A 112,810-nucleotide genomic window follows, 5' to 3' on the forward strand; every position below is an offset into this window, starting at 1 on the left:
TGCCCATGCCCGACCCGGCCGGCTGCCCGGCGCCCAGCGGCACCACGCGCGGCAGCACGACCACCTCGCTCTCGGAGCGGACCATCAGGTCGACGTGGGTCAGGCCGAACGGGTCCTGCTGCTGCAGCGCGATCGGCCCGAGGCGGTGCCGCCCGCGCACCTGGCTGCGGATGGCGTACGTCAGGCGCCGGCGGGCGCCCGGCTCGAGCCGGGGGAGCAGGAAGCGGGGTCGGTCGCCGAGGACGAAGTCGACCTGCTCCTCGGCGGTGTAGAGGGTGGTGCTGCGCGACCCGAGGTTGACGAAGTCGACGGCCACGTCGGCGCGCTCGTCGGGCTGCAGCCGGGTCGGCACCACGTGCCGCTCGACCGACAGCTGCGGCGGGCGGCGACGGGCGATCAGGCGGGCGACCAGCGGCAGCGCCATGAGCAGCACGCCGATGCGGGTGAGGTCAGGGAAGCCCAGCAGCACACCGGCGAGGACCAGCACGACGCCGCAGGCGAGCAGTGCGCGCCCGCGCCCGGTGAGGGTGCGGAATCTCTTGGCTCCGGCCACGGCTCACCGCGCCGCGGAGGGGACCGGGACCCGGCGCATCAGGTCGTGCAGCACGTCGGTGGTCGTGCGGTGCGCGACCTGGGTCTCGGCGCTGGGCAGCAACCGGTGCGCCAGCACCGCCGGCACCAGCGCCACGACGTCCTCGGGGATGACGTGGTCGCGGCCCTCGAGGGCGGCGTGCGCCCGGGAGGCCCGCAGCAGCTGCAGCGCCGCGCGCGGCGAGGCGCCGAGCCGCAGCATCGAGGTGGTGCGGGTGGCCGCGGCGATGTCGACGATGTACTGCCGCAGCCCGGGGCTCGCGTGCAGCGACTGCACGTGGTCGGCGAGCCGCTGCACGGTGGCGCCGTCGGTGACCGGGCGCAGCGTGTCCAGCGGCGAGGTGGCGCCGTGCGTGTCGAGCATCGCCAGCTCGGCCGGGCCGGTGGGGTAGCCCATGGAGATGCGGGCCATGAACCGGTCGCGCTGCGCCTCGGGGAGCGGGAAGGTGCCCTCCATCTCGATGGGGTTCTGGGTGGCCATCACCATGAACGGCCGGCGCAGCGTGTAGGTCGTGCCGTCGACGGTGACCTGGCCCTCCTCCATGCACTCCAGCAGCGCCGACTGGGTCTTGGGCGAGGCGCGGTTGATCTCGTCGCCGACCACGATGTTGGCGAAGATCGCGCCGGGCCGGAACTCGAACGTGCGGGTGTCCTGGTTGAACACGCTCACGCCGGTGATGTCGCTCGGCAGCAGGTCGGGCGTGAACTGGATGCGGCGCATGGGGCTGTCGATCGAGCGGGCCAGCGCCTTGGCGAGCATGGTCTTGCCGACGCCCGGGATGTCCTCGATGAGCAGGTGCCCCTCGGCGAGCAGCACGGTCACGGCGGTGCGCACGACGTCGCTCTTGCCCTCGATGACCGAGGACACCGCCTGGTGGATGTCGCCCGCGACCTTGCGCAGCTCCCCGAGGGCGGATTCGGACGGAGGGGTGGCCACGTTCGTCGGGGCGCCTTGATGCATGAGCACGATCCTGCCCGATGCGCCTGTGTGCTGCATCAACAAGGCCTCTTCTCGTTGCGCGCACGAGGTGATGCTCGTCTCGGGGCGGGGGCCGGAGCCGGTGCGGCACGCCCCTTCGCCACCCCGCGCCACCCGGTTCCCCACTTCCCTCCACCGAGCCGGTGGTGACGGGCTCTGGCGGGCCCGGCGAGGGCGTACGGCGGGGTCGGGGGCGGCCTGGCCGGCGCTACGGCGGAGGATCCTCCCCACTGCGCTCCACCGCGCACCCACAGGCCGCTGACCTGCACAGACGCCGCGGTTCGGCAGCGAAAAAGTCCGCCGAAACCGCCCCGCGGAGGCGTGTCGTGGGGTGAAGTGGAGTATGGTGGGGGACATCGGTTGGTGGTGGTGCTGACCCTGGTCTCCCGGGAGGTGGTCGTCGATGTTCCTCGGCACCCACCACCCACGGCTGGACGACAAGGGGCGCCTCTTCCTCCCGGCGAAGTTCCGCAAGGACCTGGCCGGCGGCCTGGTCGTCACCCGTGGTCAGGAGCGCTGCCTCTACGTGTTCTCCATGGCCGAGTTCGAGCGGATCACCGGCGAGATGAACAAGTCGCCGGTCACCGCCCGCGGGGTGCGTGACTTCCAGCGCGTGTTCCTCTCGGCCGCCTCCGACGAGATCCCCGACAAGCAGGGCCGGGTCACCATCCCCGCCGTCCTGCGGGAGTACGCCGGGCTCGACCGCGAGTGCACGGTCATCGGCGCCGGGTCCCGCGTCGAGGTCTGGGCGACCGCCGCGTGGGAGGCCTACCTGGCCGACACCGAGGAGGCCTTCTCCGAGCAGTCCGAGGAAGTGATCCCCGGGCTGCTGTGAGCCGCTGACCGATCCCGACCAGCCGACCCACCGACCACCACCCGACCGACCCGAGCACCCCGCTCGACCGTGAGGTCTCCACCCGCTCCACCCGCGACCGGCGTCACTTCCCCGGCGCCGGAGGGGCCGGAGCGGAGGGAGACCTGACGGCCGAGCCGGCCGACCACCACCGGCCACCACCCATCACCAGGCACCACCGACGTACGACCGAGGAGAGGAGGAGCGCATGTCCGACGCGGAGCGCACGGCAGCACGGCACACCCCCGTGCTGCGCGAGCGCATCGTCGAGCTGCTGGCTCCCGCCCTCGAGGCGCCGGGCGCGGTGCTGGTCGACGCCACGCTCGGGATGGGCGGGCACGCCGAGGCGCTGCTCGCCGCCTGCCCGGCGGCCCGGGTCATCGGCATCGACCGCGACCCGCAGGCGCTGAGCCTCGCGGGGGAGCGGCTGGCGCCGTTCGGCGACCGGTTCACCGGCGTGCGGGCCGTCTACGACGAGATCGGTGAGGTGCTCGCCGACGAGGGCGTGCCCACCGTGGCGGCCGTGCTGTTCGACCTCGGGGTGTCCTCGCTGCAGCTGGACGAGGCAGACCGCGGCTTCGCCTACGCCCAGGACGCCCCGCTCGACATGCGGATGAGCCAGGACGCCGGCCGCACCGCCGCCGACGTGCTCAACACCTACGACGAGCGCGAGCTGGAGCGGGTGCTGCGGGAGTACGGCGAGGAGCGGTTCGCCCGCCGCATCGCCCGCGAGGTCGTGGCTCGCCGCGAGCAGCTGCCGTTCGAGCGTTCCGCCGACCTCGTCGAGCTGCTGCGCCGGGCGATCCCGGCCGCGTCGCAGCGCACCGGCGGCCACCCCGGCAAGCGCACCTTCCAGGCGCTGCGCATCGAGGTCAACGGCGAGCTCGACGCCTGGCGCGCGGCGCTGCCCGCGGCGATCGCGGCGCTCGGGGTCGGTGGCCGCATCGCGGTGCTGTCCTACCACTCGCTCGAGGACCGCATCACCAAGCAGGCGCTCGCCGCCGGGGCGCGCTCGACCACGCCGCCCGACCTGCCGGTCGAGCTGCCCGAGCACGCGCCCTACCTGCGGCTGCTGACCCGCGGCGCCGAGACCGCAGACCCGACCGAGACCGAGACCAACCCGCGCGCGACGCCTGCCCGGCTGCGCGCGGCCGAACGCATCCGAGCCACGGAGGAGCCCCGGCCATGAGCAACGCCACTGCCACCGCTCGCACCGCCCCCGTCCGTCTGCCGCAGCAGCGCGCGACCCAGCCGCGGCTGCGCGTGGTCACCGGCGAGGAGGTGCGCCGCAGCAGCACCGGGTTCTCGATCCTGTGCGCGATGCTGCTCGGCGCCGGCCTGCTCGCGCTGCTGCTGCTGAACACCGCGCGCGCCGAGCAGTCGTTCGCGCTCGGGGCCCTGCAGCAGAGCTCGACGACCCTCACCGACAACGAGGAGCAGCTGCGCAGCGACATCTCCAGCGTGAGCGCGCCGCAGCAGGTCGCCCTCAAGGCGCAGGAGATGGGCATGGTGCCCGCGGGGCAGGTCGCCTACGTCCGCGCGTCCGACCGCAAGGTGCTCGGCGTGGCGAGCCCGGCGGCGGCCGGGACCCCGTTTACGGTGGGCACGCTGCCGGACACTCCCGCGAGCGGGGTGGCCGACCGGGCTGTCGCAGCGGCGACCTCGGGGGTGCTGGTCTACACGCCGCCGAAGCCGAAGCCGAGCGATTCCGCGGCCCCGTCGAGCACGTCCGCTCCGTCAGCGTCCGGCAACGACGACAAGGCCGCCCCGAGCAAGGACGACGCGCGATCCGACCAGTCGAAGCCCCGCACCGAGCCGAAGGCGAAGCCGTCGTCGGCGGCACCCTCGGCCACCCCGCGCGACTGACCCGCGGCGAGGCCAGCTCGTGACCCAGCGACGCGGCACCCCGCCCGGAGACCGTGGCCGCCAGGCCCCGCCTCGCTCGGGCGCACCCCGTTCCGCGACGGGTCGTCCCGCCGCGGGCGCCGGCCGGCCCACCCGCCAGCCGCGCCCGTCCGGCAGCGCCCCCTCCGGCCGTACGTCCGCAGCGGCTCGCCCGGCCGGTGGCCGGGGCGCGAGCGGCGGCTCGGCGACCGGCAGGCCGGCGACGAGCAAGGGCTCGGCCGGCCGCGCACGTACGACCCGCGACCCGCGCGGCGCAACGCAGGGCCTGCCGCCGCGCCAGGCCAGCCGACCGGCCGGCCCCGGCACGGCGAGCTCGGCGCCGTCGCGCCCCGCGAAGGCCCGCCCGGCGAAGGCCCGCCCCGCGAAGGCTCGCAAGGGCGGCTCCGGCGGCGGCAAGCCACCGCGCAGCAAGCCGCTCTCGCTCGGCGTGGGTCACCCGCGCCGGCGCGCGCGGTTCCTGATGATCGCGATCTGCTGCGTGTTCAGCCTGTTCGCGGTGCAGCTGCTGCGCATCCAGGGCGTGGAGTCCAGCGCGGTCTCGGCCGCGGCGCTCGGCAGCCGCACCCAGAAGGTCACCATCCCGGCGCAGCGCGGCGACATCGTCGACACCGACGGCGTCGTGCTGGCCGACTCGGTCGACCGCCGCAACGTCACCGGTGACCCGCTCGCGATGGCGGAGTACCACAAGACGGTCAACGGCAAGCGCACCCAGGTCGGGCTGTCCGGCGCGGCCGCCGACCTCGCGCCGCTGCTCGGGGTCAAGGCCGCCGACCTGCTCGACGTGCTCAACAAGGCCGCGGCCAAGGACTCCCGCTTCACCTACCTCGCCAAGGACATCGCGCCCACGCAGTGGCGCTCCATCGAGAGCCTCGGCATCCCGGGCGTCTTCAGCGAGCGCACCGTGCGGCGGGAGTACCCCCAGGGCACCAGCACCGCGCCGCTCGTCGGCTGGGTCAACAGCGACGGCAAGCCGGGCGGCGGCATCGAGCAGCTGTTCAACTCCGCCCTCGACGGCAAGCCCGGGCTGCACGTCTACGAGCGGGCCCGCGACGGCAGCCCCATCGCCTCGGGCGAGGGCACCGACGAGCCGGCGGTGCCGGGGCAGTCGGTGAAGCTGACGATCGACAACGACCTGCAGTGGTACGCCCAGAACATCCTGGCCCAGCGCGTCCAGGAGACCGACGGACTCTCCGGCGACGTCGTCGTGCTCGACGTCAAGACCGGCAAGGTGCGCGCGGCCGCGTCCTACCCCAGCTTCGACCCGAGCAACATGCGCAGCGCCGACGGCTACCTGCAGCTGCGCCCGTTCACCGAGGTCTACGAGCCGGGCTCCACCAGCAAGGTCATCACCATGGCCGCCGCGCTCGAGCAGGGCGTGGTCACGCCGACGACGCCGGTCACCGTGCCGCCGACGCTGGAGCGCGCCGGTCGTCCGTTCCGCGACTCCTCGCCGCACGGCACCCTCAACCTGACCACCGCCGGCGTGCTGGCGCAGTCGTCCAACATCGGCACCGTGCTGATCGGCGAGAAGTTCTCGCCCGAGGTCTTCCGGCAGTACGCCAGCAAGTTCGGCCTCGGCCAGACCACCGGCGTCGGCTTCCCCGGCGAGTCACGCGGCATCATGGCGCCGGCCTCGCAGTGGAAGGGCGACCAGCGCTACACCGTCCTGTTCGGTCAGGGCCTCGCCGGCACCGCCATCCAGCAGGCCTCGGTGTTCCAGACGATCGCCAACGGCGGCGTCCGCCAGCCGGTCCAGCTGCTCGAGGGCATCGACGACGGTGACGGCGGCTGGGAGAAGCCGGCCGACGACCGCACGCCGCAGCGGGTCATCCAGACCGACACCGCGAGCCAGCTGACCCGGATGATGCAGAGCGTGGTCGGCGAGGGCGGCACCGCCACGCAGGCCGCGGTCCCGGGCTACCAGGTGGCCGGCAAGACCAGCACCGCGCAGCGCTACGACTCCGAGCTCGGCCGCTACGACGGCACCACCGCCTCGTTCATCGGGTACGCCCCCGCCAACGACCCGCGGTACGTCGTGGCCGTCACCGTCCAGCGCCCGCGCAAGGGCACCTACGGTGGGGCGGTGGCCGGACCGGTGTTCTCCAAGGTGATGTCGTTCGCGCTGCAGCAGGCCCGCATCCCCCCGACCACCGGCGGCCCCGGGCCCTACCCGATGACCGCGCCCACCGCGCCGTCGTCGTCGCCCTCGTCCTCGCCGTCCCCGTCGTCCAGCGCCTCGCGGGAGAAGCAGTGATCCCCCTCCAGCTGTCCGAGGTCGCTCGGATCACCGGCGGGGAGCTGCGCGGCCCCGACGTGCTGGTCGACGGCCCGGTGGTCACCGACTCGCGCGAGGCCGCGCCCGGCGCGCTCTACGTCGCCCGGGTCGGCGAGCACGCCGACGGCCACGACTACGTCCCGGGCGCGGTCGCGGCCGGCGCGGTCGCGGTGCTCGGCACCCGCCAGGTCGGCGAGACCCCCACGGTCGTCGTGGCCGACGTGCAGGAGGCGTTCGCGGCGTTGGCCCGCGGGGTCGTCGACCGGGCGCCGGACCTGACGATCGTCGGCATCACCGGCAGCTCGGGCAAGACCTCGACCAAGGACCTGCTCGCTGCCGTGCTGCTCCCGGCGGGGGAGACCGTGGCACCGGTGGGCTCCTACAACTCCGAGGTCGGCGTGCCGCTGACCGTCTCGCGGGTCACCCGCGACACCCGGTACCTCGTCGCCGAGATGGGCGCCGACGGCGTCGGCCACATCGCCTATCTCGCGCGCATCGCGCCGCCGCGCATCGGGCTGGTGCTCAACGTCGGCCAGGCCCACCTGGGCTCGTTCGGCTCGGTCGAGGCGATCGCCGCGACCAAGGGCGAGCTGGTCGAGGCGCTGCCCGAGGACGGTCTGGCCGTGCTCAACGCCGACGACCCGCTGGTCGCGGCGATGGCGAGCCGCTCGCGCGCCCGGGTGCAGACCGTCGGTCTGTCGGAAGGGGCCGACCTGCGCGCGACCGACGTCGAGCTCGACGAGCTCGGCCGGGCACGGTTCACCATGCACACCCCGGCCGGCGCGCGCCAGGTCCAGCTGCGCGGGCTGCTCGGGGCCCACCAGGTCGGCAACGCCCTGTCGGTCACCGCCGCGGCGCTCGAGCTGGGCCTCACCCTCGACCAGACGGTGAGGGCTCTGGAGGAGGCGCGGCCGGCCAGCCGGTGGCGGATGGAGCTGTTCGAGCTCGGCGGCATCACGCTGGTCAACGACGCCTACAACGCCAACCCCGACTCGATGCGCGCGGCGCTGCGGGCGCTGCAGCAGATGGGGTCCGGCGGCCGGCGCACGGTGGCCGTGCTCGGCGCGATGCGCGAGCTCGGCCCGACCTCCGAGGCGGAGCACGAGGGGATCGGGCGTGCGGCAGCCGCCGCGGACGTACGGCGGGTCGTGGTGGTCGGCGACGGCGCCGAGGGCATCGCGCGTGGCGCGCTGGCCGCCGGCGCCGATCCCGGTACGGTCTCGACGGTCCCCGACGTGGACGCGGCGCACGCGCTGCTCACGCAGGAGCTTTCCGACGGCGACGTGGTGCTGCTGAAGTCCTCGCGCGACTCGGGCCTAAGGTTCCTGGGGGATCGGATCGTGGAAGAAGCCGGGAAGGAGGTCGGTCGGTGAGAGCAGTGCTGATTGCCGCGAGCGTGTCGCTCGCGATCTCGCTGCTGGGCACCCCGGCGTTCATCAAGTTCCTGGTCCGCAAGGAGTACGGCCAGTTCGTCCGCGACGACGGCCCCACGACCCACCACACCAAGCGCGGTACGCCCACCATGGGTGGTGCGGTGATCATCGCCGCCGCGCTCGTGGCGTACTTCCTGGCGCACCTGCTCACCTGGCGCGCGCCCACCGCGAGCGGCCTGCTCGTGATCTTCCTGATGACCGGCCTCGGCGCGGTCGGGTTCGCCGACGACTTCATCAAGATCCGCAAGGCCCGGTCGCTGGGCCTGCGCTCCTGGGAGAAGCTCATCGGCCAGACGGCCGTCGGCGTGATCTTCGCGGTGCTCGCGCTGAACTTCCCCGACAGCGCCGACCGCACCCCGGCGAGCACCAAGATCTCGTTCGTGCGCGACACCCTGTTCGTGCGCCCCGACGGCACCCCGGTCAGCATCGACCTCGGCTTCGCCGGCACGGCGGTCGGGATGATCCTGTTCCTGATCTGGGCCAACCTGCTGATCGCCGGCACCAGCAACGGCGTCAACCTCACCGACGGTCTCGACGGCCTCGCGACCGGCGCCTGCGTGATGGTGTTCGGCGCCTACGTGCTGATCAGCATCTGGCAGTTCAACCAGAGCTGTGCGCAGATCCCGAGCAACAAGTGCTACGAGGTGCGCGACCCGCACGACCTGGCCGTCGTGGCCGCCGCGGTCATGGGCGCATCGTTCGGCTTCCTGTGGTGGAACGCCTCGCCCGCCAAGATCTTCATGGGCGACACCGGCTCGCTCGCCCTCGGTGGTGCGCTGGCCGGCCTGGCCATCACCACCCGCACCGAGCTGCTCGTGGTCATCCTGGGCGGCCTGTTCGTGCTCGAGACCCTGTCGGTGATCCTGCAGGTCGGCTCGTTCAAGCTGCGCCGCAAACGCATCTTCCGCATCGCCCCCATCCATCACCACTTCGAGATGCTCGGCTGGAACGAGGTCACGGTCGTGGTGCGGTTCTGGATCATCTGCGGCCTGTGCGTCGCGCTCGGCCTCGGCATCTTCTACGCCGAGTGGGTGGTCGGGGCGTGACGAGCGTGCCGCCCGACCCGTCGTACGAACCGCTCGGGGGAGCGCGCGACCTCACCCACCGCGACGCGGACTGGTCCGGTCTGCAGGTCGCCGTCGTGGGGCTGGGCGTCAGCGGCTTCGCCGCCGCCGACGCGCTGCTCGAGCGCGGCGCCGGCGTGCGCGTGCTGAGCGAGGGCACCTCGCCGGCGATGGCCGAGCGCGCCCAGGTGCTCCAGATGCTCGGCGCCGAGGTCGTGCACGGCGCCGCGCTGCCGCCGGCGCCCGAGCCCGGCACCCAGCTGGTCGTCACGTCACCGGGGGTGCCCCCGACCAACACGTTCCTGCAGGGAGCGGCCGCCGCGGGCATACCGGTCTGGGGCGAGGTCGAGCTCGCCTGGCGGATGCGTCCGCGCGAGGGCGCCGCGCCGTGGCTCACCGTCACCGGCACCAACGGCAAGACCACCTGCGTGACGATGCTCGAGTCGATCCTGCGCGCGGCCGGGCTGCGGGCCACCGCCGCCGGCAACGTGGGGCTGCCGATCCTCGAGGCCGTGCTGCACCCCGAGCCGTACGACGTGCTCGCCGTCGAGCTATCGACCTTCCAGCTGCACTGGTCGCGCAGCATCTCGGCGCACGCCTCGTGCTGCCTCAACGTGGCTCCCGACCACCTCGACTGGCACGGCTCCTACGAGGAGTACCGCCGGATGAAGGGCCGGGTCTACGAGCACACCCAGGTCGCCTGCGTCTACAACGTGCAGGACCCGCAGACCGAGCAGCTGGTGCTCGACGCCGACGTGGTCGAGGGGGCTCGCGCGATCGGGTTCACCCTCGGCGTGCCGGCGCGCTCGATGGTCGGCGTGGTGGAGGACGTCCTCGCCGACCGGGCGTTCGTCGCCGAGCGCGCCACCTCGGCCGCAGAGCTGTGCCAGCTCAGCGACCTGGCGCCCGACCCGTCCGCGGACCCGCCGCCCCACCTGGTCGCCGACGCCCTCGCGGCGGCGGCCCTGGCCCGGTCGGTCGACGTGCCGGCGGCCGCGGTGCGCGACGGGCTGCGCGCCTTCACCCCGCAGCCGCACCGCACCCAGCCCGTCGGCGAGGTCGGCGGCGTGCGCTTCGTCGACGACTCCAAGGCCACCAACCCGCCCGCCGCCGCGGCCTCGCTCGCGGCCTACCCGCACGTCGTGTGGATCGCCGGCGGCCAGCTCAAGGGCGCCGCGGTCGACGACCTGGTGCGCGCCAACGCCGACCGGCTGCGCGGAGTCGTGCTGCTCGGCGTCGACCGGGCGGTCATCGCCGACGCGCTTTCCCGACACGCGCCGCAGGTTCCCGTCGAGGTGCTCGACAGCACCGACACTGGCGTCATGTCCGAGGCGGTGCAGGCGGCGCGAGCGATGGCGCACCCGGGTGACGTGGTCCTGCTCGCGCCCGCGGCGGCGTCCAAGGACATGTGGAGCGGCTACGACGTGCGCGGCGACGACTTCGCCGCGGCGGTGCGCGCGCTGGGCGAGGGCCGATGAGCGCCACCAGCGCGCCCGAGCGCGAGCGACCGGCCAGCACCCTCTCCCAGCTGCGCAACGCGCCGTCCGTCCGGTCCTGGCGCCGGCGGCTGGAGTCCCCGGTCGCCCCTTACTACCTGATCCTCGGTGCCACCACGCTGCTGGTGGGGCTGGGTCTGGTCATGGTGCTGTCGGCGTCGAGCGTCACCTCCTTCCAGGACAGCGGCTCCTCGTTCACGATCGCGCGCCAGCAGGCGATCTACGCCGCGCTCGGCGTGGTCGCGTTCGCGGTGGCCAGCCGGTTCTCGGTGACCTGGCTCAAGCGCATGGCGCTGCCGGCCTTCGTGCTCGCGCTCGTGCTGCAGCTGGCCGTCTTCAGCCCCATCGGCAAGGAGGTCAAGGGCAACCGCAACTGGATCGGCTTCGGCAGCTTCACCCTGCAGCCCTCCGAGCTCGGCAAGCTGGCGCTCGTGCTCGCCGGTGCGCTGGTGCTGGCGCGCAAGCGCAAGCACATCGGTCGGTTCGCCCACGCGATGCTGCCGTTCGCGCCGCTCGCCGGGGCGCTGATCCTGCTCGTGCTCGTCGGCCGCGACCTCGGCACCGTGCTCGTGCTGCTGCTCATCGCCTCGACCATGCTGTTCGTCGCCGGCGTGCGCATGCGGTTGTTCGTCGCCGGAGCGATCGCCGCGACCGCCGGAGTCGTGTTCATGGTCCAGGGCAGCGACAACCGGATGTCGCGCATCGGCAGCTGGCTCGGCGCGTGCAACGACGAGGCCGCGCTGAGCGGCGCCTGCTACCAGCGGGTGCACGCCACCTACGCGCTGGCCGACGGGGGTTGGTGGGGCGTCGGGCTCGGCGCCAGCCGCGAGAAGTGGTCCTGGCTGCCCGAGGCGCACAACGACTTCATCTTCGCGATCATCGGCGAGGAGCTGGGCCTGCCCGGCACCCTCGTCGTGATCGGGCTCTACCTCGCGATCGCGTTCGCGGCCTACCGGATCATCGCGGGCACCGACGACTTCTTCGTGCGGGTCGCCTCCGCCGGGATCCTGGTGTGGATCGTCGGCCAGGCGTTCATCAACATCGGCTCGGTCACCGGCCTGCTGCCGGTCATCGGGGTGCCGCTGCCGCTGGTGTCGGCCGGCGGCTCGGCGCTGGTCACCACCCTCGCCGCCCTCGGCGTGCTCGTCGCGTTCGCACGCAACGACCCGCAGTGCCGCGAGGCGCTGGCCGCCCGCCCGAGTCTCGTACGCCGGTCGCTGGCCGTGCTGCCCTCGCGGGGTCAGCGATGAGCCCGCTGCGCTCGGTCGTGCTGGCCGGGGGAGGCACCGCCGGCCACGTCTCCCCGCTGCTGGCCACGGCCGCCGCCCTGCAGGAGCGTCACCCCGACGTGCGGATCACCTGTCTCGGCACGGCCGGCGGACTGGAGGAGCGGCTGGTGCCCGCCGCGGGCCTCGACCTGAGGTTGATCCCGAGGGTCCCGTTCCCGCGCCGGCCCGACCTCGCGGCCGTGCAGTTCCCGGTGGCGTTCCCGCGCGCCGTGCGCCAGGCGCGCGCCGTGCTCGACGACGTCGCCGCCGACGTCGTGGTCGGCTTCGGTGGGTTCGTGTGCCCTCCGGCCTACGTCGCCGCGCGCGGCAGGCGAGGGATCGTCGTGCACGAGGGCAACTCCGTCGTCGGCATGGCCACCAAGCTCGGCGCCCGGATGACCGACCACGTGGCCCGCACCTTCGCCAACACCCCGCTGCCGCAGGCCGAGCTCATCGGCATGCCGCTGCGCCGGGTGATCACCCGGCTCGACCGCGCGGCGGCCCGGCCCGACGCGCTGCGTCAGCTGGGCCTCGCCGACGGCTTCCCCACGGTGCTGGTCACCGGCGGCTCGCTGGGCGCGCAGCAGATCAACGAGGCCTTCGCCGGCAGCGTCGACGCGCTGCGCGACGCGGGCGTCCAGGTGCTGCACGTCACCGGTGCCGGGAAGGGCTTCGCCGTGAGCGACGGCGCCGAGGGGCAGCCGCCGTACGTCGTGCAGGAGTACGCCGACCGGATGGACCTCGCCTACGCCGCGGCCGACCTCGTGGTCACCCGGTCCGGCGCGAACATGGTCTCCGAGACCTCCGCCGTCGGGCTGCCGGCGGTCTTCGTGCCGCTGCCGATCGGCAACGGCGAGCAGCGGCGCAACGCCGAGGCCGTCGTCGAGGCCGGAGGCGCCGTGCTGGTCGACAACGCCCAGGTCACGCCCGAGTGGGTGCGCCGCGAGCTCGTCCCGCTGGCGCTCGATCCGCAGCGGCTGCAGGCGATGAGCGCCGCGGCCGCCGGCCAGGGGCACCGCGACGCGGACGAGCGGCTGGTCGACATGATCGAGCGGGCCGTCGCGCAGCCGGAGGGCGCAGGTCGTGGCTGACGGGACGAACCCCCGCTTCGACTTCTCCGCTCCGCTGCCCGACATCGCCTCGGTCGGCGCGGTCCACATGATCGCCGTCGGCGGGTCCGGCATGTCCGGCATCGCCCGGCTCCTGCTGGCCCGCGGCGTCGCGCTGTCGGGGTCGGACAACAACGACGTGCCCGTGCTCGAGGTGCTGCGCTCCGCCGGGGCCCGCGTCGAGGTGGGCTACTCCCCGGCCAACGTCGCCGACGTGCCGGACGACGCCGTGGTCGTGATCTCCTCGGCCATCCACGACGACAACCCCGAGCTGGTCGAGGTGCGCCGCCGCGGCCTGCCCGTGCTGCACCGCTCGCAGGCGCTGGCCATGCTCATGGCCGACCGGTCGGGGCTGGCCGTGGCCGGCGCCAACGGCAAGACGACCACCAGCGCCATGGCCACCGTGGCGCTGCGCGCCTGCGGCGCCGACCCCTCGTTCGCGATCGGCGCCGACATCGCCGGCATCGGGGCCAACGCGGGTCCGGGGTCGGGGGAGGCGTTCGTCGTCGAGGCCGACGAGAGCGACGGGTCGTTCGTCGTCTACCGCCCCGACGTCGCGATCGTCACCAACGTGCGTGACGACCACCTGGACTTCTACGGCACCTCGCAGCGGCTGCACCAGGCGTACCTGGAGTTCGCCGGGACCATCGCCCCGGGCGGGCTGCTGGTGGCCTGCGCCGACGACGCCGGGAGCGCCGCCCTGGCCGAGCGCCACGCCGCAGCCGGTGGGCGGGTGCTCACCTACGGCCGCAGCGAGACCGCCGACCTCGTCGTGGGTGACGAGTGGGCCGAGGGCTTCCAGCAGCGCGCGACGCTGCGGCTCCAGGGGGTCGACCTCGACCTCACGTTGAACGTTCCCGGCGCGCACAACGTGCTCAACGCGGCCGGCGTCACCCTCGCGCTCACCGCCGGGCTGGGCCTCGACCCGCAGCAGGTCGTCGCGGGCCTGGGCGCCTTCCGTGGCACCTCGCGCCGGTTCGAGCCGCGCGGCGAGGCGGGGGGAGTGCGGGTGGTCGACGACTACGCCCACAACCCCGGCAAGCTCGAGGCCGCGGTGCGCACGGGGCTGGCCCTGCGCGAGGGCGGCCGGCTGGTCGTGGTCTTCCAGCCGCACCTGTACTCCCGCACCCAGCACGCCGCCGACGGCCTGGCCGCGGCGCTGCGGCTGGCCGACCACGCCGTGGTGCTCGACGTCTACGGCGCCCGCGAGCAACCGGTCGAAGGTGTCACCGGGCGCCTGGTGAGCGACCTGGTGCCCGGGGCCGACTTCGCCCCCGACCACGACGCCGCGCTCGAGCTGGCGCTGCGCGCCGTGCACCCCGGTGACCTGCTGCTCACGGTCGGTGCGGGAGACGTCACCGCGCTCGGCCCACGGCTGCTCGAGGCCCTCGCGACGGGCGGGTCCGGAGAGGCGTCGTGAGCGCCCCGCACGCGCGCTTCGCGGCCCGCGCCGCCTCGCTGCGCGACGAGACGCGGCGACGGCGGCTGCTGCTCGCCGGCGTGGCCGTGCTCGTCGTCGCGCTGGTCTGGCTCGTCGTCTTCAGCCCCGTGCTCACGGTCCGCACCGTGCAGGTGACGGGCGCGCCCGCCGCGCTCACCGACCGGGTGCGCGCGGTGGCCGACGACGTCGTCGGCACGCCGGTGGTGCGCGCCGACACCTCGGCCGTGCAGCGACGGGTGGCCAAGATCGACGGGGTGCGCGCGGTGCGCGTCGACCGCAGCTTCCCGCGCGGCCTGCGCGTCACGGTCACGCCCCGCACGCCGGTGCTGGTGATCGAGCAGGCCGGGACCCGGCGGCTGGTCGACACCGAGGGGGTCGCCTACGCCCGCGGCGCCAAGGCCCCGCGCGGTCTGCCCGTGGTCAAGGTGGCGGGGGAGGAGCCGCCGGGCCGCCCCGAGCTGTCCTCGCTCGCGACCGTGCTCTCGGCCCTGCCGGCGCAGGAGCGCGCCCGGGTCTCCGGCCTGCAGCTGTCCTCGGCCGGGCAGGTGTCCTTCAGGCTCGGCGACCTGGCGGTCAGCTGGGGCGACGCCACGGGCTCCTCGGCGAAGGCGCGCGACCTCGCGGCGCTGCGGCCGACGATCGAGGACGACGGGGCGACGGCGATCGACCTCAGCGCCCCCGGGCGCCCGGTCCTGAGCTGAGCCGCCCCCCGGCTTCCCCCGTGTGCGGCGGCGCCGCGTCCGGTGGGTGAACGCTGACCGTCCGCTGAGACGGATGCGGGTGAAATCGACCACCCCGGCGGGCGGATCGCGCTAGCGTGACATCGCGCTTAGCACATGTGTGTGAACCGTGAACGATCCGCCCCCCTCAAGCCGCGCGCAGCACGCGACACGGTGTGGCCCCGCACGCCGAGCTCCTCGCGGTCGAACGACCCCTCGAAGGAGCTGGCCATGCCCGCACCCCTGATCACGCCCCGCGCCACCACCACCGACCCCGCCCCGGTCGCAGCCCCGCCACCCAGCCCCGGCGCGCCGTCCCGGCGGACGCTGGCCAAGGGCGCGGCCTGGGCGGTCCCCGCGGTCGCGCTCGGCGCCATGGCGCCGGTCATGGCCGCGTCCGCGCCGCCGCAGTGCCCGACCTGCCTGGTCGCCGGTGCCGGCGGGGCCTTCACGGCACAGGGGGCCGCCGCCCTCGGTCTCGCGAGCGTGTCGGGCACAGCCGTGTTCAACATCGACTCGACGGCGTGCCGACTCGACCTGTTCGAACCGGCCTACGCCGTGCTCGGGGTCGGCGGGACCGTGTCGTGGTCGGACGGTCGCACGACGAGTCTCACCGTCGCCACGCTGGTGGGCGCAGGGACGTTCGGTCGGATCAGCGCCGTCAACGCGACCTTCACCACGGTCAGCCGGCCGATCCCCAACGGCACGCCGCCCGCCCTGCGACCCACGCGGGTGTGCTTCGACTTCACCGCGATCTTCGTCGCACTCATCCCGCCGGGGCTGGAGCTGGAGTGTCCCTACACGATCTGCTACGACGTCACGAACGTCACCACCACCGGCGCGGTCGCGCTCGGCAGCGGCACGGTGAACTGGACCGGAACCCTCGGCCGGGGGTCGCTCACGACGCGCACCACGCCCTGACGCGACGGCGCCCGAACCGCACTCAACCTCTACTTCACTGTTCGACTCGTGCGAAGGGAGCGACCCCTGCCGTAGCATGCGCGGGAGCTTCCGGGCCGGCACCTCGCGTGTCGCACCCGACCGCTCGGTCCAGGTGGCCTCCATGATGGGATCGAGCGTCGGGTGCAACCTGCGCCCTGAGCTGAAGGTCGAACGCCCATCCCGTCGTGAAAGGCCCCATCCTCGTGACCACTCCCCAGAACTACCTGGCCGTCATCAAGGTCGTCGGCATCGGCGGCGGTGGCGTCAACGCCATCAACCGGATGATCGAGGTGGGCCTCAAGGGCGTGGAGTTCATCGCCATCAACACCGACGCGCAGGCGCTGCTGATGAGCGACGCCGACGTCAAGCTCGACGTCGGCCGTGAGCTCACCCGCGGTCTGGGCGCCGGCGCCGATCCCGAGGTCGGCAAGAAGGCTGCCGAGGACCACGCCGAGGAGATCGAGGAGGTGCTCAAGGGCGCCGACATGGTCTTCGTGACCGCCGGCGAGGGCGGCGGCACCGGGACCGGTGGCGCTCCGGTCGTCGCCAAGATCGCCAAGGGCCTCGGCGCCCTGACCATCGGTGTCGTCACCCGTCCGTTCACCTTCGAGGGCCGCCGCCGCGCCAACCAGGCCGAGCTCGGCATCAACGCGCTGCGCGAAGAGGTCGACACCCTCATCGTCATCCCCAACGACCGGCTGCTGTCGATCAGCGACCGCAACGTCTCGATGATGGACGCCTTCCTCAGCGCCGACCAGGTGCTGCTGTCCGGTGTCCAGGGCATCACCGACCTGATCACGACCCCGGGTCTGATCAACCTCGACTTCGCCGACGTGAAGTCGGTCATGCAGGGCGCCGGCTCGGCGCTCATGGGCATCGGCTCGGCCCGCGGCGACGACCGCGCGGTGCAGGCGGCCGAGCTCGCGATCTCCAGCCCGCTGCTGGAGGCCAGCATCGACGGTGCCCACGGGGTGCTGCTGTCGGTGCAGGGTGGCTCCGACCTCGGTCTGTTCGAGATCAACGAGGCCGCCCGCCTGGTGCAGGAGGCTGCCCACCCCGAGGCCAACATCATCTTCGGTGCGGTCATCGACGACGCCCTCGGCGACGAGGTGCGGGTCACCGTCATCGCGGCCGGCTTCGACGGGGGCTCGCCGCAGCGTCGCCCCGACGAGCGCGCGCTCGGTCAGATCCAGGGCGGCCCGCAGGCCCAGCAGCCCGCGCAGGGCGGCGGCGCCCAGCAGCAGTCCGGCCCGCAGGGTGCGAGCCCGGCCGGTGCCGGCCAGCAGGCCGGTGGCCAGGGTCAGCAGCCCCCGCGCCAGGCTCCGGCCGCCGGAGGCGACCGCAACCAGGCCCCGACGCAGGGCGTGCCCACCCAGGCGCCGTCCCAGACCCAGCCCGCCCCCTCCGGCCAGGGCGGCCAGGGTGCGCAGCAGGCGGGGCAGCAGGGCGGCGACCAGCGTCAGCCCGGCGGCACCCCCGGCCAGGTCCAGCAGGGGCAGAGCGCCCGCCCGCCGCGTGAGGTCACCTTCGACGACAAGGACGACCTCGACGTCCCCGACTTCCTGAAGTGAGCCGATGATCGGCTGGCAGGACCGGCTCACCGGTCCCGCGGGCCGGGTCGTCGACCGTTACTTCACCGACGCCCGCGGGGGCGTCAGCCGCCCGCCGTACGCCGGACTCAACCTGGGTGCGCACGTCGGCGACGACCCCGCGGCCGTCGCGGACAACCGCACCCGGCTGGCCGACGAGGTCGGCGTGCCGACCGAGCGGCTCGTCTGGATGAACCAGGTGCACGGCGCCGAGGTCTGGGTCGCCGAGCAGCAGGGGCAGACCCCGCCCGAGGGCGACGGGGTGCTCACCACGACCGCCGACCTCGCGCTGGCCGTGCTCGTCGCCGACTGCACCCCGGTGCTGCTCGCCGACGTCGACGCCGGTGTCGTCGGGGCCGTCCACGCCGGGCGCCCCGGCATGGTCGCCGGCGTGGTGCCGGCCGCGGTGCGGCGGATGCGCGACCTCGGCGCCGAGCGGATCGTCGCGGCGGTCGGCCCGTCGGTGTGCGGTCGCTGCTACGAGGTGCCCGCCGAGATGCGTGACGCCGCAACGGATCTCGCGCCCGGCTCGCGCGCCGTCAGCTGGACCGGCACCCCGGCCATCGACGTCGCCGCCGGCGTGGTCGAGCAGCTGACCGCCGACGGGGTCGAGGTCTCCTGGGTCGCGGGCTGCACCCGCGAGAGCGACCATCTCTACTCCTACCGCCGCGACCAGCGCACCGGCCGGTTCGCCGGCGTGGTCGTGCTGCGCGGCGAGGGCGCGTCGTGACCGAGCGTCGCGACGAGCTGGCCGCCAACCTGCAGCGGGTGCGTGAGCGCATCGGCGCGGCCTGTGCCGACGCCGGGCGTTCGCCCGAGGAGCTCACCCTCGTCGTCGTCACGAAGTTCTTCCCGGCCTCCGACGTCGCGCTGCTCGCCGACCTCGGCGTGACCGACGTGGCCGAGAACCGGCACCAGGAGGCCGGTGAGAAGGTCGCGAGCCTCGACCCCGACGTACGCCGTCGGCTGGCTGTGCATTTCGTCGGCCAGCTGCAGAGCAACAAGGCCGCTGCCGTGACGCGCTACGCCGACGTCGTGCAGAGCGTCGACCGGGCCAAGATCGCCCGCGCCCTCGACCGCGCGGCGGACGAGCGCGACCACCCGCTGGAGGTCACCGTGCAGGTCGACCTGTCCGGCGACGACGCGGGGCGCGGGGGAGTGCGCCCGGCCGACCTGCCCGCCCTGGTCGAGGAGGTCGCCGGGCTGGAGCACCTGCGACTGCGCGGGCTCATGGCGGTGGCGCCGCTGGGTGCCGACCCGGCGCCGGCGTTCGCCACCCTCGCCGAGCTCGTCGAGAGCACCCGTCGCGACCACCCCGACGCGACCTGGATGTCGGCCGGGATGAGCGGCGACCTGGAGCAGGCGATCGCCGCGGGCGCGACACACCTGCGTGTCGGCAGCGCAATCCTCGGTTCGCGACCGGCTCAGCGGTAGCGTCGGCGGCGGTTCGCAAACGACGTTGCTGACGGCTCTCCGGGCGTCAGGGAAGACCCTCCAAGGAGCGGATGATGAGCGCCCTGCGCAAGACGATGGAATACCTCGGACTGGCCGAGGTCGACCCTGCTCACCCCGACAACCGTGCGCGCCGCGCCGACGACGGCTCGGTCTACGACGACGCGTACGCCGCTGACGGTTACGGCTACGACTACGACCCGGCCGACGACGAGGTCTACGACGACAACCCGGCCCCGGAGCAGTCGGCCGAGGTCACCCCGCTGCCGCGCCGGGCCCCCGCGCCGCACCCGGTCCGTGAGATGCACCACTCGGAGGTGGCGGGGATGAACCGCATCGTGCCGATCCACCCGCGCACCTACAACGAGGCCAAGGCCATCGGCGAGAGCTTCCGCGACGGTGTCCCGGTCATCATGAACCTCAGCGACATGGACGACGGCGACGCCAAGCGTCTGGTCGACTTCGCCGCCGGCCTGGTCTTCGGTCTGCACGGCACCATCGAGCGCGTCACCAGCAAGGTGTTCCTGCTGTCCCCGGCCACCATCGAGGTCGCCACGCAGACCGGTCAGCCCTCCAAGAACGCCCGCGTCCTGTTCAACCAGAGCTGATCTCGCGCGGGCCCTGCCCGCTCCTTCCGCAGCCACGTCGCGCAGACTGTCGCCATGGACGCCATCCGGGCAGTGCTCATCCTGCTCCTGTATGTCTTCTTGATCCTGCTGCTGGCCCGGCTGGTGATCGACTGGGTCCAGGTGCTGGCCCGCGACTGGCGTCCGCGCGGCCCGGTGCTGGTCATCGCCGAGGTCGTCTACACCGTCACCGACCCGCCCCTGCGAGCCCTGCGGCGGGTCATCCCACCCCTGCGTCTGGGGCAGATCAGCCTCGACCTGGCCTTCCTCGTCCTGATGCTGGCTGTCACTTTGTCGCTCAGTCTTCTAAGGTGACGGCGACAGTTTTTGATTCTGCGGTCGACCTCGAAGGCACTTGCGCCGGGCCGGTCGGCCCACTTGTGGTGACCGAGGTGAAGACACATGGCGCTGACGCCGGAAGACGTGGTGACGAAGGAGTTCGGCCGGCCGAAGAGCTTTGGTCGTAGTGGCTACGACGAGGGCCAGGTGGACGACTTCCTCGACGACATCGTCGTGGAGCTGCGTCGGCTGAACGCCGAGAACGAGAAGCTCTCCGGACAGCTCGAGGACTGCCGTCGCGGCAAGGGCCTCACGGGTCGGGAGACCACGGGCGAGCAGACCAAGGAGCAGCCCAAGACGGGTGCGGCCGCGGTCCCCGGTCTCACTCCCGTGCCGGCCGGCGGCTCCGCCGCCGCCAAGGCCGACGACGGCGAGCTGAAGGCGAGCCAGCAGAAGCTGGCCACGCTGAAGGCCGAGCTGGCCCGCACGGAGGAGGCGACCCGCGTCGCCAAGGACTCCCAGCGCCAGGCCGAGGAGAAGCTCGCGGCGATCAAGGCCGAGATCGACAAGGCCCAGGCCGCTCAGCGCGAGGCCAACGCGGCCGAGCGCGAGGCACAGACCCGCCTCGCCGACGCGCGCAGCAAGGCCGAGGCCGCCGAGAAGGCGCAGCCGGCCGCCGCGCCGCAGCAGCCCGCGACCGCCCCGGCCCCGGTGGCCGGCCAGGCGGCTTCGGTCGCCGGTCAGTCGCCCGCGGCCGGACAGGCCGAGGGCGTGGGCAGCGGGGCGACCGCCGCCGCGGCGGGTGCCGCGGGCGGTGCCGGCGCCGCGGGCGTCATCGCGCTGGCCCAGAAGCTGCACGACGAGCACGTCGCCGACGGTCAGAAGACCAAGGACCGTCTCGTCGGCGAGGGCGAGTCCTACCGCGACCGCGTGGTGGGCGAGGCCAACACCAAGCGCGACGAGCTCATCAAGGCGGGCCAGACCAAGCACGACGAGCTGGTCAAGGCCGGTCAGACCAAGCACGACGAGCTCGTGCGCACCGGTCAGCAGCAGCACGACAAGCTGGTCAAGGACGGCACCGACAAGTCGCAGACGATGCTGCGCGACGCCGAGAGCCAGAAGACGACCATCCTCGGGCAGCTCAACACCGAGCGCGACCGCCTCACCGGTGATATCGAGGGGCTGCGCGGCTTCGAGCGCGACTACCGCGGCAAGCTCAAGGCGTTCCTCGACGACCAGCGCAAGTTCCTGGACACCACCATCGACGGTGGCGACCCCAAGTCCACGGCCGGCTCCTCCGCGAGCTAGGTCGACCGACCCGTCGCCTACGACGCCCCGGCCCCTGCGGGCCGGGGCGTCGTGGGTTGTGCCGGCGAGGGCGTACGTCATCCACCCCGGTGAGGGGAATCGGCGCGTGTGCGTTGTTCCGGGTGCGGGCGTCCCTTATCCTCGCCCGGAACGCCCGGCTCCTGCGTCGACGTGGGGCAGTGGCTCCATCGGTGTGGAGAGGGACTCATGGCTGGCACGGACAAGCATGATGCGGGCACGTCGAGCACGTCGGGGGTCACCGGCCGCGTGGGCCGCGCCCTGCGCAGCGTGGTGAGTGCGGGGCGGCGCTCGGGCGGCGAGGGTGGGTCCGGCAGCGCCAAGCCCGCGGCCAAGAAGTCCACCGCCGGCACGAGCGCGGCGAAGAAGACCGCCGCCAAGTCGACCGCGAAGAAGGCCCCCGCGAAGAAGGCGAGCGCCAAGAAGGCGAGCACGACGAAGGCACCCGCGAAGAAGGCGCCGGCGGCGAAGTCCACCGCGAAGAAGACCGCGACGAAGAAGACCGCGGCCGGCACCAAGGCTCCGGCGAAGAAGGCTCCTGCGGCCACGAAGCCCGCGGCCGCGAAGAAGACCACCGCGAAGAAGACCACCGCGACGAAGCCGGCCGCCAAGAAGACCAGCGCCAAGAAGACGACCGGCGCGAGCGCGCCCGCCACGAAGGCTCCGGCGAAGAAGCAGGCCACCAAGGCGACCACCAAGGCCGCGCCCGCCAAGAAGAGCACCACCAAGGCTGCGCCGGTCAAGAAGGCTACGACCAAGGCTGCGCCGGCCAAGAAGAGCGCGCCGGCCAAGAAGAGCGCGCCGGCGAAGCAGGCCGCCGGCGCGACGTCCGCGGCCCCCGGTCAGCTGCGGGTGCGCCAGGACGAGTCGCCGTGGACGAAGAAGGAGCTCGATGCCGTACGCGCCGAGCTGCTGGCGGAGCAGGAGCGGCTCACCACCGAGCTGTCCGGGATCGAGCAGGACATCCAGCAGCTGATGCGCGACAGCGGCGACGGGTCCGGTGACGACCAGGTCGACGCGGGCGCCAAGACCTCCGAGCGCGAGCAGGAGTTCACCGTCGCGCAGAACTCGCGGGCGATGCTGGCCCAGACGGAGAAGGCGCTGCGGGCCATCGACGACGGCACCTACGGCATCTGCGAGAATTGCGGCAACGCGATCGGGAAGCTGCGCATGCAGGCCCAGCCGCGTGCCACCCTCTGTGTGACATGCAAGCAGAAGCAGGAGCGTCACTGAACGCCGCAGCCGCACCGTCCGCCGGTCGCGACGAGACCTCGTCCGACTCGGGAGCCGACGCGACCCCGCCCCGCCCGACGACCGACGAGACCGCTGAGCAGCCGAGCCGCTCGAACCGGCTGATCGCGGTCCTGATCGGCATCGCGGTCGTGACGTACGCCATCGACCAGCTGAGCAAGGCGTGGGTCGTCGCCAACCTGCAGATGGGGGAGCCGCACCCGATCGTCGGGGAGTTCTTCCAGCTGCGCCGGGCTGCGAACCCGGGCGCGGCGTTCTCGATCGCCACCAACGCCACCTGGCTGCTGACGATCATCGCGATCGTCGTGATCGGGTGCACCATCTGGGCCGCCCGCAAGCTGCGCAGCCGGGGCTGGGCGGCAGCGCTCGGCCTGCTGATCGGCGGCGCGCTGGGCAACCTCACCGACCGCTTCTTCCGGGCGCCCGGCGGCGGCAAGGGGCACGTCGTCGACATGTTCCAGCTGCCCAACTGGCCGATCTTCAACGTGGCCGACGTCTGGATCGTCAGCGCCGCCGTGCTGATCTGCCTGCTGGCCTTCCGGGGCATCGGCATCGACGGCACCCGGGTCAGCGACGACAAGGACAAGGACACGGACGAGCACGCGACCAGGTCCGAGGCCGCCCGCGCCGACGACGCGGAGCGCTGAGGTGGCCGAGGTCCGGGCGCTGCCGGTGCCCGACGGGCTCGAGGGCGAGCGGGTCGACGCGGCCGTGGCGCGCCTGCTGGGGCTCTCGCGCACCCGCGCCGCCGAGCTGGCCGCCGACGGCGTGATCACCGTCGACCACAAGGTCGTCGGCAAGTCCGACCGGGTCGGCGCCGGCCAGTGGCTGGAGGTCGAGCTGCCCGAGCGGCTCGGCCCGCGCCAGCCCGAGGTCAAGCCGGTCGCCGTGCCGGGGCTGAAGATCGTCCACGAGGACTCCGAGATCATCGTGGTCGACAAGCCGCTCGGCGTCGCCGCGCACCCGAGCGTGGGCTGGGACGGCCCCGACGTGGTGAGCGGGCTGGCCGCCGCGGGCAAGCGGATCTCGACCTCGGGCGCCGCGGAGCGGCAGGGGATCGTGCAGCGGCTCGACGTCGGCACGAGCGGACTGATGGTCGTCGCGAAGTCCGAGCGGGCGTACACCGTGCTGAAGCAGGCGTTCCGCGACCGCACGGTCGAGAAGACCTACCACGCGCTCGTGCAGGGCCTGCCCGACCCGGTGATCGGCACGATCGACGCGCCCATCGGTCGCCACCCCGGGCACGACTACAAGTTCGCCGTGATGAAGAGCGGGCGGCCGAGCGTCACGCACTACGAGCTGCTCGAGGCGTTCCGCCGCGCCTCGCTGCTCACCATCCACCTCGAGACCGGCCGCACCCACCAGATCCGGGTGCACATGGCCGCGCTGCACCACCCGTGCGTCGGCGACCCGCTGTACGGCGCCGACCCGACGCTGGCCAAGAAGCTCGGCCTGGACCGGCAGTGGCTGCACGCCAAGGAGCTGTCGTTCGTGCACCCGGGATCGGGCGAGTGGGTGACCTACACCAGCGACTACCCCGACGACCTGCAGGCGGCGCTGGACCGGATCCGCGAGCTCGACTGAGCGGCGCCGTGGCGAGGGGGTGGGCGTGCAGGACTCGCCCAAGCCGTACGTCGTCTGGTGGGTTGGTCCGCTCGGACAAGTACCGAATCGCCGACGTTCGTAGGGGCCGCCTGCTTCACTTCGGGCATGGAGACTGATGCGGCTGCCAGACGTCTGGCAGATCGGATGGAGCGCGACGGGATTCAGCTGGTCGAGTGGCGAGGCGGGTACCCCGACGAGATCGAGGCGGCGCTGATCAACGCCGTCCTCTCTATTCGGGCGAGGTACGGGACGGTGACGAACGGGGTCAGGGGTGCAGTCGGCCGATACCGGGATCATGAGCAGCGTCGGTTGGACGACCTCACGGTCCTGGCGAAGCGCAAGCCAGAGCTGCTGGCCCGCCAGCTCGACAATCACGCGCGGGCGTCCGGGCGACTCAAGGCCGACCTCATCGTTGACGCAGCGAGGCGCCTGGTGGATGCAGGGGTGACGCGCGCTGGCGACCTCGACCCGGTCGGGGACCGTCATCGGCGGGCGTACACCGGAGTGCGGGGGCTGGGTGCAGTCACGTGGGTGTACTTCGCGATGATGCTGGGGCATGACGGGGTGAAGGCCGACACGTGGATCCAGAAGTACGTGACCCACGCCGTCGGCGCGCCGCTCGATCCGGCGCGCGCCGAAGCAGTTGTCGCGGCGGTAGCGGCGCAGCAGCAGGTGGAGGTGCGGCAGGTGGACCAGGCGATCTGGCGGTTCGCCCGCAGCCGCGAAGGGGCAGCCAGCCTGTCCGACTCCTGACTGCGCAACCGCGGGAGTGCGCTGAGAGTGCACGTCTTGCCCATGTCTTACGTCGTCGGTGGGCGAGTCGCGCACACTCACCGTCCGCGGGTGAGGTGACGGGCCGGCGGGAGCTGGCCGCGGGCAGCGCGGCTGCGGCGGGGCCTGTCGGTGTCCGGACGTAGACTCTGCGGCGATGACCGGGAACAGCTTCGTCCACCTGCACAACCACACCGAGTACTCCATGCTGGACGGTGCGGCCCGCATCGACGACATGTTCCAGGTGGCCCAGGAGATGGGCATGCCGGCGATCGCGACGACCGACCACGGCTACCTGTTCGGGGCGTACGAGTTCTGGTCGAAGTCCCGCAAGTACGACGTGAAGCCGATCATCGGCCTCGAGGCCTACGTCACGCCGGGCACGCACCGCACCGACAAGACCCGCGTGAAGTTCGGCGGCGACCGGACCAACCCGCGCGACGACGTGTCCGGTGGCGGTGCGTACACCCACATGACGCTGCTGGCGCGCAACAACGCCGGCATGCACAACCTGTTCAAGATGGGCTCGCTGGCCTCGCTGGACCAGGTCTACGCGAAGTGGCCGCGGCTGGACCGGGAGCTGCTGAACCAGTACGGCGACGGCCTGATCGCGACGACCGGGTGCCCGTCGGGAGAGGTGCAGACGCGGCTGCGCCTGGGGCAGTACGACCTCGCCCGCGACGCGGCGGCGGAGTTCCGCGACATCTTCGGCGCGGAGAACTACTACCTCGAGCTGATGGACCACGGGGTCGAGGTCGAGCGCCGGGTGCGCGATGACCTGCTGCGCCTGGCCAAGGACCTGTCGCTGCCGCTGCTCGCGACCAACGACCTGCACTACGCCCGCAAGGAAGACGCCAAGGCGCACGGCGCGCTGCTGTGCGTGCAGTCCGGCTCGACCCTGCTCGACCCCGACCGGTTCGCGTTCGACGGCGACGGCTACTACCTGAAGTCCGCGGCCGAGATGCGCGAGGTGTGGCGCGACCTGCCCGAGGCGTGCGACAACACGCTGCTGGTGGCCGAGCGCTGCGAGGTGTCGTTCACCGAGGGCGAGGGCCGGTTCATGCCGCGCTTCCCGGTGCCCGAGGGCGAAGACGAGACGTCCTGGTTCATCAAGGAGGTCAACTCCGGTCTGCGCGGGCGGTTCCCGGCAGGGGTGCCCGACTACGCCCAGAAGCAGGCCGACTACGAGATCGACGTCATCGTCGGCAAGGGATACCCGGGGTACTTCCTGGTCGTCGCCGACTTCATCAACTGGGCCAAGGAGAACGGCATCCGCGTCGGGCCCGGGCGAGGCTCCGGCGCGGGGTCCATGTGCGCGTACGCCATGGGCATCACCGACCTCGACCCGCACCCGCACGGCCTGATCTTCGAGCGGTTCCTCAACCCCGAGCGCAAGTCGATGCCCGACTTCGACGTCGACTTCGACGAGCGTCGCCGCGGCGAGGTGATCAAGTACGTCACCGAGAAGTACGGCGACGAGCGCGTCGCGCAGATCGTCACCTACGGCACGATCAAGGCCAAGCAGGCGGTCAAGGACGCCTCCCGCGTGATGGGCCACCCGTTCGCGGTGGGGGAGTCGCTCACCAAGGCGATGCCCGCCGACGTGATGGGCAAGGGCGTGCCCCTGTCGGGGATCTACGACCCCGAGCACCCGCGCTACGCCGAGGGCAACGAGTTCCGCGCGCTGGTCGAGACCGAGAACCACTTCGGCGAGATCGTCGAGACCGCGAAGGGCCTCGAGGGCCTGAAGCGCCAGTGGGGCGTGCACGCCGCCGGCGTGATCATGTCGTCCGAGCCGCTGATCGACGTCATCCCGATCATGCGCCGGCTGCAGGACGGCCAGGTCATCACCCAGTTCGACTACCCCAGCTGCGAGACGCTCGGGCTGGTCAAGATGGACTTCCTGGGTCTGCGCAACCTGACGATCCTCGACGACGCGATCAAGAACGTGAAGGACAACCGCGGCGAGGACATCGACCTCGACGCGCTGTCCAAGACGCTCGACGACAAGGCGACCTACCAGCTGCTCGGCCGCGGCGACACCCTCGGCGTCTTCCAGCTCGACGGCGGCGGTATGCGCACCCTGCTGCGGCTGATGCAGCCGGACAACTTCGAGGACATCTCGGCGGCGCTCGCGCTCTACCGCCCCGGCCCGATGGGCGTGAACGCGCACACCAACTTCGCGCTGCGCAAGAACGGCAAGCAGGAGCTCACCCCGCTCGACCCGCAGCTGAAGGGCAAGCTGCAGGCCGAGATGATCACCGCGCTCGAGCCCATCCTCGGCACGACCTACGGCCTGGTGATCTATCAGGAGCAGGTCATGGAGATCGCCCAGCAGCTCGCCGGCTACACCCTCGGCAACGCCGACCTGCTGCGCCGCGCGATGGGCAAGAAGAAGAAGGAGGTGCTCGACGCCGAGTACGTCCCCTTCTCCGAGGGCATGAAGGCCAAGGGCTTCAACGAGGCCTCGATCGCCGCGCTGTGGGCGGTGCTGGTGCCCTTCTCCGACTACGCCTTCAACAAGGCACACACCGCGGCGTACGGGCTGGTGTCGTACTGGACCGGATACCTCAAGGCCAACTACCCCGCCGAGTACATGGCCGCGCTGCTGACCAGCGTGCGCGACGACAAGGACAAGTCGGCCATCTATCTCGGCGAGTGCCGCCGGATGGGCATCAAGGTGCTGCCGCCCGACGTCAACGAGTCGGTCGCCGACTTCGCCGCGGTCGGCGAGGACATCCGGTTCGGTCTGGCCGCGATCCGCAACGTCGGCCGCAACGTCGTCGACGGCATCGTGCAGGCGCGCGAGAGCAAGGGCCGGTTCGAGTCGTTCGAGGACTTCCTGCGCAAGAGCCCCGCGGTCGTCTGCAACAAGCGCACCGTCGAATCCCTCGTGAAGGCAGGCGCGTTCGACGACCTCAAGCACACGCGGCAGGGTCTGGTCCACGTGCACGAGCAGTACGTCGACGCCCTGGTCGACGAGAAGCGCGCCGAGGCCGTCGGCCAGGACAGCCTGTTCGGCGGGTTCGGCGACGAGCCCGGCATCGAGCTCGCGGCGCTGCCGCCCGTGCCCGACATGGAGTGGGACAAGCACACGCTGCTCGCGTTCGAGCGGGAGATGCTCGGGCTCTACGTCAGCGACCACCCGCTGCTCGGCCTCGAGCACGTGCTGACCAAGCACGCCGACACCTCGATCTCACGGCTGATCGGTGAGGACGGTCCGCCCGACGGCACCACCGTGACGATCGCCGGGCTGATCACCGGGCTGCAGGTCAAGCGCACCAAGAAGGGCGACCTGTGGGCCATCGCGACGGTCGAGGATCTCGACGGGTCGGTGGAGTGCCTGTTCTTCCCCTCGACCTACATGACCGTCTCGACGATGCTCAGCCAGGACGTCGTGTGCGTGGTCAAGGGGCGGGTCAACAAGCGTGACGAGCAGGTGGCGCTGAACGCCATGGAGCTCACGCTGCCCGAGCTCGGCGACGGGCCGCAGGGCCCGGTGGTGCTCTCGCTGCAGGCGGTCCGGGCCACCAACGGTCTGGCCGAGCGGCTCAAGGGCGTGCTGCACGAGCACCCCGGCGTCACCGAGGTGCACCTGAAGCTGACCCAGCCCGGACGGTCGGTCACCGTGCGGCTCGGCGACGAGCACCGGGTCTCGGTGAGCCCGTCGCTCTACGGCGACCTGAAGGCCCTCCTCGGCCCCGCCTGCCTCGCCCGCTGACGCTCACGCCGGTCGAGTGGGCCAACACGCCGGTCGAGTAGGCCAGCACGCCGGTCGAGCGGGCCAGCACGCCGGTCGAGCGGGCCAACACGCCGGTCGAGTAGGCCAACACGCCGGTCGAGCGGGCCAACACGCCGGTCGAGTAGGCCCGCGAGGGACGAGCGGGACGTATCGAGACCCGCCAGCGGAGGGCATGAGGGGTCGGCGCCATGGGACTCTTCGGTTCGGCCAGCGACAAGACGCCCCTGGAACTGCCCGACGCTCTGGCGCAGCGGGTGGATGACCTGCTGGCCCGCGACGACTACTTCGCCGCCATCAGGCAGGTGCGCCGGGAGACCGGGGCCGGCCTCGTGGTCGGCACCCGGGCCGTCGACCATGGCCAGGAGCTGCGCGACTCGGCGTGAAGGGTCAGGCGTCGGCCCAGCGCAGCACCCGGAGCGCGCGCAGGGTGTTCCACCGGCTCGGACGGCCGACCCCGTCGTCCAGCGCGAACCACTGCATCCCCGCATGCAGGTTCTCCAGCAGCCAGGTGCCGTCCGCGGCCTGCTTGCTGCGGATCAGGTCCAGCGCCTCGGCGAGCCGCGGGTCCGGGGCCGCACCGGTGTCCCTGAAGTAGTCGAGCGCGCGCAGCACGTCGTAGTGCCAGTGCGGCGGGAAGGCCGGCAGCAGGAAGTCGGAGTCGACCACCTCGCCGGTGCTGAGCCGGCGCAGGAGACCGCGTTCTAGCAGGTACTCCTCACCCGCCTGCCGGGCCGCGGTGACGTCGATCGAGCCGCCGGCGCGGGCGTACTCCCACAGGCCCTCCAGCACGCAGATCGTGGTGTGGAACGAGGAGCGGGCCGAGCCGTTCTCGGCCTCGCAGTTCCAGCCGCCGTCGGGCAGGCGCTCGCGGAGCAGGCGGGTCACGATGCCGTCGACCGGCTGGCCGAAGGAGGCACCGATCGCCACCGTGCCTCCGTTGATGCACGGCTCGACCTCGCCGTCGAAGAAGCGGGAGCCGTCGTACTCCCAGCGGGCCTTGTCGGCGGCGGCCTGCACGGCGGTGCGCACGCGCGGGTCGGCCGGGTCGGCGCCGAACGCCAGCAGCAGGCGCAGCGTCGGCAGCGTGGCGACCCAGGGTTGGGCGTCGCGGTCGCCGACGACGGAAGCAGGCGGCGTCCAGCCGTTGCCCGGGAAGCACGCGCCACCGGCCCACTGGCCGTCCTCTTGCAGGTCGAGAAGCCTTGCTCCCCAACCGGTTTCGGTGATCCTGGCTCGCTCGGCGGCGACGTCGGCGTGGCTGGCGTCGGTCAGGTCGCGCAGCACCTGCCAGCGGATCGCCGGGTCCCCGTCGAGCAGCCACTCGGTCACGTCCGTCGCCATGTCGGTCTCCTTCGCCTGGGTGGGAGCGACGCTAGAGCCGGTTGCGGACGGTTGGCGTCAGGTTGGGGGGTCTCGATACGCCGCTCGTGCCTCGCGGCTACTCGACCGGCTTGGGGGTGGGGGCTACTCGACCGGCTTGGGAGGGGCGGGGAACGTGAGGTGGGGGTGGGCCCGTCACAGGTCTGGACAACCAAGCCCGTGGGGGTGCGGGCGAACCGGAGGAGGGGCCATGACGGTCATCGAGCAGGAGCGGGTCGACCACGAGGGCGAGACCCAGGTGCGGATCGACTGCCCGCAGCGCATCGACCTGCGGCGGCTCACCAAGCCGAAGGGCCGGATGGCCTCGGTCGTGCGGGTCATGCCGGGTGACGGCGACAACCGGCTGCCGCTGCCGGCGGTGTCGATCGCGCAGCTGCTGCTGCGGCCGTACTACGCGACCATCCGGGTCGACGGCGCGTTCGGCGCGCAGACCCGGGCCGCGGTGATGGCCTTCCAGGTGCGCACGCACCGGCGCGTCACCGGGATGCTCGGTCAGGACGACTGGGCGATCCTGTGCGACCGCAGCACGGTGACCATCGGCAGCCGCGGCAACGCCGTGCGAGCGGTGCAGCTGCTGCTCAACCACCGTCTCCCGATCGGGCGCCAGCTCGTCGTCGACGGTGTCTTCGGCACCGGCACGAGCATGACCGTCAAGGACGTCCAGCGCGCCGCGGGGCTGCAGCCCACCGGCCTGGTCGACCGGGCGACGTACGCGGCGTTGCTGCACGCGTGACCTTCCGGGCCGGGTCTAGTCTGCGAACAAGTCCCGTCGCAGGAGGTCCGCCATGTCCGGAGCATCGTTCCGCCCGTCCCGCCGTCACGCGCTCGCCCTCTCCGGCTCGGCCCTGACGGCCGCGGCCCTGGCCGCCTGCGGGGGCAACACCGGCCGGCCGGAGTCGGGCGGCAGCAGCAGCGGCGGCAAGCCGACCATCGCGCAGTGGTACCACCAGTACGGCGAGGACGGCACCGAGCAGGCGGTCAAGAAGTACGCCTCGGAGTATCCCGACGCGTCGGTCAACGTCACCTGGATCCCCGGCGACTACGACAAGAAGGCCGCCTCCTCGCTGCTCACCTCGAGCGGGCCCGACGTCTTCGAGTACGGCAACGGCCCGACCATCGACATGATCACCGGCAAGCAGGTGGTCGACCTGAGCGACCTGCTCGGCCCGGCCAGGTCCGACTTCACCCCGTCGCTGCTGGAGCGGATGACCTACCAGGGCAAGCTCTACGGCATCCCGCAGGTCGTCGACATGCAGCTGTTCGTCTATCGCAAGAGCATGCTCAGCAAGGCCGGCGTGACGCCGCCGCGCACGTTCGACGAGCTGCTCGCCGCCGCCGACAAGCTCACCCAGGGCAAGGTCAAGGGGCTGTTCCTCGGCAACGACGGCGGCGCCGGCGTGATGGGCGGGCCGGTGCTGTGGTCCAGCGGCACCGACTACCTCACCCAGGACGACAAGCCGGCGTTCAACACCCCCGCGGTCGCGCAGGCGCTCGCCAAGCTCGCGACGCTGTTCAAGAGCGGCAACCTGCTGCTCGGCGCGCCCAGCGACTGGTCGGAGCCCGCGGCCATCACCCAGGGCCTGACCGCCATGCAGTGGACCGGCCTGTGGACCCTGCCGATGATCCAGGAGGCGCTCGGCGACGACTTCGGCGTCTTCCCGTTCCCGGCGATCGGGTCCGGCGGCAAGCCGGCGGTGCCGGTCGGCGCCTACTCCGCCTGCGTGAGCGCGAAGGCCAAGAACGTCACGGCGGCGAAGCAGTTCGTGAAGTGGCTGTGGGTCGACCAGACCGACAAGCAGCTGGACTGGGCTCAGTCGTACGGCTTCCACGTGCCGGCCCGCAAGAGCCTGATCGCCAAGGCCGAGAAGCTCAAGACCGGTCCGGCGAAGCAGGCGGCCGACATGGTCACGCAGTACGGCCACCCGCAGACGCCGCTGCTGTGGACCCCGGCGTCGGCCTCGGCGTTCGGTGACGCGGTCGACAAGATCATCCGGTCGGGCGCCGACCCGAAGAGCTCGCTCGCGGCCGTGCAGCGCACGGTCACCAACGAGCTCAAGCGCTTCGCCTGACCCGCGACATGGCGAGCCCCGCCGAGGTGCGCCCGGCTGCGCGCACGCCTGCGCCCGCGCGCAGCAAGCGCCGCTGGACCGACAGCCCGCACCTGTGGTTCTGGATCTTCGTCGGGCCGTTCCTGGTCGGGCTGACCGTCTTCGTGCTCGTCCCGATCGTGTGGAGCGTCTGGCTGAGCTTCTACGAGGCCCGAAACACCGTCACCCCAACGGAATTCGTGGGTCTGCGCAACTACACGAACATGCTGTCCGACCCGGCGTTCCGGTCGAGCCTCGGCACGTTCGTGGTGTTCGCGCTGTTCATCGTCCCGACGACGTTCGTCATCTCGCTCGGGCTCGCGGTGCTCGTCAACGGGGCGGCGAGGGGGCGCAGCTTCTTCCGGTCGGTGTTCTTCCTGCCCACGGCGTGCTCGTACGTCGTCGCGGCCATGATCTGGCGCGGCTCGCTGTTCTCCGGGGTCAGCTCGGGCGCGATCAACACCGTGCTCGGCACCGTGGGGATCGCGCCGGTCGCGTGGCTGTCGGTGGTCGACCCGCCGTGGTACTGGCTGGTCATCACGACCGCCCGGCTGTGGCTGCAGGTCGGCTTCTTCATGGTGCTCTTCCTCGCTGCGCTGCAACGGATCCCGCGCACGATGTACGAGGCGGCCGCCCTCGACGGGGCGGTCGGCTGGAAGGCGTTCCGTTACATCACCGTGCCGCAGCTCAAGGCCACCTCGACCGCGGTGCTGCTGCTCCTGCTGGTCAACGCCTTCCAGGCGTTCGACGAGTTCTACAACCTGATGTCCAGCACCGGCGGCTACCCGCCGTACGCCCGCCCGCCGCTCGTCTACCTGTACTACACCGCCCTCGGGGACGTGCAGGACTTCGGCAACGGCAGCGCCGGCGCGGTGATCCTCACGCTGATGATCGCCCTGTTCGCCCTCGCGCAGGGTCGGCTGACCGGCATCGGGCGGAGGGAGGACTGAGATGGCCGCGCCCACCGTCGTCGGCGAGAAGCGAGGCAGCGCAGCGTCTTTCGTGCGTTACGCCCTGCTCGTCGTGCTGGCGCTGATCTTCCTCGTGCCGTTCTACCTGCTGCTGCGCAACGCGCTGTCGACCGAGCAGCAGATCACCAGCGTCGACGGGTGGACCTGGTTCCCGAGCTCGCCGCAGTGGGGCAACCTGCCGGAGGTCTTCAGCAGCCGGTCGGTGCCGCTCGCGCGCAGCATGGTCAACTCGCTGCTCATCGCCGTCACCCAGACCGTGGGGGTGCTGGTGATCTCGGCGATGGCCGGATACGGCCTGGCCCGGTCGCAGGTGCGCTACGCCAACGCCGTCTTCTACGTCGTGCTCGCGACCCTGCTGATCCCGGCGGCGGTGACCTTCGTCCCGATGTTCGTCATGGTGAGCACGCTCGGCTGGGTCTCGACGCTGCGCGGCCTGATCGTGCCCGGGCTGTTCCAGGCCCTCGCGACGTTCCTGTTCCGGCAGTACTTCCTCGGCTTCCCCAAGACCCTCGAGGAGGCGGCGCAGATCGACGGAGCCGGCCCCTGGCGTACGTTCTGGCGGATCGTCGTCCCGAACTCGTGGGGGTTCGTCGCGGCCGTCGCGACGATCACGTTCATCGGCAGCTGGAACGCGTTCCTGTGGCCGCTGGTCATCGGGCAGGACCAGTCGTCGTGGACGGTGCAGATCGCGCTGTCGACGTATGTCACCGCGCAGTCGGTCAACCTGCACGGCATGTTCATGGCGGCGATCGTGTCGATGCTGCCGCTGCTGCTGATGTTCCTGTTCCTGCAGCGGTGGATCGTGGCCGGTGTCGAGCAGACCGGGATCAACGAATAGCCTCGACCGGGTGAGTCAGCCCACACCCGCAGCCCTGCCCGAGCCGCCGCGCGCCGAGCGCCGCCCGCACGAGCGGACGCACCACGGCGACACGTTCGTGGACGACTACCACTGGCTCAGCGTCGCCGACGACCCGCAGGTGCTGGAGCACCTGCGCGCCGAGAACGCCTACACCGAGGCGCGCACCGCGCACCTCGCCGGGCTCACCGAGACGCTCTTCCAGGAGATGCGGGCGCGGATCCGCGAGACCGACATGAGCGTGCCGGTGCGCAAGGACGGCTGGTGGTACTTCTCGCGCACGCAGGAGGGCAAGCAGTACGAGACCCACGCGCGGGTGGCGTACGTCGCCGGCGAGCCGCGGCCGGTCCCCGAGCCCGGGGTGGAGCTGCCCGGCGAGCAGGTGCTGCTCGACGGCAACGTCGAGGCCGGCCAGCGCGACTTCTTCGAGCTCGGCGGGCTCGAGCCGGACCCGGCGGGGGAGCGCGTCGCGTTCCTGTTCGACGAGCGCGGCGACGAGCTCTACGCCCTCGTCGTGCGCGACATCGCCTCCGGCGAGGTGCTCGACGACGCGGTGACCGGCGCGGGCACGGGTCTGGTGTGGAGCCTCGACGGGCGCTACGTGTTCTACACCCGGCGCGACGACGCGTGGCGCAGCTTCCAGGTGTGGCGGCACGAGGTCGGCCGGCCGACCGGCGACGACGTGCTGGTCTTCCAGGAGGACGACGCGCTGTTCTCCATCGGCATCGACGCCTCGCGCGACGACCGCTGGCTGGAGATCTGGAGCGAGTCGCGCACGACCACCGAGGTGGCGCTGCTCGACCTCGCCGACCCGACCGGCGCGCCGCGCGTCGTGGAGCCGCGCACCCCCGGTCTCGACTACGGCATCGAGGTCGACGGCGACCGGATCCTGGTGGTGCACAACGCTTCTCGCGTCGACTTCGACCTGGCGTGGGCGCCGCTCGCGACGCCGGGGCGGGAGAGCTGGCGGCCGGTGCTGTCCGGCGAGGACGGCGACCGCATCCTCGGCGTGAGCGCGTTCGAGACGTTCACCGCGGTGACGATGCGGCACGGCGGGCTGGCGACCGTGCGCCTGCTCGACCGCACCGACGACGGCTACGGCGAGCCGCGCGACGTGCCCGTCGACTCCGAGGTCTACACGCTCGCGGTCGGCTCCAACCCGGAGTACGCCAGCGAGGCCCTGCAGGTCGTGCTCGTGTCCTACCTGACGCCGCGGGCGGTCTACGACCTCGACCCGGCGACGGGAGAGATGACCCTGCTGCAGCAGCGCGAGGTGCCGGGCTACGACCCGTCGCGCTACCGCGAGGAGCGGCTGTGGGTCGAGGCCCGCGACGGCGCGAAGGTGCCGGTGTCGCTCGTGCGGCGCGCGGACGTACGGCCCGACGGGGACAACCCCGTGCTGGTGTCGGGCTACGGCGCCTACGAGATCTCCAACGACCCGTACTTCTCGGCGGCGCGGCTGTCGCTACTGGACCGGGGCGTCGTCTATGCGGTGGCGCACGTGCGCGGCGGCGGCGAGCTAGGGCGCGCGTGGTACGACCAGGGCAAGCTGCTGGCGAAGCCCAACACCTTCACCGACTTCGTCGACGTGACGCGTGCGCTCGTCGAGCAGAAGTGGGCGTCGCCCGATCGCGTTGCGGCAGAAGGTGGTTCGGCGGGCGGCCTGCTGATGGGTGCGGCCGTCAACGAGGCGCCGGAGCTCTATCGCGTGGTGCACGCGGCGGTGCCGTTCGTCGACGCGCTGACGACGATCCTCAACCCCGACCTGCCGCTGACCGTGGGGGAGTGGGAGGAGTGGGGCAACCCGCTGGAGGACCCCGAGGTCTATGCGGTGATGAAGGCGTACACGCCGTACGAGAACGTGCGCGCCGTCGACTACCCGACGATCCTCGCGACGACCAGCCTGCACGACACGCGCGTGTTCGTCGCCGAGCCGGCCAAGTGGGTGCAGGCGCTGCGCGACACGGTGACCAGCGACTTCGCCGAGCGGCCGGTGCTGTTCAAGGTCGAGATGGGCGGCGGGCACGGCGGCCACAGCGGCCGTTACGACTCCTGGCGGCAGCACGCGTTCGAGAACGCGGTGATCCTCGACGCGCTGGGTGCCGCCGAGTAGTCGTCAGCGGGTCACGACCACCGTGGCGTCGCAGCGCCACAGCACCCCGCCCGCGACGCGGCCGAGCGTCAGGTCGGCGAAGCCCCCGCCACCGCGTGCGCCGAGGACGACCAGGTCGTGCTCGGCCGCCTGCGCCAGCAGCGTGCGGGTGACGCCACCGGAGAGCACCTCGCCCCGGATCTTCACGTCGGGGAACTCGCGGGCCACGTCGGCGACGGTCGAGTCGAGCGCCCCGGCGGCCTGCGACCGGTCGCGGCCGGAGCCGCTGGGGTCGCGCTGCCAGACGTGCACGGCCAGCACGTCGGACCCGGTGGCGTCGGCGTCGGCCGCGGCCCAGCGCAGAGCGCCCAGGTCGTCGAACCGGTCGATGCCGACCAGCACGCTGCCGCGCGGGGTGTCGCGCTCCGGGCGCACGACGGCGACCGGGCAGGCCGCGTGGATGGCGACCTGGTGGGCGGTCGACCCGAGCGACCAGCGCAGCATCGAGTCGCCGTGGCTGCCGAGGACGACCAGACGCGAGACGCGCGAGGCCGTGACCAGGGCGGCCGCGGGGAACCGGTTGGTCGACGAGACGCTGACGTAGAGGTCGGGATGCTCGGCCAGCACCTTGGCGCGCGCCTGCTCCAGCCGCTGCCGGTGCAGCTGGTTCATCGGCCGGCTGTCTTGGTGGTCGTGGTCCCAGCCGTCCTTGCTCTCGGGACTGCGGGCCGCGACCAGGTGCAGCGGCGCCCCCCAGGCCGTGGCGCGGCCGACGGCCCAGGCCAGCGCCTGGCGCGAGTCGGGGGAGGGATCGAGGCCGACGACGACGCCGTCGGGCCGGATAGTGCTGTCCATGCCAGACCACCTTGCGCGGGTCACCTGGCGGCGGGGGACGCGCGACGTGGCGTGTCGGCCGTCGTCACGGGCGAAGGTCGCCCGTCCTCCTCACTGTAGGACGGCGTACGGCGGGAGTCAGCCCTGCTCGACGGTGCGCTTGATCTTGGCGAGCGTGGTGTTCATGTCGCGGGTGAGCGTGGCGTCGAAGTTGTCGTCGCCGCCGAAGAAGCGGTCGATGAGCGTGTGGCTGAGCTTGGTGGTGCCGCCGGGGGCCTCGCGGCGCTCGATCACGCGGGTGCGCGTCCCGCCCTCGAGCGGCTGCAGCTCATAGCTCCAGACCGCGTGGTTCTCGCGCACCTTGAACGCCAGCTTGCGGCCGGGCTCGAACGTGGTCACCTTGGCGGTGGTCGGCCAGACGCGCCACCCCGCCTGGTTGATGTTGATGGTGGTGGTGCCCTCGCGCACCGGGCCACCGCGGATGATCATCTTCTTGGTCTGCGGGCTCCACTTGCTCATCCGCTTCAGGTCGGACACGACAGCCCACACCTGCTCGGGGGAGGCGTCGATCACGGTCTCGGCGTGCAGGTCGTTGCTCATGACGCCAACCTACTGGACGGTCACTTCGTGGTCCCCCGGTCGTCGAGGCAGGACCCGGTCGTCGAGTGCCGGCGAGGCGCTAGCCGAGCCGGTGTATCGAGACGCCGGTCAGAAGGCCCGATTCCGGGGGTTGTGACGTGCGGCGGGGGCGGGCGCCGGTCACGAGGGCCGATTCCGGGGGTTGTGACGTGCGGCGGGGGCGGGCGCCGGTCAGAAGGCCCGATTCCGGGGGTTGTGACGTACGACCGTCGGCCGGCTCAGCGGGACCGGCGCAGGCCGCTGGCGATGAGCCGTCGGATCAGCTCGCGGCCCTCGACCGGCTGCGCGCCGCAGGCGATGGCGGTGTCGTAGAGGCGGACCGGGACGTCGTAGTGGTCCTCGTCGAACAGGTGGTCGGGCAGGCCGATGCAGGCGGCGACGGCGTGCAGCTCCTCGAGCGAGGTGTCGCTGACCAGGTGCGACCAGGTGGTGCCCCAGCCGGGCCAGATCGGGGAGTCGATGAGCACGCTCACGGGCGCCCCAGCTCGAGCAGTCGGAGCGCGAATCGTGAGTGCTGGCGGGCGATCTCGTCGGCAGACGACTCGCCGTCGGGGCGGAACCACTGGGCGATCGAGGTGCACATCGTCGAGATGCCCCGGGCTGCGGCCAGCGCCTCGCCGCGGTCGGCGTCGGGCGGCAGCGCGTCGAGCACTGCGTCGTCGAGGATCTCCTGGACGCGGCGGCGGAAGGCCACGATGCTGCGGTGCGCGGCGGGGTCGAGGCTGCGCATCTCGGACGCGCCGATGATGGCGATCTCGTGGCGGCGCGCGTGCCACAGGGCGGTCGCCTCGACGATCAGCGCGACGCGCTGCACGGGATCCTTGGCCTCGTCGCGAGCGGCCTCGACGCGCCACAGCAGGTCGTCCATGCCGAGCGTCATGAGCTCGCGCAGCAGGTCGTGCTTGCTGGCGTAGTGGTGGTAGATCCCGGCCGGGCTGATGCCCGCGGCCAGGGCGATGGAGCGCACCGTCGCCCCGTGGTAGCCGGTGGTGACGAAGGCACGCGCGGCGCCGGTGAGGGCGGGGGCGAGCGGCATCGCCTCGAACGTACGCCAGTCGCGGCTCCCGCGGCCCGGCGCGGCCGGGGCTGCCGGCTCGGCGTCGAGCAGCGCGGCGGGGTCGACCTGCAGGACGTCGGCCAGCGCGACCAGTCGCTCGACGGTGATGGAGGTGCGGCCGTGCTCGATCGCGGTGACGGTGGCGGGGCTGACGTGCACCGCGGTGGCCAGCTGGCGCACGGTCAGACCGCGCTGCTCGCGGAAGGTGCGCACCCGGCCCCCGGCGCGCGTACGCACCGCTCGATCCGTCGTCATGCGTTCAGTATGCCTGAGCGAGTGGCGTAGACCATGTCAACGATTCTGAACGCCGGCCGGGCAGAAGTGGTTGACGCCGCGGCTGCAGGCGCGTTCTCCTGGATGGAGCACCAGTCGCGCCGACCAACCGTTCGGTGCGCACCGACGAGAGGTCGAGCGTTGAGTCAGCAGCTGCAAGGTCTGGACCTTCCCGCGGTCGGCGCCCGGCTGGCCGACGTGCTGGGTGACGAGCGCTGGCGCCAGCCGAGCGCGAGCCTGATCACCGGGGGAAAGTCGAACTTGACGTTCCGCATCACCAGCGACGCGGGGACGGTCATCCTGCGGCGACCGCCGACCGGGCGGATCCTGCCCAAGGCGCACGACATGGGGCGCGAGGCGAAGGTGCAGCGGGGGCTGGCCGACACCGACGTGCCGACCGCGCCGATCCTGCACGAGGAGACCACGAGCGAGCTGATCGGCGCCCCGTTCTACGTCATGGGCGACGTCCCGGGATACGTCATCCGCGACGAGACGCCGCAGGAGTTCGCGACCGACGAGGGGCGGCAGGCGCTGGCCTGGCGGCTGGCCGACACGCTCGCCGCGCTGCACAACGTCGACCTGCAGGCGGCGGGGCTGACCGACTACGGCCGGCCCGAGGGGTTCATGGCGCGCCAGGTCGCGCGCTGGACCAAGCAGTGGGAGCTGGCCAAGGACGGCGAGGTGCCCGCGGTCGACGAGCTCGCGCGCCGGCTGGCCGAGGGCGTGCCCACCGCGCAGGCCGACGGCATCGTGCACGGTGACTTCCGGCTCGACAACTGCATCGTCGCGCCGGAGCAGCCGCCGCGGGTGGCCGCCGTGCTCGACTGGGAGCTGTCGACGCTGGGCGACCCGCTCGCCGACCTCGGGATGACGCTCATGTACTGGTCCGACCCGGCCGACCCGGTCGCGCAGATGGTGCCGTCGGTGACGGGGGAGCCGGGCTACCCCGACCGGGCCGCCCTGGCCCAGCGCTACGCCGCGGGGACCGGTTTCGACCTGGAGCCACTGCCGTACTACGAGGCGTTCGCGCGGTTGAAGTTCGCGGCCATCGCCCAGGGCGTCTCGATGCGGGCCAAGAGCGGCGTGATGGGCGACCAGGAGTTCGCCGACCACGGCGACGTCGTGCCCACGCTGGCCGAGCACGGCCTCGCCATCCTTGATCGCAAGTAGCCGAAACACCAGGAGACACAGTGGATTTCGAGCCCAGCCCGCGGGCGGCCGAGCTGACCGACAAGATGTGGGACTTCATGCGGGAGGAGGTATTCCCGGCGGAGGCCGACTACCACGGCTATCTGGCCGAGCACGACCCGCACGACCACCCGCCGGTGCTGGAGAAGCTGAAGGCGTCCGCGCGCGAGCGCGGCCTGTGGAACCTGTTCCTGCCGGACGTGTCGGGGCTGACCAACCTGGAGTACGCCTCGATCGCGGAGATCACCGGGTGGTCGCCGTTCCTCGCGCCGGAGGTGATCAACTGCGCCGCGCCCGACACCGGGAACATGGAGGTGCTGCACATGTTCGGCACCGACGAGCAGAAGCAGCGCTACCTCGAGCCGCTGCTCGCGGGGGAGATCCGGTCGGGCTTCGCCATGACCGAGCCGCTGGTCGCCTCGAGCGACGCGACCAACATCTCGACGCGCATCGAGCGCGACGGCGACGAGTACGTCATCAACGGGCGCAAGTGGTTCATCAGCGGCTCGGCGGACCAGCGCTGCAAGATCTTCATCGTCATGGGCAAGACCGACCCCGGCGCCGAGACGCACCGGCAGCAGTCGATGGTGCTCGTCGAGCGCGACACCCCCGGCATGACGATCGAGCGGCACCTGCCGGTCATGGGGTATCAGGACCAGCACGGGCACTCGGAGATCGTGTTCGACGACGTGCGGGTGTCGGCCACCAACCTGGTGCGCGGCGAGGGCGACGGGTTCATGATCGCCCAGGCGCGCCTCGGCCCTGGCCGCATCCACCACGCGATGCGCGCGATCGGCATGGCCGAGCGGGCGCTGGGGCTGATGGTGTCTCGGGCCCAGGAGCGCACGGCCTTCGGCGGCCCGCTGATCGAGCAGGGCGTCGTGCAGGAGCAGATCGCGAACAGTCGGCTCGAGATCGACCAGGCGCGGCTGCTGGTGCAGAAGACCGCGTGGCTGATCGACCAGGGCGGGGCGAAGGCCGCGCGCGGCGAGATCTCGCAGATCAAGGTCGCGGCGCCCGCGGCGCTCAGCGCCGTGGTGGACCGGGCGATCGACGTGTTCGGCGCGGCCGGCGTCACCGAGGACTTCCCGATCGCGCGCTTCGCCGCGATCGCGCGCACGCTGCGCATCGTCGATGGTCCCGACGCCGTCCACCGGCGCACGATCGCGCGGGTCGAGACCAGGCGCGAGCGGCCGTACGTCGAGAGCGCGGCGCCCACGTCGCCCGAGTAGCCAAGCTGGTCGAGTAGCCGCGAGGCGCTAGCCGAGCGGCGTATCGAGACCTGCCCCAAGCGGGGTTTCGATCCGCGCTCGTTCCTCGCGCTACTCAACCAGCCTGCCGCCCTCGATACGGTGACGTCATGCCTGCACCTCGCGTCGCCGTCTACATCGATTTCGACAACGTCGTCATCTCCCGCTACGACCAGGTGCACGCCGGCAAGCGTGACCCGTGGCGGGCCGACAACGCCCGTGACCACGTGGCGGACTGGGGCAGCACCGACCCGGTCGACGTGCGGCTGGCCGAGGCGACCGTCGACATCGGTGCGGTGCTGGACTACGCGGCGTCCTACGGCACGGTCGCCCTGGCCCGGGCCTACGCCGACTGGTCGGTGCCGGCCAACGCGGCCTACCGCCGGCAGCTGGTCGACCGCGCGGTCGACCTGACCCAGCTGTTCCCGGTGTCCGGCACCAAGAACGGCGCCGACATCCGGCTGGCCATCGACGCGATGGAGGATCTCGGCCAGTACGCCGACATCACCCACGTCGTCATCGTCGGCGGCGACTCCGACTACATCGCCCTCGCGCAGCGCTGCAAGCAGTGGGGCCGGTTCGTCGTCGGCATCGGCGTGACCGGTTCGACCAGCCGCGCGTTGATCGCGGCGTGCGACGAGTTCAGCTCCTACGACGCGCTGCCCGGCGTCCCGCCGTTGGAGGACGACCAGCCGTCCTCGGAGCCGGACGCCGAGGAGGCGCAGCCGGCTGCGGACGCGACCACGAAGGCCCCTGCGAAGAAGGCGACGGCCAAGAAGACGGCGAGCGGGCGCGCGTCCAAGACCGCGGCCAAGAAGACCGCAAAGGCGCCGGCCAAGAAGTCGGGGCAGCAGGAGGCAACCGACCTGCTGCTGCGCGCGCTGACCATCGCGGCCGACCGCGGCGACGAGGCCGAGTGGTTCTTCGGCGGCGGCATCAAGAGCCAGATGCAGCGGATGGACCCCGGCTTCAAGGAGAAGGCGTTGGGGTTCAAGAACTTCAGCGACTTCGTGCAGTCCCGCGACGACCTCGTCGAGGTGCAGCTGACCGACGACGCAGGGCACCTGCGGCTGCGGCTCAAGGAGTCGTGACGTGCGCGCTGCCGGGCAGGGCGGGTCGCGCGTCGTCCGGGTGGATCGAGGGGAGCGAGCGGCGTACGCCGTTGCAGGAGTAGTCACTTCGCTCGCCGGAGCGCTCGGTCGGCGCCGCACCCACGCGGTGTCGAAGGCCGCGCTGATGCCGCTGCTGCAGGTCGGGCTGGTGCGCGACCGGCGTCAGTTTTCTCCGCAGGGCCTCGGTGCGCTGCTCGGGGCGACCGGTGCGGCGTGGGTCGGTGACCTGGTGCTCATCGCGCCCGAGGGCGGCGAGAGTGACGAGGCGTCGCGACGGCGGCTGCGCAAGGGTGCGGCGGCGTTCGCCGTGCAGCAGCTGATCTATGCGGGCCTGCTCGCGCAGGCGGGTGCCCGGCCCCGGCCGCGGTCGACAGCCCTGGTCGCCGGCACCCTGCTGGGACTGGCGGCGCTGGACACTGCGAAGGAGAGCAAGCCCGACCCGGTGGTGACGGCGTACGGCGTGCTGCTGGGCACCACCGGTGCCCTTGCGCTCGGGATGCCGAGGTCTGCAGGCGATGTCGCGATCGGCCGAATCCCTTGGGGCGGAGCGTCTTTCGTCGCCTCCGATGCGATGATCCTGCTCGGGGAGCAGGTGCTGACCGGCCGCGCCGCACAGACGGGCCACGGGTTCGTGCTCGCGACCTATGCCCTCGCGCAGCGGTGGTTGGTCGACGGCCTCGCCGCGACGGCGCGCTTGAAGCCGGTCGAGTAGCTGCGCTCAAGCCGGTCGAGTAGCGCGGAGCCTGCGGAGCGCGTATCGAGACCAGCGTTCGCCTACCGTGGCGGGCCCCTCAGACCTCGATGGCCGCGCCCTCGTCGGCAACGGTTACCGGCCCGCGGTAGGTCTTCTGCGCCTCCCGCCGCGACAGGTCTCGGTCGTTGCCCGGCCAGAAGTGGGTCAGCACGAGGTGTCCGACCTGAGCGGACATCGCCAGCTCGCCGGCCTGTGACCCGGTGAGCAGGTAGCGGCGGGTGTCTGCATCGGCTGAATGATGTTGCTCCTGAGCTCGATCGGTGGACTCCGACAGCAACACGTCTGCGCCGGAGGCGAACCGAGCAAGCCGTTCGTCGGGTCCCGTGTCGCCGGTGTGGACGAGCACGCGGTCGTCCGCCTGCACGCGACATGCGTAGTTCTCGACGTAGTGCGGGGTCGGGGAGGTGGTCACGCCGAACGGGCCTGCGCTAGCTGCTGATTCGGGTGTGGCGGATGCTTCGGCGATGACCTGCTCGCCGTCCTCCGGATCGGCCGCAGCGGCGGTTCGGGCTACCCGCGGCGGCGCGACCAAGGGCACGTGTCGGACGCTCGACCCCAGGACCAGCGCGCGTGCCAGCCCGATCAGGTCGGCGCAGTGGTCGGGATGGGCGTGCGAGACGACGACCCCGGCCAGTCTCGTCAGGTTGCCGTCGAGGAGCTGCAGCAGCGGTCCGAGCGTGCCGTGCCCGAGATCGACGGCGAGGTAGGAGTCGCTGGTTCGGAGGGCGTACCCGCAACAGGCGCGCCCTGGCTCCGGCCAGCCGGCGCAGGTCCCGAGCACGTGCAGGGTAGGCATGAGACCAGTCAATCCAAGGACGCGGCCGGGTGAGGAGACATCAGTGATCAAAGTTCGAGGCAGGGGTGCTCGGGCTCATGGAGGCGCCGTCCGAACCGTTCGGACATGTCCGGCAGACGGTGCTGCTGACCGACACTGACCCGGGACAGAAGGCGTTCTACGAGTCGCTGGGGTTCGCGGAGGTCTCGGCCGAGGGAACAAACCTGCGAAGCTTCGTCCGGTTCCGCTGACCGCGGGTCGATCAGCGTCGAGGGGTTGGCCCACTCACGAGGCAGCCGCGCGTGTCTCGGGTCCCGCGTCGGCTACTCCGTCCAGGTCTCCAGCGCGGCGGCGAACACGCCCTCGGTCGCGCCCGGGTCGATCGCCCGCTCGATCGCCAACCCGTTGGACAGCGCGAGGATCGCCACCGACATCCAGCGGGCGCGGTCGGCGGGGACGCCCCCGCTGGTCAGCATCGACTCGATGTCGGCGCGCAGCTCGGACCGCATGCGCTGGAGCTCGGCGAGGCGTCCGGACCCCGGCGCGGCGGTCACCGAGGCCCAGAACTGGATCAGCGCGAGGTGCCAGGTGGGGTCGTCGCTGGTGAAGCGCTCGAGCAGCCGGCCCACCTCGGCGCCGTCGAACGTCGGCGCGTTGCCGAGCACCTCGCGCGCGGCCAGCACCCGCTCCCGCGTCCGGGAGCGCAGCACCTCGAAGAACAGGTCCTCCTTGCCGCCGAAGCTGGAGTAGATCGCCCCCTTGGTCAGCCCGGCGGCGGCGGCGATCTGGTCGAGGGTGGCGCCGGCGTACGCGTGCTGAGAGAACACCTGCGCGGCTGCGGCGAGAACGTGCTCGCGGGTCTGGCTCCGGGTCGGCCTGCGCTGGGATCGCGGCGCCGATTCGTCGGTCCTCCGTCGTCGCCGGCCGCTGCCGGGGTTCCGTGTCGTGGCCACGCTGTTACGATACCCGGAGTATTCAATACCGACGGTATCGAGAGGATCGATCATGGCTGGTGGACGGCCGCGCACCGCCTTCGTCACCGGAGCGGCTGGCTTCCTGGGTCGGCACCTGGTCACCCGCCTGGTCGGCGCGGGGTGGGACGTGACCGGCTTCTGCCGCGAGGGCGACCGGATCGACCTGCTGCCGGCGGCCACGCGCATCGCGATGGGCGACCTGCTGGACCGCGCGTCGATCGACCGCGCGCTGACCGGGCTCGACGAGCCGGTCGTGTTCCACCTCGCGGGCAACACGACCACCTGGTCCCAGCAGCGAGCAGCGCAGTGGCGCGACAACGTCGGCGGGACCGCGACCCTGCTGGAGAGCGCGCCGCGGGCGGGTGCGCGTCGGCTGGTCTACACCTCCTCGATCAGCAGCTACGGCTGGCAGCCGGGTGTGCGGCTGCGCGAGGACAGCCCCTCCAACGTCGAGACAAAGGGCGACAACTACGGACGTTCCAAGCGTGCCGCCGAGCACCTCGTGCACCGCGCGGCGGCCGCGGGGGCGCTGTCGACGGTCACCCTGAACCCGGTCAACATCCTCGGGCCGGGCGATGTCTCGAACTGGGCGCGGCAGCTGATCCTGCCGGTCGCCAACGACTCGCTCCCGGTGGTCCCGCCCGGGCATGCCAGCTGGATCGCGGTGCACGACGTGGTCGACGCGCACCTGGCCGCGGTGGACGCGCCGCTCGCCGGCACGAACGTCATCCTCGGCGGCGTCGAGGCGTCGTTCCTCGAGGTGGTTCGTACGATCGCGGGCCTGCTCGACAAGCCGGTGCCCGCGGCGGCGACCCCGCGCCCGCAGCTGGTGGCGCTGTTCGCGGCGTCGCAGGTCAAGGCCGCACTGACCCGCTCGGAGCCGGAGCTGAGCCTGGCGAAGTACCGCCGGGCCACCGGGGACCTGGTCGTCGACGACGGGCTGGCCCGCCGGATGCTCGGGCTGGGGCGCACGTCGCTCGAGGACATGCTCGCCGCGACGATCGACTGGCTGCGCGAGGTCGACCTGCTCCCTGCACCGGCGTCCGGGGAGCGCGCGCGATGAGCGGACGTACGGTCGACGCGGCCGCCGGGCCGGACTTCGTGCCCGTCGCCGAGGAGCCCTCGCACGTCGAGCTTTTCGCCAACGACCGGTGCCGGGTGTACGAGGTGCGACTCCCGCCCGGCCACGTTACGCGTGACCACCTGCACCACACGGACACGGTGTACGTCGTCGTGCGCGGCGGGACGATTCGCAGCGACAACCTGCTCGGTACGTCCTCGCCGACCAGACCCGGCGCGTCCGCCGGCCGTCTGCGGCCGGCGGGGTGGCTCGCGCGTCGGCTGCTCGTCGGGTGGATCCGGATGCCGGCCGGGACGGTGCTGTGGCAGCCCCACCGGGAGCACCCGGTGATCCACCGGGTGCGGGTGTCGGCGCGCAACCGCGAACCGGTGCGGATGCTCGGCCTCGAGCTGCGCGGGTCGGAGCCTGCACCGCGCCTGTGCAGCCAGCCCGGGGTCCGGCTGGAGTCGACCTCGGAGGGATCGGCGACGTACCGGCTCGAGGCGGCAGGCGCGGTGCTCGTCCCGGGAAGCGGCGTGCTCACCGTGATCCGGGGCGAGGCGGTGCTGCCCGGCGCGGCGCGACTGTCCCTCGGCGACACGGTGTGGATCGACCGGCCGGGTCAGCTGCGCGTCGAGGCCGGAGCGGTGGCCGTGCTGACGCTGCTCGGGCGATGAGAGCGACGGGGGACGCCGGTGAACGGTCCACCCGCGCGGGTGCCGGCCAGCACGTACGGTGGTCGGACCGCGCGGTGCAGGGGCGCTTCGGCGCATCGCTCGGCGACAACGGAGTCGAGACCGAGGAGCCTGCCATGCCCAGCAACCTGACCCGCCGATCCCTGCTCTCCCTGGCCGGCGCCGGGGCCGCCAGCGCGATCACGATGCCCGCGTGGGCCACGAACGGCATGCGCCCCGCAGCAGTCAGCGCACCGACCCTGAGCAACTTCGACAAGCAGATCGTCAGCAAGATCAGCGCCTCTCGGACGCTCGCCAACCTGCGTCACCTGAGCGAGACGATCGGGCAGCGCTACAGCGGGACGCCGGCCGAGAACGAGGCGGCGACGTTCCTGCAGAACACGCTGCGGGCGTACGGCTATTCGGTTGAGCTGCAACCGTTCTCGGTGCCCGACCGGCGTCTCGGTGAGCTGTCGGGGAGCGGGCTCGACACCCGCTTGTGCTGGGGCGTGGGTGCCGCTGCGCGCGGAGCGATCCGCGGCACCGTGACCGGCCCGCTCGTGCTCGCGCCGAGCGCGCTGCCCACGGACCTGCCGGACTCGGTGGACGGCGCGATCGTCATGCGCGTGGTCGAGGGGAGCGAGGACCTCACGACGCTCGCCGAGGCGGCCGCGGCCAAGGGTGCGGTGGCGTTCGTCGCGACGCGGACCGACGGCCAATACCCGCGCCAGGCCTCGGCTTTCGCGCCGACGCTGTCGCGCAACGTGAGCATCCCCGTGGTCGGGGTCGGGCAGGTGCAGAAGTACGCGCTGCTCGAGGCGATGCCGGCCGAGCTGACGCTGCAGATGTGGCTGCACACCAACGTGACGTCGTACAACGTGCTCGCGTCGGTCGCCGGCAAGCAGGGTGCGGGCGGCGCCGCGTCGCGCGACAACGTGATGGTGTGCGCGCACTACGACTCGGTGATCGGGGCCAAGGGTGCCAACGACGACGGTTCGGGCACGGTGCTGACGCTCGAGCTGGCCCGGATCATGCGCAACCTGCCGACGAGAGCCAACCTGCAGTTCGCGCTGTGGGGCTCGGAGGAGGTCGGCCTGGTGGGTGCGCGGCACTACGTCTCGCAGCTCGATGCGGCCGAACGCGCCCGTGTGCGAGGGGTTTTCAACAACGACATGGTCGGGACGAGCTGGGACCCGGCGGAGCGGTACTGGGTGCTGTCGTACGACGGTCAGCCCAACGTCGTCAACGCGCAGGTGCTCGCCGCGGGGGAGCGGCTCGGCTATCGGTCGCAGATGAGCGACGTGACCCAGCGCGGGTCGAGCGACCACCAGGCGTTCCAGGAGCAGGGGATGCCGAGCGGCAACTTCTCCTGGCGCGGCGTCGAGTCGCCGGCGCTGCTGGAGCCGGAGTACCACTCCGCCGACGACACCATCGAGGAGAACATCTCGATGGAGCGCCTCACGGTGTCGATGGAGCTGATCGGCTGCGCTGCGTACGCCCTCGCCCGCCAGTAGCCCCGAAAGCTGGTCGAGCAGCCGCGAGGCGCTGGCCGAGCGACGTATCGAGACCACCACCAGTGAGCCGGATCGGTGACCTACCGTGCGCCCAGCCGCACGCTCGCTCACCGATGCAGGTCACCGATCCGTGACGGATTGCTGTCGAATCCCCACCACCTGGCGCGTCATGCAGTCATCACAGTCCCGAGACGAGGAGAGAACACCATGAGCCGCTACCTGATGCTGCTGCCCGCGCCCGAGGCCGAGTGGGCCAAGCTGCCGCCGGAGGAGCACGAGAAGGGGATGCGGGCGCACGAGCGATTCAACGCCGAGCTCGCCGAGGGCGGGCACAAGGTGATCGTCTCCAGCCCGTTGCACCCGTCGGCCGAAGCGGTGTCGATGAGGCCCGACGGCGCCGGCGGCACGGTCGTGACGGACGGTCCGTTCACCGAGTCGGTCGAGCAGGTGGTCGGGTTCTACCTCATCGAGAGCGACGACCGGGAGGGCCTGGAGGCGTGCTGCCGCCAGCTGGCCAGCACGGGCGACCTGATCGAGCTGCGCGAGCTGGAGTAGGCCGAGCCCGCAGTGGCCTCGCGTCAGAGCGACTCGTAGTACTCCCGGATCGCCTGCGCCATGAGCCGCCGCCGAGCCGCAAGGAACTCCGGGTAGTGCCCAGCGACCACCTCGGAGAGGTTGTCCGGCACGGCGTTCTCGCGCAGGTTCGTCGCGAGGTCGTCCGCGTCGGTGATCTCGCCCAGGGAGAGGGTCCCGTTGGCGATCTGCTCGGAGAGCTTGGCCATGTACTCGGACGGAGGCAGGTTGGAGATGGAGATGTTGATCGAGGTCTCGGTCAGGGCGAAGTTGGCGACCTGGTTGTAGTCGCCGCGGTCGGGGAAGCCGTTCTTCTGCAGGTAGTCCTTGGGCACGATGTGGTGGATGTCGCCGGACTGCTGGTGCATCGCGGCGACCGTGATCGCCTTGGAGAGAAAGCCGCGCGCGCCGGACTTGGCTTGGGCGGCGAGGAAGGTCTGGAAGAACGGGCTCGCGGTGCTTGTCGTCTCGAGGGCGGCGGGAAGGCGTACGTCCCAGAAGCCGTCCGTCAGCTCGCCCTCCTCGAGCTGCTTCAGGTAGGCCGCGGCGCCGACGGCGTCGATGCGTCGCATGTCCTGCTCCCAGGTGGACTCGAAGCTTGCGGAGTGCCGGCCGGTGAGCATGGACAGGACGAACCATCGCCGCACGATCCGTTTGCGTTCGCCCTCGGACATCTCCGGTTCCTCGCGCCGACGCAGGTAGAGCGCGTAGGCGAAGTTCAGCGCGTTGCGCGAACCGATCATCTTGGGCGTCAGGAAACCGGCGGACTTGATCGTCATGACGAAGTTCTCGTAGTGGTACTTCCGCACGATCTGCAGCAGCGCGGACTCGAGCCGGTCGTACGCGATCGGGATGCGGGCCTCGTCGACCTTGCGTGTCTCGGGGTCGCGTCCGGACAGTTCGGACACGATGCTGGACGCCTTGCCCCGGTGGAACCCGACGAGTCCGGCGACCCGGATGACGTCGGTGTACTCCGGGTCGTAGAGGTCCTCGCTGTCGTCCTTGAGCCACGAGATCGCGGAAAGGTATGTCGTCTGCGCGAATTCGGTGTCGTTGGTCTCGATGTCGGCGAACACGTGGGGCGCGACGGTGAGGTTGCAGAAGTAGTCGATGAGCTTGCGCAGGTTGCGACCGCGGTCCCCGTAGGTCGCGATCTTGCTCATCGCGAAGTCGGCGCTGGAGAGCGGCACGCCCTTGGAGTTGATCCGGATGAAGATCTCCGAGACAGTCTCGACGTCGAGGTCGTCGTTGAGGGCGATGATCCCGATCTGGGCGTTCTTGACCTGCTCGAGGCCGGCGATAGCGGCTTCGACCGCGCCCTTGTCCGCTTCCGGGTTGGCGTCGAAGTAGGCGCTGTAGAAGCCGTACGTCGAGGCCGCGTTGAACAGCTCGCTGATGTCGGAGATCCACTCCGGGCTCCGATCGAGCGCTGGGGTCAGGGTGGCGAACTCCTGGGTGACCGGGTTGAACGCAATCCGGATGCGCACCTGCCGGTAGCGCTTGTCGACGACAGGCAGGCCGGCGACCGCGGCGCGCAGCGCGGTGATGCGCTGCTGCCCGTCGATGAGGATCTGCTGGTGCGCTGCGACGGTTCCGCCCTTGAGATGCGCTCCGACGGACTGCCAGGTGATCAGGTAGCCGACCGGGTAGCCCTTGTAGAGGGAGTCCATCAGGTCTCGGACCTTCACCGAGTCCCAGACGAACGGACGTTGCAGCTCGGGGATCGCGATCTGCTCGCGGCGGACGTCCTCCAGAAGCTGCGTCACCGCTGACTGGGTCACCTTGTACTTGGACACGCAGTCTCCTCCCTGGTTCGTGTTGCGCACGATAGCCAGCGGCGCAGCCGTTCGGCGTCGAAGATGGACGCATGGCCGATCACCGCACGATCACGCTGCGCGACGGGCGCACGCTCGCCTACTACGAGTTCGGCGATCCCGACGGGGTGCCGGCGATCTACTCGCCGGGCACGCCGGCCTCCGGTGAGACAGGCCTGGTGTACGACGACGCGGCCCGGGCGCAGGGCGTACGGCTGGTCTGTGTGGACAAGCCGGGATACGGGCACTCGGACGTGGACCCGCGGCGGAGCCTGGCGCGCTATGCCGAAGACGTGCGCGAGCTCGCCGACGCACTCGGGCTCGAGCGGTTCGCCAACGTCGGGGAGTCCGGCGGCGGGCCGCACGCGCTGGTGCTGGCGTACGCGCTCGGCGACCGGCTCACGCTGAACCTGGTGCTCGCGGGGATGGGTCCGGCGCACGAGGCGTGGGTGCGTGACGGGATGAAGCCGATGAACCGCGTGATCTTCGGGGCGGCGCAGCGTGCACCGTGGCTGCTGCGCCCGATGATGGCGGCGATGGGGCGGGCGGTGCGTGATGACAAGCGGTACGCGAAGTTCGTCGAGCAGCAGGTGAAGGTCTCGCCGCCGCCCGACCGGGAGGTGTTCGGCAGGTACGGAGATCTGTTGCGCCCCAGTGCGATTGGCGCTTTTCGGCAGGGAACGCGCGGTGCCGTGCAGGAGCTGCGGATGATCGCGAGCCCGTGGGGGTTCGGGCTGAGCGAGGTGCGGGCGCCGGTGCTGCTGTGGCACGGCACCGAGGACGTGAACGTGCCGATCGCGGTGGGGCGTCGCGTGGCGCAGCAGCTGCCGAACGCCCGGCTGCGGGTCTTCGAGGGCGCCGGGCACGCGGTGGGGATGGCCAACCAGGCTGAGGTGATGGAGGCGATCCGGGCGGCGGGGGAGCGGCCGTGACGTCCGGGCAGGATGGGCGCATGGACGTCACGTCGAGGGACCTGGAGCTTCTGGAGCGTGCGGTCGACCTGGCCGAGGCGGCGGTCGAGGCGGGTGACGAACCGTTCGGGTCGGTGCTCGTCGACGCTGACGGCACAGTGCGATTCGAGGACCACAATCACGTGTCGGGCGGCGACCACACGCAGCACCCCGAGCTCGCGATCGCCCTCTGGGCGGTGCGCGAGATGAGCCCCGAGGAGCGGGCGGCGGCGACGGTCTACACCTCTGGTGAGCACTGCCCGATGTGCGCCGCCGCGCACGGCTGGGTCGGCCTGGGGCGCATCGTCTATGCCAGCTCGTCGGAGCAGCTGGGGGAGTGGATGCGTGACATGGGCGTGGCGCCGGGTCCGGTCGCGTCGTTGCGCATCCGGCAGGTGGTGCCCGGGGCTGAGGTGGCCGGGCCGGTGCCTGAGCTGGCCGAGCGCGTACGTCGGTTGCACGAGCGGAAGGTAAAAGGTGATGGGGTCTGAGACGGAATCACTGCTGAAGGCGTGGCCGGTTCTACGCGAGGAGGTGGAGCAGCCGTACTTCGCCGAACTCATGCGGTTCGTTCGTGAAGAGCGTGCGACGCACGGGGTGTACCCGCCGCCGAACCAGATGTTCGCGGCCTTCGAGCTCACGCCGTACGACAAGGTGAAGGTCGTGATCCTCGGACAGGATCCGTATCACCAGCCTGGCCAGGCGATGGGGCTGTCCTTCTCGGTGCCACGGGGCGTGAAAGCGCCGCCATCGCTGAGCAATATCGGCAAGGCGATGGTTGCCGATGGCGTTGGGCAGGAGCCCCTGCCGCACGGAGACCTGACGCAGTGGGCAGAGCAGGGCGTGTTGCTTCTCAACACGGCCTTGTCGGTTCGTCAGGATCAGGCCAACTCGCATGCCAAAGAGTGGAAGCAGTTCACGGATGCCGCGATCTCCCGGCTCGACGAGCGGGACCGCCCGGTCGTCTTCGTGCTGTGGGGGCAGTCTGCGCAGAAGACGCTCCCCCTGATTCACAAGCAGCGAGATCGGGTGGTCGATGCGCCTCACCCCGCGGCCAGGGGCCCACACCAGAGCGACTTCCGATCCCGGAAGACGTTCAGCCGGGTGAACGCGCTCCTCGAGCAGCATGGGGAAGTGCCTATCGACTGGGCGCTCGTCTGACGCGTGAGGTCAGCGCTTCTCTGCGCTGCCCCGTACCTCGTCCACCGGGTAGCGATCGGCGGCGCGCTGGAACTTGTCCGCCATGGCGGCGTCGAGGTCCACATTGAGCATGTCCGCCAGCCGCAAGAGGTACGTCAGCGAGTCCGCGACCTCGTCTCGCACATCCTGGGCGCGTTTGGTGCCCATGACTTCGGTGGATTGTTCCGGGGTCAGCCATTGGAAGATCTCGACGAGCTCTGCGACCTCGACGCTCAGTGCCATCACAAGGTTCTTCGGAGTGTGGAACTGCTCCCAGTCCCGGTGCTCTGCGAAACGGCGGAGGCGGTCTTGCCACTCTCGAACGTGGAGCTCACTCATCGTCGCGGGCCGCCCGCGCGGGAATCAGGGACTCCAGGTGCGCCTGAGTCTCGGCATCCGTGGAGAACACGACAACCGACTTCATGCCCCGGGTCAGCAGCACCTTGTAGACGTTTCGGACCAGTTTGTCGAAGACGTCGTCACCCACGGTCTTGCGGCTCTTGAAGTCTGGGTCCTTGTTGGCGTCGCGCACCGCGACCCAACGATCGTCTCGCCAGACCAGGTCTGGCCCGAAGATCACGCCGGCGTGGTCGTACTCGAACCCCTGGGCCGTGTAGACGCAGCCCACCTGCCCGAAGCCGTTCGGGTCGGTTGCCCAAAGGGCTGCTGGCGGGGCGCCACCGACCGCGCGCTCACCCTTGACGTTCCAGGGGCGTGCCCAGTCGCCGATCACCACATCTGGCACCAGGGCGCCGTCCTTGGGCGCATCGCTCCACGGCCATGCATAGCCGGCGGCGATGCGCGCCGTCTCTCCCTCCTCCGCTCGTCCTCTCAGCCAAGCCTCCATCTCAGCGGGGGAGCTGGCTGTGAGCAGCTCGAAACGCTCATCCCCTGGCCACTTGAACTCGCCGTCGGGCACCAGCCCCAGCGTCCGCTGCACCCACGAGACGAAGAGCTCGGACCCGCCGCTGCGGAACTGATCGTCGAGACTGATCCGGCGCACGTCGAGACCCTTCTCGCGAGCGAACCGATCGATCTCATCGGCCGTTCCTTGCTCTCCCGGCCGCACCACTTGGTGGTCATCCAGCAGGAACACGGGGACGCGAGCTGCCTCGAGGAGTTCTTCCACCTGCGGACGGGCGCGGAGTCGCTGAGCTTTGGGCGTGTAGCGCTGGACCGAGGTCTCGCGCATTCGGTGCGCCTCGTCCAGGATCAGGCAGTCCAGCCCGTTCTTCTCGGCGTCCATGAACTGGTTGAAGTACGTGAACATCTTCTGGACCTTCGGCGCTCTTGCGCCGGCGACGCGCCGAAGCGTGAGCGTGAACGACCGTGATCCGGTTGCGTGGAGAACCGAACGGCCTTGCCGCGCAAGCTCACCCATGAGCGACAACGCGATGACCGACTTGCCGCTGCCGGGGCCGCCCGAGATCACTACTGCGGTCTTGTGGTCAGCACTCCGGGCCTCGGACACGGCGTGAAGCACCTCCTCGTACGCCAGGCGCTGCTCGTCGAGCAGGACGAACATCTCCTGTCGCTGGACCTCATCCGCCGCAACCTTCAGGAGGTGGCGGCTGGGTGCGACTGCGCTCGAGAGCAGGGCGTCCGCGACGTCGTGACCTGGCAGCGGGGCGAGATGTGCCTGGAGGAACGTGATGAACTCGCCGCGCCTCTGTCCGGTGAAGACCCGGGACCGAGTGCCCGATGGAGCGGCGAGGATGTCGGCGACACCGGCGTCATCGGCGTTGTGCAGGTATGCCGCACCGACCAGGGAGTGATCGGTCTCGGCGAGGTGGGTTGTGAAATCGGCGAGATAGTCGCAGTATCCATCGACCTGCAGCCCGGGGTGGAGGTACTCCCTCGTGTGGTGCGGCGCGACCCGGAAGAGCGTCTCGGAGTCCTCTAGCCGCTTGGCCTGACTCCATTGCTTGAGCTCGATGATGACGTACGACGGCCGATTCGTGCGTGGGTGCCGTCCGGCCAAGATCACGTCGGCGCGCTTGCTGGTGAGCGGAAGCCGATACTCCAGCAGCATCTCGACCTGGCCGAGCCCCGCGCTGATCAGGTCCGCTCGCAGGGCTGGGATGGAGCGCTCCCAGGAGTGCTTCTCAGACGCCGAAGGTCTGTGTCCGACCTGGATGCCCATCTGCTCAGCAAGGAGTTCGGCGAGGGTCGCCTCGTTCGGTGACAGGGTCTCCGCGGACGCGCGGTGGAGGTGCAAGACAAGTCCCCAGGCAGCACGAAAGATCTCGTGCGGGTGGGGGCATGTCCGAGGAAGCCCGTCGGGCCGCAATGACGAACGACAGCGTAGGTCAGACGGGTTCGGTAGGTGTGGCGGACGCGCTGGGCTCGTCCGGCCTAGCGACCGGGTACAGGTCAGGCCTGAGAAAGTTCGGCGTAGATTCTCCGTAGCCGAGTCTCCGCGCGCTATCAAGAACCATGAGTCAGTGGCTGGGAATCGTCATCGCGGCGGCTGCGCTAGCGCTTTCGCTCTACACCCTGGTGACCCAGGAGCTGCGGGGCCGCAGAGCCGAGCGACGCGCCGACATGACGGTCTCGTTCCACTGGTTAACCTCGCGGGCCTACGTCGAGCTGGAGGGTCGAGAACCGGTCATGGCCGGCTACCACCTCGTGCTCTCGAACCGCGGACCTGCTGCGGCCACCGATGTCGATGTGACGCTGCGAGACGAGTCCGGACGGCAGTTGCGGCTCCTCGACGTCGAAAAGGGAGAACTCCCGCTGGCCGAGATGGCCGCAGGGGCGCGATACCCGATCCCATGGGCCTATGAACCGTTCCGTCAGCACTCCAGACGGTTCGAGGCGACGCTGACCTGGGCTGACGGCAATGGGAACCAGCAGCGGGTGGTGCCGTTGCGGCGAGGACAACTCCCACCGGCGCCTTAGTGCACGCATCGCGTTCGCTCCGAGGCCTTCCCCCGTTCACGCGCGTCCGCTCTCATCCCCCGGGTGAACGACAACATGCCCTCAGCCCCCACCCGCCGCCAGATCCTGCAGACGACCGGAGCGGCGGCTGGCCTGGCCGCCGTCGGCTCGCTGCTCCCCGCCTCCGTCCACCGCGCGGTCGCCGCGCCCATGCGCCCCGGCGGCCTCAAGGCGATCGAGCACTTGATCCTGCTGATGCAGGAGAACCGAAGTTTCGACCACTACTTCGGAACTCTGCGCGGCGTCAGGGGATTCGGTGACCGCAACCCGTTGCGGCGCCGAGCCGGGGACTCGGTCCTGCACCAGGCGAGCAAGGCTGGCGAGGACGTACTCCCGTTCTCCCTGCGCGAGGCCGCGGCCGCTGCCGGCCGCCCCTCGACCGACATCCAGTACCTCAGCGCCCTCCCGCACGGCTTCACCGACGCGACCGGCGCCTGGGCGCAGGGTTGGTGCGACGCGTGGATCCCCAACAAGGGCGAGGGGAGCATGACGTACTACGACCGGCGCGACATCGCGCTGCAGTACGAGCTCGCCGACACCTTCACGATCCTCGACGCCTACCACTGCTCCGCGAACGGCTCGACCAACCCCAACCGCAACTACTTCTTCTCCGGCACCACCGGCGACGAGCCGACGGGCGGGCGCGCGGTGACCAACGCGGCGTACGACAAGAACCACGCCGGGTACGACTGGACGACCTACCCCGAGCGGCTCGAGGCCGCGGGCGTCAGCTGGCAGATCTATCAGGAGTGGGACAACTTCACCGACAACGCGGTGGAGTACTTCAAGCCGTTCAAGGCGATCGGCACGAAGGTGCTCGCGCCCGTCGACGGCGGCTACCGCACGACCGAGGAGTTCTACGAGTCGCTGCACGGCAAGTCGCCGCAGGAGCAGGAGCGGCTGCTCGGCCAGCTGGAGCAGGGGCGCAAGACGCTGAGCGCGGCGGAGCGCAGCCTGTTCGACCGGGCGATGTTCCGCAGCCGACCCGGCACACTGCTGAAGCGCATCCAGAACGACATCGCGAACGACGTTCTGCCACAAGTGGTTTGGGTCGTCCCCACCGCGGCGATGTCGGAGCACCCCGCCTCGTCGACCCCGGTCGGCAGCGCGAACCTCATCTACGACCTGCTCGACATCGTCGCCTCCGACCTCGACACCTGGTCGAGCACCGCGACCTTCATCAACTTCGACGAGAACGACGGCTACTTCGACCACGTGCCGCCGCCCGTCGCGCCGCGCCCCGCGTCGGGCAGCTCCGACGACTGGTACGACGGCCGCCCCATCGGCTTCGGGCCGCGCGTGCCGATGACGGTGGTCTCGCCGTGGACGATCGGTGGGTACGTCGACTCGACCGTCGCCGACCACACCTCCGTCCTGCGGTTCCTGGAGCAGTGGACCGGGGTCAAGGAACCCAACATCTCGGCCTGGCGCCGCTCGGTCGCCGGCGACCTCACGTCCGCGTTCGACTTCGCGAAGGCCGGGCAGCCGCCGGCCCTCACCCAGCCCGGCGCGATCCCGTCGCCGATCGACCGCTGGCAGCCGAAACCGCCTGCGGAGCAAGCGATCCCGGAGCAGGAGTCCGGACGCAAGCCCGCCCGACGCAGCCCGTACGCCAGCAGCGTCTCGGTCAAGCCCGCCGGCTCCGGCGTGACGGTGGCGATCCGCAACGCCGGCTCTGTCGCGGCGGCCTACTCCGTCTACCCGTTCCCTGGCTCCGACACGGTTCCCACGCAGGTGACGGTCGCCGCGGGCGCCGTCGAGCAGGTGACCGTGCAGAGCGTCGACGTCGTGGTGCAGGGCCCGGACCGGTTCTGGTTCGAGCTGCGCGGTGCGGACGCCGCCAGCCTCGGAGCGGTCGACATCGTGCCCGTCCCGGAGAGGGCCACGCTGCGTCTGCAGGTGCGCAACAACTCCTCGTCCAAGATGCGCGTGAGCGTGAAAGCGCTGGCCTACAAGGGGGATTCGAAGAGCGTGCAGCTGCAGCCCGGCAAGAGCCGGGACGTGCGCTGGCCGACCGACTCCGGCTGGTACGACCTTGAGGTCACCAGCGACCACGACCCGGAGTTTCGCTGCCGGGTGACGGGTCGCGTGGACCACCCGGGCAAGCCCGTCACGGCGTGAGGCGCGGCGGCACCCGCTCGCTCGCGTCGGGCGGGTGCCGTCAGCTCTGCAGCTGCCGCAGCACGGAATCGCCGCCGGTCTGACGGATGACGTCGGGGTCACCCACGACCACGAGACGTTCCGTGGCCCGGGAGAGCCCGACGTACAGCCGCTCTCTGGCCCGATCACGATCGGGGGAGTCGTTGACTGCCAGCACGACGCAGCGGCGCTCGAGCCCCTTGAACCCGAGCACGTGACCGTAGAAGACGGTGTCGTCGTCCCAGAAGGACGACCAGTAGCGGACCTGGTCGCGCTCGAACTGCGTGACGTGCTCGGGATGGCGCTGGCCGGTCGTGAGCAGCGCGATGTCGCGCTCGCGCCACCCCTCGTCGATCAGCGTGTCGACCTGGTCGTCCGCGACGTCCAGCGCGTCGTCGGTCGCGCACTCCACCAGCGTGACCTCGGGACCGTCGTAGTCGCTCAGCAGCATGCCGGTCGGAGCCAGGGTGCGGAACGTCGCCGCGATCTGCTTGGTGTTGCGCAGGTTCCGATCGAGCATCAGCGGCACCATGGCGACGCTGGGCCGGCCGAACCGGCCGAACACGCGTTGGTTCTCGTCGGAGAACGCGTACAGCCCGCCCGTCTCGGGGTCGCGCAGCGCGCCGAGGAGAGGCTGCCACCAGTCGTCGGCGAAGTCCTGCGCCTCGTCGACGACGACGGCGTCGAACTTCTTCTCTGCCGGCAGGTCGGCCGCGAGATCGGCCATCTGCCGGGGGAGCTCGACCTCCCAGAAGGTGCTGTCCTGGCGGTCCGGGAACCGGGTGATGCCGAGGAAGCGGGCGAAGTCCTCGAACGAGCCGACGAACGCGGGCTGCTTGCGTCGCGCCCAGGTCTGCGCCACCCGCTCCATGCCCATCGCGAGCCCGAGGGAGTAGCACAGCAGGGCGACGCGCTGCTGCGGCCGGTCGTGGCTGCCGGACGACAGCTCCCGGGCCTGCGTCTGGGCGAGGATCGTCTTGCCGCTCCCGGCGCCACCGCGCACCTCGACGCGCGTGAGGAGCCGGGTCACCTTCAGCAGGGTCGCCTGCTCGGCGGTCAGCCGGTCCGCGCGGTCCTCGTGCTCCAGCGCGGTGGCGATGACGTCACGGACCGGGAGGTTGCGTCCCTGCAGGATCTCCGCGACCAGCTGGCAGTCGTCGAGCGTGGGCGCCCGTTGCTCACGCTGCGAGCGGAGCGACGCGGCGAGGCGCTCGGCGAGCCGGGCCATGTCGTCGCGCCCGTGGATCGCCCAGCGGGGGCACGACGGCAGCGCGAAGTCGGGGGAGATGCTGCTGTGCGGCAGCGCGACCGCCCAGCTCCACAGGATCCGCCGGCGACCGCCCCAGCGCGGATCGGTCTCGACATACTCGCGGAGGGCGTACGTCCCGCCCAGGGCCTGCTCGACGGGGCGGATCCTGTGCGACCTGTGCGGGCTGCCCTGGCGCCACTCCTCGCCCTCGACCCAGACGCTGCCACCCTTCACCTCCAGTGCGACGGCCCCGAGGCCGGGCGCGAGCACCAGGAGGTCGACCTCGTGGTCCTTACCCTCGTCGGTGAGTCGGATGTTCGGCAGGACGATCCAGTCGTCCGGCTTGTCGTGGACGAGCCGCGACCACACGGTGCGCTCGGCCTCGTTGGCGAATCGTGGTTCGCTCATCTGCCCCCCTGTTGACTGCTCGAACGGTAGCCGCGGCCGCCGACATACGACCGGTTATCCGGGCAGTGATCAGCCCGGGAGCCGCTGACGTGCGACGTGGGTGAGGCCGGGCTCCGGCATGATGCGCAGGTGAGCAGGCAGGCCCGGCGTTGGCTGGAGCAGATGGCGGAGGTAGAGCAGCGGGGACCCGGGCCTGACGGATGGGGTCCGTCTGTCGAACGGCTCGCTGCAGGTCAGACGGCCTTCGCGGGGCGGGTCACTGCGGGAGAGTGGGTCGGGCACGACGTCCTGATCAACGCCTACTTCCGTACCCCGAGCATCCGAGAACGCCTGCGCAACCGCGTGGTTCGCCAAGATCCGGGTGCGAGGCGGGCAGAAGCACTCGGCTTCGATGCGGTGATGTGGCAGGTCGACCCGGCCGCCCCGGGTGGCAAGGATCCGGACCCTTGGATCGGGAGCCTCGAGAACGTCCTCGACTACGTCGCCCCGATGTCAGTCGAGTGGTTCCCACCCGTGGCAGCCGCGAAAGCCTCTCTGCGACAACGTGATTGACCTGGGAGTGGGCTCGGTCGGCGACGTCCGGGATTCCCTCGAGCTGTGACGGCGGTAGCGGTCGCGGATCGCGGCCAGGGGCCGGGTGATGGGCGAGTTGGGCATCTGGACGGGAAGAACGGGGTTAGTGCCCGCGAATCCGGGTGATCCAGGACGTTCTTCCTGTCCAGATGTACGCCGGGCATCGGCCATCTACGGCGCGCGCCGCCAGTTACGTTGTTTGCATGGATGAGGCTGTGCGCGGGGAGCTACCCCGCCCGCCGTGGCGGGTGTGGTCACGGAACGGAGCGCTCAATGGCGCACTCATCTCATCGGCAGCACAAGGGCTGTCAGCTCTGCAAGCCTCACAAGAACCGGCGTAACGGCCGCGCCGTTCGCGAGCCGTGGCCCGTCCTGCGGGTCGTGGGGAAGCGTCGCCGGGTGCGCCGGCGCGACCTGGGTGACGCTCTGGAGGAGTGAGCATCTGGACGGGAAGAACGGGGCTGGTGCCCGCGAATCCGGGGCATCTACGCCGTTCTTCCTGTCCGGATGTACGCCAGGCCCGGCTGAACGACGAACGCCGCCGGCACCGCGTGGGTGCCGACGGCGTACGTCGGGGGCGTGGTCTCGATACGCCGCTCGGCTAGCGCCTCGCGTCTACTCGACCAGCTTGGCGCTGGAGGCCGCCAACCTCCGCTGCGCGCTTCGTCAGATGTCGTAGTAGAGCTCGAACTCGTGCGGGGTCGGGCGGAAGCGGACCGGGTCGATCTCGTTGGTGCGCTTGTAGTCGATCCAGGTCTCGATCAGGTCCTCGGTGAAGACGTCGCCCTCGGTCAGGTAGGCGTGGTCCTCCTCGAGCTTGTCGAGCACCTCCGACAGCGAGCCCGGCACCTGCGCGATGTCGGCGTGCTCCTCCGGGGGCAGCTCGTAGAGGTCCTTGTCCACCGGCTCCGGCGGCTCGATGCGGTTCTTGATGCCGTCCAGGCCGGCCATCAGCTGCGCCGAGAAGCACAGGTAAGGGTTGCTCGACGGGTCCGGCACGCGGAACTCGACGCGCTTGGCCTTGGGGGAGTTGCCGGTGATCGGGATGCGCACGCAGGCCGAACGGTTGCGGGCGGAGTAGACCAGGTTGACCGGCGCCTCGTAGCCCGGCACCAGGCGGTGGTAGGAGTTCAGCGTCGGGTTGGTGAACGCCAGCAGCGACGGGGCGTGCCGCAGCAGGCCACCGATGTACCACCGCGCCACGTCGGACAGGCCGCCGTAACCCTTCTCGTCGTAGAACAGCGGCTCGCCGTCCTTCCAGAGCGACTGGTGGGTGTGCATGCCCGACCCGTTGTCGCCGAACAGCGGCTTCGGCATGAACGTCGCCGACTTGCCGTGCGCGAAGGAGGTGTTCTTGATGACGTACTTGAACTTCATGACGTCGTCGCCGGCGCCCAGCAGCGTGGAGAACTTGTAGTTGATCTCCTGCTGACCGGCGGTGCCGACCTCGTGGTGCGCGCGCTCGACCTCGAGCCCGACCTCGGCGAGGCGCGAGACCATGTCGTCGCGGATGTCGGCGAAGTGGTCGACCGGCGGTACCGGGAAGTAGCCGCCCTTGTAGCGCGTCTTGTAGCCGAGGTTGCCGCCCTCCTCCTCGCGACCGCTGTTCCACGCGGCCTCGATGGAGTCGATGAAGTAGTACCCGGCGTTGGACTTGGTCTCGAACCGTACGTCGTCGAAGACGTAGAACTCGGCCTCGGCACCGAAGAACGCGGTGTCGGCGATGCCCGTGGACTTCAGGTACGCCTCCGCCTTGGCGGCGATGTTGCGCGGGTCGCGCGAGTAGGCCTCACCGGTGAACGGGTCGACGATGGAGAAGTTCATAACCAGCGTCTTGTGCTTGCGGAACGGGTCGACGTACGCCGACTTCGCGTCCGGCACGAGCTTCATGTCCGACTCGTGGATCGCCTGGAAACCACGGATCGAGGAGCCGTCGAACATCTGGCCGTCCTCGAACGCGTCGGCGTCGAACGTCGCCGCCGGCACGTTGAAGTGCTGCATCACGCCGGGAAGGTCGCAGAAGCGGACGTCGACGAACTCGACGCCCTCGTCCTTGATGAACTTCAGGACCTCGTCGGGGCTGGTGAACATGAAACCTCCTGGTCGGGTGTGCGCAGCCCGTGCTGTCCGGCGCGCATCACGTCGTTCCACGACCCTAGCGAGAGGCGGTTTCTCAGGAGTGACCGTGTGTTTCGCGAGTGTTAAATCTCTCAACCATCAGCGGTGGTCTCGATACGGCCGCTCGTGCCTCGCGGCCTACTCGACCGGCTTGGGGTCGTCGCACTCCGATGCGGCCGCGTGCCTCGCAAGCTCGACCCGCGACCTGCGCTGCGCGCTCGTCAGCGGCCGCGCATGGCCTTGCGGTCGACCTTGCTGGCCTTGGCGTTGCGCGGGTCCATGCCCTGCGGGATCGGGGGCTTGGCGCCGCCGAGGGCGCGCAGCCGCTTGGTCACCGCGTCGACCTCGGGCTTGGTCAGCTTCTTCTCGAGCTTGTTCATCCGCTTGGTCAACGCGTCGACGGGGACGGTGTCGTCGCCCTGCCCGACCCGCAGCGTGTGCACCGGCACCTCCGGGCCGGCGACGCGGGTGACCTTCTTGCTCTCGGAGTTCAGCAGCTTGATCGCGGCACCCTTGGGGCCCTCGGCGATCAGCACCACGCCGGGCCGCCCCACGGCCCGGAAGACCATCGCGGCGTTGCCGATGTCACGGATGTTGCGCGTACGTCCGCCCGCCTCGGCCGCGACCGGCTCCTGCTCGTAGAACCAGCCCCGGCGCAGCGACGACAGGACCGCGCCGGTGGCGCCGGGCGTACCGGAGATCTGCTTGTAGGCGGCGCGCTCGGCCCGCTTGCCCAGCATGAACATGGCCGCGACCAGGCCGAGCATGACGCCGATGATCCCGAGGTAGACCGGGTGCCCGACGAGGAACCCGATCAGGACGAAGACGCCGAAGACCACCAGGAACGCCAGCAGCATCCAGAGCCCGATGTTGGGGTCCTGGGCCTTCGCCTGGCGGTAGACCTGCTTGATCTGGGCGCCGCGGCCCGGGCTGCTGGGGTCCTTCTGCTTGCGCTTGCGGCGGAAGCGCGACGTCTTCTCGGGGGTCTCGGACATGAGGGTCAGGATACGTGCCGCGCGGGGGCCGCCAGCAACGACGACGCCTCCTGGCGCGCGGGGTCGCCGGCCGCCTCGGCCAGGTGAGACAGGTGCGCGGGGAGCGGACGGCCGTACGCCGCCATCGTCTGCACGTAAAGCCGGCCGGCCCGGTAGGACGAGCGCACCAGCGGCCCGGCCATGACGCCCTTGAACCCGATCTCCTGGGCGCGCTCCGACCAGTGCACGAACTCCTCGGGCTTGACCCACCGGTCGATCGGGTGGTGCAGCTTGGAGGGGCGGAGGTACTGCGTGATGGTGAGGATGTCGCAGCCGGCCTCGTGCAGGTCGACCAGCGCCTGCTCGACCTCGTGGTCCTCCTCGCCCATCCCGAGGATGAGGTTGGACTTGGTGACCAGCTCCTGCTCGTGCGCCATGGTCAGCACGCGCAGCGACTTCTCGTAGGTGAACGCCGGGCGGATGCGGCGGAAGATGCGCGGCACCGTCTCGAGGTTGTGCGCGAACACCTCCGGGCGCGCGTCGAACACCATGCCGACCAGCTCGGGCTTGGCGCCGAAGTCGGGCGGCAGGATCTCGACCCCGGTGTGCGGGTTGAGCTCGTGGATCTGGCGGATCGTCTCGGCGTAGAGCTTCGCGGCGCCGTCGGGCTGGTCGTCGCGGGCGACGCCGGTGACCGTGGCGTAGCGCAGGCCCATCTCGCGGATCGACTCGGCGACCCGGCGCGGCTCGTCCATGTCGAGCTCGGTGGGGCGGCCGGTCGCGATGTCGCAGAAGTCGCAGCGGCGGGTGCACACGTCACCGCCGATGAGGAAGGTCGCCTCGCGGTCCTCCCAGCACTCGAAGATGTTGGGACAGCCCGCCTCCTGGCACACCGTGTGCAGGCCCTGGCCCTTCACCCGCGCGGTCATCGCGGTGTACTCCGGGCCCATCTTGGCGGTGGTGCGGATCCAGCTCGGCTTGCGCTCGATGGGGGTCTCGGCGTTCTTCGCCTCGACGCGCAGCATGCGTCGTCCCTCGGGTGCGACGGTCACGTTCGGCTCCCTTGCCGGTCGGTGCTCGGCGGTCGGATTGCTGCCCCGGGGCGGGGGCGGGACACGCCGACCACCATCGTACGTCCGGGTGGGCGAGCCGCTGATGTGACGTCGGTTGCACGGCCGGCTCTGCCAGGCTGGCCACCGTGAAGGCGACACCGAGGTTCTGGTCCGCGGCCGAGTCCGGCGTCGAGACTCCCGAGGGCCACCACTGGTTCCTGCGCAAGTGGGGCTGGTCGGACGTGTCGGTCGAGGACGCCGCCGCGCAGGCGCGCGAGCGGCTGCAGCAGGTGATCACCAAGGTGCGCACCGGGCAGGAGCTCGGGTGGGACTACTACCCCCGCACCCCGCTGCGCGAGCCGATCCTCGCCGACGTCACCACGCCCGACGGGACCCTGATCGCGCAGGTGACCCGCAACCGCTACGGCACCGACGTGCTCAACACCGACCGGATGCTGATCGCCGACGTCGACCTGGCGGTGGCCCGCAGGCGGGGCCCGCTGTTCCAGGTCACCGAGCCGGGTGGGCTGCTGGGCCGGCTGTTCGGGCGGCGCGACGTGGAGCAGGTGGCGCCGTCGGCGGACGAGCAGGCCGAGCAGGCGGCGATGCTGCGCATCCAGCAGTGGGCCGCCGCGCACCCCGACTGGGGCGTGCACGTGTATCGGACGAACGCCGGTCTGCGGGTGCTCGTGACCGGCGCCGACCTTCCCGCGGGCAGCGCGGCCGCCGAGCAGGCGCTGAACGACCTGCGCAGCGATCCGATCTACGTGCTGCTGTGCGCGACGCACGAGACCTATCGCGCGCGGCTCACGCCGAAGCCGTGGCGGGTGCGGCACTGGGCGCTCACCGTGCCCTGGCCGCACCGCTCGCCCGCGGACGACCGCCGGTTCCAGGACTGGATCACCGGATATGTGGACAAGAGCGCGGCGTACGCCACCTGCCGGCTGGTCTGGCGCGCCGGCCCGCCGCCCGGCCCGGCCGAGCAGCAGCTGCTCGCCCTGCACGACCAGGTGACGCGGGTGGGGCAGCAGCTTCCGCTGGCGTGAGGTCTCGATTCGCCTTGCGGCTAGGGCCTCGTGGCTACTCGACCAGCTTTCAGGCGATCACGTCGGGGAGGCGCTTCTCGACGAACGGGAGCACCTCGGCGACGGTGACGTCGCGGCCCAGCTCCTGGGAGAGCGTCGTGACGCCGGCGTCGGGGATGCCGCACGGCACGATGGTCTGCGCCCACGACAGGTCGCAGTCGCAGTTGAGGGCGAAGCCGTGCATGGTCACGTCCTGGCTGACCCGGATGCCGATCTGCCCGAGCTTGCGCTCCGGGCGAGCGCCGTCGGCGGCGAGCCAGACGCCGCTGCGCCCCTCGACGCGGGTGGCGTCGCCCAGCCCGAGATCCGCGCAGACGTCGATCATCAGCTGCTCGAGCCGGCGTACGTGCCCCACGACGTCGACCGGGTCGGGCAGCCGGACGATCGGGTAGCCCACGAGCTGGCCGGGACCGTGCCAGGTGATCTTGCCGCCGCGGTCGACGTCGATGACCGGGGTGCCGTCGAACGGGCGCTCGTGCGGCTCCGTGCGCTTGCCCGCGGTGTAGACGGCGGCGTGCTCCAGCAGCAGCGTCGTGTCAGGCTGCTCACCGGCCACGACCCGGGCGTGCACCTCGCGCTGGACGTCCCAGGCGTGCTGGTAGTCGACGTAGTCGGGGGCGAAGCCGAGGTGCTCGATCTGCATGCGCACCACGGTACGCCCGGCGCGACCTAGGGTGTCCGCATGCCATCACCCCGCCACCTCGCCCGGTCGGATCGAGGGGCCGGTCGCGGCCGGTGGTGGTTGCTGGCCCTCGTGATCGCCTGGCTGGTGATCGGAGGTATCGGTGGTCCCACGGTGGGGCAGCTGTCCAGCGTGCAGGAGAACGAGAACGCGTCGTTCCTGCCGGGGGAGGCGGAGTCGACCCGCGCCGCGGCCGAGGCGGCGGACCTGAGCCCGGCGACGATTCCGTACTTCGTCGTGGTCAGCCGCGACGGCGGGCTGAGGCCGAGCGATCGTACGGCCGTGCAGCGGTTCGCCTCCGAGGTCGCCGCGGGCGAGCTGGCGCCGGGGCATCCGCTCTCGGACTACCTCGCCCAGCCGCAACCGGTGGTGGTGCCGAACGACCCGCAGCGGCCCGAGGCGGTGCTCGCGATCATCAGCCTTCGTGCCGATCGCGCCGAGCAGATGATCGGAGAGGACTCCCCGATCACGCTCGCCGGCGACCGGTTGCGCGGCGTGAGCGAGCGGGTGCTCGAGCCCGCCGGGCTGACGGCGTACGTCACCGGGCCCGGCGGGTTCATCACCGACCTGGAGAGCGCCTTCGCCGGGATCGACGGCTTGCTGCTCCTGGTCGCGCTCGGCGTGGTGTTCGTGATCCTGCTGCTGGTCTATCGCAGCCCGCTGCTGCCGATCGCGGTGCTGGTCAGCTCGGTGTTCGGCCTGGCGCTCGCGGCGCTGGTGATCTATCCGCTCGCCGATCGCGGCACGCTCGAGCTGAGCGGCCAGAGCCAGGGGATCCTGTTCATCCTCGTGGTGGGCGCGGCGACCGACTACGCGCTGCTGCTGGTCAGCCGCTATCGCGAGGAGCTGCACCGGCACGAGCGGCCCATGGACGCGATGCGCGTGGCGTGGCGCGCCTCGCTCGAGCCGATCGCTGCGAGCGCCGCCACGGTCGTCCTCGGTCTGCTGTGCCTGTCCTTCTCCGAGCTCGGCAACACCCGCAGCCTCGGGCCGGTCGGTGCGCTCGGGATCGCCGGGGCGCTGCTGTCGGCGCTGACCTTTCTGCCGTCGGTGCTGGTGCTGGCGGGCCGGCGGATCTTCTGGCCGGCGGTGCCGCGGCACGACGACCAGGCCCAGCACGACATCGACCTGCGCGGGCGCGGGATCTGGACCCGGGTGGCGCGCACGGTCGGGCGCCGGCCGCGGGCCGTGCTCGTGGGCGTGACGGTCGGGCTGCTCGCGTGCGCCGCTGCGGCGCCGATGCTCGACGTGGGCGCCGTGCGGCAGACCGACATCTTCCGCACCAGCGTCGACTCGGTCACGGGGCAGCGGGAGCTGGAGCGGTTCTTCCCTGACGGTGCGGGCTCGCCGGCGACCGTGGTCGCCACGACGGCGCAGGTGCCGCAGGTGGTGCAGCTCGCGAGCAACACCGACGGCGTCTCCAGCGCGCAGCCCGGTCCGTCGATCGGTGGCCGCACGGTGGTGCAGGTGACGTTCGACGACCCGGCCGACTCGCAACCGGCCGAGGAGTCGGTGCAGCGGCTGCGCGGGTCGTTGGACGAGATCAGTCCCGAGCTGCTCGTGGGCGGCCCGACGGCGAGCGCGCTCGACCTGCGCGAGGCGAGCAACCGCGACCTGCGGCTGATCGTGCCGGTGATCCTGCTCGTCGTCACGATCGTGCTCGCGGTGCTGCTGCGGGCGGTGGTGGCGCCGCTGCTGCTGGTGGTCGCCAACGTGCTGTCGTTCGCCGCGACGCTCGGGGTGGCGGCGCTGGTGTTCGGGCTGCTCGACCTGCCGAGCGTCGACCCGCAGATCCCGCTGTACGCCTTCGTCTTCCTCGTCGCGCTCGGCGTCGACTACTCCATCTTCCTGATGACCAGGGCACGGGAGGAGTCGGGCAGGTACGGCACCAGACGCGGCACGCTGCTGGCGCTCGCGGTCACCGGCGGGGTGATCACGAGCGCGGGAATCGTTCTGGCAGCGACGTTCTCGGCGCTCGTCGTGATCCCGTTGCTGTTCCTGCTGCAGGTCGCGTTCCTGGTGGCGTTCGGGGTGCTGCTCGACACGCTCGTGGTGCGCTCGCTGCTCGTTCCGGCGCTGACGCTGGTCACCGGGCCGAAGGTCTGGTGGCCGTCGCGGCTGGCTCGCGAGAAGGCTGCGAAGGTTTCGGAGAACGCTGCGAAGGTTTCGGAGAACAAGGCGACGGAGGAGGACGCATGACACGTGCAGCGCTGGCCGGGTACGGCTCGGCCGGACGAGGCATCCACGCGCCGCTGCTGCAGGCGGCGGGGGTCGACATCGTGGCCGTGAGCACGTCGAACCCCGAGCGGGCGGCGGAGGTGCGGGCCGAGCTGCCCGGCACCGAGGTCGAACCCGATCTCACGGCGCTGCTCGCGCGGGACGACGTCGACTTCGTCGTGCTGGCAACGCCCAGTGGGCAGCACGCCGAGCACGTGACGGCGTGCCTGGAGGCGGGACGGCCGGTCGTGGTCGACAAGCCGTTGGCGGTCGACGAGGCTCAGGCGGCCACGGTCGTACGGCGGGCGCGGGATGTCGGCGTCCCGCTCACCGTCTTCCAGAACCGGCGGTTCGACCCTCAGCACACGACGCTGCGCAGGCTCCTGCTGGAGGGGACGCTGGGCGAGGTGTTCCGGCACGAGTTCCGTTGGGAGCGTTGGCGGCCCGTCCCCAAGCAGCGGTGGCGCGAGAACGCCACGGCGGTCGACGGCGGGGGCATCCTGCTCGACCTGCACACGCACCTGGTGGACGCGTCGGTGAACCTGTTCGGGCCGGTGGAGCGGGTGTTCGCCGAGGTCGCGGCGCGGTCGACCCCGGCCGAGGACGACGCGTTCGTGGTCGCGGAGCACGCGAGCGGGGTCGTGTCGCATCTCGGCGCCACGTCGCTCGCCGGCGCGCCCGGGCCGCGGGTGCGCGTGCTCGGCACGGCCGGCGCCTACCTGCTCGACTCCTTCGAGCAGGAGCTGAGCGTCTACCCCGATCTCACCCAGGAACCCGACCAGGCCGGCTGGCTCGTGCGGGGCGTGGAGCGTACGCCCGTCGCGGCCGCGCCCTCCGACCAGGCCGACTTCTATCGCGCGGTGGTCGCGGCGCTGGGCGCCCCGGACCCGCAGGCCGCGATGCCGGTCGACCCGGCGGACGCGGTGCACGTGCTCGCGGTGATCGACGCCGCCCGCCGCAGCGCCGCCGAGCACCAGGTGGTCACGCTCGGCTGAGCGCGGGCGGGGAGGGTCTTGGTCGGTGACGCGAGCCGGTGGTGCAGGTGGCGCGTCGCGGCGCAGGAAGCGGCGTCCGGAGGGCTCGGGGAGCAAGCTCGCCGGCCCCTCTTCGTTGGGGCGTGTGGTGCACCAGCGGCCGGCGGGGGTTGTCCGCGCGAGCGCGAGCACCCTGCAGCGGAGGTCCGCTGCATCGTGACCGGCCTGCAGCGCACGCCTTGGCGGAGGTCCGGCACAGCGTGCGACGCGTGGCCAGGCCGCGCCGCACCCTTCGGCGGACGACCGTCGGGTAGTGCGCTCTGCCGCACTGTTCGGCGGAGGTCCGGCACCTCGTGACCGGCGCACCGCGCACGCTTCGGCGGAGGACCGTCGGGTAGTGCGCTCTGCCGCACTGTTCGGCGGAGGTCCGGCACAGCGTGACCGGCGCACCGCGCACCCTTCAGCGGAGGTCCGGCGCACCGTGACCATCCGCAGCGCACTGCCCGGCGGAGGACCGTTGGGACGTGCGCTCTGCCGCACCCTGACCAACGGCCGCGTCCGCTGGGACCTCACCCCCGGCCGCATGCCCCAACAACCCCGCCTGAGCGACACCGCATGAGCCGGAACGCTCGAACCGTGATGGACGGCATCGCCCGATCTGCGTTCGCGAACAGCGCTCGGTCTGCAGCGAAACCGTTGCTGGACATGGGTTTTCGCAGCAGCGCGCTGTGTGGTCGAGGCTCAGGGAAGCAGGACAACGCGGCCGCGGCCGCCCTGGCCGAACGCGTCGTAGGCGCGGTCGAACTCTGCCAAGGGGTACGTCTCGCGTACCCGGGCAGGCAACGAGCCGTCGGCGGTGGCTGCGAGCAGCTGGGCGAGCCGGACTCCGTCGGGCTGCACCCTGACGGAGCGGACCTCGACCGCGTCGGACGGTTCGGTGGTGCCGGTGACGACCTCGACGAGCCGGCCGCCAGGACGTACGACATCGCGGGCCCGCGCCCGGAGGTTCCCCGCGTCGAGCGCCGCGTCGACTTCGACACCGTCGAGGCTGGTGACGAGCCGGCCGCCGACGCTCTCGACGTACTCGCGGTCGGTCTCCCGAGCCAGGCCGACCACGTTCCAGCCGCGCTGAACGGCGAGCGGCACGGCGTAGCCGCCCACCCCGCCGGCCGCGCCGGTGACCAGGAGCGTCCGGTCAGGGGCGTCGAGGTCGTCGAGCAACGCCAGCGCCTGGTCGGCGGTGAGGCTGTTGAGCGGTACCGAAGCCGCGGCGACGTCGTCGAGCGCGTCGGGCAGGGCGGCGACGTCAGCGGCCGGAGCGACGATCTCCGTGGACTGCCCACCGCGCTCCTTCACGGCTCCGGGGACGAGCCCGGCCACCCGAATCCTTGGCGCAGCGACGGATCGGCAACGCCGGGGCCCACTTCGGTCACGGTCCCCGCCACGTCCCACCCGAGCCCCTGCGGCTCGTCGGGCGCCCAGCCCTGTTCGAGGGCGTAGCCGGCGCGGACGTAGGTGTCGACGGGGTTGATGCCCGCCGCGGTGACTTTGATGCGCACGGCGTCGTCGGGAAGCGGCTCGGGCTCCACCTCGGCGAGACGTAGGCCGCCGTGCTGATCGGTCTGGAGTGCACGCATGGAGATGCTCCTTGGTCGTGGCGCGCGGATCTGACGTGAACTACTCTCGACAGCGGTGCTATCCAAAGGGAAGTAGTTACCTGAGAGTGCGTTGCGTTCCGCGGGGGCGCGCGCCCGGCCGAGAGGGGTCCGACCGTGCCGACGATGACCGCGGCGCAGCGCCGCAGCCAGGCGAAGCTGGACTACGACGCCTATCTCGCGGTCTGCCCCAGCCGGCAGGTGCTCGAACGGATCAGTGACAAGTGGGTCGCGCTCGTGCTGTGCGCGCTGGCCGACGGGGAGCAGCGCTACTCCGAGCTGGCGCGGCGGATCGCGGGCGTGAGCCCCAAGATGCTGACCCAGACCCTGCGCAACCTCGAGCGCGACGGGCTCGTCGTGCGCAGCGTGACCCCGACGGTGCCGGTCACCGTCGCATATGCCCTCACACCGCTGGGTTCCTCTCTGCAGCAACAGATTCGGCTGCTCAAGGGATGGGCCGAGCAGCACATCACCGAGATCGCCGAGGCGCGCGCGGCGTACGACGCGGGCGCCGACGCATGAGCCGGGTCATCCACACCGGTCAGGCGCTCGTCGACCTGGTGCTGCGCGTCGACGACCTCCCACGCCGCGGTGGCAACGTCATGGCCGACGAGGGCACCCGTTATGCCGCCGGTTCGGTGAACATCCTTCTGGCAGCAGCGCGTTCGGGCGCCGAGTGCGTGCTGGCGGGTGCGCACGGAACCGGGCCCAACGGCGACCTGATCCGGTCCGCGCTCGAGGCCGAGGGCGTCTCCGTCGTGGCCGAACCGGTCGCCGACCTCGACTCCGGCGTGTGCGTGGTCATGGTCGAACCGACGGGGGAGCGGACGTTCGTCACGACGCGCGCGGCCGAGCGACTGCTCACCGTCGACGGGCTCGCCGCCTCGGAACCGAGGCCGGGCGATCTCGTGTGCCTGACCGGCTACTCGCTCGTCGGCCGCACGCGCGATCCCCTGCTGGAGTGGCTCGACACGCTCGACCCCGGAGCCCTCGTCGTCCTCGACCCCGGCGCGATCTTCGCCGATCTCGAGCCTGCCCTGCGCGAGCGGGTGCTGGCCCGTACGTCCGTGTGGACCTCGAACGCCGACGAGGCTCGCGCCCTGGTCGGCGCCGGTGACGAGATCGACCTGGCGCAGGCGGCGCGTGCCGTCGCGAGCCTGCTCCCCGAGGGCGCGGTCGTGATCGTTCGAGACGGGCCCGCCGGGTGCGTGGTGCACGAGCGCGGAGCCAGCACCGACGTACCCGGATATCCACGAAAGCCCATAGACACCAACGGTGCTGGCGACGCGCACACGGGTGTGCTGGTCGCCGAGGCCGCGCAGGGCACCGACTGGGTCACGGCCGCGCGCCGCGGGAACGCGGCCGGCGCCATCAAGGTCACCCGTGAGGGGCCGGCGACCGCCCCGACCCGCGCCGAGATCGACGCGTTCCTCGCGGCCGAGGAGGGTCAGCGGCCGTAGCGGCGGATCGCGTCCTTCACGGCCGGGATGCGCGCCGGCGCCATCGAGACCTCCCAGACGCCCCGGGCGAGCAGCGACATGGCGAGGCCCGGATCGCCGGCCATCTCGCCGCAGACCGCGACAGGGATGCCGCGGCTGGCCGCCTGCTCGGTCAGCGCGTCGAGCACCCGCTTCATCGCGGAGGAGTCGGGGTCGAGCAGCGGCGCGAGGTCGGGCTCGGTGCGGTCCGCGGCGCTGAGATAGGCGGCGAGGTCGTTCGACCCGACCGACACGAAATCCACCACGTCGGCGAACTCCTCGACGGTCAGCGCCGCCGCCGGCACCTCGACCATGATGCCGACCGCCTCGGGTGCGGCGTGCTCGACACCGTCAGACACCAGCGACGCCACGGCCGCCTCGACCGCCTCGCGGAAGGCCTGGGCCTCCTCGACCGTCGTCACCATCGGCGCCATCACCGAGACGCGGTGCCCGACCGAGGCGCGCGCGATCGCGCGCAGCTGCGTGTGCAGCAGCTCGGGGTGGGCGAGCAGGTAGCGCAACCCGCGGATCCCCAGGAACCCGTTGTGCTCAGGGGTCACGTCGAGCGTGCGCACCGGCTTGTCCCCGCCTGCGTCGAGCACCCGCACCACGACGGGCCGGTCGCCCAGCACGTCGAGGATCTCGGTCAGGTCGTCGCGCTGGGTGTCCTCGTCGGGATAGGTCTCGCGGTCGAGCACGAGCAGCTCGGTGCGCAGCAACCCGACCCCGTCGGCGCCGTTGGCCACCGCCGCTCGCGCGTCGGCGACTGACCCCACATTGGCGGCCACGAGAACCGAACGTCCCTGGAAATCAACGGGTTCCACGGCCTGCTCGCGCAGCTCGGCCGTGCGCCGATCCTGCGCTTCGGCGCGCTCCCGAGCCCGACGTACGTCATCGGCCGGCGGGTCGATCGCGACCGTGCCGTCCGCCCCGTCGAGGACCACCTGCGCGCCCTCGTCGACGTCGTCGACGCGGGGGAACCGGATCACCATGGGGAGCCCCAGCCCGCGCGCGACGACCACCGCGTGCGCGGTGGGGGAGCCGCCGCCGAGGGCAACCCCGACGGCGCCCTGCTCGACCAGCTCGGTGACCTCGGCCGGGCCGACCTCGTCGGCGAGCACCACTGCGCCGCTGACGGATTCGTCGATGCGCGACACCTCGACGCCCAGGTGGCGCAGCACCCGGGCACCCGCCTCGCGCACGTCGATGGCACGAGCGGCCACGACCTCGTCGTCGCTGGCCGCCAGGTCGTCGGCAAGCCGTCGGACCTCCCGCCACCACGACTGCGCCGCGCCGTCGGACAGGTCGGCGACCGCCGCGTCGAGCAGCGAGGGATCACGCAGGATCGCGGCGTGCGCCTGGGCCAGGTCGTCGCCGCCGTCGAGCTCGGCTGCCGCGACGTCGACCGCGTCGCTCAGCCGTTCCCGTTCCTCGGCCGGCTCGCCGACCCGGGACGGTGCGGGAAGGTCGTCCGGCAGGTCGCCGAGGCGGTGCGCCGGGCCGACGGCGAGACCGGGGGAGGCGGGCGTACCGGCGGTCGTTGCCGAAAGGTCAATTCTGGTGGGTGCGCCGGCGGTGGCACCGGCGACAAGTGACCTCTCAGCGTCGCCCGGGCTCGCCTTGTCGTTCGTGCCGCCCGTGCCTCCTACGCCGGACGGTGCGTCGATGCCCGCCTCGCCGAACCCGGCGCGAACGGCCTCCGCGACCTGGTCGAGCACGGCCTCGGCTCCGTCCCCCGACGCCTCCAGGGTGACCTGGTCACCGGCGCGGGTGCCGAGGCGTACGACGGACATCACCGAGCGCAGGTCGACCGGACTCTTGCCCTCGACCGACACGGTCACCGGGACCGCCGAGGAGGACACCAGGCGTGCCAGCTCGGCGGCCGGACGCGCATGCAGGCCAAGCGGATTCACGATCTCGACCGTGCGGGTGGTCGCGGCCGGGCCGGCAGCAGCACCGCGCTCGGAACCGTCAGCGTCCGCCCCGCCGGCACCCGCGCCGCCACCAACCGCGCCCGCGTCGCCACCCGCTGCACCAACCGCGCCCGCGCCGCCACCATCCGCGCCCGCATCGCCGCCGGCCTCCCGCGCAGCAGCCACCACGGCGCTCAGCCCACCGCCGCCCTCGGCGGCGACGGCAGCGGCGATCGCGCCCTCGACCACGGGGGCCTCGACGATCACCCGCCGCTCGGCAACGTCCGGATCGGCCATCTCCAGCGCCATCTCGGTGGTCAGCAGCGCCGAGCCGAGGTCGTACAGGATCGCGACCCCGTCACCGGTGTCGGCCTCGTCGAGCGCCGTGCTGATCAGGTCGAACGACGTGCCCACGCCGCCCGAGCCGTCACCACCGGCCGCGACGAGGCGCACCGACGGCGCCATCTGCGAGGCGAGCTCGACGACACCTTCCGCCACCTGCGCGCTGTGCGAGACGACGACGAGTCCGACGCTCATCCCGCGCTGGAGGCGCTGGTCGCGAGGCTGCGCAGGAGGTACGCCGTGCTCTGGGCTCCGGGGTCGACGTGACCCACCGAGCGCTCACCGAGGTAGGACGCGCGCCCCTTGCGCGCCTCCAGCGGGGCGGTCTCCGAGGCTGCCTGCTCCGCGGCGGCGGCCGCGGCCTCGAGCACGTCGGCCACCGACCCTTCCTCGGCCGCAGACTGGGCGGCCTGCACCGCGGGCTCGAACGCGTCGATCATCGTCTTGTCTCCGACGGCAGCCTTGCCGCGCGCCACGACGCCCTCGGCCGCGGCCGACAGCGCGTCGGAAACCATTGCCGCGTCGAGGGTCTCGGCGTCGCCCACCTTCGTCGCCGCGCGCAGGAACGCGGTGCCGAACAGCGGACCCGACGCCCCTCCGACCGTGGAGATCAGCGTCGTCGCCACGAGCTTGAGCACCGCGCCGGGCGTGCCGGGCTCGTCGGCGTCGAGCTTCTCGACCACCGCGCGGAACCCGCGCACCAGGTTGGCGCCGTGGTCGCCGTCGCCGATCTCGCGGTCGAGATGGGTGAGCTCGGTGTGGTGCTGCTCGATCGTCTCGGCCATCTGCCGCACCGCAGCGGCGGTCGCGGCGGCGTCGCAGCTCGCCATCAGGCGTCCCGTCGCAGGGCGATGGTGCTGACCGGGGCGTCCCACAGCTCGGTGAGCTGCTCGTCCAGCCGCAGCAGGGTGATCGACATTCCTTGCATCTCCAATGACGTGATGTAGTTGCCGACGAGCGACCGGCTGACCTCGATCCCCTTGTCGGACAAGAACTTTCGGGCACTGTTGTACGCGAGGTACAGCTCGATGACCGGCGTGCCGCCCATCCCGTTGACGAACAGGAGCACCTGGTCGCCCTCGGCGTACGGCAGGTCGTCGACGATCGCGGTCAGCAGCGTCTCGACGATGGCGTCGGCCGGCTGCAGCTTGACCTTCTCGCGGCCGGGCTCGCCGTGGATGCCGATGCCGAGCTCGATCTCGTCGTCGCCGAGCTCGAACGACGGCTCGCCCGAGTGCGGCACGGTGCACGGCGTGAGCGCGACACCCATCGAGCGCACCTGGCGGACGACCTTCTCGGCGACCGCGGTCACCTCGTCGAGGGAGTCGCCGCGCTCGGCCGCGGCGCCGGCGATCTTCTCGACCAGGACGGTGCCGGCGACGCCGCGGCGGCCGGCGGTGAAGGTGGAGTCCTTCACGGCGACGTCGTCGTCCACGATCACCGAGCGCACCTCGATGTCCTCGGCTGCGGCCAGCTCGGCGGCGGTCTCGAAGTTGAGCACGTCGCCGGTGTAGTTCTTCACGATGTGCAGCACGCCCGCGCCGCCGTCGACCGCCTGGGTCGCGGCCAGCACCTGGTCGGGCGTGGGTGAGGTGAACACGGCGCCGGGCGCGGCCGCCGAGAGCATCCCGCGGCCGACGAACCCGCCGTGCAGCGGCTCGTGGCCCGAGCCGCCGCCCGACACCAGCGCGACCTTGCCCTCCACGGGTGCGTCGGCGCGCACGACGTAGTCGGGCTTGGTGCGCACGGTGATCAGGTCGGGGTGCGCCTGCGCCATCCCGGCCAGCGCCTCGCTGACCACCTCGTCGGGGTCGTTGATGATCTTCTTCACGTCGCGGCTCCTTCGTGGCGGGTACCCCCTCGATCTTGCCGTCCAGCGCTGCCGCGCGCAGCCCTTCGTCCACCTCGTCCTGTGTGACCTGCGCCGCCCGACGTTGATCCGATCAACGTTGGCCCCCGCAGCCGGCGGCACGACCGTGGCGCCATGACCACCACTACGCCCCAGCCCATCGTCACTCCGCCCGGACTCGCCGGGGTCGTCGTCGCCGACACCGCCGTCGGTGACGTGCGCGGCGACGACGGCTTCTTCCACTACCGGCAGTACGACGCCCTCGACCTGGCACGGCACGTCACCTTCGAGGAGGTCTGGCACCTGATGGTCCGCGGCACGCTCCCGGACGCGGCGCAGGCCCGGGCCTGGGCTGCCGAGGTGGCGGCGGCCGCGGAGCCGGCCGAGGACGTACGCCGGGAGCTGACCGAGGTGCTGCGGCGCGTCGGTGGCGGCGCCGACCCGCTGATGTCGCTGCGCACGGCGCTGTCGGCGTACGGCGCGCTCACCGGGCTGCGGCCGCTGTGGGACCTCGACCCCGAGCAACGGACGGCGGACGCCGTGCGCGTCGCCGCGATCGTGCCGTGGCTGGTCACCGCCGCCCACCGGCTCGCGCAGGGCGCGCAGCCGCTCGCGCCGCGCCCGGAGCTGGGCGTGGTCGGGAGCTATCTGTGGCTGCTCAGCGGCGAGGAGCCGCGCGAGGCGCACGTGCGCGCGATCAGCCGATACCTCTGCCTCACCGTCGACCACGGCTTCAACGCCTCGACGTTCACCGCGCGCGTGATCGCCTCGACCGGCGCCGACCTGGCGGCCTGCGTCGTCGGCGGCATCGGCGCGCTCTCCGGACCGCTGCACGGCGGTGCGCCCTCGAGGGCGCTCGACGCGCTGGATGCCATCGGCACCGTCGACAACGCCTACCCGTGGGCGCTCGAGCAGCTGCGGTCGGGGGAGCGGGTGATGGGCTTCGGGCACGCGATCTATCGCGGTCCCGACCCACGCTCGGAGCTGCTGCGGGAGACCGTGATCGAGCTCGGTGGACCGACCGCCGAGCTGGCCGTGGCGGCCGAGGCGGAGGTCGTGCGCGCGCTGGCGGAGCACAAGCCGGAGCGGGTGCTGCGTGCCAACGTGGAGTACTACGCCGGCGTCGTCATGCAGTCGTGCGGGATCCCGCGGTCGATGTTCACCCCGACCTTCGCGGTGAGCCGGGTCGTCGGCTGGACCGCCCACGTCCTGGAGCAGGCGCAGCAGCGCAAGATCATCCGGCCGAGCTCGAGGTACGTCGGTCCGCCCGCGCCGCAGCCGTTGCCCTGACGTCCGGTCACCGGCGGGCGGTCTGGTGCCGTGCGACCATGCCGGTATGCGCGACGAGACCGAGCTCGACGTCGGAGAGGCCGTCCAGGTCTTCTGGGAGGCCGCGCGCAACCACGCGAGGCTCAACCCGGCGCCGGCCTATTTCGGCAGGACGCCGCTGGAGACCGTGCCGCCGCCGGCCTGGTCGTTCGGCGGCACCCAGGAGCAGGCGGGCGAGCTCGCGGCGCTCGTGCTCGACGGTCGCAAGACGGCGACCGCCAGCGCGCTGTGGGACTACGAGGCCGAGGACGAGCCGCTGCCGAAGGTCGGGCAGATGTCGATCGTCCTCGACGGCCATCAGCGGCCGGTCGCGCTCATCGTGACGACCGAGGTCGCCACGGTGCCGTTCGACCGGGTCGACGCCGAGCACGCCGCGGCCGAGGGCGAGGGGGACCGGTCGCTCGATCACTGGCGCGAGACGCACGAGCGGTTCTTCCGCGAGTTCCGTTCGCACGAGAGGGATTTCGACCCTTCGATGCCGGTGGTGATCGAACGGTTCAGGGTGCTCTATCCCAAGCCGCCCAAGGCGGGCGAGTAGTCCACGCGCCGAAGCCGGTCGAACAGTCAAGCCGCCCAAGCCGGTCGAGTAGTCGCGAGGGACGAGCGACGTATCGAGACCCCTTCCTCGAGACCCCCTGCTCGAGCACCGCCTCAGCGTCGGCCGGTGTAGACCGCCCGCGGCCGGAAGCGCAGCGGCTGCCGTCGCTCCTCCAGGGTGTGCGCGGCGAAGCCGGCGAGCCGGCCGACCAGGAAGATCGCCTCGCCGGCGTCGTGGTGCAGCCCACGGGCCTGCGTGAGCACGGCGAGGGCGAGGTCGACGTTCGGCTCCATCCCGGTGCGCTGCAGCGCGGCGAGCCGCAACGCCTCGACCTGCAGGTCCAGCCCCGGGTCGTCCCGCCCGAGCTCGGCGAGCAGGTGGTCGGCGCGCGGGTCGGTTCCGCGATAGACCTTGTGACCGAATCCGGCTGTGCTGCGGTCGATCTCGGGGAGGACCGCGCCGCGGTCGCCGATCCAGCGCGTCCACAGGTCCAGGGCCGGACGTGAGGCGGTTCCGTGCCGGGGGCCGCCGAGCGCGGCCGCGCCGGTGAGCAGCGCGAGGGGCATCGCGGCCCCCGTGCCGGCTGCCGCGCGCACCGCGATGGTCGAGGTCGCCAGTTCGTGGTCGGCGAGCAGCACGAGCGCGCGGCGCACGAGGTCGACCGTGCTCGGCGACGGGTCGTGGACGCTTAGCCCGTGGGCCACGGTGGTGGCCAGATCGCCCTGCCACCCGGACCCTTCCGGCCCCAGCGCACAGGCGGCGAGAACCATCGCCTCCCGGGCGGCCCCGAGCTCGGCGCCGTTGCCGTCGCCGTCGGCGTCGCCGTCGGACGAGGGCTGTGCAGGGCGGGCTGCGAGCAGACCCAGCGCGACGCGGGCGCGAGCGGCCGGGGAGGCTCCGCGCGGGCATACGGCGTGGACGTGGGTGACGACCTCGTCGAGGCCGTCCGGCGGCGACCAAGCGCCCGATCTGCCTGTCTGCCAGAGGATCTCGGCGACGTCCTCGAGGCTGCGCTCGGTCGCCAACGACGTCGCGTCGAGGCCGCGGAAGAGCAGCCGCCCCTGCGGGTCGAGCTCGGTGATGGCCGTGTCGAGGTGCAGCTCGAGGCTGCCCGCGCGGGTGCGTCGCCCGCGCTCGACCAGCGCCTGCACCTGCGCACGGTCGAGCAGCGAGGCGCGGTGGCCGTTCGCGTCGACGGTGTGAGACCGGTCGAGCAGCCCGCGGCTGATGTAGGCGTAGACCGTCTCGCGTCGCACGCCGAGCAGGTCCGCGGCGGCCGCCACCGTCACGCGCTCCCGATCGGCCATGCCGGCCACGATAGGCAGACCGTGACGGATCGGCTCAGAAAACCCCTGTGGACAACGTTTTCGCGCCTTGCGCGCTGCCAGGCTCGCAAGGGTGAGGCAGCACGAGGACGACGGTGACGACCTGGACCGAGTCGGCGAGGACGTACGCCCGGAGCCGCCCGACCTGCCCGGCTACCGGGTCGGCGCGCATCTGGGCAGCGGGGCGAGCGGGATGGTCTGGGCGGTCACCCGTGCGGCCGACGACGCGCGGCTGGCCGCGAAGGTGCTGCTCGCGCCGGTGGAGGAGGCGTGCTCCGAGACGGCGTTCCTGCAGCGGCTCGAGCACGAGCACGTGCTGCGCCTGCACGACACCGTGCTCGACACGAGCGGTCCGGTGCCGCGCCTGGCGATGATCACCGACCTGGCCGAGGGCGGGTCGCTCGGCACGGCGGTGGCCGGCCGCGGGCATCTCACGGTGGGCGAGGTGGTCACGGTGCTCACCCCGCTGGCCCGCACGCTGCACGACCTGCACGGTCAGGGGCTCGTGCACGGCGACCTGAGCCCGGCCAACGTGCTGCTCGACGCCCACGGCAAGCCGCTGCTGGCCGACTTCGGCATCGCCCGCCTCGCGGCCGGCGACGACGCGCAGCTCTGGGGCACCACGGGGTTCGTGGCTCCCGAGGTGCTCGCGGGGGAGCGGCCCGAGCCCGCCGCCGACGTGTTCGCGCTCGGCGCCCTCGCGTGGACCTGCCTCGTCGGGGAGGCGCCGGGGCCCGCCGCGCTGCGCCCGCACCTGCCCGACGTCGCCCCGCAGGCGCCGCCGCAGGTGTGCGATCTCGTGCTCAGCTGCCTCGCGCACACGCCCGAGGCGCGGCCGAGCGCCGGGGAGCTGGCGCTGGCGCTGTGGGACGCCGCACCTGCCGAGCCGGCGCCGGTGCCCGGGTCGGAGGGGTCGCGCGCGGCCCCGACGCCGCTGGACCCGTGGAGCGGTCTGACCCAGCGCATCCGGGAGAGCGCGACGGCCCCCGAGCCGGAGCCGGAGGTGGCATGGCACCGCCTCCCCGCCGTACGCCGGTCGCTCCTGGTCGCGGCCGTCGCCGGCCTCGTGGCCGGGTTGGTCGTGGTGTGGCCGGCAGGATCACGCACCGGCGAGTCCCGTGTGGTGGCAGGGGTTTCCGCGCCTGCACCGGCGGCGACCCCGGCTGCTCGCACGAAGCCGTCGATCGCCCCCGTGCCGCCGCGGGAGAACCGCACGACGCCGCCGCGGGAGAGTCGCCCCGCTCCGCCTGGCCCCTCCGCGCAGCGCACGCCTGGAACCTCTGCCGGACCGGACCGGCCCCAGCCGTCGTCGCCCGCGCCTACCGCTGCACCAGCCGGTCAGGACCCGACGGCAACCCTGCGCGCCGACCCGCGCGCCGTCGTCCAGGGACTCGTCGACCAGCGGGCCAAGGCTTGGGGGAGTGGCCGCGGGCTCGACGCCGCGCTGGTGGTCGACTCGGCCGCGTTCCGCAGCGACGCCGCCGACCTGAGGTCAGCGGCGTCGATGGGGGTGAGCTATCGGGGGTTGAGCTTCCGGGTGCGCGAGGCGCGTCTGAGCGGCCAGAGCCCGGGCCGCCGCGGCGGCGACCAGGTCGACGTGGTCGCGGTCATCGACCGGTCGGCCTACCGGGTCGAGGGTTCGGCCCCGGCCCGCTTCGCCGCCAGCGCGGGTCAGCGGGTGCGCCTCACCCTGCAGCGCACGCCGCAGGGCTGGCGCATCGCCGACTGGCGCGCCGCGTGAGTCAGCCCGAGCGCCGGGTCGGCTCGGCCGCGATGGCCTCGCGCACCGGAGCCTGGATCAGCCCGAGCGCCGGGCCCGCTCGGCCGCGACGGCCTCGCGCACGGCCGGTGCGATCTCGTCGCTGATCCGGCGCAGCTGCGACTCGACGGGTGGCACGCCGAAGACGTAGGCGTTCATGCCGTGCTCCAGCGTGACCGTGGTGAGCAGGTCGATCCACTGCGACGTGGAGAAGTCGCCCCACACGTTGTAGACCCGGTTGATCTCGCTCGGGTCGCGTCCGGCCTCGAGCGCGGCCGCGTCGATGCGCTCGTGCGGCTCGGCCAGCGTCTTCGGCGGCAGGAACGCGAGCGAGGGCAACCAGCCGTCGGCCTTGCTGCCGAGCAGGTGCAGCATGCGCGGACCGCGCGCCCCCAGCCAGATGCCGATGTCGTGCGCGGGCGGCGGGCCGGGATGGGCGCCGTCGAGCGAGTAGTGCTTGCCCGCATAGCTCGTCGGCTGCGACGCCCAGAACAGCCGCATCACGTCGACCGCCTCCACCATCGCGTCGACCGCCTCGCGGCGGGGACGTGCGGTGCCGCCGAGCGCTTCGACGCCGGCGGGGAACGCTCCGGTGCCGAGGCCGACCTCGACCCGCCCACCGGTGATCCGGTCGAGCGAGGCCGCGGCCTTGGCCAGCAGCACCGGGTTGCGCAGCGACAGGTTGGCGACGTCGGTGAAGACCCGCACCCGCTCGGTCACGGCGCCCACCGCGGTGAGCAGCGTCAGCGCGTCGAGGTGGCCGGCGTTGTAGGCGTGGTCCTGCACCCCGATCAGGTCGAGCCCGGCACGGTCGGCGACGCGCGCCGCGTCGAGGAGCACGTCGGGCCGGCCTGCGTCGGGGGACATGAACCAGCCGAACTCCAGCGGCCGTCCGTAGTCGGTCATGGCGTCACCTCGGCAGCCTCGAGCGTCGTCGGGGCGGGCTCCGGGGCCGGCTTGCCGCGGCTCGCGGCAGCCTCCTCGTCGCGCACCCGGAACGACACGATCACGCCGAGCACCGCGACGGCGGCGGCCACCAGGAAGACGTCCTGGTAGGCGTCGAACGCAGCGGCTGCGCGGGCGGCCTCGCCGGCCGTGCTGGCGAGGGACTCCAGGTGGCTCGTCATGCGCACGGTCAGCGTGGTGGCCAGCAGCGCCACGCCGAGGCTCGCGGCGACCTGCCGCGCGGTGGAGAACAGCGCGCTGGCGCGAGCCGTCTCCTGCGGCGTGATCGAGGAGAACGCGGCGGCCTGCACGGGCACCATGATGAACGCGCCCGCCATGCCCATGAGGAACATCGAGCTGCGGATCAGCCACAGGCTCGACCCGGCGTCGACCAGCGCCAGCATCACCTGGCTCACGGTGATCACCGCGAAGCCACCGGCGAGCATCCGGCGCGGACCGACCTGCTGGAAGACCCGGTTGGTGAACGGCAGCATCACGAGCATCCCGAACGCCTGGAACATCGTGAGCAGCCCCGACTCGGTGGCGGTCAGGCCCATGGTGGTCTGCACCATCAGGGGCACGACGAACAGCGCACCCATCGTGGCCGCGGCCGCGGGCATGAGGATCAGGTTGCCCAGCCGGAACATCCGGTTGCGCAGCAGCTGCAGGTCGATCATCGGCGCAGCGACGCGTCGCTCGGTCACGACGAACGCGGCGATCAGCGCCGCGCCGGCGGTGACCAGCAGCAGCGAGGCCTGGTCGGACCAGCCCTCGCGCGCGCCGCGCTCCAGGCCGACGAGCAGGGTCGCGAGGCCGGCGCCACCGGTGAGGAAGCCGAGCACGTCGAGCCGCTCACGAGCCGTACGCTCGCCGGGCCTGAGCGCGACCGCGCTGAAGATCAGTCCGACGATGCCGACCGGCACCTTGAGCAGGAAGACCCACCGCCAGGAGACGTTGTCGGCGAGCCAGCCGCCGAGCACCGGCCCGAGGGCGGGCGCCAGGGTGGTCGGGATCGCGAGCACCGCGGAGGCGCGGGCGCGCTCGTGCGGCGGGAACGCCCGGAACAGCATGGCCGTGCCGACCGGGGTCAGCAGACCACCGCCGACACCCTGGGTCACGCGCGCGACCAGCAGCTCGGTGACCGAGCCCGCGAGACCCGCCCACAGGGAGGCACCGGTGTAGATCGCCAGCGCCAGCACGAACGTGCGCTTGTCGCCGAACCGGTCCGCGACCCAGCCCGACGCGGGGATGAAGACGGCCAGGCTCACGAGATAGCCCGTGACCAGCCACTGCAGCTCGGAGGTCTCGGCGCCGAAGTGCTCACCGAGGATCGGCAGGGCGGTGTTGAGCACCGTCATGTCGAGGATCTCCATGAACAGCGCCATGACGAACGCCGTGGCCACCAGCCACTTGTAGGGGATCTTGCGCAGCATCGCGTCCTCGGATCAGGCGATCGCGAGCTGGAGGGAGAGCACGAGGCCGGAGAAGGCGAGCAGCACCAGGGCGCCGACCGAGTTCTTGACGGTGTCGTGCGCGCGCACGTGGAAGATGATGGCGCCGATCATCATGAGCACCAGGCCGACGGCGGCCAGGATGCCGAGCGGCTGCAGCCACAGCCCGATCAGGACGCCGAGCGCACCGAGCACCTCGAGCGCGCCGACGAGCTGCTGCAGGCCGGGCGTGACGCCCAGGCCCTCCAGGGTGCCCGTGACGGGTTCGGCGCGGCGCAGCTTGCCCACGCCGGCGCCCAGGAACGCGAGCATCAGCAGGGCGGAGAGAATGATGGTCGTGATGGTCACGATCGTGGACCTCCGGGGAAGAGTGGGAAGAGAACGACGGGCACAACGGTTCACTGGGTGAAGTTATTTCTTCACTGGACCAAGTAATATCCGTCACGACGAGAGGGCTGGCATGGCGACGAGGCGAGCGGTGAAGCAGCAGGCGGTGGAGCCGTCGGTGCGCATGGCGACGCTCGACGGGCTGCTGCGCACGGCCATCGAGCTGCGCCGCCACGTCGAGTCGGTGGCGCGCGAGTTCGAGCTCAGCGCGCCCCAGGCGCGCCTCGTGCTGATCCTCGACGAACCCATGCGCATGCAGCGCGCGGCCGTCGCGACCGCGTGCGAGCCGTCGCACCTGACGGCCCTGGCCGACCAGCTCGAGGCGGCCGGTCTGATCACTCGCGAGGCTGACCCCGACGACCGTCGCGCGCGCCGACTCTGCTTGACCGACAAGGGGATTCGGCTGCGCACGCGACTCGCCCCGGCGATGCTCGACGAGGCGCCGGTGGTCGGCGGCCTCGACGACGGTCAGTGCGCCGCGCTGATCGGCCTGCTCGACCCGAAGGAGGAGGCATGAACCGGCCGATGCCCGCTCTCGCGGCCGACGTCCCAGGGCTCCGCGGTCACCCGCCGCATTTCGTACGTCCACGCACGATCTGAGAGTGGGTAGCGAACCGCCCGGGCGCAGCACCGACGTGCCGCGCCCGGGCGGTTCGCTGCCCGGCGGATCAGGCCTGGGTGGTGCTGGTCCCCGGCAGCGCGCACGAGTCATCGGTGCAGACGGCGGCGTCGTCGCCGCCCAGGACCTGCACCGGGTGCTCCTTGGCCCAGACCTCGTCCAGCGCGGAGCGGAAGGCCTCGACGGGCTGGGCGCCGGAGACGGCGTACTTGCCGTCGATGAGGAAGAACGGCACGCCGGTGATGCCGGTGGCGCGGGCCTTGGCCTCGTCGGCGCGCACGGCGTCGGCGAACTCCTCGCCCGCGAGCACCTCGCGCACGCGCGACTCGTCGAGCCCGACCTCGGTGGCGACGCGGACCAGCTCGTCGCGGTCGCCTGCGCGCAGGCCGTGGGCGAAGTAGCCGGTCATCAGCGCGTGCATCAGCTCGCGCCCGCGGCCGCTCTGCTCGGCGAGGTGCACGAGCCGGTGGGCGTCGAAAGTGTTGGTGGTGCTGGCCTTTCGCGTGTCGAACTCCAGCCCGACCGCCTGGGCCTTCTCGCCGATGCCACGCTGCATGGCCTCGACCTGGGCGGGGGTCGTGCCGAACTTCGCGGCCAGTGCCTCGGCCATGGGCGTGTGCTCGCCGGGCGTCGCGCTCGGGTCGAGCTCGAAGCTGCGCGGCACGATCTCGACGTCGTCGGGGTGCGCGAATCCCTCGAGCGCGAGGTCGAGATGACGCTCGCCGATGTAGCAGAACGGGCAGGCCACGTCGGACCAGATCTCAATCTTCATGTCAGGGACAAGTGTTTCACTGGCAGAACTATTCCGGCGGGGTGCCGGCGAGGGCGGGGGAGTCGAGCCGCACCCACGCGGCGTCGAACGGCACCGCGTCGCGCTGCGACTCGTGCACGGTCAGCACCAGCGCGGTCGCGGGCAGCTCGGTGCGCACCGCCGCGAGCACGGCCTGCGCGGTGGGCGGGTCGACGCCGGTCACGGGCTCGTCGAGCAGCAGCAGGTCGGGCCGGGCAGCGATCGCGCGGGCGAGGGTGAGCCGACGCTGCTCACCGCCGGACAGCTCCCGGCCGCCGGTGCCGGTGGGCGTCTCGGGAGCGATGCCGGCGCGGTCGAGCCGCACCAGGTCGAGCAGGTGCCGCATCGCATCGTCGTCGAGGTCGGGGTCGGCGAGGCGCAGGTTGTCGGCGACGGTCCCGGTGAGCACCTGGTCGTCGTGCGGGACGAGCACGACGCGCCCGTCGCTCGCACCGGCCGCGTGCTCGCTGCGCAGCCGGCGCAGCAGCGTCGTCTTGCCGGCGCCCGACGGTCCGGTGAGCACGACCGGCTCCGCGCCGGGGGAGACCTGGACCGGTGACGCCGCCGCGGGCGGGGACGCGGGCGCCCCCGGGGCCGGCTCGTCACCGAGCTCCAGGCGACGGGCGGCGACCACGGCGCGGCGGGCGTACGCCATCGCCGGACCGAGCGCCGACAGCAGGTCTCCGACGGCGGTGGTCAGCAGGGCGACCATGGCGACGGTGGTGATGGCGGCGTCGCCCGCCGCGGTCACCCAGGTGGCGCCGAGCACGGTGAGGCCGACGCCGAGGTCGGTGACCAGGCCGGCGCGGGCGGCACGGCGCTCGACCTGCTCCTCGACGGCCGTGAGGTCGGCGAGCCGCACGCTGCTCGCGCGACGCAGGGCCGGTGCGGCGCCGAGCGCGGTCAGCTCGCGCCAGGCCCCGCCGGCCGCCACGAGCTCGCTGCGGGCGGCGCCGCGCGCGGACGCCTCGTCGGGGGCGGCCCGCAGCCCGAGGCCGGTGGCCGTCATCGCGAGCAGCCACCCGCCGGCCGCGATCGCGGCGGCGGCCGGTGACACGCCGGCGAGCACCAGCACGGCCGACCCGGCGACCGCGGTCACCGAGGCGAGCGGCACCAGGCAGCGCAGCACCAGCTCGTCCAGCGTCTCGACGTCGCGCAGCAGCCGGTCGAGCAGGTCGCCGGTGCGCAGCCGCCCCGCCTGCTCGCGGGGGAGCGCGGCGACGTCGTCGAACAGCCGCACCCGCAACCGGGTCAGCCAGCGGAGCGTGGCCGTGTGCGCGACCAGCCGCTGCAGGTATCGCAGCACGATGCGTGCGAGGGCCAGCGCCCGCACCGCCCCGCTCGGCCCGAGGTAGTTGAACCCCGGGTCGCCGGCGAGCACGAAGCACGCGACCACGAACCAGCCCGAGACGCTGAGCAGCGCCACGCTCGAGGCCTCGGCGCCGACGGCGAGCAGCACCGCCCCGAGCAGCAGCAGACCCGGGCGCCAGCGCAGCAGCCGCAGCGCGCGCAGGATCGCGCTCACGTGGCGGCCCCTGCCTCGCGCACGCGCAGCTCGCCGCGGTCGATCCGCCAGACCTCGTCGGCGCGGCGAGCCACCGCCGGGTCGTGCGTGGCCACGACGACGACGCGGTCGCGGCCGAGGTCGGCCAGCAGGTCGGCGACCGCATCGGCCGACTCCGGGTCGAGGTGCGCGGTGGGTTCGTCGAGCAGCCAGACGCCGCGGTCGGCCAGCACGGCGCGGGCCAGCGCGACCCGGCGCGCCTCGCCGGCCGAGAGGCCGAGCCCGTCGTCGCCCACCGGCGAGGACAGCCCGTCGGGGAGCCGGGCGACCAGCGGCGAGAGCCCGACCGCGTGCGCGGCGGCGGCGACCTCGTCGTCGGAGGCGTCCGGGCGGCCGAGCCGGACGTTCTCGGCGAGGGTGCCGGCGAGCACGACGGTCCGCTGGCCGAGCCAGCCGACCGAGCCCGCGGGCGGGCCCTGCTCGCGCCCGGAGCCGTCGAGCGCGAGGGCGGCTCCCGAGGTCGGCGGGAGCAGGCCGCCGAGCGCCGACAGCAGCGTGGTCTTGCCCGCTCCCGAAGCACCCAGCACCGCGACGAGCCGGCCACGGCGAGCGGTCGCGGTGACCCCGCGCAGCACCGGTGCGGCAGCGTGGCGCGGGGTCAGGTCGGCCTCGCGCAGCCCGAGGCCGACGGGTCGGTCACCTGCGGCCCCGGCCGCGAGATCCGTTGTGCGGCGGTCGGTCTCGGCCGCGTCGACCAGCGGGCGCAGCACGTCGACGGCGGCCAGCGCCTTCTCCCGCTCGTGATATCCCGCCGCCACGTCACGCAGCGGCAGGAAGAACACGGGAGCCAGCACCAGCACGAACAGGCCCTGCCACAGCGACGGACGGGGCGCGAGGGGCAGGTCGACGAACCCGAGGCCCGCCAGCCCGACGTACGTCGCTGTCACCGCGATCGCGAGCGTCACCACCACGTCGAGCACGCCGGCGGCGACGAACGCGCTGCGCAGCACGACGCTCGTGCGTCGGCCCAGCTCTTCGCTGCTGGCGCGCAGCTGCTCGCGCTCGCGCTCGACGGCGCCCAGCTCGCGCAGCACCTCCATCGCCCGGAAGCGTTCGAGCACCTGGGCGCTCAGCCGGCGCACGCCCTCGAGCTGGCGGGTGCTGGCGTCGCGCGTGGCCATGCCCGCGAGGCGCAGGTTGATCGGCAGGATCGGGGTCGCGAGCGCCAGCAGCACCGCGACCGGCCAGTGCGCGAGGGCGCACGCGAGCAGCACCACCGCGCACTGCCACGCGGCCGCGCGTCGAGCGGGGCGGGCCTGGGCGCTGAACCGTCCGACGTCGGCCGCGAGCTCGACCGCGGCCTGCACCGAGCGCTCCGCAGCAGGGGGAGCAGCAGCCGGGTCGACGGGCAGCGTGGCGTCGACGAGTCGTTCGCGCAGGCTCGCCGCGATCGCGGAACCGCCTGCGGCAGAAGCGATCTCGGCCCGCCAGGTGGCGACCCTGCGGGCGACCAGCAGCAGGGCGAACGCCACGGCGGGCAGCGGCAGGCCGCCCGACTCGGCGCGGCTGACGAGCGTGACCAGCGCCGCCCACTGACCGACCAGCAGCGCCATCGCGCCGACCCGCCAGCGGGCGGCCGCGGCGAAGTCGCCGTCCCCGGGGGCCGCGGCGTCGTCGAGCCAGGCGAGGTCGTCGCGGCCGGGCGTCTCAGTCGTCCTCATCGCGCCGCTCGTGCCGGATCCAGACGACCAGCCCGGCCAGGATGATCAGCGCGACGCCGACCAGGTTGAGCAGCTCGGAGTGGACCTGCGGGTAGCCGGCGAACATGTCGATGCTCACCGCATAGAGCAGCACGCACAGCACGGTGAGGCCGATGATGCCCAGCACGCGACTCATCGCACCTCGCTCCCTCGCGGGCGCACGGCCTCCGACGCCGGCGAGACGCCCTCGGGCAGCTCGCTCGCGGTGCGCGGGACGTACTTCCCGCGGAAGACGTGGTGGGCGTACCAGTTGTAGAACAGCACGAGCGGGATGTTGAGCCCGACGCCGACGAGCAGGAAGCCGATCGACGACGGCGGCGCCGCGACCTCCGGGAGGGTCAGCTCCGGCGGCACCACGACCGGGTGCAGATAGACGAGGACGCCGGTCATGCCGGCCACCTCGGCGATCGTGAGCAGCACGACCGGCTGCGGCCCACGGTCGGCCCAGCAGCGCAGCATGAGCAGCACCATGGCTGCCGCCCCGACGAGCGCGAGCACGGTCGCGACGACCAGCTGGGCACCGCCCGGCCGCGGCCAGGTGTCCTCCCACGCGAAGAACACGACGGCGCAGGCGGCCACCAGCGCGACCGTGAGCGTCGCGGCGGCGCGCGCGACGCGGGGGCGGGCGACGTAGCCGTCCTTGACCTGCAGCACGGCCGCGGCGGCCGTGACGTAGAGCGCGACCGTCGCGGCGGCGGTGAGCAGCGAGAAGGGGGTGAGGAAGTCCCAGGTGCCGCCGGCGAACTCGCCGTCCTCGACCCGCACCCCGCTGAGCAGCCCGCCCATGATCAGCCCCTGGGTGACGGCGGCGACCAGCGAGCCGAGGCCGAACACCAGCCCCCAGCTGCGCGGCACGACGGTGCCGTGCGCGGCCGCCTCGACCGCGACGCCGCGGGCGATGACCGCGAGGAGCATGACGATGACGGGGAGGTACAGGGCGGGCAGCGCGACGGCGTACGCCCCGGGCAGGCCGGCCCACAGGCTCACCCCGAGCAGGATGATCCACGACTCGTTGCCGTCCCAGGCGGTGGCGACCAGGTCGACGTTCTCGCGGCGGCGGCGCTCGTCGGTGTCGCCGAGCGTGAGGATGCCGAGCCCGAGGTCGTAGCCGTCGAGGACGACGTACATCACCAGGCACAGTGCGATGACGGAGTACCAGCCGAGGATCGCCAGATCGGTCATGCCGTCACCTCCGCGTCGCGCCGTGGATCGTCGCCGTCGGACCCGAGTTCCCCGTCGGGCCAGTCGGACTCGGGTCCGCGGCGCACCGAGCGCACGACGTAGACGACCCACACGACCAGCAGCGTGAGATAGGTGAGGGTGAACGCGGCGAACGTCGCGACCACGCTGCCGGGCGCGATGTCGGAGACGCCGTCGGCCGTGCGCATCTCGCCGAAGACCACCCACGGCTGGCGGCCGGCCTCTGCGGTGACCCAGCCGCCGATGATCGCGACGATGCCGATGGGCGTCAGCCAGACCAGGAAGCGGTGATAGCGCGGGGAGCTGTAGAGCCGGCCGCGCAGCCGCAGCACCACGCCGACGAACGCCGCGGCGAACATCACCATCGAGGCGTAGAACATCGCGCGGAAGCCGTAGAAGGTGGTGAGCATGTCGGGCCGCAGCTGCGGCGGGGTCTCCTTCAGCCCGGGCGTGGCCGTCTCGCCGGAGAGATCCTTGGCGATCCAGCTGCCGAGCCTCGGCACGCCGACCTCGACCCGGTTGCGCTCGGCCTGCTGGTCGGGGACGACGAGCAGCAGGTAGCCGGTGTTGTCGGAGTCCCAGTTGCCTTCCAGCGCCTGGAACTTCGCCGGCTGGTCGGGGATGACGTAGCGCGCCGCGACCTGGTCGCCGATCCACAGCTGGGCCGGCAGCAGCAGCGTCACGACGCCGAGCGACAGCGACAGCGTGCGCCTGCCGAACTCGGTCGCCCGGCCGTGCCGCAGGTAGTACGCGCCGATGCCGGCGACGAGCCAGGCCGCCGTGATCAGCACGCCGAGCAGCATGTGCGGGAAGCGCCACCCGAACGACGGGCTGAAGATCGCCTCCCACCAGCTCGTCGGCACGAACTGCCCGTCGACGACGCGATAGCCCGACGGCGTCTGCATCCAGGAGTTGGCCGAGATGATCCAGGTCGTCGACAGGATGGTGCCGAGCGCGACGAGGCTGGTCGAGACCATCATGACGCGCTCGCTGACCCGGCCGTCGCCGTACAGCATGATCCCGATGAACCCGGCCTCCAGGAAGAACGCGGTCACCACCTCCATGCCGATGATCGGGCCGATGATGGGGCCGGTCGCGTGCGCGAACTTCCCCCAGTTGAGCCCGAACTCGAAGGTGATGACCGTGCCGCTGACCACCCCGAGCGCGAAGCCCAGCGCGAAGATGCGCTTCCAGAACCGGAAGATCTGCAGGTAGACCGGCTTGCGGGTGCGCAGGTGCAGCGCGTAGACGACCGCGAGGAAGATCGACAGCCCGACCGTGATCGCCGGGAACGTCATGTGGAACGCGATGGTCACCGCGAACTGCCAGCGCGACAGGTCCAGCACGGTCGGGTCGGGCACGCGTCCTCCTCGGTCCGCGCGGGCCGTCCCCCGGCGTCGCGCCACCGTCATCGTCGTATGCCGGGCGCGGGCTGTCGAGCGATCCGGGCACACCCGTTGCCGGCGGCGCCGGCCGGAGTAGGTTCGGCGCATGAGCGAACTCGATGCGGTGGCAACCGATCTCGCGCCGACGGGCACGCTGCGCGCGGCGATCAACGTCGGCAACCCGGTGCTCGCGCAGGGCGACCCGGCCGACCCGAGCGGGGTCACCGTCGACCTCGCCCGGCGGCTCGGCGAGCAGCTGGGGCTGCCGGTCGAGCTGACCGGGTTCACCGCCGCGCGGCAGTCGTTCGAGGCGATGCGCGACGGCGCGGCCGACCTGTGCTTCCTGGCCGTCGACCCCGCCCGCGCCGTCGAGGTCGCCTTCTCCCCGCCGTACGTCCTCATCACCGGCGTCTTCGTCGTCGCCGACGACTCCGCGATCGGCTCGGCCGAGGAGGTCGACCGGCCCGGGGTGCGGGTCGGGGTGAAGGAGGGGTCGGCGTACGACCTGCACCTGTCGCGCGAGCTGCGGCAGGCCGAGGTGGTGCGCGGGTCCGACGGGGTGACGGTGTTCGCCGAGCAGGGGCTCGAGGTCGGTGCCGGCATCCGGCAGCCGGTGCAGGCGTGGGCCGACGAGCGCGGCGGGATGCGGGTGCTGGAGCCGGAGTTCATGCAGATCCGCCAGGCCGTCGGCATCCCGGTCGACCGCGCGGAGGAGACCAAGGCGTGGGTGGCGGACTTCGTGGAGCAGGCGATCTCCGACGGTTTCGTGGCCGAGGCGCTGCGTCGCTCGGGGCAGGACGAGGACCTGGTCAGGTGAGCAGCAGCCGCTCCAGCCGCCGCGACACGATGCGCATCCCGATCAGCCCCATCGCGAGCAGGTAGGCGACCGACACCAGCGAGGCGACCGTGAGGTGCCCGGTGGTCAGCTCGCGCTCCAGCACCACCCCGCGATAGAGCGGGGTCGCCTCGACCACCCAGCGCAGCGCCTCGGGATAGGCGGTGAGCGGGAAGAAGGTCGCGGAGAACAGGAACAGCGGCAGCTGCCCGAGGGTGATGAACTCGAAGTCCTGCCAGGTGCGCATCCAGGTCGTCAGCGCCATGCACGCCCCGGCGAACGCGAACCCGATGAGCAGCGCGGCCGGCACCGCGAGCAACGCCCACCACGACCCGACCAGGTCGAGGGCGAGCATCACGAGCAGGAAGACCGTGGCGTAGACCGCGCCGCGCAGCAGCGCCCAGCTGATCTCGCCGCGCGCGATGTCGCGGGTGGTGAGCGGCGTCGCGAGCATCTGCTCGTAGAGCTTTTGGTACTTCAGCCGGAAGAACACCCCGAACGTGGTGTCGATGAGCGCGCCGTTCATCGCCGACGCCGCGAGCATCGCGGGCGCGACGAACTCGGCGTAGGGCACCTGGTGGCCGTCGACCTCGAAGCCGGGGATGAGCTTGCCGACGCCGATGCCGAGGGAGAGCAGGAACAGCACCGGCTCCAGGAAGCCGGTGACGAACCACAGCCACCCGCGGCGATAGACCAGCACGTTGCGCGACAGCAGCACGCCGGTGGCTTCACGCGCCGACAGCTGCCGCACGGTCTGCCGCGTCGTCGCGGCGCTGAGCACGGCCATCAGCGCACCAGCCTGCGCTGCAGCGCGCGGATGCTCAGGGCGACGCCGACCGCTGCCAGGGTGGCGAGGTAGGCCAGGTGCACCAGGGCAGGGCCCGTCTCGGTCGTGCCGATCATCAGCGACCGGGTCAGCTCGGTCGCGTGGAACAGCGGGGTGAACGCGGCGGCGGTCTCGAGCGCGGGGCCGAGGTTGCTCACCGGGAAGAAGCCGCCGGAGAACAGGAACAGCGGCAGCAGCAGCACCCGGAAGATCACCGTGAAGCCCTGCTCGTTGTCGCTGCTGGCCGCGAAGGCGTAGATCGGGCCGGCGAACGCGACACCGGCGACCAGCTGCACCGCGATCGCGCCCAGCGCACCCCACGGCGAGGCGAGCACGCCGAACGGGACCATCACCGCGACGAACACCGCCGACGCGAGCGCCACCCGGGCGACGACGAACCCCAGGTTCGCCAGCACGATCTCGGGCACGCCCAGGGGAGTGGCGAGCATCGAGAAGTACGTCTTGTGCCACTTGATCTGGCCCATCACCGGATAGGTCGACTCGCCGAAGGCCATCATCATCGTCTGTGCGGCGAGCATGCCGGGCACGACGAACGCCAGGTAACTCGGGGCGCCGTCGAGCGTCGCCGGGTCGGCCTGGACGTAGCTGCCGAGCAGCATGCCCATCGCCGCGACGTAGAGCAGCGGCGTGACGAAGGAGTTGACCACCGAGCCCTTCCAGGTGCGGCGGTAGACGGTCAACCAGTAGTCGCGCAGGTTCCAGACCCGCCGCCACCACGGCTGCTCGGGGACCGCGACGCCACTCGTCGCTTCCGTCGCGCTCATCAGTCCACCAGGCTGCGGCCGGTCAGGTGCAGGAAGACGTCCTCCAGCGTGGAGCGGCGCACCAGCACCGCGACCGGCTCGAGGCCGCGCTCGTGCACCTGCGCCAGGGTGCGCTCCCCGTCGTCGGTGTAGAGCAGCAGCCGGTCGGGCAGCACCTCGACCCGCTCGGCGAGGTCGCGCACCCGGTCGGCCAGCGCCTCGTGCTCGCCCACCCCGAACCGCACCTCGGCGACCTCGCGGGTGGAGAACCGGCGGATGAGCTCCAACGGCGACCCCTCGGCGGCGATGGTGCCCTTGTCCATGACGACGAGACGGTCGCACAGCTGCTCCGCCTCGTCCATGTAGTGGGTGGTCAGCACGAGGGTGACGCCCTGCTGCTTGAGCCGAAAAAGCTTGTCCCACAACGTGTGTCGCGCCTGCGGGTCGAGGCCGGTGGTCGGCTCGTCGAGCAGCAGCACCTCGGGGTCGTTGATCAGTGACCGGGCGATGGTGAGGCGGCGCTTCATGCCGCCGGACAGGTCGTCGATCTTGACGTGCGCCTTGTCGGTGAGCGCCGCGAACTCCAGCAGCTCCTCGGCCTTGGCCCGCACGTGCGCCTTGGGCAGCCCGAAGTAGCGACCGTAGACGATCAGGTTGTCGCGCACGGTCAGCTCGGCGTCGAGCGTGTCCTCCTGCGGGCAGACCCCGATGCGGCCGCGGATGCGCGGCCCGTCGACCGCCGGGTCCATGCCGAGGATGCGCAGCTGGCCGCCGCTGATCGGCGAGACGCTCGCGATCATCCGCATGGTCGAGGACTTGCCCGCGCCGTTGGGGCCGAGGAAGCCGAACGCCTCGCCCCGCACCACGTCGACGTCGATGCCGCGCACCGCCTCGAAGTCGCCGAAGCTCTTGCGCAGCCCACGCGCGCTGACCAGCGACTCGCGTGCCGTGCTCGGCGCGGCTGGTCGGTCGGTCATGGCCTCGGGAGTGGCGGACGGTTCGGGCACAGCTACGACCCTAGTGAGGCTCACCGACAACCCCGGAACGATTAACCCGGTTGTCGCGGCGAGCACGCCGGGCCAGGCTCGGCCGGGTGAAGGACTTCGACCCAGCCACCAGCTTCGGGCCCGACGTGGCCGCGCGCTACGACGACGAACCACGCGGGGACGAGGACGCCGCGGCCGGCTTCCTGGCCGGCCTGCTGCCCGGCGACGCGCCGGACGGTTCGCCGGCCGGCGCGCTGGAGCTGGCCATCGGCACCGGCCGGGTCGCGCTGCCGCTCGCGGCGCGCGGGGTGCGCGTCGACGGGATCGAGCTGTCGCCCGACATGGTCGACGTGCTCCGCTCGCGCGACGGTGGCGCTGACCTGCGCGTCGTCCTCGGCGACATGGCCCGCGAGACGACGGGGGAGACGTACCCGCTCGTCTTCCTCGTCTACAACACGATCTTCAACCTGCTCGGCCAGGACGAGCAGGTTCGCTGCTTCGAGAACGCCGCGCGCCACCTGCGGCCCGGTGGGCGGTTCGTGGTCGAGGCCGCCGTGCCGAGCGCGTGGCTCCCGACCGACTCCTACGCCCGGCCCGAGCAGGTCGAGACCGACGCGGTGACGCTGGACGTCTGCCGCTACGACCCGGTTACCCAGCACCTGGTGGAGAACCACGTGCGCATCGCTGCCGACGGCGTACGTTTCGCGCCCATCGTCTGTCGCCTCGCCTGGCCGTCCGAGCTGGACCTGATGGCGCGGCTCGCGGGGCTGCGGCTCGAGGCGAGGTACGGCGGCTGGCACCGACAGCCGTACACCGGGCGCGACCAGCACGTCTCGGTCTACGTGCGCGGGCGCTCGTGACGCCGCCGAACCGGGGACGAGCAGAGGTCTCCGCAGCCGCTTTACTCTGGGGCGGCTGGTGCGCCACCCCGCGCCGGTCGGTGGCGCACCACGCGCCCCAGAGTAAAGCCGCCTCCGAAGCACCCCTCGCCCGGAGGATTCGCGCCCGGAACCGACCGGGGCGACACAGCCCGGCCTAGCGTGAGCGGCATGAGGCAGCGGAGCGCGGGCAGGCGCGGACTGGTCGGTGGGGCAGCGGCGGCGATGGTCGTGCTGGCGGGGTGCTCCGGAGACACCGAGCAGGCGGCGACGTCGAGCACGTCCAGCACGCCGGCGGCCACGACCTCGAGCGCGCCGACGCCCAGCACGACGCCGTCGCCGACGAGCGAGTCCTCCTCCACGAGCGAAGAACCCACGAGCGAGGAACCCACCACCAGCGCGCCGCCGCCGACCTCGACCCCCTCGAGCACCACGCGACGCACCCGCACGGCCACCCCGACCGAGCGGGACTCCGAGACCGAGACGGACGAGCCGGAGCGGGAGTCGGAGACCGCGACCCCGACGCGCCGGGAGACGCCCCGCGGCCGGATCGTGCGTATCGACGACTACTGCGACGACACGCCCTGGGAGGTGGCCCGCACCGCCGACGGCCGCACCGCCTACTGCGTGCAGGTGTACGCGACCGACGCGTTCGTCTGGTCGCGCACCTTCCAGATGCGCACGGCCGAGCCGGGCCGTGAGGCGCCGGGCTTCGGGGAGTACGGTCCCGCGGAAGGTGGTCCGTGCCATCCGGACGGGGTCACGATCCGTGACGGCGAGGGCCGCCTCCTGCGATGCACGGCATCGGACGGCGGCGGTGAGCCGGAGTGGCGACGGGCAGGCTGACGGCGGCGGGCGGTTCGTGCTGAGCGCGAGCGCTCAGTCCCGCTGTGCCAGCACCCACCGCAGCGCCGACTGCACGTCGCTGTGCTCCCACTCGAACTCGGACGACTCCAGGACGGCGGGGCGCACGCGCTGGCTGCCGAGCACGTCCTCGGCGAGCTCGCCGAGCACGACCTTGAGCGCGATCGACGGGGCGGGCAGCAGCGCCGGACGGTTGAGCAGCCGGCCCAGCACCTTCATCACGTCGCGCTGCCGATCCGGTTGCGGTCCCACGAGATTCACCGGTCCGGTGATCTCCGGGTGGTCGACGAGGAAGGCGAGCGCCCGCACCTCGTCGGCCAGCGTGATCCACGACCACCACTGCTTGCCGGAGCCGAGCGGGCCGGCCAGGCCGAGCCTGGCCAGCGGCAGCACCCGCTCCAGCGCGCCGCCGCCGGCGGCGAGGACGAGGCCGGTGCGGGCGTACGCCGTCGGGCACCCCGCGTCGACGGCCGGCTGGGCCGCAGCCTCCCACTCGCGGACCAGGTCGGCGAGGAACCCCTCGCCGGGGCCGCTGGTCTCGTCGAGCACGTTGTCGCCGCGGTCGCCGTAGTAACCCATCGCCGATCCGTTGACCAGCCGCACCGGCTCGTCGAGGTCGGCGAGCGCCCGGGCCACGGTCGCGGTGGTGTCGATGCGCGAGGAGACCAGGGTGCGCTTGTAGGCGTCGGTCCAGCGCTTGTCACCGATCCCGGCTCCGGCGAGGTTGACCACCGCGGTCACCCCGTCGAGGGCACCCGGCTCCAGCTCGCCCTGGTCGGGGTCGATGCGCCGCTCGTGCGGCTCGGTCGGGTCGCGACGCACGAGGTGAACCACCTCGTCGCCGCGCTCCTGCAGGAACGACGACAGCGCGCCGCCGATCAGGCCGGAGGAACCGGTGATGGCGACGCGCTGTCGGGTGCTCATACCTCGAACGCGCCCTCTTCGAGACGGGCCTTCATCGCCGTCAGGAACCGAGCGGCGTCGGCCCCGTCGACGATGCGGTGGTCGTAGGACAGCGCCAGGTAGACCATCGACCGGATGGCGATCGTCTCGCCGCCCTCGGAGTCGGTCACGACGACCGGACGCTTCACGACCGAACCCGTGCCGAGGATGCCGACCTGCGGCTGGTTGATGATCGGGGTGTCGAACAGCGCGCCGCGGCTGCCGGTGTTGGTCAGCGTGAACGTGCCTCCGCCCAGCTCGTCGGGCGTGATCTTGTTGGTGCGCGTGCGACCCGCCAGGTCGGCGATCTTGCGCGCCAGCCCGGCGATGTTGAGGTCGCCGGCGTTGTGGATCACCGGGACGAACAGGCCCTTCTCGGTGTCGACCGCGATGCCGAGGTTCTCGGAGTCGTGGTAGACGATCGAGTCGCCGTCGACGCTGGCGTTGAGCTGCGGGTACTGCTTGAGCGCCTCGACTGCCGCGACCGCGAAGAACGGCATGAACGACAGCTTGGTGCCCTCGCGCTGCTCGAACCCGGCCTTGGTGCGGTCACGCAGCCGCGCGATCTTGGTGACGTCGACCTCGACCACGGTGGTCAGCTGCGCCGACACCTGCAGGCTCTCGACCATGCGCGTGGCGATGAGCTTGCGCATCCGGGTCATCTTCTCGGTGGTGCCGCGCTTGGGCGACACCGGCGCCGCGGCCGCGGCCTTGTCGCCGGAGTCACCGCTGGGGGCGGCGGCCGGCTGCTCGGCAGCGGGCTGCTCGGCCGGCTGGGACGCCGCCTCGGCGGCAGCCAGCACGTCCTGCTTGCGGATGCGCCCGCCCACCCCGGTGCCGGTGATCGAGGCCAGGTCGACGCCCTTGTCCTGGGCGAGCTTGCGCACCAGGGGCGTGACGTACGCCGCCGGGTCGCGCTCGTCGGACCCGCCACCGCTGGCCTGGCCGGCCTGGCCCTGCCCCTGGCTGGGGGCCTGGCTCGGCGCCTGGTTCGGTGCCTGGCCCGATCCGGACTGCGCAGCGTCGGGGCTGTTCTGCGCCGGCGGCTGCTGCTTCTCCTGCTCGGCGGACGGCTCGGGCTTCTTGGTGACGTCCTCGGCGGCCTCGCCGCTCTGCTCGGTCGAGGGGGCGGCGCGGTCGGCACCGGCGTCCTCCTCGGCCTTCTCCTGCGGCTTCGCCTCGGAGCTGGACCCGGCGCTCTGCTCGGCCTGCTGGGCGGCCTCGTCCTTCGGAGCCTCGTCCTTGGGGGCCTCCTGCTTCGGCTGCTCCTGCGCCGGGGCGGACTCGCCGCCGGAGCCACCGCCGGCCTCGCCACCCACGACGGCCAGGTCGGCGCCGACCGGGACGGTCTCGTCCTCCTGCACCAGGATCTTGGTGAGCTTGCCCGCCACGGGGGAGGGCACCTCGGTGTCGACCTTGTCGGTCGAGACCTCCAGCAGCGGCTCGTCGACCTCGACGTCGTCACCCTCGGCCTTGAGCCAGCGGGTGATGGTGCCCTCGGTGACCGACTCGCCGAGCGCCGGCATCTGGACCGTCTCGCCGCCGGTGACCCCACCGGACCCGCCGCCCGAGCCGGAGTCGCCGGACGACCCCGAGTCGCCCGAACCTGAGTCGCTCGAACCCGAGTCGCCGGACGACTGCTCCTGCTGCGGGGCGTCGGTCTGACCGGCCTGCGCCTGCGCGGGCTCGGGCTCGGCCGGGGCGTCCTGCTGCGGCTGCTCGTCGCCGCCGCCCTGCTGGTCGCTCTGCTGGGCTTCGCCCTGCTGGCTCTCGCCCTGCTGCTGACCGGAGTCGTCCGAGCCGCCCTCGGCGGGGCCGTCACCCACGACGGCGAGGTCGGCGCCGACCGGCACCGTCTCGTCCTCCTCGACGAGGATCTCCTGCAGCGTGCCCGCCACCGGCGAAGGGATCTCGGTGTCGACCTTGTCGGTCGAGACCTCCAGCAACGGCTCGTCGACGGCCACCTCGTCGCCGACGCTCTTGAGCCACCTGGTCACGGTCCCCTCGGTCACGGACTCGCCGAGGGCGGGCATGGTCACACGTTCAGACATGGGTCACAGTCTCCCGGATATCGAGGCGGATGTGCAGCGCGCCGGTCGGATCGGCCAGCACGCGAGATCGGAGGGTGCGCACGGTCATCAGGAGTGCGCGTGGAGCGGCTTGCCGGCGAGCGCCAGGTGCGCCTCGCCGAGCGACTCGTTCTGGGTGGGGTGGGCATGGATCATCGGCGCGACGTCGTCGGGCAGGGCCTCCCAGCCGACGATGAGCTGGGCCTCGCCGACCTGCTCGCCCATGCGGGCGCCGACCATGTGCACGCCGACGACGGGGCCGTCCTTGGCACGCACCAGCTTGACGAAGCCCTGGGTCTGCAGGATCTGGCTCTTACCGTTGCCGCCGAGGTTGTACTCGTAGGTCTCGACCTCGCCGTGCTGCTCCTTGGCCTGTGCCTCGGTGAGGCCGACCGAGGCGATCTCGGGGTCGCAGTAGGTCACCCGCGGGATGCCCGACTCGGCGAGCACCGCCGGCTGCTTCCCGGCGATCTCCTCGGCCACGAAGATGCCCTGCTGGAACCCGCGGTGCGCCAGCTGCAGACCTGGCACGATGTCGCCGACGGCATAGACGCCGTCGACGGACGTACGACAACGCTCGTCGGCGGTGACGTAGCCCCGGTCGGTGCTCACCCCGACCTCCTCGTAGCCGAGGCCCTCGGTGACCGGGCCGCGCCCGACGGCCACGAGCAGCAGGTCGGCCTCGATCGGGTCGGCGCCCTCGAGCTGCACGGTGACCTTGTCGCCGTCGTCGGTGGCGCCGGCGAACCTCACCCCGGTCCTGACGTCGATCTTGCGCTTCTTGAACGCCCGCTCGAGCTGCTTGGAGACCGCCTCGTCCTCGGCCGCGACGAGCCGGGGGAGTGCCTCCACCACGGTGACCTGAGCGCCGAAAGACCTGTAGACAGAGGCGAACTCGACGCCGATCACGCCGCCACCGAGCACCACGACGCGCTCAGGGACCCAGTCGAGGGTGAGCGCCTGGTCGCTGGTGACGATGCGGCCACCGACCTCCAGGCCGGGCAGCGTCTTGGCGTAGGAGCCGGTCGCCAGCACGACGTTCTTGCCGGTGAGGGTGCGGTCGCCGACCTGCACCGTGGTGGGGGAGGTGAGCTTGCCCTCGCCCTCGACCAGCTCGATCTTGTGCGCCTTGGCGAGCCCCTGCAGACCCTTGTAGAGGCGGCCGACGACACCGTCCTTGTAGGAGTGCACGCCCGCCATGTCGATCGACTCCAGCGACGTCTTCACGCCGAACTTCTCGCCCTCGCGGGCGGAGTCGGCGACCTCGGCCGCGTGCAGCAGCGCCTTGGTCGGGATGCAGCCGCGGTGCAGGCAGGTGCCGCCCAGCTTGTCCTTCTCGACGAGCGCCACCGACATCCCGAGCTCGGCCGCCCGGAACGCGCAGGCATAGCCGCCACTGCCGCCTCCGAGGATCACGATGTCGTACGTCGGTGCGGACTCGGCACTCATCTGCGCAACGCTCCCTTGCGTCGTCGAACGGTCTGCGAAACCGCGTCGGCAGGGGGCACCGACTGGCTCCGGCGCCCATCCTTCCACCCGCGCCGGCGTGCGCTGCAGCCAGGTCACGGAGGCGATAAAACTCTGGCCCGCGCCCCGACCGTGTGTGACAGTGACGGCAGGCACCGCCGGTGCCACGACCGCCACGAGACCAGGAGGACACGATGGCCGACAGCTCACGACGGGACGCGGCAGGCGACGACAACGCGGCGCAGGTGGGCCCCGACGAGGAGACCAAGCGCAAGTTCCGCGAGGCGCTCGAGAAGAAGCAGGCGCACGGCGGCCGCGACGTGTCCGACCACTCGGCCCACTCCAAGGTCGCCGGCGCCCATGACGCCGAGACCTCCGGGGCCCAGCAGATGTTCCGCAGGAAGTCCGGCCCCGGCTCCTGACGACGGCGGCACAGAAACCACGACGGCGGCACAGAAAACTTCTGTGCCGCCGTCGACGATCTATCTCAGGCGTGCGCCTCCACAAAGCCGACCAGCGAACGTACGCCGTGGCCGGTGGCGCCCTTGGGCGTGTAGCCGTAGGCGCTGCCCTCGTTGAAGGCGGGGCCGGCGATGTCGAGGTGCACCCACGGCAGCTGGACGCCGTCCTCGCCCGCGCCGACGAACTCGCGCAGGAACAGCGCGGCGGTGATCATGCCGCCCTGGCGCTCACCGGTGTGCTTGACGTCGGCGACCTCGGAGTCCATCGCCTTGCGCAGCTCCTCGTTGAGGGGCATCGGCCACTGCCGCTCGCCGACCCGCTCGGCGGCCGCGAGCATGCGCTGCGAGGCCTCCTCGTCGTTGGACAGCACCGCGGTGGTGCGCAGGCCCAGCGCCATCATCGCCGCGCCGGTGAGCGTGGCGATGTCGACGACGGCGTCGGGCTTGAGCTCGGAGGCGAACGACAGCCCGTCGGCCATCACCAGGCGGCCCTCGGCGTCGGTGTTGATGATCTCGACCGTCTTGCCGTTGTGCATGGTGACCACGTCGCCCGGGCGCTGCGCGTCGGAGCCGGTCATGTTCTCGGCGAGGCACAGGTAGGCGGTGACCGCGACCGGCAGCTCCAGCCGCGCGACGGCCTCGATGGCGGCGGCCGCGGCGGCCGCGCCGGCCATGTCGCACTTCATCGTGATCATGCTCTGCGCCGGCTTGATGCACAGGCCGCCGGAGTCGAAGGTGATGCCCTTGCCGACGATCGCGACGTGCTTGGTCGCCTTGGCGGGCTTGTACGACAGGGTCACCAGGCGCGGCGGGCGCGCCGAGCCGCGACCGACGCCGACGAGACCGCCGCAGTCGGCCTTGGCCAGCTGCTTCTCGTCCAGCACGGACACCTTGACCTTGGAGCCCGAGAGGCGCTTCTTGACCCGGTCGGTGAACGAGGCCGGGAACAGGTCGTTCGGGGGAGTGTTGACCAGGTCGCGCGCGAAAGCCTGTGTGTCGGCGACGATCTCGGCCCGACGGGCCGCGGCCTTGGCGGCGGCGGTGCGGGCCGCGGCGGAGATCACGCTGACCTTGGCGACCGGCTCCTTCCCGGGGTTGGCGGCCGTGCGGTAGGTCGTGAAGGCGTACGCCCCGAAGAGCGCTCCCTCGGCGACCGCTCCGGCCAGCTCCGAGCTCGGGCCGGGGGCGGTGAGCGCGACGTGCTTGGTGCCGGCGAGGCCGCGCACCGCGGCACCCGCGGCGGCGCGGATCGTCTCGTGGTCGGAGGCCTTGGGCTCGCCGGTCAGTCCGGTGCCGGACACCACGACCAACGGGCTCGCGACGCCGGGCACCCCCGTGAGCTTGATGGTCTCGTCGGGCCCTCCGCCGGCGCCGATCGCGGCGAGGGTCGCGTTGACGTGCTCGACCGACTCGTCGGCCAGCCCGTGCGTCGGGATCAGGGCGACGCCGTCGTCGTTCTTGCCAGCCAGCAGCACGAGCACGTCGGCCTTGACGGTGCTGGCGTCCTTGTCGGTGAGGGTCAGGGTCGTCACGGCTCTCAGTTCACTTCCTCGTGATCGTGCAGGGAGAGCGGTGCGCCGCCCCCTGTCCCGGCGACCCTATCCAGCCAGGCCCCGGATACGTTGAGGACATGACCGAAGCTGCGCCGAAGACGTCGCCCCTGCACGACCGCCACACCGCCCTGAAGGCCAAGATGGCCGACTTCGGCGGCTGGCAGATGCCGATCGAGTATCCCGGCGGAGGCGTGCTGCGCGAGCACGCCGCGGTGCGCGAGCGGGTCGGCATCTTCGACGTGAGCCACCTCGGCAAGGCCCTCGTGCAGGGCCCGGGTGCGGCCGACTTCGTCAACGCCTGCTTCACCAACGACCTGCGCAAGGTGCAGCCGCCGAAGGCGCAGTACACCATGTGCTGCGACGAGCAGACCGGCGGCGTCGTCGACGACCTCATCCAGTACTTCAAGAGCGAGGACGAGGTCTTCCTGGTGCCCAACGCGGCCAACACCGCCGAGGTCGTACGACGCATGGAAGCCGTTGCGCCAGAAGGCATCTCGGTGACCGACCAGCACAGCGACTACGGCATCATCGCGGTGCAGGGGCCGCGCTCGGTCGAGGTCGTGGAGGCGCTGGGGCTCCCGACCGACCTGGAGTACATGTCCTTCACCGAGGCCGACTGGCAGGGCCGCCCGGTGATCGTGCTGCGCTCGGGCTACACCGGCGAGAAGGGCTTCGAGTTGGTGCCCCGCTGGGACAACACCCCCGCCCTGTGGGACGCGCTCGTCGAGGCGATCGCTCAGTTCGACGGGCTCCCGTGCGGCCTCGGCGCGCGCGACACGCTGCGCACCGAGATGGGCTACGCGCTGCACGGTCACGAGCTGACGATGGACATCACGCCCAACATGGCGCGGGCCGGCTGGGCGGTCGGCTGGAAAAAGGACGGCTTCTGGGGCAAGCAGGTGCTCGAGGAGCAGAAGGCCCGCAAGGACTACCGGCTCTCGTGGGGCCTGCTGGCGACCGGCCGCGGCATCCCGCGCGCCGGCAACGACGTGAAGGACGCCGACGGCACAGTGATCGGCACGGTCACCTCCGGCACCATGTCGCCGACGCTCGGCCAGGGGATCGCGCTGGTGCTGCTCGACCGCGGGGTCGGCGAGGGCACCGAGGTGGTCGTGGACGTGCGTGGTCGCGAGCTGCCCGCGACGGTCGTGAAGCCGCCGTTCGTGCAGGTCGAGACGAGCTGAGGCGACGGGGCCGCCCGGGTCGAGCGACCGGGCGGCTCAGCCGCCCGGCACCGGGATGGGCGGGGCGTCGGTCAGGTTGACGAGTCGGCCGGCGACGACCAGGTGCACCTGGTCGCTGACGCGGCTGATCGTGACGTTGACCCGGCCGAGCGCGTCGGTGAACAGCCGCCCGGCGGGCGTGGTCGGGACGAGCGACATGCCGACCTCGTTGGTCACGGCGACCGAGTCGTACGGCGCCTGCGACCACAGCGCCGCGAGCTCGGCGGCGCGCTGGTCGACCAGGTCGAGGGCGGCGGTGTGGTCATCCCACAGCTTCGCGTCGTCGATCAGCGAGGTGACCCAGGCGCCGAGGCAGTCCAGGAGGACCGGGCCACGGGCGTACAGGATGGTGCGCACGACGTCGGCGCTCTCGACGGTCGCCCACCCGTCGGGCCGGTCGCGGCGGTGCCGCTGCACGCGGGCCGCCCACTCGGGGTCGTCGCCGCTCGGGACGGGCCCGGGGGCGATGAAGGTGACGCCCGACTGCTCGGGCAGCAGCGTCTGTGCGTATCGGCTCTTGCCGCTTCGCGTCCCGCCGAGGACGAGCGTCGTGGTCATAGGTGGCTGTCTCCTGGTTCCCTGTCGCTCCGCTCGCCGGACACTGTAACCGGCCTGACCCCGTCGCTCTCGGGCGAGACCGACGGGCCGAACTCGGGGCGCGCCCCGAACTGCGCCCGGCGCACGGCGCGGCGCAGGGCGCGCAGCACCGCCGGCGCGGCGACCAGCACGAGCGCTGCGGTGAGCACCCCGCGCGGGAGGTCCCAGCCGAGCGAGGTCAGTCCGTAGAACACGGCGTAGTGCGCGAGCTGGGTGGTCAGAGGGTCGGCCGGGTCGAAGCCGGCGCCGGACGGGGCGCTCGCGCCGAGGAACGGCCAGAACCACAGGTTCATCACGGCGCCGTAGCCGAGCCCGGCGACCAGGCCGTACGCCGCCAGCAGGTATCGCTCGACCCGCGCCGGGACCTGGGGCAGCAGCGCGGCGCCCAGCCCGACCCAGCCGGCCGCGAGCATCTGGTAGGGCAGCCACGGGCCGACGCCGCCGGTGAGGAACGCGCCGGTGAGGATCGCCAGCGCGCCGAGCAGGAATCCACCCGCGCGGCCGAGCACCCGCCCGCCGACGACCAGCAGGAAGAACATCGGCTCGAGCCCCGCCGTGCCGGCCGACAGCACGCGCAGCGCACCGCCGAGCGCGGCCAGCACCCCGAGCGTCGCGACGGCCTTGGCGTCGAGCCCGCCGCGGCTGACCTGGGCGACGAGCACCGCGCCGAGCAGGCCGACCAGCACGGGGAACAGCCACGGGCTGTCGTTGCCGCGGGCGAGCGCGGCGTCGGAGTCGACGAAGAACGGCCAGGTGAACGACGCGACGCCGACGACGGTGACGAGCAGCATCGCGACGGTGCTGGCCCAGCTCCACGGGAGGATCTCCTCGCGCCCGGTGCGGGCGACCGGGGAGGGGCCCGGCGCCGGCGCGAGCGTGGCGCTCACGGTGTCACCACCGGGGCGTCCGACGGCGGCGCAGCGGGTGGTGCGGCGGGCGGCGCGGCCTGTGGCGGCGCCGGGACCTCGCCGACCGTGAGGTAGGGCAACGGGTGCATCACCTTCGCCACCTGGGGCGCGAAAGCCGGTGAGTCGCAAAGGATCTCGCGCGCCGGTCCGTGGCCGATGAGCTCGCCGTCGGCCAGCAGCACGACGTCGTCGGCCCACTCGGCGGCGATCTCGACGTCGTGCGTCGCCATGACCACGGCTGTGCCCTCGGCGGCGAGCTCGCGCAGGATCGCGCCGAGCCGGTCCTTGGCGGTGTAGTCGAGCCCGCGGGTCGGCTCGTCCAGCAGCAGCACCTTCGGCGCCCCGGCCAGCACGACCGCGAGGGCGAGCAGCACGCGCCCGCCCTCGGACAGGTCGCGCGGGTGGGCCTGCGGGTCGAGGTGGTCGCCGAGCCGGCGCAGCAGCGCGCGGGTGGTGCCGGGGGGCACGCCGAAGTCGTCGTCGGCGGCCGCGCACTCCTCGGCCACGGTGGGGCGGAACAGCAGCGTGCCGGCGTCCTGCGGGACGAGCCCGACGTGCCCGACGAGCTCCTTGGCCCGGGCCCGGCCCGGGTCGATGCCTTCGACCCGCACGGTCCCGGAGGTCGGCGGCACCAGGCCGGTGAGCACGCCGAGCAGCGTCGACTTGCCCGCGCCGTTGCGGCCCATCAGGGCGGTCACGCGTCCGGCCGGGAACGACAGGTCCAGGTGCGGGACCACCTGGCGCCCGCGCCGGCGTACGTTCAGGGCGCGCACGCTCGCCGGCTCGCCCTCGACGTACGCCGGACCCGGCTCGGACCGGCGCGCCACCTCGGTCCCGCCCCGGCGCAGCGGCTCGGCGCGCCGGCGGGCGTCGCGGATCGACAGCGGCAGCGGCGCCCAGCCCATGCGCCGGCCAAGCCGCACCACGGGCGGGGCGATGCTGGAGCGGGCCATGGCCTCGGCCGGCGGGAGGAGAGGCGACACCTCGCCCTGCTCGACCAGCAGCACCTGGTCGGCGTGGTGCACGACCCGCTCGAGCCGGTGCTCGGCCATGAGCACGGTGACGCCGAGGTCGTGCACGAGGCGGTGCACGGCGGCGAGGACGTCCTCGGCGGAGACCGGGTCGAGCGCCGACGTCGGTTCGTCGAGCACGAGCACGCGCGGGCCGGCGGCGAGCACGGCGGCGACGGCGACGCGCTGCTGCTGGCCGCCGCTCAGCTCGCGCAGCGGCCGGTGGCGCAGGTCGGCGACGCCGAGCACGTCGAGGCTCTCCTCGACCCGGCGGCGCATGGCGGACGGGCCGATCGAGAGGGTCTCCATCCCGTAGGCGATCTCGTCCTCGACGGTCTCGGTGACGAACGAGGCGAGCGGGTCCTGGCCGACGAAGCCGACCACGTCGGCGAGGTCGCGCGGGCGGTGGTCGCGGGTGTCGCGCCCGTCGACGGTGACGCGCCCGTCGAGCCGGCCGCCGCTGAAGTGGGGGACCAGGCCGTTGACGGTGCGCAGCAGGGTCGACTTGCCGCTGCCGGTCGCGCCGACGACGAGCACCAGGTCGCCCTCGGGCACCTCGATCCGGCCGGTGCGCAGGGCGCGGCGGGCGGCGCCGGCGTACGTCACGCGCACGTCGTCGAAGCGGATCACCGGGCCACCGCCACGGCGTCGGGGCGGCTGCGCACCCGGTCCTCGAGCTCGGCCCGGCGCGGGGTGCGCGGGGCGAGCACCCCGGCGAGGGCCGGCAGCAGCAGCGCGGCCACCGCGAGCGCCGACAGCCCGGGCAGCGCAGCTGGGACCTGCGCGGGGACCACGCTGGGGTCGCCGCGCGCCCCCAGGGTGACGAGCACGACCAGGGCGGGCACGGCCGAGGCGACCACGAGCCACTCCGGGAGCGACCAGGGGTCGCGGCGATAGGGCGTACGTCGGTCGCGGCGAGCCCCGGTCAGCAGGGCGGCGAGGGCCAGGGCGCACCCCAGCAGCAGGACCGGCGCCCCGACGAACGTGGGCGCGGAGCCGTCGAGCAGGCCGTAGAGCCCGACCAGCACGCCGACCAGGCCGGCGACGGTGAGGGCGGTCGCGCGCCGCCGGGCGCCGGGCGCGAGGGTGACCCGGCCGTACCCGCGTGACTCCATCGACGCGGCCAGCTCGAGGGAGCGCTCCAGCGAGCTCTCCAGGACCGGGACGACCAGGCGCGACAGCTCGCGCAGGCCGCGGCCGTCGTGCCCGCGCAGCCGCCGGGCCGCGCGGACCTGCCGAGCCTCCTCGGCCAGCTGGGGGACGTAGGTGAGCGCGACGACGATGGCGGTGCCGACGTCGTACAGCGTGGCGGGGACGTAACGCAGCAGCCGGCGCGGGTCGGCGAGCACGTTGCACGCGCCCACGCAGACGAGGATCGCGGCCAGCTGCAGACCGTGGTAGACCGCGTCGAGGAGGGCCTCGAGCTGGACCGGCCCGCCGAGGCGTACGCCCGCGAGCCAGTCGGGGAGCGGCACCTGAGGGAGGGTGAACAGCACGGTGCGTCCGGCGACGCCGCTGCCGAGCAGCACCGTCATGACGACCCGGATCGCGATCGCGGCTGCGGCGATGGCGAGGAAGACCCCGAGCGCGCTGGAGCTACCGAGCTCACGGCGCTGCAGCACGACCAACCCGACCACCCCCATGATCGTGAGGAGGTAGAACGGGTTGGTCGTGCGCGAGGCCGCACCCGCGAGCAGCAACCCCCACGCCCACCACGCCACCGGGTGCAGCAGGCGCGGGCGGGAGAGCAGGTCGGCGGGCCGGGCCATCGGGCAGGTGCGCTGAGCCGGTCGGCTCAGGCGGACTCGACGCGCTTGCGGCGGCGCTGGGCCAGCAGCAGACCGGCGAGCAGCGCGAGCAGCAGCACGCCAGCGGCCACGGCGAGGATGATCGGGGTGGAGGAGCTGCCCTCGTCGTTCTCGGCGACGGCGATGGTCACCTGGTCGTCGGCGGCCTTGGCGGCGTTGCTGACCGTCTTGACCTCGCCGCCGCAGCCGGAGGCCGGCCAGGAGTCGATCCCGCAGACCAGCGACTTCTCCTTGCGCACGCTCGCGACCTCGGCGAGAACGGCCTCACCGGTGGCGTTGGTCGGCACCTGGGCGCACTCGGCGACCGGCTTCGGCGGGGTGCCGGACTCGGCGTCGGCGGGACGGCCGTAGTCGAGCACGACCGCGACGCGCTTGGTGCCGTCGGTGGCGTCGGTGCCGCCGCAGACCTGGTCGAAGGTGACGGTGCCGCGCGGCATGCGGCTGTCGGTCTCACCGGCGACCGCGAAGCGCCAGCCCTCGACGCTGCCGTCGGCGGGCGTGGTCTGGTTGGCGCCCTTCGGCGAGAAGGCCCATTTGCCGTCCTTGAGCTGGTAGTAGCCCCAGTAGCGGTAGGTCGCCGCGTCGGCCGAGGGGGCCAGGGCGGTGAGCAGCCCGGCGCCGAGCAGGGTGGCCAGCACGGCCATGAGCAGGACCCGCAGACGGGCCGGGATGGTGGTGGTCGACACCTTGAGAACCTCCTGTCGGTCGAGTTCGGCAGGAGAGGGCCTGGGTGGCCGCTGCCGGCTCGTCCGCGTTCCACGACGGATGAATGGAGCCGAGCCGGACGGCAGGTGCTCCGGCTCGCGACCTCGGGGGAGGCCGCTCACGGTTGCGGGTCAGCGCCGGTCTCGCACCGGCTTTCCCTGCCGTCAGGCTGTCGGTGGTCGAAGATTCGCACCGCGGGGGAGGGATGTCAAAGCTCACGGTCGTCTCGCTGCCCCGGGCCCGTCCCGCCGGGTGGTCTCGCCCGACGACGGGGGCACGGCCGCGCAGATCGTGCGTTGACGTACGAAATGCGGGAGGGGCCCGCGGGGTTCCGGGGAGGGGCGGCTCAGATCGTGCGTGGACGTACGAAATGCGGGCACCCCACCCGCGAGAGTCGGGGGTGGGGTGCCCGCTGGCCCACGACGTACGTCCTGGGCCGGGTCAGGCGTTCGGGGTCAGCCCTTCTTCCCGCCGCCGAGCAGGTCGCCGAGGATCGAGCCGAGGCCGCCGCCGGACTGCTGCGACTGCTGGCCACCGGCGCCGCCGCCGAGGAGGTCGCCCAGGATGTCGCCGAGCGAGCCGCCCTGGCCCTGCTGCGGCGCCTGCCCCTGCGGGACCTGGCCCCCCTGGTCGGCCGGCTGCTGCGGCACGGACTGGCCCTGCGGCGCGGGCGCCGGGGGCTGACCGTCGGCGCCGACCGGCTCGGGCACCGGCTGACCGGCCGGCGGGACGCTCGGCGGCGCACCCTGGCCGCCACCCTGCGGCCCGCCGGGCGCACCCTGACCGCCGCCCTGCGGCGCCGGCGGCTGCTGCGGCGCCGGCGCCTGCTGGCCGCCCTGACCACCCTGCTCGTCCTGCCCGCCACCCAGGATGTCGCCGAGGCCACCGTCGCCCCGGCCGCCGCCCTTGAGCACCTTGTCGGCGATGTAACCCATCACGATCGGCGCGAGGATCGGCAGCAGCTTGCCCAGCAGGTCGCCGCCGCCCGAGCCGCCGGTCTGGCTGCCGAGCTGGTTCACGACGGCGTCGCGGTTGCCGCCGAAGATGTTGCTGACGATCGCCTCGCCGTCGGCGGTGTCGACCGAGGCAGGGTCGGGCGTGGCGCCCTGGTGCTGACCGAGCGCGTCCCGCAGCGAGCTCTCGCCGCCGGGGTCCTGCGCGTTGGCCTGCATGCCCTGGACGAGCGCGGGGACCGCCTGCTGCGCCGCGGCGCGCACGCTCTCCTCGTCGGCACCGACCTGCTGCGCCAGCTGACTGATGGGCAGCTGGTTCACGATGTCGTCGACAGCAGCCATGACTGCTCCTTCGATGGGTGAGTGGCCGATACCGTTACCGGCCGCTTGCCGGTCACCCTAGGGGGATCCCGCCGTCTTGGGCAGTGGCGCGACGCCCCCGACCGGTGTACGCCCGCCTCGCCTCAGCGACCCTGCTCGGCGTCGTGCACGAGCAGCGCGACCTGCACCCGGTTGCTGCAGCCGAGCTTGTCCAGCAGCCGCGACACGTGCGTCTTCACGGTCGGCACGGACAGATAGAGCGTGCGCGAGATCTCCGCGTTCGACAGGCCCTCGCCGACCGCGCGCGCGACCTCCAGCTCCCGCTCGCTCAGCGTCGCCAGCAGCCGTTGCGCGCGGGCGCCGCGGTCGTCGACCGGGCTGCCGCTCACCTGCGCGATCAGCGTCGCGGTGATCTGCGGCGACAGGATCGGGTGCCCGTCGGCGACGCTGCGCACCGCCTCGACGAGCTGCGCCGGGGGAGTGTCCTTGAGCAGGAAGCCGCTGGCCCCCGCCCGCAGCGCGCGCACGACCAGGTCGTCGGTGTCGAACGTCGTCAGCACCACCACCCGCACCGACTCGCCGTGCCGGGCCAGGATCTGCTCGGTGGCGGCGACCCCGTCGAGCCGCGGCATGCGCACGTCCATCAGCACGATGTCCGGCCTCAGCTGCGCGACGACCTCGACCGCGGCCTGCCCGTCGGTCGCCTCGTCGACGACCTCGATGTCCAGCGCGCCGCCGAGGATCAGCTGCAGCCCGGCGCGCACCAGCGGGTCGTCGTCGACGAGCACGAGGCGGATCGGGGTGGCGTCGGGCATCAGGCGTTCTCCTTCGCGGGTGGTGGCCAGGGAAGCACGGCCCGTACGACGAACGCACCCGAGCGGTCCGGCCCGGCCGAGAGCGTCCCGCCGCTGAGCGTGGCGCGCTCGCGCAGCCCGACGAGCCCGAGCCCCGAGCCGGGCGCCGCGGGCCCGTCGCCGCCGCGCTCGTTGCGCAGGGTGATCGTCAGCTCGGTGCCGGGACGACCGGCCAGCCCCAGACGTACGACCGCGCCCGGCGCGTGCTTGCGGGCGTTGGTGAGTCCTTCCTGGACGATGCGAAAAGCGTTGCGCGACACCAGTTCCGGGAGACCGGTCAGGTCGGTGCCGGTCGTGCTCACCTCGATCTGCTGACCGCCCGCGCGGGCGCCGGCGACGAGGTCGTCGAGGTCGCGCAGCGTCGGTTGCGGCGGCTCGGGTGCGCCGGGGGCGGGGGAGTCGGTGTCGCGCAGCACGCCGAGCACCTCGCGAAGCTCGGTGAGCGCCTGGTGGGAGGCGGTCTGCAGCAGCCCGGCGGTGGTGCGCACCTGCTCGGGCGGCAGGTCCTCGCGGTAGGCCAGCGCGCCGGCGTGCATCGCCACCAGCGAGATGCGGTGGGCCAGCACGTCGTGCATCTCGCGCGCGATCCGGGCGCGCTCGTTGGTGCGCGCCTGGGCGACGCGCAGCTCCTGCTCGCGCTCGGCGGTCTCGGCGCGTTCGCGCAGGTTCGCGACCAGCTCGCGCCGGGCGCCGATGAACAGGCCGAGCGCGACGAGGAAGGCGATGGTGATGGCGTTGACGACCAGGTCGCTGACCAGTGTGTTGTCGGGCGAGCGGTGCACCCAGTTGAACGTCGCGCCGCTCGCGAACAGCACGACCGCGGCGACCGCGATCTCCCGCCACCGCCGCCGGGTGGCCAGCGAGATCGCGACGAGCGAGGAGGGGCCGACCGCGGTGGCCGACACGGCCGTCAGCAGGGCGGTCGCGATCGTGATCGGCAGCGGCCAGCGACGCCGAAAAGCCAGCAGCAGCAACCCTGTTGCGCCGACGATCGGGTCGAGCGCGAGCCACAGGTGACCGGCGGTGAAGCCGCGGCTGTCACCCTCGCCGGCCATCGTGAAGAAGACGAGCAGCCCGAACGCCGCGCTGACCAGCATCCGCCAGGCGAGGCCCCACGCCTCCCGCGCGGTGAACGACGTCAGCCAGCGCGCGAGGCGCCCGTCACCCACGTCGGCGCCGGCAGCGGCGGCGCGGCGCACCCCGACCGCCCAGCCCAGCGCGACGAGGACCACGGTGCCGACGACGTTGATCGCGGCGTCGACCAGCAGGTCCGGCACGTCGTGGATCGCGGAGAAGGCCGTGGTGCCCGCGGCGTAGGCCACCGCCACCACGGCGGTGTCGCGCCACCGGCGGCGGGCGAAGACCGACAGCGCCGCCACCGTGGCCGGGCCCATCGCGGCGATCGACATGACGCACAGCGCGCA

The 112,810-nt window shown here is 72.2% G+C and carries 104 protein-coding genes and 1 riboswitch (2 of these 105 only partly in view); of the genes, 57 read left to right on the top strand and 47 right to left on the bottom strand.

Going from position 1 to position 112,810, the window contains the following annotated elements:
• Nucleotides 1-553, bottom strand: the start of a protein-coding gene (locus tag FB554_RS04530; RefSeq protein ID WP_142004850.1) for a DUF58 domain-containing protein. Its footprint begins 710 nt before the window's first position; only the first 553 of its 1,263 coding nucleotides appear in the window; the start codon lies at nt 551-553; its stop codon lies off the left edge, out of view.
• Nucleotides 554-556: 3 nt separating this feature from the next.
• A complete protein-coding gene (locus FB554_RS04535) occupies nt 557-1,552 on the bottom strand; it encodes an AAA family ATPase (RefSeq protein WP_142004852.1) in 996 nt (331 codons plus the stop codon).
• Between the two features lie 421 nt (nt 1,553-1,973).
• Between FB554_RS04535 and mraZ the strand changes: the two genes are divergently transcribed.
• From mraZ to FB554_RS04655, 24 genes are all read left to right on the top strand, one after another.
• Nucleotides 1,974-2,405, top strand: coding sequence for a division/cell wall cluster transcriptional repressor MraZ (gene mraZ, locus FB554_RS04540; RefSeq protein ID WP_142004854.1), 432 nt, complete (start codon nt 1,974-1,976; stop codon nt 2,403-2,405).
• 226 nt (nt 2,406-2,631) lie between these two features.
• Nucleotides 2,632-3,612 (top strand): 16S rRNA (cytosine(1402)-N(4))-methyltransferase RsmH, encoded by a 981-nt coding sequence (gene rsmH, locus FB554_RS04545; RefSeq protein WP_142004855.1) that lies wholly within the window; start codon nt 2,632-2,634, stop codon nt 3,610-3,612.
• Nucleotides 3,609-4,289, top strand: coding sequence for a cell division protein FtsL (gene ftsL, locus FB554_RS04550; protein WP_142004857.1), 681 nt, complete (start codon nt 3,609-3,611; stop codon nt 4,287-4,289). Before rsmH ends, ftsL begins: the two co-directional genes overlap by 4 nt.
• Before the next feature lie 19 nt (nt 4,290-4,308).
• Entirely contained in the window at nt 4,309-6,582 is a 2,274-nt protein-coding gene (locus tag FB554_RS04555) for a peptidoglycan D,D-transpeptidase FtsI family protein (protein ID WP_236022267.1), read from the top strand.
• Entirely contained in the window at nt 6,579-7,976 is a 1,398-nt protein-coding gene (locus FB554_RS04560; protein ID WP_142004859.1) for a UDP-N-acetylmuramoyl-tripeptide--D-alanyl-D-alanine ligase, read from the top strand. The genes FB554_RS04555 and FB554_RS04560 overlap by 4 nt, the downstream gene beginning before the upstream one ends.
• On the top strand, nt 7,973-9,082 hold the full coding sequence (gene mraY, locus FB554_RS04565) for a phospho-N-acetylmuramoyl-pentapeptide-transferase (protein WP_142004861.1): 1,110 nt from the start codon (nt 7,973-7,975) through the stop codon (nt 9,080-9,082). Before FB554_RS04560 ends, mraY begins: the two co-directional genes overlap by 4 nt.
• Entirely contained in the window at nt 9,079-10,578 is a 1,500-nt protein-coding gene (gene murD, locus FB554_RS04570; protein WP_420809462.1) for a UDP-N-acetylmuramoyl-L-alanine--D-glutamate ligase, read from the top strand. The genes mraY and murD overlap by 4 nt, the downstream gene beginning before the upstream one ends.
• Nucleotides 10,575-11,846 carry a putative lipid II flippase FtsW gene (ftsW, locus tag FB554_RS04575; protein ID WP_142004863.1) on the top strand — a complete coding sequence of 424 codons (1,272 nt, stop codon included), beginning with the start codon at nt 10,575-10,577 and terminating at the stop codon, nt 11,844-11,846. Before murD ends, ftsW begins: the two co-directional genes overlap by 4 nt.
• The gene (gene murG, locus FB554_RS04580; protein WP_142004865.1) at nt 11,843-12,955 is read left to right on the top strand and encodes an undecaprenyldiphospho-muramoylpentapeptide beta-N-acetylglucosaminyltransferase; all 1,113 of its coding nucleotides are present in this window, start codon (nt 11,843-11,845) and stop codon (nt 12,953-12,955) included. Before ftsW ends, murG begins: the two co-directional genes overlap by 4 nt.
• On the top strand, nt 12,948-14,393 hold the full coding sequence (gene murC / locus FB554_RS04585) for a UDP-N-acetylmuramate--L-alanine ligase (protein ID WP_236022268.1): 1,446 nt from the start codon (nt 12,948-12,950) through the stop codon (nt 14,391-14,393). Before murG ends, murC begins: the two co-directional genes overlap by 8 nt.
• Nucleotides 14,390-15,115, top strand: a complete 726-nt coding sequence (locus tag FB554_RS04590; RefSeq protein ID WP_142004867.1) for a cell division protein FtsQ/DivIB — start codon at nt 14,390-14,392, stop codon at nt 15,113-15,115. The genes murC and FB554_RS04590 overlap by 4 nt, the downstream gene beginning before the upstream one ends.
• Nucleotides 15,116-15,364: 249 nt before the next feature.
• Complete coding sequence (locus FB554_RS04595) at nt 15,365-16,054, top strand: hypothetical protein (RefSeq protein ID WP_142004869.1); 690 nt, start codon at nt 15,365-15,367, stop codon at nt 16,052-16,054.
• Nucleotides 16,055-16,278: 224 nt separating this feature from the next.
• Nucleotides 16,279-17,646 (top strand): cell division protein FtsZ, encoded by a 1,368-nt coding sequence (gene ftsZ / locus FB554_RS04600; protein WP_142004871.1) that lies wholly within the window; start codon nt 16,279-16,281, stop codon nt 17,644-17,646.
• 4 nt (nt 17,647-17,650) lie between these two features.
• Nucleotides 17,651-18,394 carry a peptidoglycan editing factor PgeF gene (gene pgeF / locus FB554_RS04605; RefSeq protein WP_142004874.1) on the top strand — a complete coding sequence of 248 codons (744 nt, stop codon included), beginning with the start codon at nt 17,651-17,653 and terminating at the stop codon, nt 18,392-18,394.
• Nucleotides 18,391-19,098, top strand: coding sequence for a YggS family pyridoxal phosphate-dependent enzyme (locus tag FB554_RS04610; RefSeq protein ID WP_142004875.1), 708 nt, complete (start codon nt 18,391-18,393; stop codon nt 19,096-19,098). Before pgeF ends, FB554_RS04610 begins: the two co-directional genes overlap by 4 nt.
• Nucleotides 19,099-19,169: 71 nt before the next feature.
• Nucleotides 19,170-19,724 (top strand): cell division protein SepF, encoded by a 555-nt coding sequence (locus FB554_RS04615; protein WP_142004877.1) that lies wholly within the window; start codon nt 19,170-19,172, stop codon nt 19,722-19,724.
• A 54-nt stretch (nt 19,725-19,778) separates the two neighbouring features.
• Complete coding sequence (locus FB554_RS04620; RefSeq protein WP_142004878.1) at nt 19,779-20,057, top strand: YggT family protein; 279 nt, start codon at nt 19,779-19,781, stop codon at nt 20,055-20,057.
• A gap of 87 nt (nt 20,058-20,144) precedes the next feature.
• Complete coding sequence (locus tag FB554_RS17565; protein ID WP_142004880.1) at nt 20,145-21,329, top strand: DivIVA domain-containing protein; 1,185 nt, start codon at nt 20,145-20,147, stop codon at nt 21,327-21,329.
• Between the two features lie 207 nt (nt 21,330-21,536).
• Complete coding sequence (locus FB554_RS04630) at nt 21,537-22,580, top strand: TraR/DksA family transcriptional regulator (protein ID WP_142004881.1); 1,044 nt, start codon at nt 21,537-21,539, stop codon at nt 22,578-22,580.
• A complete protein-coding gene (lspA, locus tag FB554_RS04635; protein WP_142004883.1) occupies nt 22,553-23,245 on the top strand; it encodes a signal peptidase II in 693 nt (230 codons plus the stop codon). The genes FB554_RS04630 and lspA overlap by 28 nt, the downstream gene beginning before the upstream one ends.
• Before the next feature lies 1 nt (nt 23,246).
• Entirely contained in the window at nt 23,247-24,182 is a 936-nt protein-coding gene (locus FB554_RS04640; protein WP_142004884.1) for an RluA family pseudouridine synthase, read from the top strand.
• Between the two features lie 126 nt (nt 24,183-24,308).
• On the top strand, nt 24,309-24,956 hold the full coding sequence (locus tag FB554_RS04645; protein WP_142004885.1) for a hypothetical protein: 648 nt from the start codon (nt 24,309-24,311) through the stop codon (nt 24,954-24,956).
• A 175-nt stretch (nt 24,957-25,131) separates the two neighbouring features.
• Nucleotides 25,132-28,695, top strand: coding sequence for a DNA polymerase III subunit alpha (gene dnaE, locus FB554_RS04650; protein ID WP_142004886.1), 3,564 nt, complete (start codon nt 25,132-25,134; stop codon nt 28,693-28,695).
• A gap of 209 nt (nt 28,696-28,904) precedes the next feature.
• The gene (locus FB554_RS04655) at nt 28,905-29,099 is read left to right on the top strand and encodes a hypothetical protein (protein ID WP_142004888.1); all 195 of its coding nucleotides are present in this window, start codon (nt 28,905-28,907) and stop codon (nt 29,097-29,099) included.
• 4 nt (nt 29,100-29,103) lie between these two features.
• Here FB554_RS04655 and FB554_RS04660 read toward each other — a convergent pair whose 3' ends face one another.
• Complete coding sequence (locus FB554_RS04660) at nt 29,104-30,057, bottom strand: hypothetical protein (RefSeq protein ID WP_142004889.1); 954 nt, start codon at nt 30,055-30,057, stop codon at nt 29,104-29,106.
• A gap of 229 nt (nt 30,058-30,286) precedes the next feature.
• On the opposite strand from FB554_RS04660, the gene FB554_RS04665 reads away from it, so the two are divergent.
• The 5 genes from FB554_RS04665 to FB554_RS04685 are packed head-to-tail and all read left to right on the top strand — an operon-like array spanning nt 30,287 to nt 36,123.
• Entirely contained in the window at nt 30,287-30,829 is a 543-nt protein-coding gene (locus FB554_RS04665) for a peptidoglycan-binding domain-containing protein (RefSeq protein WP_142004891.1), read from the top strand.
• Between the two features lie 52 nt (nt 30,830-30,881).
• Nucleotides 30,882-32,165: an ABC transporter substrate-binding protein gene (locus FB554_RS04670; RefSeq protein ID WP_142004892.1), complete on the top strand. Its 1,284-nt coding sequence runs from the start codon at nt 30,882-30,884 to the stop codon at nt 32,163-32,165.
• 8 nt (nt 32,166-32,173) lie between these two features.
• A complete protein-coding gene (locus FB554_RS04675; protein ID WP_236022269.1) occupies nt 32,174-33,133 on the top strand; it encodes a carbohydrate ABC transporter permease in 960 nt (319 codons plus the stop codon).
• A gap of 1 nt (nt 33,134) precedes the next feature.
• Nucleotides 33,135-33,992 carry a carbohydrate ABC transporter permease gene (locus FB554_RS04680; RefSeq protein WP_142004894.1) on the top strand — a complete coding sequence of 286 codons (858 nt, stop codon included), beginning with the start codon at nt 33,135-33,137 and terminating at the stop codon, nt 33,990-33,992.
• Between the two features lie 10 nt (nt 33,993-34,002).
• The gene (locus FB554_RS04685; RefSeq protein ID WP_142004895.1) at nt 34,003-36,123 is read left to right on the top strand and encodes a S9 family peptidase; all 2,121 of its coding nucleotides are present in this window, start codon (nt 34,003-34,005) and stop codon (nt 36,121-36,123) included.
• Nucleotides 36,124-36,126: 3 nt separating this feature from the next.
• Here the strand turns inward: FB554_RS04685 and FB554_RS04690 are convergent, their stop codons facing one another.
• From FB554_RS04690 to FB554_RS04705, 4 genes are all read right to left on the bottom strand, one after another.
• Entirely contained in the window at nt 36,127-36,957 is an 831-nt protein-coding gene (locus tag FB554_RS04690) for a universal stress protein (protein WP_142004897.1), read from the bottom strand.
• A gap of 117 nt (nt 36,958-37,074) precedes the next feature.
• Nucleotides 37,075-37,536 (bottom strand): SRPBCC family protein, encoded by a 462-nt coding sequence (locus tag FB554_RS04695; protein WP_142004899.1) that lies wholly within the window; start codon nt 37,534-37,536, stop codon nt 37,075-37,077.
• 257 nt (nt 37,537-37,793) lie between these two features.
• Nucleotides 37,794-38,048, bottom strand: coding sequence for a DUF4031 domain-containing protein (locus tag FB554_RS04700; protein WP_142004900.1), 255 nt, complete (start codon nt 38,046-38,048; stop codon nt 37,794-37,796).
• On the bottom strand, nt 38,045-38,887 hold the full coding sequence (locus FB554_RS04705) for a TetR-type transcription factor C-terminal domain-containing protein (RefSeq protein WP_142004903.1): 843 nt from the start codon (nt 38,885-38,887) through the stop codon (nt 38,045-38,047). Before FB554_RS04705 ends, FB554_RS04700 begins: the two co-directional genes overlap by 4 nt.
• Nucleotides 38,888-39,046: 159 nt before the next feature.
• Between FB554_RS04705 and FB554_RS04710 the strand changes: the two genes are divergently transcribed.
• The 4 genes from FB554_RS04710 to FB554_RS04725 all read left to right on the top strand — a co-directional run bounded on the left by FB554_RS04710 (nt 39,047) and on the right by FB554_RS04725 (nt 43,167).
• Nucleotides 39,047-40,075 (top strand): phosphotransferase family protein, encoded by a 1,029-nt coding sequence (locus FB554_RS04710; protein WP_236022270.1) that lies wholly within the window; start codon nt 39,047-39,049, stop codon nt 40,073-40,075.
• A 20-nt stretch (nt 40,076-40,095) separates the two neighbouring features.
• Nucleotides 40,096-41,325: an acyl-CoA dehydrogenase family protein gene (locus tag FB554_RS04715; RefSeq protein WP_142004904.1), complete on the top strand. Its 1,230-nt coding sequence runs from the start codon at nt 40,096-40,098 to the stop codon at nt 41,323-41,325.
• Between the two features lie 128 nt (nt 41,326-41,453).
• Nucleotides 41,454-42,434: an NYN domain-containing protein gene (locus FB554_RS04720; RefSeq protein WP_142004906.1), complete on the top strand. Its 981-nt coding sequence runs from the start codon at nt 41,454-41,456 to the stop codon at nt 42,432-42,434.
• A gap of 1 nt (nt 42,435) precedes the next feature.
• Nucleotides 42,436-43,167 (top strand): lysoplasmalogenase family protein, encoded by a 732-nt coding sequence (locus FB554_RS04725; protein WP_142004908.1) that lies wholly within the window; start codon nt 42,436-42,438, stop codon nt 43,165-43,167.
• Between the two features lie 79 nt (nt 43,168-43,246).
• On the opposite strand, the gene FB554_RS04730 is transcribed toward FB554_RS04725, so the two are convergent.
• Nucleotides 43,247-44,056 carry an MBL fold metallo-hydrolase gene (locus FB554_RS04730; protein ID WP_142004910.1) on the bottom strand — a complete coding sequence of 270 codons (810 nt, stop codon included), beginning with the start codon at nt 44,054-44,056 and terminating at the stop codon, nt 43,247-43,249.
• A gap of 26 nt (nt 44,057-44,082) precedes the next feature.
• Between FB554_RS04730 and FB554_RS04735 the strand changes: the two genes are divergently transcribed.
• Nucleotides 44,083-44,235: a hypothetical protein gene (locus tag FB554_RS04735; RefSeq protein WP_211344531.1), complete on the top strand. Its 153-nt coding sequence runs from the start codon at nt 44,083-44,085 to the stop codon at nt 44,233-44,235.
• 72 nt (nt 44,236-44,307) lie between these two features.
• Here the strand turns inward: FB554_RS04735 and FB554_RS04740 are convergent, their stop codons facing one another.
• A complete protein-coding gene (locus tag FB554_RS04740; protein ID WP_142004912.1) occupies nt 44,308-44,991 on the bottom strand; it encodes a TetR/AcrR family transcriptional regulator in 684 nt (227 codons plus the stop codon).
• On the opposite strand from FB554_RS04740, the gene FB554_RS04745 reads away from it, so the two are divergent.
• The 4 genes from FB554_RS04745 to FB554_RS04760 all read left to right on the top strand — a co-directional run bounded on the left by FB554_RS04745 (nt 44,990) and on the right by FB554_RS04760 (nt 48,761).
• The gene (locus FB554_RS04745) at nt 44,990-46,021 is read left to right on the top strand and encodes an NAD-dependent epimerase/dehydratase family protein (RefSeq protein WP_142004913.1); all 1,032 of its coding nucleotides are present in this window, start codon (nt 44,990-44,992) and stop codon (nt 46,019-46,021) included. The genes FB554_RS04740 and FB554_RS04745 overlap by 2 nt on opposite strands.
• Nucleotides 46,018-46,695, top strand: a complete 678-nt coding sequence (locus FB554_RS04750; RefSeq protein ID WP_142004915.1) for a cupin domain-containing protein — start codon at nt 46,018-46,020, stop codon at nt 46,693-46,695. Before FB554_RS04745 ends, FB554_RS04750 begins: the two co-directional genes overlap by 4 nt.
• 134 nt (nt 46,696-46,829) lie before the next feature.
• Entirely contained in the window at nt 46,830-48,206 is a 1,377-nt protein-coding gene (locus FB554_RS04755; RefSeq protein ID WP_142004916.1) for a M28 family peptidase, read from the top strand.
• A gap of 207 nt (nt 48,207-48,413) precedes the next feature.
• Entirely contained in the window at nt 48,414-48,761 is a 348-nt protein-coding gene (locus FB554_RS04760; protein ID WP_142004918.1) for a YciI family protein, read from the top strand.
• Nucleotides 48,762-48,784: 23 nt separating this feature from the next.
• On the opposite strand, the gene FB554_RS04765 is transcribed toward FB554_RS04760, so the two are convergent.
• Nucleotides 48,785-50,575 (bottom strand): GmrSD restriction endonuclease domain-containing protein, encoded by a 1,791-nt coding sequence (locus FB554_RS04765; protein WP_142004919.1) that lies wholly within the window; start codon nt 50,573-50,575, stop codon nt 48,785-48,787.
• 71 nt (nt 50,576-50,646) lie between these two features.
• Between FB554_RS04765 and FB554_RS04770 the strand changes: the two genes are divergently transcribed.
• The 3 genes from FB554_RS04770 to FB554_RS04780 are packed head-to-tail and all read left to right on the top strand — an operon-like array spanning nt 50,647 to nt 52,704.
• Nucleotides 50,647-51,525 (top strand): alpha/beta fold hydrolase, encoded by an 879-nt coding sequence (locus tag FB554_RS04770; protein ID WP_142004921.1) that lies wholly within the window; start codon nt 50,647-50,649, stop codon nt 51,523-51,525.
• A 20-nt stretch (nt 51,526-51,545) separates the two neighbouring features.
• Nucleotides 51,546-52,034: a nucleoside deaminase gene (locus FB554_RS04775; RefSeq protein WP_142004922.1), complete on the top strand. Its 489-nt coding sequence runs from the start codon at nt 51,546-51,548 to the stop codon at nt 52,032-52,034.
• Nucleotides 52,024-52,704, top strand: coding sequence for a uracil-DNA glycosylase (locus tag FB554_RS04780; RefSeq protein ID WP_142004924.1), 681 nt, complete (start codon nt 52,024-52,026; stop codon nt 52,702-52,704). The genes FB554_RS04775 and FB554_RS04780 overlap by 11 nt, the downstream gene beginning before the upstream one ends.
• Before the next feature lie 9 nt (nt 52,705-52,713).
• Here the strand turns inward: FB554_RS04780 and FB554_RS04785 are convergent, their stop codons facing one another.
• A complete protein-coding gene (locus FB554_RS04785) occupies nt 52,714-52,965 on the bottom strand; it encodes a MazG-like family protein (protein WP_236022271.1) in 252 nt (83 codons plus the stop codon).
• 88 nt (nt 52,966-53,053) lie between these two features.
• Nucleotides 53,054-54,865, bottom strand: a complete 1,812-nt coding sequence (locus tag FB554_RS04790; protein WP_142004928.1) for a DUF2075 domain-containing protein — start codon at nt 54,863-54,865, stop codon at nt 53,054-53,056.
• 293 nt (nt 54,866-55,158) lie between these two features.
• Here FB554_RS04790 and FB554_RS04795 point away from each other — a divergent pair, with 293 nt between their 5' ends.
• Both FB554_RS04795 and FB554_RS04800 read left to right on the top strand, forming a co-directional pair.
• Nucleotides 55,159-55,623 (top strand): hypothetical protein, encoded by a 465-nt coding sequence (locus FB554_RS04795; RefSeq protein WP_142004930.1) that lies wholly within the window; start codon nt 55,159-55,161, stop codon nt 55,621-55,623.
• 75 nt (nt 55,624-55,698) lie between these two features.
• Nucleotides 55,699-57,783, top strand: coding sequence for a phosphocholine-specific phospholipase C (locus FB554_RS04800; protein ID WP_142004931.1), 2,085 nt, complete (start codon nt 55,699-55,701; stop codon nt 57,781-57,783).
• Nucleotides 57,784-57,823: 40 nt separating this feature from the next.
• On the opposite strand, the gene FB554_RS04805 is transcribed toward FB554_RS04800, so the two are convergent.
• From FB554_RS04805 to lipA, 4 genes are all read right to left on the bottom strand, one after another.
• Nucleotides 57,824-59,458, bottom strand: coding sequence for a nuclease-related domain-containing DEAD/DEAH box helicase (locus FB554_RS04805; RefSeq protein WP_142004932.1), 1,635 nt, complete (start codon nt 59,456-59,458; stop codon nt 57,824-57,826).
• A 1,239-nt stretch (nt 59,459-60,697) separates the two neighbouring features.
• Nucleotides 60,698-62,122, bottom strand: a complete 1,425-nt coding sequence (gene glnA, locus FB554_RS04810) for a type I glutamate--ammonia ligase (protein WP_142004933.1) — start codon at nt 62,120-62,122, stop codon at nt 60,698-60,700.
• Between the two features lie 248 nt (nt 62,123-62,370).
• Nucleotides 62,371-63,144 carry a DUF4191 domain-containing protein gene (locus FB554_RS04815; protein WP_142004934.1) on the bottom strand — a complete coding sequence of 258 codons (774 nt, stop codon included), beginning with the start codon at nt 63,142-63,144 and terminating at the stop codon, nt 62,371-62,373.
• 5 nt (nt 63,145-63,149) lie between these two features.
• A complete protein-coding gene (lipA, locus tag FB554_RS04820; RefSeq protein WP_142004935.1) occupies nt 63,150-64,175 on the bottom strand; it encodes a lipoyl synthase in 1,026 nt (341 codons plus the stop codon).
• Between the two features lie 146 nt (nt 64,176-64,321).
• On the opposite strand from lipA, the gene FB554_RS04825 reads away from it, so the two are divergent.
• Nucleotides 64,322-65,221, top strand: coding sequence for a hypothetical protein (locus tag FB554_RS04825; RefSeq protein ID WP_142004936.1), 900 nt, complete (start codon nt 64,322-64,324; stop codon nt 65,219-65,221).
• A 49-nt stretch (nt 65,222-65,270) separates the two neighbouring features.
• Here FB554_RS04825 and lipB read toward each other — a convergent pair whose 3' ends face one another.
• The gene (gene lipB / locus FB554_RS04830; RefSeq protein WP_142004937.1) at nt 65,271-65,903 is read right to left on the bottom strand and encodes a lipoyl(octanoyl) transferase LipB; all 633 of its coding nucleotides are present in this window, start codon (nt 65,901-65,903) and stop codon (nt 65,271-65,273) included.
• Nucleotides 65,904-65,942: 39 nt separating this feature from the next.
• On the opposite strand from lipB, the gene FB554_RS04835 reads away from it, so the two are divergent.
• The gene (locus FB554_RS04835; RefSeq protein WP_142004938.1) at nt 65,943-68,141 is read left to right on the top strand and encodes an MMPL family transporter; all 2,199 of its coding nucleotides are present in this window, start codon (nt 65,943-65,945) and stop codon (nt 68,139-68,141) included.
• Entirely contained in the window at nt 68,138-69,154 is a 1,017-nt protein-coding gene (locus FB554_RS04840; protein ID WP_142004939.1) for a Gfo/Idh/MocA family protein, read from the top strand. The genes FB554_RS04835 and FB554_RS04840 overlap by 4 nt, the downstream gene beginning before the upstream one ends.
• A gap of 720 nt (nt 69,155-69,874) precedes the next feature.
• Here FB554_RS04840 and FB554_RS04845 read toward each other — a convergent pair.
• Together FB554_RS04845 and FB554_RS04850 are read right to left on the bottom strand one after the other, a co-directional pair.
• Nucleotides 69,875-70,513, bottom strand: a complete 639-nt coding sequence (locus tag FB554_RS04845) for a zinc-binding dehydrogenase (RefSeq protein WP_170206783.1) — start codon at nt 70,511-70,513, stop codon at nt 69,875-69,877.
• Nucleotides 70,486-70,770: an alcohol dehydrogenase catalytic domain-containing protein gene (locus FB554_RS04850; protein ID WP_142004941.1), complete on the bottom strand. Its 285-nt coding sequence runs from the start codon at nt 70,768-70,770 to the stop codon at nt 70,486-70,488. Before FB554_RS04850 ends, FB554_RS04845 begins: the two co-directional genes overlap by 28 nt.
• Before the next feature lie 144 nt (nt 70,771-70,914).
• Between FB554_RS04850 and FB554_RS04855 the strand changes: the two genes are divergently transcribed.
• Nucleotides 70,915-71,310 carry a winged helix-turn-helix transcriptional regulator gene (locus FB554_RS04855; protein WP_211344646.1) on the top strand — a complete coding sequence of 132 codons (396 nt, stop codon included), beginning with the start codon at nt 70,915-70,917 and terminating at the stop codon, nt 71,308-71,310.
• On the top strand, nt 71,307-72,248 hold the full coding sequence (locus FB554_RS04860; RefSeq protein WP_142004943.1) for a PfkB family carbohydrate kinase: 942 nt from the start codon (nt 71,307-71,309) through the stop codon (nt 72,246-72,248). The genes FB554_RS04855 and FB554_RS04860 overlap by 4 nt, the downstream gene beginning before the upstream one ends.
• Here the strand turns inward: FB554_RS04860 and dhaM are convergent.
• From dhaM to dhaK, 3 genes are read right to left on the bottom strand one after another with little or no spacing between them, the layout of a single operon-like run.
• Nucleotides 72,236-74,716, bottom strand: a complete 2,481-nt coding sequence (dhaM, locus tag FB554_RS04865; protein WP_142004944.1) for a dihydroxyacetone kinase phosphoryl donor subunit DhaM — start codon at nt 74,714-74,716, stop codon at nt 72,236-72,238. The two genes, FB554_RS04860 and dhaM, sit on opposite strands and share 13 nt — an antisense overlap.
• Nucleotides 74,713-75,351, bottom strand: coding sequence for a dihydroxyacetone kinase subunit DhaL (gene dhaL, locus FB554_RS04870; protein WP_142004945.1), 639 nt, complete (start codon nt 75,349-75,351; stop codon nt 74,713-74,715). Before dhaL ends, dhaM begins: the two co-directional genes overlap by 4 nt.
• Nucleotides 75,351-76,352 carry a dihydroxyacetone kinase subunit DhaK gene (gene dhaK / locus FB554_RS04875; protein WP_142004946.1) on the bottom strand — a complete coding sequence of 334 codons (1,002 nt, stop codon included), beginning with the start codon at nt 76,350-76,352 and terminating at the stop codon, nt 75,351-75,353. Before dhaK ends, dhaL begins: the two co-directional genes overlap by 1 nt.
• Nucleotides 76,353-76,505: 153 nt before the next feature.
• Between dhaK and FB554_RS04880 the strand changes: the two genes are divergently transcribed.
• Nucleotides 76,506-77,660 carry a citrate synthase gene (locus FB554_RS04880; protein WP_142004947.1) on the top strand — a complete coding sequence of 385 codons (1,155 nt, stop codon included), beginning with the start codon at nt 76,506-76,508 and terminating at the stop codon, nt 77,658-77,660.
• A gap of 46 nt (nt 77,661-77,706) precedes the next feature.
• Nucleotides 77,707-78,237, top strand: a complete 531-nt coding sequence (locus FB554_RS04885; RefSeq protein ID WP_142004948.1) for an ASCH domain-containing protein — start codon at nt 77,707-77,709, stop codon at nt 78,235-78,237.
• A gap of 113 nt (nt 78,238-78,350) precedes the next feature.
• On the opposite strand, the gene FB554_RS04890 is transcribed toward FB554_RS04885, so the two are convergent.
• Nucleotides 78,351-79,544 (bottom strand): citrate/2-methylcitrate synthase, encoded by a 1,194-nt coding sequence (locus FB554_RS04890; protein ID WP_142004949.1) that lies wholly within the window; start codon nt 79,542-79,544, stop codon nt 78,351-78,353.
• A 91-nt stretch (nt 79,545-79,635) separates the two neighbouring features.
• Between FB554_RS04890 and FB554_RS04895 the strand changes: the two genes are divergently transcribed.
• The gene (locus FB554_RS04895) at nt 79,636-81,303 is read left to right on the top strand and encodes a serine/threonine protein kinase (protein ID WP_142004950.1); all 1,668 of its coding nucleotides are present in this window, start codon (nt 79,636-79,638) and stop codon (nt 81,301-81,303) included.
• A gap of 57 nt (nt 81,304-81,360) precedes the next feature.
• On the opposite strand, the gene FB554_RS04900 is transcribed toward FB554_RS04895, so the two are convergent.
• Genes FB554_RS04900 through FB554_RS04910 form a run of 3 tightly spaced genes read right to left on the bottom strand, consistent with a single transcriptional unit; the run spans nt 81,361 to nt 84,065 of the window.
• Entirely contained in the window at nt 81,361-82,227 is an 867-nt protein-coding gene (locus tag FB554_RS04900; RefSeq protein ID WP_142004951.1) for an LLM class flavin-dependent oxidoreductase, read from the bottom strand.
• Nucleotides 82,224-83,699: an MDR family MFS transporter gene (locus FB554_RS04905; protein WP_142004952.1), complete on the bottom strand. Its 1,476-nt coding sequence runs from the start codon at nt 83,697-83,699 to the stop codon at nt 82,224-82,226. Before FB554_RS04905 ends, FB554_RS04900 begins: the two co-directional genes overlap by 4 nt.
• A 12-nt stretch (nt 83,700-83,711) precedes the next feature.
• Nucleotides 83,712-84,065 (bottom strand): DoxX family protein, encoded by a 354-nt coding sequence (locus tag FB554_RS04910; RefSeq protein WP_142004953.1) that lies wholly within the window; start codon nt 84,063-84,065, stop codon nt 83,712-83,714.
• Nucleotides 84,066-84,177: 112 nt separating this feature from the next.
• Here FB554_RS04910 and FB554_RS04915 point away from each other — a divergent pair, with 112 nt between their 5' ends.
• Entirely contained in the window at nt 84,178-84,621 is a 444-nt protein-coding gene (locus FB554_RS04915) for a MarR family winged helix-turn-helix transcriptional regulator (RefSeq protein WP_142004954.1), read from the top strand.
• 151 nt (nt 84,622-84,772) lie between these two features.
• On the opposite strand, the gene FB554_RS04920 is transcribed toward FB554_RS04915, so the two are convergent.
• Genes FB554_RS04920 through FB554_RS04945 form a run of 6 tightly spaced genes read right to left on the bottom strand, consistent with a single transcriptional unit; the run spans nt 84,773 to nt 91,338 of the window.
• Nucleotides 84,773-85,495 carry a DsbA family oxidoreductase gene (locus FB554_RS04920; protein WP_142004955.1) on the bottom strand — a complete coding sequence of 241 codons (723 nt, stop codon included), beginning with the start codon at nt 85,493-85,495 and terminating at the stop codon, nt 84,773-84,775.
• A gap of 28 nt (nt 85,496-85,523) precedes the next feature.
• Nucleotides 85,524-87,038: an ATP-binding cassette domain-containing protein gene (locus tag FB554_RS04925; protein WP_142004956.1), complete on the bottom strand. Its 1,515-nt coding sequence runs from the start codon at nt 87,036-87,038 to the stop codon at nt 85,524-85,526.
• Complete coding sequence (locus FB554_RS04930) at nt 87,035-88,738, bottom strand: ABC transporter ATP-binding protein/permease (protein ID WP_142004957.1); 1,704 nt, start codon at nt 88,736-88,738, stop codon at nt 87,035-87,037. Before FB554_RS04930 ends, FB554_RS04925 begins: the two co-directional genes overlap by 4 nt.
• Complete coding sequence (locus FB554_RS04935; protein WP_142004958.1) at nt 88,725-88,913, bottom strand: hypothetical protein; 189 nt, start codon at nt 88,911-88,913, stop codon at nt 88,725-88,727. The genes FB554_RS04930 and FB554_RS04935 overlap by 14 nt, the downstream gene beginning before the upstream one ends.
• A complete protein-coding gene (locus tag FB554_RS04940; RefSeq protein WP_142004959.1) occupies nt 88,910-89,959 on the bottom strand; it encodes a cytochrome d ubiquinol oxidase subunit II in 1,050 nt (349 codons plus the stop codon). The genes FB554_RS04935 and FB554_RS04940 overlap by 4 nt, the downstream gene beginning before the upstream one ends.
• Nucleotides 89,956-91,338, bottom strand: a complete 1,383-nt coding sequence (locus tag FB554_RS04945; RefSeq protein WP_211344532.1) for a cytochrome ubiquinol oxidase subunit I — start codon at nt 91,336-91,338, stop codon at nt 89,956-89,958. Before FB554_RS04945 ends, FB554_RS04940 begins: the two co-directional genes overlap by 4 nt.
• A 130-nt stretch (nt 91,339-91,468) precedes the next feature.
• Between FB554_RS04945 and FB554_RS04950 the strand changes: the two genes are divergently transcribed.
• Nucleotides 91,469-92,179 (top strand): transporter substrate-binding domain-containing protein, encoded by a 711-nt coding sequence (locus tag FB554_RS04950; RefSeq protein WP_142004960.1) that lies wholly within the window; start codon nt 91,469-91,471, stop codon nt 92,177-92,179.
• On the opposite strand, the gene FB554_RS04955 is transcribed toward FB554_RS04950, so the two are convergent.
• Genes FB554_RS04955 through FB554_RS04965 form a run of 3 tightly spaced genes read right to left on the bottom strand, consistent with a single transcriptional unit; the run spans nt 92,172 to nt 94,764 of the window.
• Nucleotides 92,172-92,984: an ABC transporter permease gene (locus FB554_RS04955; protein WP_142004961.1), complete on the bottom strand. Its 813-nt coding sequence runs from the start codon at nt 92,982-92,984 to the stop codon at nt 92,172-92,174. The two genes, FB554_RS04950 and FB554_RS04955, sit on opposite strands and share 8 nt — an antisense overlap.
• Nucleotides 92,984-93,808: an ABC transporter permease gene (locus FB554_RS04960; protein ID WP_142004962.1), complete on the bottom strand. Its 825-nt coding sequence runs from the start codon at nt 93,806-93,808 to the stop codon at nt 92,984-92,986. Before FB554_RS04960 ends, FB554_RS04955 begins: the two co-directional genes overlap by 1 nt.
• The gene (locus FB554_RS04965; RefSeq protein WP_142007432.1) at nt 93,808-94,764 is read right to left on the bottom strand and encodes an ABC transporter ATP-binding protein; all 957 of its coding nucleotides are present in this window, start codon (nt 94,762-94,764) and stop codon (nt 93,808-93,810) included. Before FB554_RS04965 ends, FB554_RS04960 begins: the two co-directional genes overlap by 1 nt.
• 116 nt (nt 94,765-94,880) lie before the next feature.
• On the opposite strand from FB554_RS04965, the gene FB554_RS04970 reads away from it, so the two are divergent.
• Both FB554_RS04970 and FB554_RS04975 read left to right on the top strand, forming a co-directional pair.
• On the top strand, nt 94,881-95,633 hold the full coding sequence (locus FB554_RS04970; protein ID WP_142004963.1) for a class I SAM-dependent DNA methyltransferase: 753 nt from the start codon (nt 94,881-94,883) through the stop codon (nt 95,631-95,633).
• 189 nt (nt 95,634-95,822) lie between these two features.
• Nucleotides 95,823-96,497, top strand: a complete 675-nt coding sequence (locus FB554_RS04975; protein ID WP_142004964.1) for a hypothetical protein — start codon at nt 95,823-95,825, stop codon at nt 96,495-96,497.
• 33 nt (nt 96,498-96,530) lie between these two features.
• On the opposite strand, the gene FB554_RS04980 is transcribed toward FB554_RS04975, so the two are convergent.
• The 3 genes from FB554_RS04980 to lpdA all read right to left on the bottom strand — a co-directional run bounded on the left by FB554_RS04980 (nt 96,531) and on the right by lpdA (nt 100,975).
• Nucleotides 96,531-97,439: a TIGR01777 family oxidoreductase gene (locus tag FB554_RS04980; protein ID WP_142004965.1), complete on the bottom strand. Its 909-nt coding sequence runs from the start codon at nt 97,437-97,439 to the stop codon at nt 96,531-96,533.
• Entirely contained in the window at nt 97,436-99,508 is a 2,073-nt protein-coding gene (gene sucB, locus FB554_RS04985; RefSeq protein WP_142004966.1) for a 2-oxoglutarate dehydrogenase, E2 component, dihydrolipoamide succinyltransferase, read from the bottom strand. The genes FB554_RS04980 and sucB overlap by 4 nt, the downstream gene beginning before the upstream one ends.
• Before the next feature lie 87 nt (nt 99,509-99,595).
• A complete protein-coding gene (gene lpdA, locus FB554_RS04990; protein WP_142004967.1) occupies nt 99,596-100,975 on the bottom strand; it encodes a dihydrolipoyl dehydrogenase in 1,380 nt (459 codons plus the stop codon).
• Nucleotides 100,976-101,187: 212 nt separating this feature from the next.
• Between lpdA and FB554_RS04995 the strand changes: the two genes are divergently transcribed.
• Nucleotides 101,188-101,415: a DUF5302 domain-containing protein gene (locus FB554_RS04995; RefSeq protein ID WP_142004968.1), complete on the top strand. Its 228-nt coding sequence runs from the start codon at nt 101,188-101,190 to the stop codon at nt 101,413-101,415.
• 65 nt (nt 101,416-101,480) lie between these two features.
• Here the strand turns inward: FB554_RS04995 and FB554_RS05000 are convergent, their stop codons facing one another.
• Nucleotides 101,481-102,986, bottom strand: coding sequence for a leucyl aminopeptidase (locus tag FB554_RS05000; protein WP_142004969.1), 1,506 nt, complete (start codon nt 102,984-102,986; stop codon nt 101,481-101,483).
• Nucleotides 102,987-103,084: 98 nt separating this feature from the next.
• Between FB554_RS05000 and gcvT the strand changes: the two genes are divergently transcribed.
• On the top strand, nt 103,085-104,191 hold the full coding sequence (gene gcvT, locus FB554_RS05005; protein ID WP_142004970.1) for a glycine cleavage system aminomethyltransferase GcvT: 1,107 nt from the start codon (nt 103,085-103,087) through the stop codon (nt 104,189-104,191).
• 36 nt (nt 104,192-104,227) lie between these two features.
• On the opposite strand, the gene FB554_RS05010 is transcribed toward gcvT, so the two are convergent.
• From FB554_RS05010 to FB554_RS05045, 8 genes are all read right to left on the bottom strand, one after another.
• On the bottom strand, nt 104,228-104,788 hold the full coding sequence (locus FB554_RS05010; protein WP_142004971.1) for a bifunctional adenosylcobinamide kinase/adenosylcobinamide-phosphate guanylyltransferase: 561 nt from the start codon (nt 104,786-104,788) through the stop codon (nt 104,228-104,230).
• Nucleotides 104,785-105,714: an ECF transporter S component gene (locus tag FB554_RS05015; RefSeq protein ID WP_236022272.1), complete on the bottom strand. Its 930-nt coding sequence runs from the start codon at nt 105,712-105,714 to the stop codon at nt 104,785-104,787. The genes FB554_RS05010 and FB554_RS05015 overlap by 4 nt, the downstream gene beginning before the upstream one ends.
• Complete coding sequence (locus tag FB554_RS05020) at nt 105,711-107,375, bottom strand: ABC transporter ATP-binding protein (RefSeq protein WP_142004972.1); 1,665 nt, start codon at nt 107,373-107,375, stop codon at nt 105,711-105,713. Before FB554_RS05020 ends, FB554_RS05015 begins: the two co-directional genes overlap by 4 nt.
• A complete protein-coding gene (locus FB554_RS05025; protein WP_142004973.1) occupies nt 107,372-108,514 on the bottom strand; it encodes an energy-coupling factor transporter transmembrane component T in 1,143 nt (380 codons plus the stop codon). Before FB554_RS05025 ends, FB554_RS05020 begins: the two co-directional genes overlap by 4 nt.
• Before the next feature lie 26 nt (nt 108,515-108,540).
• Entirely contained in the window at nt 108,541-109,239 is a 699-nt protein-coding gene (locus FB554_RS05030) for an SCO2322 family protein (RefSeq protein WP_236022273.1), read from the bottom strand.
• 83 nt (nt 109,240-109,322) lie between these two features.
• Nucleotides 109,323-109,439: riboswitch (cobalamin riboswitch) on the bottom strand.
• A gap of 274 nt (nt 109,440-109,713) precedes the next feature.
• A complete protein-coding gene (locus tag FB554_RS05035) occupies nt 109,714-110,553 on the bottom strand; it encodes a DUF937 domain-containing protein (RefSeq protein WP_142004974.1) in 840 nt (279 codons plus the stop codon).
• 122 nt (nt 110,554-110,675) lie between these two features.
• Nucleotides 110,676-111,347 carry a response regulator gene (locus tag FB554_RS05040; RefSeq protein ID WP_142004975.1) on the bottom strand — a complete coding sequence of 224 codons (672 nt, stop codon included), beginning with the start codon at nt 111,345-111,347 and terminating at the stop codon, nt 110,676-110,678.
• On the bottom strand, nt 111,347-112,810 hold the 3' portion of the coding sequence (locus FB554_RS05045) for a sensor histidine kinase (RefSeq protein ID WP_211344533.1). Its footprint extends 249 nt past the window's final position; only the last 1,464 of its 1,713 coding nucleotides appear in the window; its start codon lies off the right edge, out of view — the gene reads right to left on this strand; the stop codon is at nt 111,347-111,349. Before FB554_RS05045 ends, FB554_RS05040 begins: the two co-directional genes overlap by 1 nt.

The sequence above is a fragment of the Barrientosiimonas humi genome (assembly GCF_006716095.1).
Lineage (GTDB): Bacteria > Actinomycetota > Actinomycetes > Actinomycetales > Dermatophilaceae > Barrientosiimonas > Barrientosiimonas humi.

Excerpts from the sequence above, each read along its gene's own strand:
- FB554_RS04535 (WP_142004852.1), bottom strand. The coding sequence starts at position 1,552 with ATGCATCAAGGCGCCCCGACGAACGTGGCCACCCCTCCGTCCGAATCC.
- mraZ (WP_142004854.1), top strand. The coding sequence starts at position 1,974 with ATGTTCCTCGGCACCCACCACCCACGGCTGGACGACAAGGGGCGCCTC.
- rsmH (WP_142004855.1), top strand. The coding sequence starts at position 2,632 with ATGTCCGACGCGGAGCGCACGGCAGCACGGCACACCCCCGTGCTGCGC.
- ftsL (WP_142004857.1), top strand. The coding sequence starts at position 3,609 with ATGAGCAACGCCACTGCCACCGCTCGCACCGCCCCCGTCCGTCTGCCG.
- ftsW (WP_142004863.1), top strand. The coding sequence starts at position 10,575 with ATGAGCGCCACCAGCGCGCCCGAGCGCGAGCGACCGGCCAGCACCCTC.
- murG (WP_142004865.1), top strand. The coding sequence starts at position 11,843 with ATGAGCCCGCTGCGCTCGGTCGTGCTGGCCGGGGGAGGCACCGCCGGC.
- FB554_RS04595 (WP_142004869.1), top strand. The coding sequence starts at position 15,365 with ATGCCCGCACCCCTGATCACGCCCCGCGCCACCACCACCGACCCCGCC.
- pgeF (WP_142004874.1), top strand. The coding sequence starts at position 17,651 with ATGATCGGCTGGCAGGACCGGCTCACCGGTCCCGCGGGCCGGGTCGTC.
- FB554_RS04615 (WP_142004877.1), top strand. The coding sequence starts at position 19,170 with ATGATGAGCGCCCTGCGCAAGACGATGGAATACCTCGGACTGGCCGAG.
- FB554_RS04620 (WP_142004878.1), top strand. The coding sequence starts at position 19,779 with ATGGACGCCATCCGGGCAGTGCTCATCCTGCTCCTGTATGTCTTCTTG.
- FB554_RS17565 (WP_142004880.1), top strand. The coding sequence starts at position 20,145 with ATGGCGCTGACGCCGGAAGACGTGGTGACGAAGGAGTTCGGCCGGCCG.
- FB554_RS04630 (WP_142004881.1), top strand. The coding sequence starts at position 21,537 with ATGGCTGGCACGGACAAGCATGATGCGGGCACGTCGAGCACGTCGGGG.
- lspA (WP_142004883.1), top strand. The coding sequence starts at position 22,553 with ATGCAAGCAGAAGCAGGAGCGTCACTGAACGCCGCAGCCGCACCGTCC.
- FB554_RS04645 (WP_142004885.1), top strand. The coding sequence starts at position 24,309 with ATGGAGACTGATGCGGCTGCCAGACGTCTGGCAGATCGGATGGAGCGC.
- dnaE (WP_142004886.1), top strand. The coding sequence starts at position 25,132 with ATGACCGGGAACAGCTTCGTCCACCTGCACAACCACACCGAGTACTCC.
- FB554_RS04655 (WP_142004888.1), top strand. The coding sequence starts at position 28,905 with ATGGGACTCTTCGGTTCGGCCAGCGACAAGACGCCCCTGGAACTGCCC.
- FB554_RS04660 (WP_142004889.1), bottom strand. The coding sequence starts at position 30,057 with ATGGCGACGGACGTGACCGAGTGGCTGCTCGACGGGGACCCGGCGATC.
- FB554_RS04665 (WP_142004891.1), top strand. The coding sequence starts at position 30,287 with ATGACGGTCATCGAGCAGGAGCGGGTCGACCACGAGGGCGAGACCCAG.
- FB554_RS04670 (WP_142004892.1), top strand. The coding sequence starts at position 30,882 with ATGTCCGGAGCATCGTTCCGCCCGTCCCGCCGTCACGCGCTCGCCCTC.
- FB554_RS04675 (WP_236022269.1), top strand. The coding sequence starts at position 32,174 with ATGGCGAGCCCCGCCGAGGTGCGCCCGGCTGCGCGCACGCCTGCGCCC.
- FB554_RS04680 (WP_142004894.1), top strand. The coding sequence starts at position 33,135 with ATGGCCGCGCCCACCGTCGTCGGCGAGAAGCGAGGCAGCGCAGCGTCT.
- FB554_RS04690 (WP_142004897.1), bottom strand. The coding sequence starts at position 36,957 with ATGGACAGCACTATCCGGCCCGACGGCGTCGTCGTCGGCCTCGATCCC.
- FB554_RS04695 (WP_142004899.1), bottom strand. The coding sequence starts at position 37,536 with ATGAGCAACGACCTGCACGCCGAGACCGTGATCGACGCCTCCCCCGAG.
- FB554_RS04705 (WP_142004903.1), bottom strand. The coding sequence starts at position 38,887 with ATGACGACGGATCGAGCGGTGCGTACGCGCGCCGGGGGCCGGGTGCGC.
- FB554_RS04720 (WP_142004906.1), top strand. The coding sequence starts at position 41,454 with ATGCCTGCACCTCGCGTCGCCGTCTACATCGATTTCGACAACGTCGTC.
- FB554_RS04735 (WP_211344531.1), top strand. The coding sequence starts at position 44,083 with ATGGAGGCGCCGTCCGAACCGTTCGGACATGTCCGGCAGACGGTGCTG.
- FB554_RS04745 (WP_142004913.1), top strand. The coding sequence starts at position 44,990 with ATGGCTGGTGGACGGCCGCGCACCGCCTTCGTCACCGGAGCGGCTGGC.
- FB554_RS04740 (WP_142004912.1), bottom strand. The coding sequence starts at position 44,991 with ATGATCGATCCTCTCGATACCGTCGGTATTGAATACTCCGGGTATCGT.
- FB554_RS04750 (WP_142004915.1), top strand. The coding sequence starts at position 46,018 with ATGAGCGGACGTACGGTCGACGCGGCCGCCGGGCCGGACTTCGTGCCC.
- FB554_RS04755 (WP_142004916.1), top strand. The coding sequence starts at position 46,830 with ATGCCCAGCAACCTGACCCGCCGATCCCTGCTCTCCCTGGCCGGCGCC.
- FB554_RS04760 (WP_142004918.1), top strand. The coding sequence starts at position 48,414 with ATGAGCCGCTACCTGATGCTGCTGCCCGCGCCCGAGGCCGAGTGGGCC.
- FB554_RS04770 (WP_142004921.1), top strand. The coding sequence starts at position 50,647 with ATGGCCGATCACCGCACGATCACGCTGCGCGACGGGCGCACGCTCGCC.
- FB554_RS04775 (WP_142004922.1), top strand. The coding sequence starts at position 51,546 with ATGGACGTCACGTCGAGGGACCTGGAGCTTCTGGAGCGTGCGGTCGAC.
- FB554_RS04780 (WP_142004924.1), top strand. The coding sequence starts at position 52,024 with ATGGGGTCTGAGACGGAATCACTGCTGAAGGCGTGGCCGGTTCTACGC.
- FB554_RS04785 (WP_236022271.1), bottom strand. The coding sequence starts at position 52,965 with ATGGCACTGAGCGTCGAGGTCGCAGAGCTCGTCGAGATCTTCCAATGG.
- FB554_RS04790 (WP_142004928.1), bottom strand. The coding sequence starts at position 54,865 with ATGGGCATCCAGGTCGGACACAGACCTTCGGCGTCTGAGAAGCACTCC.
- FB554_RS04795 (WP_142004930.1), top strand. The coding sequence starts at position 55,159 with ATGAGTCAGTGGCTGGGAATCGTCATCGCGGCGGCTGCGCTAGCGCTT.
- FB554_RS04800 (WP_142004931.1), top strand. The coding sequence starts at position 55,699 with ATGCCCTCAGCCCCCACCCGCCGCCAGATCCTGCAGACGACCGGAGCG.
- FB554_RS04805 (WP_142004932.1), bottom strand. The coding sequence starts at position 59,458 with ATGAGCGAACCACGATTCGCCAACGAGGCCGAGCGCACCGTGTGGTCG.
- glnA (WP_142004933.1), bottom strand. The coding sequence starts at position 62,122 with ATGTTCACCAGCCCCGACGAGGTCCTGAAGTTCATCAAGGACGAGGGC.
- FB554_RS04815 (WP_142004934.1), bottom strand. The coding sequence starts at position 63,144 with ATGTCCGAGACCCCCGAGAAGACGTCGCGCTTCCGCCGCAAGCGCAAG.
- lipB (WP_142004937.1), bottom strand. The coding sequence starts at position 65,903 with ATGCAGATCGAGCACCTCGGCTTCGCCCCCGACTACGTCGACTACCAG.
- FB554_RS04835 (WP_142004938.1), top strand. The coding sequence starts at position 65,943 with ATGCCATCACCCCGCCACCTCGCCCGGTCGGATCGAGGGGCCGGTCGC.
- FB554_RS04840 (WP_142004939.1), top strand. The coding sequence starts at position 68,138 with ATGACACGTGCAGCGCTGGCCGGGTACGGCTCGGCCGGACGAGGCATC.
- FB554_RS04850 (WP_142004941.1), bottom strand. The coding sequence starts at position 70,770 with ATGCGTGCACTCCAGACCGATCAGCACGGCGGCCTACGTCTCGCCGAG.
- FB554_RS04855 (WP_211344646.1), top strand. The coding sequence starts at position 70,915 with ATGACCGCGGCGCAGCGCCGCAGCCAGGCGAAGCTGGACTACGACGCC.
- FB554_RS04860 (WP_142004943.1), top strand. The coding sequence starts at position 71,307 with ATGAGCCGGGTCATCCACACCGGTCAGGCGCTCGTCGACCTGGTGCTG.
- dhaM (WP_142004944.1), bottom strand. The coding sequence starts at position 74,716 with ATGAGCGTCGGACTCGTCGTCGTCTCGCACAGCGCGCAGGTGGCGGAA.
- dhaL (WP_142004945.1), bottom strand. The coding sequence starts at position 75,351 with ATGGCGAGCTGCGACGCCGCCGCGACCGCCGCTGCGGTGCGGCAGATG.
- FB554_RS04880 (WP_142004947.1), top strand. The coding sequence starts at position 76,506 with ATGACCACCACTACGCCCCAGCCCATCGTCACTCCGCCCGGACTCGCC.
- FB554_RS04885 (WP_142004948.1), top strand. The coding sequence starts at position 77,707 with ATGCGCGACGAGACCGAGCTCGACGTCGGAGAGGCCGTCCAGGTCTTC.
- FB554_RS04890 (WP_142004949.1), bottom strand. The coding sequence starts at position 79,544 with ATGGCCGATCGGGAGCGCGTGACGGTGGCGGCCGCCGCGGACCTGCTC.
- FB554_RS04900 (WP_142004951.1), bottom strand. The coding sequence starts at position 82,227 with ATGACCGACTACGGACGGCCGCTGGAGTTCGGCTGGTTCATGTCCCCC.
- FB554_RS04905 (WP_142004952.1), bottom strand. The coding sequence starts at position 83,699 with ATGCTGCGCAAGATCCCCTACAAGTGGCTGGTGGCCACGGCGTTCGTC.
- FB554_RS04915 (WP_142004954.1), top strand. The coding sequence starts at position 84,178 with ATGGCGACGAGGCGAGCGGTGAAGCAGCAGGCGGTGGAGCCGTCGGTG.
- FB554_RS04920 (WP_142004955.1), bottom strand. The coding sequence starts at position 85,495 with ATGAAGATTGAGATCTGGTCCGACGTGGCCTGCCCGTTCTGCTACATC.
- FB554_RS04930 (WP_142004957.1), bottom strand. The coding sequence starts at position 88,738 with ATGAGGACGACTGAGACGCCCGGCCGCGACGACCTCGCCTGGCTCGAC.
- FB554_RS04935 (WP_142004958.1), bottom strand. The coding sequence starts at position 88,913 with ATGAGTCGCGTGCTGGGCATCATCGGCCTCACCGTGCTGTGCGTGCTG.
- FB554_RS04940 (WP_142004959.1), bottom strand. The coding sequence starts at position 89,959 with ATGACCGATCTGGCGATCCTCGGCTGGTACTCCGTCATCGCACTGTGC.
- FB554_RS04950 (WP_142004960.1), top strand. The coding sequence starts at position 91,469 with ATGAGCGAACTCGATGCGGTGGCAACCGATCTCGCGCCGACGGGCACG.
- FB554_RS04955 (WP_142004961.1), bottom strand. The coding sequence starts at position 92,984 with ATGGCCGTGCTCAGCGCCGCGACGACGCGGCAGACCGTGCGGCAGCTG.
- FB554_RS04960 (WP_142004962.1), bottom strand. The coding sequence starts at position 93,808 with ATGAGCGCGACGGAAGCGACGAGTGGCGTCGCGGTCCCCGAGCAGCCG.
- FB554_RS04965 (WP_142007432.1), bottom strand. The coding sequence starts at position 94,764 with ATGACCGACCGACCAGCCGCGCCGAGCACGGCACGCGAGTCGCTGGTC.
- FB554_RS04975 (WP_142004964.1), top strand. The coding sequence starts at position 95,823 with ATGAGGCAGCGGAGCGCGGGCAGGCGCGGACTGGTCGGTGGGGCAGCG.
- FB554_RS04980 (WP_142004965.1), bottom strand. The coding sequence starts at position 97,439 with ATGAGCACCCGACAGCGCGTCGCCATCACCGGTTCCTCCGGCCTGATC.
- sucB (WP_142004966.1), bottom strand. The coding sequence starts at position 99,508 with ATGTCTGAACGTGTGACCATGCCCGCCCTCGGCGAGTCCGTGACCGAG.
- lpdA (WP_142004967.1), bottom strand. The coding sequence starts at position 100,975 with ATGAGTGCCGAGTCCGCACCGACGTACGACATCGTGATCCTCGGAGGC.
- FB554_RS04995 (WP_142004968.1), top strand. The coding sequence starts at position 101,188 with ATGGCCGACAGCTCACGACGGGACGCGGCAGGCGACGACAACGCGGCG.
- gcvT (WP_142004970.1), top strand. The coding sequence starts at position 103,085 with ATGACCGAAGCTGCGCCGAAGACGTCGCCCCTGCACGACCGCCACACC.
- FB554_RS05010 (WP_142004971.1), bottom strand. The coding sequence starts at position 104,788 with ATGACCACGACGCTCGTCCTCGGCGGGACGCGAAGCGGCAAGAGCCGA.
- FB554_RS05025 (WP_142004973.1), bottom strand. The coding sequence starts at position 108,514 with ATGGCCCGGCCCGCCGACCTGCTCTCCCGCCCGCGCCTGCTGCACCCG.
- FB554_RS05035 (WP_142004974.1), bottom strand. The coding sequence starts at position 110,553 with ATGGCTGCTGTCGACGACATCGTGAACCAGCTGCCCATCAGTCAGCTG.
- FB554_RS05040 (WP_142004975.1), bottom strand. The coding sequence starts at position 111,347 with ATGCCCGACGCCACCCCGATCCGCCTCGTGCTCGTCGACGACGACCCG.